The sequence below is a fragment of the Bacillus sp. FJAT-14266 genome, assembly GCF_001719225.1.
Lineage (GTDB): Bacteria > Bacillota > Bacilli > Bacillales > Bacillaceae > Bacillus > Bacillus subtilis.
The window spans coordinates 1511924-1627266 of sequence record NZ_CP017072.1 but is presented as its reverse complement, the minus strand read 5'-3'; the positions used below and the strand labels follow the sequence as shown (position 1 = coordinate 1627266).

Sequence of the window (115343 nt, the reverse complement as noted above, 5' to 3'; positions counted from 1 at the left end):
AGCAGCTTTTTAGGCAATCTGCTTTCATGGAGGCCGCTTCGGTGGCTTGGAACGCGGTCTTACGGAATTTATCTTTGGCACTACCCTGTTATTGTGTTAAGCACGCCAGTTCAAGAAATCGGAAACCCTGTTTTTTGGCATATCGTGCTAAAGGTCATTGTGACATGTATACTTGCCGAGCTTTCCTACCATTTTATTGAGAAGCCGATACGGACACAGGGATTTAGGTCATTTTTCCGCCGTGTTTTTATACATAGAATCAAGGAATGGAAAACGACATCTGTCATCAGCAAAATGTCAATTGGTTTCATCATTTTCGCTATACTTATTTTTGCAGGCGGGCTGTCAGGGCTAGCCGGCGAGCAAAAGCACCCTACCAAATGGACCTATAGCTCACAAGAAACAAATGCTGACACCAGCCAAGCTTCTGGGGATGAAAAGGATGCTGCAGCAGATAAAAAACACAATCCTGAACAAAAAACACCAGGCTCCAAGCAAGGACAAAAGGAAAATAAAAATAATGGGCAAGAGACTCATAAAAAGAAAGACACGCAATCTCAACAGTCGAAAGAACCCGCAGACACTGCGAAAGAAGTGTTAGTATAGGCGATTCCGTCATGCTTGATATTTCTTCACACCTGCATCAGTCACTTTCAAATGTGACGATTGATGGAAAGGTGGGAAGACAAATGTCTCAAGCTTTGGAACTCGCAAAGGAATACAAGTCTTTTAATCAGCCCAACAAGGCTGTCATCATTGAGCTTGGAACCAATGGCTACTTTACAAACAGCCAAATCGAACAACTGCTTCAATCTTTCTCAAAAGCCCATATTTATCTCGTCAATACACGGGTTCCCCGCCAATGGGAAAGCAAGGTTAATGAATCTTTACAGCACCAGGCAAGCGCACATCAAAATGTTACGTTAGTTGACTGGCATACAGAAGCCCTTCGGCATCCGGAATATTTTACCCCTGATGGTGTTCACTTGGTTCCTAAAGGGGCAAAAGCTTTGACTGCTCTTATTGTTCAGGCGATGAAATCGTAAAAAAGAGATCCTATACGGATCACTTTTTTACTTTAGTTTCTGATCGTTGATTATGTCTTCTTTCAGCAAGGCAGCCCTTATGTTTACATGCCGTTTACGTAAGGGTAAGCCAAAATTGAATGGAGGGATGATAATGAAAGGAAATGAAGAACATGACATCCAAAAAGAGCTGAAACGATATGAGCTTTTTTTCAAAAAACGATATAAGGTTCTTTATACAGTAAACGATTTTATCATCGGTGCTTTGTTCCTCGTTGGAAGCTTTTTCTTTTTCTATGACCGTTTAAAGTCGGCAGGGATATGGCTGTTTGCGGTCGGAAGTTTGCTGCTGTTAATCAGGCCGACCATTCGGCTGATTCATGACCTTCATTACCGTAAACATGTGGAACGGCAATTCAAGCATCAATCTTCAACAGATGACTGATCTTAAGGAATAAGAAAGAACTAAATGCCAAAAGCCTGAGTTGAAAATCAAAAACAAGACTTTTAGACTATTTATTTTTAAAAATAAGGTAAAAAGAACTAAACTTTTGCCTCTGCATGCCGATATGAATAATAAGGCCGGCGCGATACTCCCTATAACATCCTTTTCAGTAGATTTCATTATCGTGCCGGTTTTCTCATATGCAAAGCAATCCCGCCAATCAGATTGGCGGGATTTTATATTTTACATTCCTGTCCAAACGTCTTTTACATAACGTTTTTGGTCTTGCAGCTTTTGCAGCCATTCAGCTGATTCTTCCTGGCTTGCTCCTTTTTCAGCTTCATACGCCAATCGCAAAGTTTTCTCTACATCAGGAGCCATTTGCGATCCATCACCGCATACGTAAATATAAGCCCCTTTTTCAATGAGTGTCATCAATTTCTGCGTATCTTGCTTGAGCAAGTGCTGGACATATTCTTTTGGTTCGTTTTCGACGCGCGAGTAGCATCGGCGGATTGTGACCAAACCGTCCTGTTCCGCTTGATCCAGCTCTTCTCTGTAAAGGTCGTCATGGTCCGGGCGGCGGCAGCCGAAGTATAAAAGTGCTTCACCAAGGGTGCTTCCTTCCTTCTTCAAAACCGATCTTGCCTGAATAAAGCCCCTGAATGGCGCAATTCCTGTGCCCGGCCCGACCATAATCATAGGCGTTTCAGGCTCATCCGGCATCTGGAATCCGGACTGCGGCGTACGAATGAAGCAAGCTGCTGCATCACCTGTATTCAACTCTGCTAAATAATTAGAGGCGACACCCCGGTATTCACCTCGGCCGCTCCATGCTGAGGCTTTCACAACTCCTACCGTCATGCTCACGATATTTGCATGAACTTTCGGTGAGCTTGAAATGGAATAGTATCTCGGTTTTAGTGATGGCAAAAGTGCTAAAAACCGTTCAAACGGCATTTCGCAGGCAGGATAATCCTCTAAAAAATCAAGCATGGTAAGACGTTTTGCAAGTACCTGCTCTTTGTAAATGCCATCATCTGAAACGAGCTGTTCCAGCTCTTTTTGATGCGGCGGACAGACTGTATAAGAGGCCAGCTCCCGAAGCTGAAGCCTTGATGCCGGTTCCTGCAGCTCTACATAGGACGACAATAAATCCGCAACTTTGATTGGCCGATCCATCGGCAGATGAGCCATATGAGCGCTTCCGCTTACTTTTATCACATGATTGGACTGCAAACCGAATCGGCTGAGAACCCGCTGAACAAGCTCCCTGCTGTTCTTTGGCAGGATTCCGATATGATCGCCTTCTTTATATGTTTTACCAGCCGGAATTTCCAATTCAATATGGCGGGTTGAACGCGTGCTGGCAGCTGTCTGGAGTTCTCGATTCTCTAACACAATCCCTTCAAACGCGCCATATGCTTTAGCAACCGGCGTTTCCGTCGCTTCACTGAGAAAAGTAATCGATAATGAAGGCCTGTCTTCTTTCTGGGCTATTTCGTTAATATCAAATGCGTCCATCGTTTCCTTCCAGAAGCGGTTTTCCCAAGACTCGCGGTGGCTTTCAAAATCATCGGCGGCGTCACCTTCCCCAATCGCTGTTAAACGCGATGCCCCCTTTGCTTTCATCATGTCATCAATCAGGCGGGGAATCCGCTGATACGTGCTGGCCCAGCTCCGGTTTCCGCAGCCGAATACCGCATAGGAAACACCTTTCAATTGGCCTTCCTCAAGCTCTTTCAGCCACTCTACAAATCCGGCAGCATTATCAGGCGGCGCCCCATTATAAGAAGCCGTTACAATGACGACTGCCCCTTCTTCAGGGAGCTTGCCGATATAATCATCAAGCGGAGCCGTTTCAGCTGTAAAGCCCATCTGGCGGCCTTGAGCAGCCAGTTCACCGGCTATTCCCTCAGCTGTCCCAAGATTTGAACCAAAAAGAACAAGTAAAGGTGTGCCGTGTTTAGGTTTGGTTTCTTTTGGCTTTGTTTCTGCTTTGATGTCTGCCTGTTCTTTTCTCTGTACATTGATTGCCGCTGTTTTTCGCGGTTTCACAGTAATTTTAAAATCATCCGGCTTGATCGTTAATGCTTCTTTGATTTTTAGTTCGTAGCCAGTATGGTTTATCAATTCAAAATGCTTTAATACAAGACCGAGAACCATTGTCGCTTCTTGAAGAGCAAACTGCATGCCAATACAAGCGCGCTGTCCGTTTCCAAACGGCTTATACGCATGGTGAGGGATACTTGAAGGATCCTCAAACCGTTCCGGACGGAAATCTTCCGCATCCGGTCCCCAAGCGTTTTGATCCCGGTGCAGTTTTGGAATTAAAACAGTGACTGGCTGCCCTTTGCTGATCGGATATTCCCCGCCTAGAACAGTATCCTCCTTCGCATATAGAGAAAAAGCCGGAGCTGTTGGATACAGTCTGAGGGTTTCATTTAAAACCATCCGAATGTATTTGAGCTGCTGGATTTGTTTATATTCAGGCGTGTCATCCGTTAACACGCGATCCGCTTCCTCCTGAGCTTTTTTCAGTTTTTCCGGATGTGTAAGCAGACAATAAATCGCAAAGGATAGCAACCCGCTTGTTGTCTCATGTCCAGCAATTAAAAATGTGATGATTTGGTATCGAATGTTTTCGTCATCCAGCGTTTCACCCGTTACTGGATCTTTGGCATAAAGCATGAGAGACAAGAGATCCTTAATGTTTTCATCCGGATTCGCCTTTCGCTCCGCTATCATTCTATCAACCAGGGAGTTCATGACTTCTATATCCTTTTGGAACTGCAGCTTCGTTTTCACCATCATTTTATCTTGCAGGCCCAGTCTTTTCGATTGATTCATCGCCTCTTTTAAGGCACGGAGCATACTGGTGATAAACGGATGCTGTGAATCACGGTAAAAGCTGTTGAATCGATAGTTAAACCCGCATAACCCAATCGTATCAAGCGTCAGACGTGTCATATCGTCCGCTACATCAATTTCTTCATTAGGGTTTAACCGGCTCCACTTTTGAATCAGCTGGGTTGCGATATCCAGCATCATAGAATGATAGCCTTTCATCGCTTTTTGACTAAAACTCGGCAGCAAAATGCGGTGGGCTTTTTGCCAGTTCGGTTCGTGCGTCCAGCTTGTAAATAAGCCATCTCCCCCGAACTCACGCACCTTTTGCAAGCCTTTGCCAAGGTTCTTGTCAAAGCGTTTTTCATCACACACTTCAGCCACAAGATTGTGGCCCGAGACAAAAACACTGGATACTCCCGGAAAATCAAAACGGAAAATCGGTCCCAATTCATCAGCTATCCGCCATAAGGATTGAGAAAGCTGTTCTTTTTCCAGATGCGGAAGATTTTTTAAAGGTCCGTATGTTTTGGGCTGAGGTATTGCGCTTGCCTGTTTCATTAACATCTCCCTTTCCTATTTTTGTGATGAATGAAGCTTAATGGCGTCCCAGCAGCATTGTTCCAATTCAGTAATTAAATCAGTGTCCATCTCTATATCACCTGTTTGAACGAGCTGATATATCTTGAGAAACGCCCCTAATACAATCGCAATTAACACATTAGAGGGCAGGCTGCGAATCACGCCTTCCGCTTTTCCCTTATTAAAATAGTCATCAAGCATTTGAGTCAGATTTTCTATCATTTTTTTGCTTGTATGATTTAAGTAATGAGCGTCTTTTTTGGTTTCAAGAAAAAAAAGCGCATAGTCGCTCTCTTTCGTAAACTGAACGAGACAGCAAAATACGTGGTGAAAGCCTTCTCTGACAGGCAATTCTGAAACGTCTTGCTTCAGTTTTTCCGTAAATCGCTGGATGCTTTCTTGAAACAGTACGTTAACGAGTGTTTCTTTGCTGTCAAAATAACGATAGATCGTTCCTGTCCCTACATGAGCACGTTCAGCTATCATAGGAATAGTGGTAGCGTCAAAACCCCTTTCCGTAAAAAGTGAGACTGACGCTTTCATAATCATGTCGTATTTACTGCTGGATGCGGATATCATGTAATCTGACAACCTCCGATTCGTTTGCGGAATGAATATTCATTCCTTTTGTTCACAAAGAATGTCTGCCCTGTCTGATATCACCTCTTTGTTCTTTCTTCTGTTATAAGTTTATATGAAAAAAACTTTTTTTAATATAAAGTATATGCAAAAAATAAAAAATTAAGAAAATATACCCAAATCCTAATACGAGGATCTTGGATATATTTCCCGAGAAATTTTTTATTTAACAGCCACAATACATAGACAGGAAGCACGCCTGATAACAGAAAGATCCCTGAAATGCTGGTCTTTCAGCAGTTGAATATACGTTTTCTCTTTTTCACCGGTATTTGTGTCAATACTGATATAAAACCGGCCGTCAATTTGAAGCACCCTGTAAATTTCTCTTAATGCAAGCCTAATATCGGTGCAGCTTTGAACCGTATGTAAAGAAAAGACTTTATTAAAGGTACGGTCATCAAAGGGAATGTCCTCTGGATAGCCATGAAAAACCTCCCCGTTCCCCATGTTCTTTCGATTCGCACGTGATATCTGTCTTACCTTTCGTTTTGAAGGATCAATGCTTTTTAGGCTACCCTTTTTTAGTTTCTTGGTTATGCTTTTAAAGACAGTGCCGTTTCCAATTCCAATTTCTAAAATTCTGTCATTTTCTTGTATATCTATAGAGTCAATCATCATATGCTCAATTGTTTTGGTTAGCTTATATTTCCGAGAAAATAATTTCCAAAAATCCGATCGTTTATAGAGTCTATTTTCTAGCATTTTAAACACCTGCTTTTGGTTTCCTATGTTTATTTATTATCTTAAAAAAATAAACATCATCTTTATTTCTAAAAGTGAAGGAAGGTACCAACTAGACGGCAATGTATTGAAAAATGTTTCAACAGAACTAAACTTTTTCATTTTTTTCCGCAAAAAAAGCAGAAAACATAATGTTTTCTGCCCTCTTTCTAATGCCAATGATAAGGGAATACATACAGCCTTTGCTGCTGCATTGCCATCAGCCTCTGCTGTCGGAATGGATTTCCATAACCATGTTTGAAGGAATGCGGCATGGACGCATAACCATGGCCAATCGACGGCAGCCTTTTTTGATAATCGTTCATCATGCCATCACCTGCCTCACAGTAACGTTGATTTATTGTATGCAGGCAGGCATTTCCTTGACAGCTGTTTCGCTAAACTTGGTCCTTCTCCATAGTATAATGCATCAATAGTTCCATTCTAAGCATATGCCATTCCCCCTTCAGTTTTTTTCGTTGCTTTTAGCGCCAGTTTGTTAAATAAAGATGCTTTAACTGAGACTCTTTCATTTCATCATAAATCTGCTCAATCTGCTGTTCTCGTTCGAATTCTTCCAGGCTTTTAAACCGTTTTTTAATCGTTAACGTTAAAAAGAATAGGTTAATCGTCATATCGCTCACCCCCTTTCAAAGTCCGCATCAAGCGAAATAACCCGCGGCACACCCCTTCTGCCGCGGGCAAATAAAAACCGCAGACAAAAGAAGACACCAATGCCTCTACTGCCTGCGGGGAGTTGCGTATGTCCGACTATTCCGAATTTAATGCGTGCGATAATCATCGGTTAAGGAAGGACACGAACTCTTCCACAGGCTGAATAAACTATGAACTTTTACATGTGTATCACGTACAGGTTGACGTCGTTGTCTCATTGTCATTTTGGTTCAGCCTCCTTTGCTTTTTTTCTTACTTTGTAAGTATATCCACCAAATCCCATTTTGTAAACATCTTTTTCTAAAAATGGACGGAAATTGTGCAAATCATCGAATGGATTTGCCCGTTGGTCATGACACCTGCTTCATTTCTTTTCTGGAGCGGTCTTTCTTATGATATGCAATAAAATAAATGAGACCGACAAATACAGCTCCTCCGATGACATTACCGATAAAAGCCGGAATGATGTTTCCGATGAACTGCCCCCACGTGAATGAGCCAGCAAAAATGGCAGCAGGAATCACAAACATGTTGGCGACAACGTGCTGAAATCCGATAGCCACAAAAGCCATGATTGGGAACCAGATGCCAAGGATTTTTCCTGCTGCGTCTTGGGCGCCGAAAGAAAGCCACACTGCAAGACATACAAGCCAGTTACAGCCGATGGCGGAAATGAGAACCTTGCCAAAGCTCATATCAAGCTTTCCTTGGGCAACGGCAATCGTTTTTTCTAAATAAGGACCTGTTTCAGTCAATCCAACCAAATGCCCGAAAAAGTACGCAACAAACAATGCGCCGATTAAGTTCATAATTGTGACGATTCCCCAGTTAATCGCTAACTCTTTTACTGATATTTTTCTCGAAAATAACGCCATCGCAACTGACATCATATTGCCTGTGATCAGTTCAGCGCCAGCGAGTACGACAAGGATCAGGCCGACTGGAAATACTGCTGCACCAATCAAACTGGACAGGCTCCCCCATTCTTTCGGAAGATCGCCGATTACCCTGATATCAAGCAAATACCCAAGCGCGATAAATGCACCGCCTAAAAACCCCAGCACAAGCAGTGACGGCAGCGGGAGCTTTATTTTTTTCATCCCTGCTTCAATTGCTGCTTCCGCTATTTCATCCGGTTTTCGAAAAGCCATAATTAAACGCCTCCATTACTTCTTCTTTTCTCACAGTTATGCAAGAAAGGCAATAAAAAAGGCAGCACTCAAATAACCTGTGTCAAACCAGGCGTTTGAATGCTGCCTAACTTGTATGCATACCCATACAACAATATCAAGCAGTATGTAAGATATTGAAAGAGAATATATACAGTTCGTGCATACATTCCATTGCTTTAGCCTTCTATAACTGTAGCAACATCATATCAAATGTGACAAATTTGTGTCAATGACAAATATACTAGCTTTGCAGAACTTCTTTTTGCTCATCTATTTTTCGGTCAAAAACAAATACAGATACAGCTATGTTTTCCTCAATTTTAATATCAGAAAACAAATGGACTAGCTTAGCTCCCATGAGTTCCTCCATTCCTTCCGGTGTTTGTTTGGAATAAAGGTCTTGAATTAGGCTTGTCCGGGCCGCATGTACCATCTCTCTTCCTTCAGGCGTGCGGGCGATAAACTGCTCGCTTGCACTCAGATTTCCGTATAGTGTTGAAACTGCCATGTTTTCTACAAATACAGTATGAATTCTCTCAGGCCCTTTTCCGAACAATTCTTTGCGAAGTTTTCGAATAATATCATTGAATTCATGAATTTTTTTAGACATGCTGATTACCCCTTCCGATATTGCCTTATAAAGGCTTTTCCCGGTTCCCCTCAGGACATTTCACTTGGTTAAAATTTTCCTGCCATATTGTATTATAATAAATATCACATTATAATAAAAGCAGTGTTGATGGATTTGTAATAGGATCTTGTTATGAGTCTATCGTTTTATAAAAATCAAGGATTGGTCTGTTAGTAAGACTTGCTAGTGAACTATTCCGCCATGTGTGTTTACACCTTCTTAGAATTAAGGGCAGGTGTATCTATACATGGCTTTTTTTGACTTCTTGAAAGAAAGATGGAGGGGAATATGAATATGATGGACGTTAAGTCGATCAGTGTCCGTGTAGACGGAACAGAAATTCAAGCACGAGCAGGGGCCACAATTTTAGATATTTTAAATGAAAACGGAATTGAGTACCCGCAGATTTGCCACGTACCAGAGGTTGACCCGATTCAAACTTGTGATACTTGCATAGTAGAGGCAAACGGCAAGCTGGTTCGTTCATGCGCGACCGTTGCAGAAAACGGGATGTCTATTGATCTTTCAGGAAATCGAGTGAAAGAAGCGCAAACCGAAGCGATGGACCGCCTTCTTGAAAATCATTTGCTGTATTGTACAGTTTGCGATAACAACAATGGAAACTGTACGCTGCATAATACAGCGGAAATGATGGGGATCGAGCATCAAAAATACCCATACACGCCAAAAGAAGATCCTTCTTGCGCGGTTGATATGTCTCATCCTTTTTACCGCTATGATCCAAACCAATGTATTGCCTGCGGCCAGTGTGTTGAGGTCTGTCAAAACCTTCAGGTAAATGAAACACTCTCAATCGACTGGGAGCGCGAACGCCCTCGCGTCATTTGGGATGAGGGAGTTCCGATCAATGAATCTTCCTGTGTCAGCTGCGGTCAGTGTGTCACAGTATGTCCATGTAATGCACTGATGGAAAAATCAATGCTCGGGCAGGCTGGTTTTATGACAGGCATTAAAGAGGACGTCATGGAACCGATGATTGATCTCGTGAAAAATGTTGAACCGGGGTATGGCAGCATTTTTGCCATTTCTGAAGTCGAAGCGGCAATGCGTGAAACAAGAACGAAAAAAACGAAAACTGTATGTACGTTCTGCGGTGTCGGGTGTTCATTTGAAGTATGGACAAAAGGACGGGATATTTTAAAGATCCAGCCTGTTTCTGATGCCCCGGTTAACGCGATTTCCACATGTGTCAAAGGGAAATTCGGCTGGGATTTCGTCAATTCAAAAGAACGGATCACAAAGCCTTTAATCCGTAAAAACGGAGCCTTTGTGGAGTCTTCTTGGGAAGAAGCCCTCGATCTTGTCGCAAGCAGATTAGGATCAATTAAAGAGCAGTACGGTAAAGGCTCTGTAGGGTTTATTTCTTCTTCTAAAATTACGAATGAAGAAAACTACGTCATTCAAAAACTAGCGCGTCAGGTATTTGAAACAAACAACGTCGATAACTGCTCACGCTACTGCCAGTCTCCTGCTACAGACGGATTGTTCCGCACTGTCGGCATGGGCGGTGACGCCGGCACGATTAAAGATATTGCCAAAGCAGGCCTGGTCATCATTGTCGGTGCCAATCCGGCGGAAGGACACCCAGTGCTCGCAACACGCGTCAAACGGGCACACAAGCTCCACGGTCAAAAACTGATTGTTGCTGACCTGCGTAAAAATGAGATGGCTGAGCGATCTGATCTGTTCATCAGCCCTAAACAAGGCACAGACCAAGTTTGGCTGATGGCTGTTACGAAATATATGATCGACCAAGGCTGGCACGATCAGGCGTTTATTGATGAGAACGTCAATTACTTTGAAGATTATAAAGAAACCCTTAAAACGTATACGCTTGATTATGCAGAACGCATCACAGGCCTTTCAAAAGAAAACATCATTCAAATTGCTGAATTGATTCGTGATGCTGACGGCACTTGTGTCCTTTGGGGAATGGGTGTCACACAAAATACAGGCGGTTCTGATACATCAGCAGCCATTTCAAACCTGCTTCTCGCTACGGGCAACTATCGCCGTCCAGGTGCCGGCGCTTATCCTCTGCGCGGACACAATAACGTGCAAGGCGCATGTGATATGGGAACATTGCCTGGCTGGCTGCCGGGATATCAGCATATTACAGATGACAAGGCCCGCGCTAAATTTGAAGAGGCATATGGTGTCGAGATTGATGGAAAGCCTGGTTTAGATAATATTCAAATGCTTCATGCCATTGAAGAAGGAAAAATGAAAGCTATGTATCTTGTCGGTGAGGATATGGCACTGGTCGATTCAAACGCGAACCATGTGCATGATATTTTATCAAGCCTTGATTTCTTCGTGGTACAGGACATCTTCCTGTCAAGAACAGCTCAATATGCTGATGTCGTCTTGCCGGCCACTCCTTCACTTGAAAAAGACGGAACATTTACCAACACAGAACGCCGTGTCCAGCGATTGTATCAGGCGCTTCCGACGCTTGGTGACGCAAAACCGGACTGGTGGATTATTCAAGAGGTGGCAAACCGTTTAGGAGCGAATTGGAATTACAGCCATCCAAGTGACATTTTCTCTGAAATGGCGAGTCTTTCTCCTCTGTTTGCCAAAGCAAGCTATGAGGTGCTTGAAGGCTGGAACAGCTTCCTATGGGGCAGCTTCACAGGTGAAAGCACACCGCTTCTGTATGAAGACGGATTTAATTTCCCTGACAAAAAAGCCCGCTTTGCCCTTTCTGATTGGACCGAGCCAGCGGCATTTCCGGAGGAATATGATCTTCATATCAATAACGGCCGGATGCTGGAGCATTTCCACGAAGGAAACATGACAAATAAATCGAAAGGCATCCAAGCGAAAGTGCCGAATGTATTCGTTGAGATTTCACCTGAGCTTGCACAAGAGCGAGGTGTTTGTGACGGTTCGCTTGTACGGCTCGTTTCTCCGTTCGGAGCAGTCAAATTGAACGCGCTGATCACAGACCGGGTACGGAAAAATGAACTCTATCTGCCAATGAACTCGACAGACAAGGAGTCAGCGATTAACTTCTTGACGGGCCCTGCAGCTGATAAACGGACGAACACGCCTGCTTATAAACAGACAAAGGTCCGCATGGAAGTGCTTGGCGGCTGTGAAACAGCGCCGCTTCCAAAAACAAATCCGCGCAACAAAAAACGGCATCCGCAAAACGGAGTCGAAGCGGAAAGAAAATGGAACCGCCCTGGCTATGTCCATCTGACTGATTAAACGATAGGAGGAAAACGAATGGCCACTCCGATTACGACGATCAAAAAAGAAACAAAAACAGCTGAGCAAATGAAGCTTGAAAAAATAGAAGAACTGAAAGAGCTGCTGGCGGAAAATGAGGACGCCGTCTCTAAAACGATGACGTTAATGAATGAACTCAATGATCTTGGAATTTTTGATGCGGCAACAAGCATGCTCAGAGCGAAGGAAGACATTGCCAAGATTGCGCTTGGCCAAGTTTCCCGCGAGCCTGTCACCAACCTCATCAACACGATGATGGCCGCCGGAGGCGCATTGACAAAAGCCGATCCTGAGTTTACAGCAAAGCTTTTAGAAAGCGTAATGGCTGGGACTGAACAGGCACAAAGCTTTTTAAAAGAAGACAAGAAAGTCGGGATTCTCGACCTGTTAAAAGCAATGAACGATCCTGACATCAACAGAGCCGTCGGCTTCGGCCTTCAGTTTTTAAAAGGCATGGGAAAAGAACTTCGAGAACAATAACAGAAAAACAGCCATCTCTTGATGATGGCTGTTTTTTTATTCGTCGGCTTCTTCCAGACGCTTCTTGTAAATAAGTGAACGGTCAGCGCAAAAGAAGGCACCGGCTAAAAATACGCAATCCGCTAAAAACATCGTCGATTTCTGGCCTAATGTTAAACCTTGATCAGGGAGAACTGCTCCTATATATAAAAAAGTGCTGACTGCAAGCAATGTAAAAGCAAAATGCTTGTAGTCTTCTTTTAAAGATTTCATTCTATTTTTGTTCAAAAGAATCACCTGCCAGATTCATAGTATACGACTATTATAATATAATCCGGCGGCTTACAGAGAAAGTAATTCTATCCATTTGTTATATATTTTCAAGCGCTTGGCCGATATCTTCCAACAAGTCTTCCGCATCTTCAATTCCTACAGAAATTCTGATCAAGCCGTCCGTAATGCCGAGCTCAAGCCGGCGTTCTCTCGGAATAGAGGCATGTGTCATTCTTGCAGGAACAGAAATTAAGCTTTCAACCGCCCCCAGGCTTTCAGCAATGGTAAACAGTTTCAGATTTCCTAAAAACGCATCAACCCGTTCTTCACTGCCAATATCAAAGGAGATCATGCCGCCGAAGCCCGATCCTTGCGTTTTTGCAAGCTCATGTCCGGGATGATTTGAAGAACCAGGGTAATATAACGTTTGGACAGCAGGGTGATTCTCAAGAAAGCTTGCGATTTTCCGCGCATTTTGATCGATCGCTTCCATTCTGAGTCCCAACGTTTTGATTCCTCTCATTAACAGCCAGGAATCTTGAGGGCCGAGCACGCCGCCTGTGGAGTTTTGCACAAAATGCAGCTCTTCTCCAAGCTCTTTAGAAGCTGTCACAACTAAACCTCCGACGACATCACTGTGTCCGCCAAGATATTTTGTCGCACTGTGCAGTACGATATCAGCGCCTAAAGTAAGCGGCTGCTGAAAATAAGGAGTATTAAAGGTATTGTCTACGATAAGCAGAACACCCGCTTTTTTTGCGATATCAGCCATGAGCGTCAGGTCGGTGATTTTGAGCAACGGGTTTGTCGGAGTTTCAATATAAATGGCTTTTGTATTAGGGCGAATTGCTTTTTCAACTTCTTCCCTGCTGCTCGTATCGACAAATGTTGATTCAATGCCAAGACGGTTAAGCACCTTTGTCATCACGCGATATGTTCCGCCGTACACATCATCAGTCAACACGACATGATCTCCGCTGTTAAACAGCATCATAACCGCTGTAATGGCAGCCATTCCTGAGCTGAACGCATAGCCTGCTTCCCCGCTTTCCAGTTCTGTCACAAGTGCTTCGAGAGCGGTTCGAGTCGGATTGGCCGTTCTTGAATACTCGTAGCCTGTATGCTGTCCTGCTTTCGGCTGCTTGTACGTGCTGACTTGATAAATGGGCACGGAAACTGCGCCTGTTTTCTCATCACCTGTGATTCCGCCATGTATCATCAATGTTTTTTTCTTCATATCAGATGCCTCCTTCGTATATTTGTTTGCTGATATATCGATCGCTGCTGTCAGGAAATACTGTGACAATGTTAGTTCCAGCGGATGCTTTTTTCGCTTCCTCCAATGCCGCATAAAGCGCTGCACCTGAAGAGCTTCCGATCAGCAGGCCTTCTTTTTCTGCCGCTTCTTTCACAAGTCTAAACGCATTCTCATCTGTTACGGTGTAGATCTCGTCAAAATGGCTCTTATCCATATAATCGGGGATAAACTCCATGCCGATGCCCTCTGTTTTATGAGCGTGGGGCTCTCCTCCGTTTAAAATCGAGCCCTCCGGTTCAACAATCACCGTTTTGACTGCTGGATTTTTTTCTTTTAAGAAGGAAGCTGTCCCTGCGAATGTGCCCCCTGATCCTGCCCCTGCGACAAATGTATGAATATTCCCGTCAAGCGCTTCCCACATTTCAGGTCCAAGCGTCTTATAGTAAGTCGATGGATTTACTCGGTTTTTAAATTGCAAAACGCAATAAGAATTTTCAATTTCAGTCTCCAGCTGAATGGCTTTTTGTATGGCGCCCTGCATTCCGTCTTGACGCGGTGTATGAATGATTGATGCGCCAAGCGCTTGCATAATTTGCTGTTTCTCTCTGCTGAAATGTTCAGGGACACAGAAAATCGCTTTCAGCCCATATTTTCTGGCACTTAACGCAAGGCCGATCCCTGTATTGCCTGCCGTAGCTTCTATAATCACTCCGCCGGGTTTCACTTTGCCTGAATCGAGCGCGTCACGAATCAGCATATCTCCCAGTCTGTCTTTGATGCTTCCCCCTGGATTCATCATTTCAAGCTTGGCATACACCGCGACTCCTTCTCGAACATCAAAGTTCTTCAAGCGGAGAAGCGGTGTATTCCCAATCAGCTCGGTAATGTCCGTAATCACTGTCATATATGTCCTCCTCCTTAATAGAGGTTGTTTTTAGAGAAAAACGGAGGAGAACGTTCTCCCCGTTTTAATGAATTCGTTTGATCACCTTTAACACAAGCTCTGTTGAATGGACAGCCGCCTGCTCTAAAAATTGGTCAAATGAAACATGTGATTCTTTTCCTGCAATATCAGATAACGCTCTGATGACGACAAACGGCGTTTTAAATTGATGGCACACTTGAGCCACTGCCGCAGCCTCCATTTCAACCGCGTACAGATCAGAAAATCTCGCACGCACCTCTTCAACCCGCTTCGGATCGTTCATGAAAGAATCGCCTGTTGCAATTGTTCCTTTTGCAACCTGAATGCCGTCGAGTTCAGATACCGCTTCTTCAGTGATGCTGATCAGCTTTTCATCCGCCGCATAAGCAGCCGGAAGACCCGGCACTTGGCCGTATTCATAGTCAAAAGCCGTTACGTCTACATCATGGTGGCGAACGTCAGTGGAAATAACAACATCCCCTACATTCAATGTATGATGAAATCCGCCGGCTGAGCCTGTGTTAATGACATAATCAGGCTTGTAACGGTCAAGCAGAAGCGTCGTGCTGATCGCAGCATTTACTTTTCCAATTCCTGATTTTAAAAGAATCACTTCAGTTCCTTCATATTCGCCTGTTGTAAATTCACAGTGTGCGATCGTTTCTGTTTTTGCATTTTCAAGTTTGTTTCTTAAGATGGTAACTTCCTCTTCCATTGCTCCGATGACTGCTAGTCTCATCTATTCACATTCCCTTCACTTTACCGTTTGATCGCCTCCATTATCCACACGAAGTCGTTTTGCTGAGTGAATCGGACTGCAAAACCTTCAGCTGTAAACATTTCTTTCAACGCATCCAATGTAGGATAATGCTCTGTCTCTAAATCATTTGCAAGCTGATAAAAGCCTTGAGAACGGGCTTTATCGATAGCCTGTTGATACGCTTGCGCATTTTCAAAGACGGTATCGGCAAACACTATTTTATCATGCAAGTGAAGGTATTTGCCATATTGCTTTATGGCAGCCCGCTTTTCTTCGTCAGTTAAATGATGAAAAGCATATGAACTGACAATCGTATCAGCCTGAAATGGCGGCTCAGGGAATGTCAGGAAGTCTCCATCAACGATTTCCGTCCTGCCTGAGAGCTTGTCAGAAGCCAGTTTACGCATTGCTGGAGAAGGTTCGATTCCAAATACAGTTTTGCCTGCATCGAGCAGCTTAGCTGTCAAATTCCCGGTCCCCGGGCCAAATTCTAACACATGCGTTCCAGATTTGCTGACGATGGCATCAAGGATATGATCGTAGCCTCTGAACGCTTCTTTATACTGAATATCTAAACCTTGTACTGTTTGATCATAAGTTGCTGCCCAATCTTCAAAGAGAGGGATAAATTCACGTCCCATATTTGTCACACTCCATATTTAATAATTCCTATAAGCATACTATGAATTAATGATGGAACAGTTCCTATAATACCACATCTTCTGAAAAGCAGGTACTAAAACACTTTGTGTATTTTATGCCATCTCATATTGCGCATTGACCGCAAAAAAGCTTATACTTCATATGACTTGTGAAAGCTGGAGGGTCAAGACATGAATTTTCAATTAGATCTGATTAAAGACAAAGTGGAATTTTTTGAAGCGGCTTCATTGCAGGAGCTTGAAAAGAAAATCAATACACAAATTGAAAACAATAAAGCCATCATGCTCCGGGTGAAATCTGTTTCACACCAAACTGCTGTGGCAGAAGGAAGAATATTGTACAGCGCGGTGGTTCATTTCGCAGCTGAAGCCTAAAACAAAAGCAGCCGGTTTTAACCCGGCTGCTTTTGTTTATTTTAGCTTTTCTACTTTTGTCGGCTTCCAGCCTTTTTCATCGACCCATGTAATCGTGACTTGATATTTATTCCCAGTCGCCTTGTCCAAAATCTTGCCTTTGGCATCCTGAGGGCTGCCGTTATTTCCAAGCCAGAGCACCGTCATGTTATCTGTTGAGACACCAGTTGCGTATGAAATGGCTTTCAGCATCTCAGCCCAGTCTTGTGAACTTGAATCATAAGTAGCGGCATGCTCGCCAGTCTGCTCAGTTCCGACTGCTTTCCAGTCAGGATTTTCATACGTTTTTTCCACATCGCTCGATGAGCCGCCTTCTGTTACTTTTGCATCTTTAAGCCCGTCACCGGCTGAATCTGAGCTTGAATCTGAATCAGAGTCATCTTTTTTAGAAGAAGAATCATCTTTTTTGGAATCAGAGTCAGAAGACTTCTCAGAATCCTTTTCGCTGTCAGATGTATCTTTCTTGCTGTCTTTTATATCCTCATCCGATTTCTTTTCCGTCTTTCCTGAAGCCGGAGATTCCTGTTTTTGCGCCGTTTCAGAATCCTTGCTGACATCTTTGCTAGAAGGACTGTTAATGAAGAGATTCGCTGCTACTACGACAATTAGTATGGATACGATTGCGATTAAAATGTTAAGCACTAAATTGGCTTTTCTGCGTTTATCACGATTTTCATAACGAGATTGATTATTGCTCAATAATTCTGCACTCCTTTATCCCTCTTGGCTCAGCATATATTTTAACATGTGCTGAGAAGTTGTTCTATTTCTGATTGATTTCAATTTCGTGTACTTTTTTAACAATATCATAAAACACCGAATTTGTCAGAGCCTTATCTCCCGGTGTATCCATGTGTAAAACAACCAGAGCGTATTTCGGCTTATCCGCGGGAAAATATCCGGCAAACCATTTTTCGTAGAGCGTTTCCTTCTCTTTTGAAAGCTTGCCTGTCTGGGCTGTGCCCGACTTCCCTGCTACAGTATACGGAAGATCTTGAAACCTTCTGCCCGTTCCGAAAGGAGATTCTACTACCCGCCGCAGTATTTTTTGAAGCTGCTGTGACGTATATTTGTCTATCGTTTCCCCTTTGAGCTTCTGATCTTTAAACGTAACGAGCGTTGTGCCGTTCTTATACTCAATTTGTTCGGCAATTTTCACCTGCCGTTTTTCTCCGCCGCGGGCGATTGTCGCCATCATATTGGCTATCTCCAGCGGCGTTACCTTTACATTTTTCTGCCCGATTGCTGTTTGCGCAATGGCTTTTTTGACTGCTTTGTCTTTTTCATCCCCCCAAATCACGCCGCTTTTTTCGTTATACAGCTGGCGGAAATCGGTTTCGTGGTACAGTTTTCCCTCCCAGCCTGCCCGATCAGTGAGAGCCAGCTTCTCGGACATATCTTCAATAACCGAGCTGTCTTTTTTCATTAATTGTTCTGCAAGACTCGTAAATGTGTAATTACAGCTTTGGGCAAAACTTTCATCAAAAGACAAGGTTCCTTTGTCGTCCCCCGGTTCCCCGTACAGGTTTAAATTGCAATTAAAGGTTTGACTAGGCTTCACCATATTATTTTCGATTGCAGCTGCGGCAATGACTGTTTTAAAAACTGATCCGGGATAGATTGGCGTCAGCATATAATTTTGAAGTGTGTTTTGCCGGGACACATCCGCATCTGGTTTGCTTACAATTCCCAGAACACTGCTATTTTCGATGTCCAGCAGCACAGCTCCTCCCTTTTTCAGCCCCTGTTCATCCAATACCTCCTCCATCGCTTTTTGAATGCTTTGATCGATCGTTGTTTTGACCTGGAGCGGATAAAATGTATTGGCTTCAGCTGTATATTTGACGTCCATGCCAAACAAAGGGTTTCCTTTTCCGTCCACATGATATAAAAGCTTTGTGTCTTGTTCCGGAAGCAAAAACTCGTCAAATGTCCGTTCTAAACCGGTTGTTCCGATTTCTGTTGTAATCGGAAGGCTCTCCTTGTCAGGATATTTCTTGCGAAGCAGCGCCGGATCTTGGTTCGTGCTCCCTATCGTATGTGAAGCAAGGCTGGGCTTGTCTTCATTCTCCATATATACGCCGTAAATGCCGGGATATTTCAAAGAATTGATTTTTGTGATAGATTGTTTTGAAAGTGTTTTGATTTTCTTTTGCTGCAAAATGACCGGTTTTTTTGCCTTACCTAGTGTCTGGCGCAAATCATCTTCAGACATGCCGAGGATGTCCGCAACTTTTTTGATCGGCCAATCCTGCGTCAACAGAAAAGGGAACAAAACAACCGCAGGCTCGCTTTGTCCTGTCAGCGCCCGCCCGTTTCGATCTAAAAAAGAGCCTCTTCCATCTGAAATAAGCACTTCCTCCGTCCGCTGTTTCACACTTTCTTGAATCAAATTAATTTTCTTTTTAGAAAATGATTCTGTGAAAAACAGCTGGATTTCTGCAAGCCTCAGCAGAAGCAGAAAAAATACAATCAAAAAAGCGATGACTGCCAGCTTCATTCGTTTCGATATCTTCATAAAAAAACACCTCACCCACATTGTGGACGAGGTGTTTCGCTGCTAAACAGATATTATGAAATTTTCACAATTTTCACGAGCATTTCTCCGCCCGGTGTTTGTACTGTGACTTCTTCATCTACTTTTTTGCCCAAGAGGCTTTTTGCGATCGGTGAATCGTTTGAGATTTTCCCTTCAAACGGGTCAGCTTCCGCGCTTCCGACGATCGTATATGATTCTTCATCACCGTCAGGCAGTTCGACGAAAGTGACGGTTTTACCCAAACCGACAACGTTAGAGCCGCCGTCATCTTCAATGATTTTCGCATTGCGAATCATATTTTCAAGAGTCGTCACGCGGCCCTCTACAAATGCCTGCTCTTCTTTCGCTGAATCGTATTCAGAGTTCTCGGAAAGGTCTCCGAAGCTTCTCGCAATTTTGATTCGCTCTACTACTTCTTTTCGTTTAACCGTTTTCAAATATTCTAATTCTTGTTCAAGTTTTTGTTTTCCTTCTGCAGTCATAGGAAAAACTTTCTCTTGTGCCATGTCCCTTCACTCCTTCTGGTTGTCCCTCAACATCTTCGATTATGTATGAGAGCATAAACTAAAAAATACAAGAATGAGAACACAGGGCAGTCCTCGTTCTTCTCTCCCATATAGGTACTGTTTATCTTAAACTGAATCGTGTCGTTCTGCAAATATTTCGCGTTTATAAACAGGGAAAGAAGGGAATTCGCACATTCCCTTCCTGCCTATACATAATATGGTCAGAGTTATTTATGTCTATGCTATGGTATTACAAAATCGCGTTTTGTTCAAGAATGGTTTGAATTTTTGTGACCATCAGATCAATTGCGACGTGATTCTGACCGCCTTCCGGGATAATAATATCAGCGTATCGTTTCGTCGGCTCGACGAATTGGTTATGCATCGGACGGACCACTGACACATATTGTTCAATGACAGAATCAATAGAGCGTCCGCGCTCATTAATATCTCTCATAATCCGTCTGATGATACGCAAGTCAGCGTCCGTATCAACATAAAGCTTGATATCCATCAGATCACGAAGCCTTTTGTCTTCAAGAACAAGAATGCCTTCAAGGATAATAACATCCTTTGGCTCTACGTGAACCGTTTCTTCTGAACGTGTGTGAAGCTTATAGTCATAAATCGGCTTTTCAATCGGGCGGTAATTCAATAGATCCTGAATATGCTCGATTAAATAGTCATTATCAAACGCAAGCGGATGATCATAGTTTGTGTTCAGCCTTTCTTCAAACGGAAGATGGCTTTGGTCTTTATAATAAAGGTCCTGCTGGATCATTAAAATTGAGTGTCCTTTAAACTGTTCATAAATGGACCGTGTGACACTCGTTTTTCCTGAACCGGAACCTCCTGCGATTCCAATGACTACTGGATTCTTACCCATGGGCTGTTACTTCCCCTTTCTCATCATGTTGCTCGGATAAATCTTTTTGTCTAGTTTGAATTTGACAATTTGCAGGGGATGGCGGGCAGCATCTAGCTCATTTCCGTCTTCGTCCCAAATGGTTTCAATCGTATGTGTAAAGTTTTCGATTTCTGGTCCGAAAAATTCCACTTCGTCGCCTTTTTTGAAGAAATTGCGCTGCTGAAGCGTGACCATTTGTGTATCTTCATCATAATTCAGCACTAAGCCGACAAAATCATATGTCGTTTTCTTGGCGTGTTCGCCGAACATTTGCTCTTCATAGCCTGGCGTTCCTTCAAAGAAAGCTGTCGCAGTGTCCCTGTTGGCGCACTTATCAAGCTCTTCAAGCCATTCTTTTTGAATCACAAAGTTCTCTGGATCAGCGCAATAAGCATCGATTACTTTGCGGTATACGCTGACAACAGTTGCTACATAGTGAATGGATTTCATGCGGCCTTCAATCTTTAAGCTGTCGATCCCCATTTCAATCATTTTTGGAATGGATTCAATCAGCTTCAAATCTTTCGGGCTCATCGCAAATGGTGCATCTTCTTCACCATACAAAGCAACGGCGTTGGCACCGTCTGTTTGGTAGAGATCATAATCCCAGCGGCATGACTGGCAGCAGCCTCCGCGATTGGAATCCCGCGCTGTCATGTGATTGCTCAGCACGCAGCGGCCGGAATATGCAATACACATTGCGCCATGAATGAAGGATTCGATTTCGATATCTACCTTTTCTTTCATTTCTCTGATTTCAAGAGCGCTAGTTTCACGTGCCAGCACGACGCGGTCGAGACCTTCTTCCTTCCAGAATTGGACAGCCTTCCAGTTCGAAAGAGACTGCTGTGTGCTCAAGTGAACCTCAACATTCGGCGCCACTCTGCGGCATGTTTCGATAATAAGCGGATCTGCCACAATGATACCGGCAACGTTGGCGTCTCCAAGTGCTTTTAAATAGTCTTCAAGCCCGTCCATGTTTTCATTATGGGCGAAAATATTCGTTGTTACGTAGATCTTCGCGCCATATTTCTTTGCGAATTCAACGCCTTCTGCAATTTCTTCGATCGTAAAGTTATCGGCATTCGAGCGCAGCCCGTATTCCTGTCCCCCGATAAAGACCGCGTCCGCTCCGTAATGAACAGCGATTTTCAGCTTTTCAAGATTACCCGCAGGTGCGAGAAGCTCCGGCTTTTTCGTAATCACACGCTTTCCATTAACGATTGTGGATATTTTATCATTTACGGCAGTCATAGCTTAACCTCCTTTTGATTAATAAACCGTTTCCTTGAAGAAGAATCCGGTATCAATTTTTCTGTTTACTGGCTGGATGCTTTCAATGCGTTCGATCCAGTCTTCTTTTTTCGCTTCGTATTCGTCACGGTTTTCCACGCACAAATCAATTGCTTCTCTGTACATTTTGGTGACTTCTATTAGGTATTCAGGCGTTTTCAAAACACCATCGATTTTAAAAGAATCAATTCCGGCATCTATCAATTCCTCGAGCTCATCAATGATGCACACATCGTTCGGGCTCATGATGTGAGTGCCGTTTTCATCTTCGAAAATCGGATATTTATTATCGCGTTCTTTATCGTGTAAAAACATGCCTGATTCTTTTTTCTTTCTTTCAATGTCCATGACTTTGCCCTGATATTCAAAATAGTTTCCAATCAAAGAACGCTTCGATTGGAACATGCACGTCATTCCATGCACCTGGATTTCAATTTCGACTTCAGCATTTTCTTTAATCTCAACAATGCTGTCCATGTTTAATTCTCTGGCAAGCACAGAGCGCGCCGCACCCTTGCGTCCCCAGTAGTTGCATGTATAATAGTTGGTACCTGTCGTTTCTGTGCTCCAATGAAGCTTCAGATCAGGCGCAGATTCACGGGCAGCCATCAGCACGGCAGGATCGCCGAATACCGCTGCATCGACACCGGCTTCTGCTAAGAAAGCCAGATATTCGCCAAGCTCACCCACTTTATCATTATGGAAAATTGCATTTACAGCAACGTATACTTTTGCCCCTTCTTTGTGAGCAATCTCTACGGCTTTTGTTACATCTTCACGAGAAAATTCTCCGGCTAATCTCAAGCCGTATCTCTGTTCCCCAACTAAAAACGCAGTTGCCCCAGCCTGTATGAGCGGCAAAATGTCCGCTGTACTCGTCGGCGTCACTAAGAGCTCTGGTTTTTTCATGACGTTCACCTCTTCTTTTTACTAATCGCAAGTCCGTCCCCGACAGGAATAATCGCAGTTTGATAATCCGGATGATTCATCAGCCAATGATTATATTCATCAATTTTTGCTACAAGCCTGCGCCTTCTCTTCGGTTCTATTTTGCTGTAATCCTCTGCCACCAGACCCTTAAACAGCACGTTGTCCGTTAAAATCACCCCGTCCGGTGAAAGCATCGGTTCATATAAATGAAAAAAGTTTTGATACTGACCTTTTGCAGCGTCAATAAAAATGACATCGTAAGGCGCAGTTACATGAACGGCGTCGGCTAATTCAAGCGCATCTCCGTAAAAAACATGAATCCGGTCATCAAGCTGAAATTCCTTGATATTGTTTACCGCTTCTTCATGCCGTTTCTCATTGCGTTCAATTGTATATATTTCAGCAGACGGCAGCTCCAGCGCCATTCGAATAGCTGAATAACCAATGGCCGTTCCGATTTCTAGTATTTTTTTCGGCTGTTTCACAGACAAAATTTGAAGCAGCACCTCCATGCCCGCTTTTTCCATGATCGGGACATGATGTTCTTCTGCATATGCTTCAAGCTTCTTCACGTTATCCGGCCGAGGCTTTAATAATGCTTCTATATAGTCATTTATTTGTTCATACCGGTCAGTCACTACAAACAGCCTCCCGTTCTAAAAAGGAGTGCCCCAGTCTTATGCGCAGGACACTCTCTGAATACATCATGATACATCGGTAAACAACCCGATATATTTTATCATAAAACCTTGCGGAAAGCGAACAAAAGGAGAGCTTTTTGCTCTCCTTTTATTTCTCATTTTTTGAGGAAATGTATTTTTCTTTTGCTTTATTATGCTCTTTTAGCGTTTTTGTAAATACGACCTCACCATTTGATTTGGCCAAGAAATACAGATAGTCCGTTTTATCCGGATGCAGCGCCGCTTCCCATGACGACATGCCGGCATTGGCAATCGGCCCTGGCGTCAGCCCTGTTTTTTTATACGTATTGTATGGTGAATCGATTTCCAGATCCTTATAAAGAACCCGATCTTTATGCTTGCCTGCCGCGTACAGCACGGTCGGATCTGTTTGGAGCGGCATTTTCTTTTTCAGGCGGTTATAAAAGACGCTCGCAATTTTGTGGCGGTCGGCTTTTTCAGTCGCTTCTTCTTCTATCAAAGAAGCCATCGTCAGCAGCTTATGCACAGAAAGTTTGTTTTTCTTCATTTCTGATTTATATGTTTCCACATAAGAATTTGTCTGCTTAATCATTGCCTTGATAATGTCTTCAAGTGATGTGTCCGGATCGTTAAAAGGGTATGTAGCCGGGAATAGGTACCCTTCAAGCGGGTGCTTAATGTTTTTATTGAAAACATCATTTGTCACAGTGTCCGGGAATTCTTTCTTCAGCTGATTGATAAATGTTTCATCGTCCAGCTTCGCTATGACTTGTTTTTTAGAGTATTTTGTTTCATCAGCAATAGCAGCCGCGATTTGGGTCAGCTGTGCTCCCTCAGTCACTGTGATTTGAAAAGCGTAGCCTGTAACCCCGCTTGTCAGCTTCTGAATAATGGCATCTAAATCCATACCTTTATTCAGATGGTAGAATCCGGCCTGAAACCCGGAAGCACCTTTATATTTCACATAGTACTGAAACGCCTTCTCGCTTTTTATGACATCATTTTTCTTTAATATCGATGCGATGGCTGAAACAGACGAACCGCTCGGAATGTTAATATTAACTGTCGTTTTACTGTCTTTTTCAACAGGTTCAAGCAATGATTTCCCATATAAAAATGCCCCGCCAATGATGAGAAACAGCACAACAATGGAAGACAGTATGATTCTTTTTTTATTAAAAAACGATTTTTTTTGCTGATTGATATACATTAGGTCTCCTCCCATCAGCTCTTATACTACATGATTCATTGTATTTCGGCAATTTATTACAAAAAGAGGCCTGCATAAAGCAGAAAAAGCCGGAGCAGTATAGCTCCGGCTTTGGTTTGGCGCGATGTTTTACTCTTCGTCTTCGTCCGCTAAGAATGTGTTTAGTGTTTCTTCGATCATATCCCATTCTTCGTCAGTTTCAATCGGGAATAGCTCACCGTTTTCACCGTCTTCGTTTGGCGTGAAGCTGGAAGCAAGAATTTCTACTTCTTCGTCATCTTTTGATTCGATCGGGTAGTACAAGACATAAGACTTGCCAAACTCTTCGTTTTCAAATGTAAACAGCACTTCACAAAGCTGTTCATTTCCTTGATCGTCAACAATTGTAATATTTTTTTCGCCGTGTTCCATTTTCTTCACCTCTGGCTTTAATTTAAGCTGTCAAGATATCCTTGTAAAATCATAACAGCCGCCATTTTATCAATGACTTTTTTTCGTTTTTGCCTGCTGACGTCAGCTGCAATCAGCATTTTTTCAGCCGCCATTGTGGTAAGACGCTCGTCCCACAGCACAACAGGAACATTGTACGTTGTTTCAAGCACTTTCGCAAATGTTTGGCTGGCTTCGCCTCTCGGGCCGACTGTTCCGTTCATGTTCTTAGGAAAGCCGAGCACGATTTTATCTATAGTATAGTCCTTTATCAGTTCAGATAAACGGGATAAACCATAATCGCCTTCTGCTTCATTTATCTTTATGGTCTCAATGCCTTGAGCAGTCCAGCCCATTTCATCGCTCAGAGCTACACCGAGTGTTTTGGTTCCTAAATCGAGTCCTAATATTCTCATTCTTTATTTACGCCTCTTTATGCTGTTCTAAATAAGACTTTACCAATTCCTCGATTAATTCGTCTCTTTCAAGTTTGCGAATTAAATTGCGAGCGTCACGATGCCTAGGAATATAAGCGGGATCACCTGACAGCAAGTATCCGACAATCTGGTTGATTGGATTGTAGCCCTTTTCCTGAAGCGCGTCATACACTGTAATCAGCACCTCATTTACGTTAGTCTCAGCAGAATCATCGGAGAAATTAAATTTCATCGTTTTATCAAACGAGCTCACCGTTTTGCACCTCTTTCCCAAATTCGCAGGCAAAGTTCAGCCTGGGGTCCTAATCTTACCATCATTCTACACTACATGGGCGAATTATAAAACGGATTTCACCCAATCTTCTACAGAAGCCAAAGCTTCTTCTAATTTTTCTGGCTGTTTGCCGCCTGCCTGCGCCATGTCCGGACGGCCTCCGCCGCCTCCGCCGCAAACTTCCGCAGCTTGTTTAACCAGCTTGCCGGCGTGAAGGCCTTTCTCAATGAGGTCCTTTGTGACTCCGGCAGAGATATTAACTTTATCGTTTTGTACCGCACCAAGCACGATCACCGCAGAGCCAAGCTTTACTTTGAGTTCATCGACCATAGTGCGGAGATGATTCATGTCTTTTGCATTTACTTTTGCCGCAAGCACGTTTACGCCGTCAACTTCTTTTACTTTCGACAGGATTGCTCCTGCTTCCACGTTGCCTAGTTTTGCAAGAAGAGATTCATTTTCTCTTTGTGCTTCCTTCAGTTCAGCCTGCAGAGCCGCGACCCGTTTCGGCACTTCTTTGATATTTGTTTTCAGCTCGTCAGCGGTCTGCTTCAATACAGAAATCTGGCTGTTCATTTCGACGTAAGCGCCTTGTCCCGTTACAGCTTCAATCCGTCTTGTGCCTGCTCCGATTCCGGATTCAGAAACGATTTTAAACAAGCCGATTTCTGCTGTATTTCTGACATGGCAGCCGCCGCACAGCTCTAAGCTGTAATCTCCAACTTGAACGACACGGACAATATCGCCATATTTCTCGCCGAACAGTGCCATCGCACCCATTTCTTTTGCTTCAGCGATCGGTTTCAAATCAATGCTGACCGGGATGCTCGCCCAGATCTTTTCGTTTACGATTCTTTCAATTTGTTCAAGCTCTTCTTTTGTCACTTGGCCAAAGTGCGAGAAGTCAAAACGAAGACGGTTTTCCGTTACAAGAGAGCCCGCCTGATTGACATGAGTTCCAAGAACATCTTTTAGAGCCTGATGCAATAAATGCGTTGCCGTGTGGTTTTTAATGACGCCGCTTCTCATATGGTCTTCAACTTCAGCCGTAACATGCAGGCCTTTTTGAACAGTACCGCTCTCCACAACACCTTCATGCACATGCTGGCCGTTCGGCGCTTTTTGAACATCTTTAATTCTTACAACTGCCTGCTCGTTTCGGAGATAGCCTTTATCGCCGATTTGGCCGCCGCTTTCTGCATAGAACGGTGTTTCATCAAGAATGATTTGAACGCTTTCTCCTTCATGAGCCTCTTCGATTAATTGGCCGTCCTGAAGAAGCACAATGATATTGGCATCAGCTTTGGTTTGAGAGTAGCCGACAAATGTGCTTTCATCTGTCACGTCACGCAGTGCGCCGCCCTGCACCTGCATGCTGCCGACATCCTGGCGGGCGTTTCTTGCCCGTTCACGCTGCTGGTTCATTTCCTCCTCAAAGCCCTCATGGTCAACCGTCATGTTCTCGTCTTCTGCGTATTCTTCAGTCAATTCAACCGGGAATCCATACGTATCATACAGTTTAAACACATCAGCACCTGAGATAACGCTGCTGCCCTTGTCTTTTTCTTTTTTGATCATTTCTGACAGGATCGCAAGCCCTTCATTAAGGGTCTCATGGAAGCGTTCTTCCTCGGTTTTAATGACTTTTGCGATGAAATCCGCTTTCTCTTTCACTTCAGGATAGAAATCAGCCATGATTTCTGCGACAACCGGCACTAAATCAAACATGAACGGACGATGGATGTTGATCGTTTTGGCATAACGCACGGCACGGCGTAATAAGCGTCTTAATACATAGCCGCGGCCTTCATTTGACGGCAGCGCACCGTCACTGACAGCAAAGGCAACCGTTCTGATATGGTCAGCAATCACTTTAAACGCAGTGTCTTTCACATTGTCTTTGCCATATGTTTCACCAGAAATCGATTCTGTTGCTTTAATGATCGGAACAAACAAATCGGTGTCAAAGTTTGTCGGAACATTCTGGATGACAGATACCATTCTTTCAAGACCCATGCCTGTATCAATGTTTTTCTTTGGAAGCGGTGTGTACGTGCCGTCAGGGTTATGGTTGAACTCTGAGAACACAAGGTTCCATACTTCCAGGTAACGGTCGTTTTCCCCGCCTGGGTAAAGCTCCGGATCTTCTGGATCATTACCGTATGCTTCACCGCGGTCGTAAAAGATTTCCGTATTCGGTCCGCTCGGCCCTTCACCGATATCCCAGAAGTTCCCTTCCAGACGGATAATTCTTTCTTCAGGAATACCGATTTTTTTCGCCCAAAACTCATATGCCTCTTCATCTTCAGGATGAACCGTAACAGAGAGAAGCTCTTTGTCGAAGCCAATCCACTTGTCGCTCGTTAAAAACTCCCAAGCCCATGTAATGGCTTCTTCTTTGAAATAATCGCCGATGGAAAAGTTTCCGAGCATTTCAAAGAAAGTGTGATGGCGCGCAGTTTTACCTACATTTTCTATATCGTTTGTTCTGATCGCTTTTTGAGCGTTTACGATTCTTGGATTTTCCGGCACGACACGGCCGTCAAAATATTTTTTCAGTGTCGCAACACCGCTGTTGATCCAAAGCAGTGAAGGATCCTCATGAGGCACTAATGACGCGCTTGGCTCTACCGCATGTCCTTTTTCTTTAAAGAAATCCAAAAACATTTGACGCACTTCCGCAGAAGTTAAGTGTTTCATTGTATTTCCTCCTCTATAAAAATCGAAATTCTCTTCAGTGACAGCAAAAAAGCCCTCCCCCTATGCAAACCAACGTTTACACAGGGACGAGAGCTGTCTCGCGGTACCACCCTGATTACGGGCATTATTCGCCCGTCACCTTTAACCCTGTAACGCAGGATAAGCGGCAGTGATTAACTGCACTCAGGATTAGCTTCCTCCGATCTTCTGATAAAGCTCCTTTCAGCTTATGGAGCTTCTCTCTTTAACAGGGCTTCGGCGTACTCAGATCCGTCACTCGAGATTCGTATGTATTCTACGAGAAATTATAGACAAGCGGCACGCCGATGTCAATGCTCCGTCCTCATCCGCAAAAAATGGATCACCATTACTTTTAAAACAGCCGTCGCAGGAACAGCCAGAATCATCCCGACGATTCCCGCAAGCTCCCCTCCGGCAAGGAGTGCAAGCATGATAACGACCGGATGCATTTTAAGGCTTCTGCCGACAATGAACGGACTGAGGATATTTCCTTCCATAAACTGCAGAATAAACACCGTAATCACCACAACAAGAACCGCCTTGACTGAGATCGTCATCGCAATTAACAACGCAGGAACAGCTCCGATGAAAGGGCCAAAATACGGGATGACATTCGTTACTCCAGAGATAAGGCCAAGTATCAGCGGATATGGAAGCCCAAATACCCAGAACGAAATGCCTGCAATCACGCCAAGAATCAAGCAGACCAAAAGCTGGCCGCGGATATAATCGCCAAGCGAATCATCCACATCCCGCAAAAAGGCGCTGCCCCGCTTTCTCCACGACTTCGGAGTCAAGTACCATACTGTCTTTTTCATTAACTCAATGTCCTTCACCATATAAAACACGAGAAAAGGGATTGTTGCAGCAATTAAGAAGTAATCAAGCACATTGCGGATCCCGCTGATCGCACCCTCGATCGTTCCCGCAAAAAACGCCTCCGTCTGGCGGATCATTTTATCTATACGGTGATGCATACCATCAGGCCAGTCATCCGTATGGTTATGCACATGAAGAAGAAGCCCGTTATACGTTTCGGCAAACATGGGTATATTTTCTGACAAATCCGTCAGCTGCACGATTAAAACAGGCACCCCTTTATACAACGCCCAGCCAATCCCGCCAAAAAAAAGAACATAAATGACCAAGATGCTCAAAGTCCTAGGCAATCCTTTGCCATGCAGCCATTCAGTGACCGGAAGCAATAAATAAGATATAAAAATAGAAATGATCAAGGGAATAAAGATCGTTTTTATGACGAGCCAAAAGGGTGACCATAACATATCAAGCATAAAAAAGACATAGACTGTTAACAGAACCAGCAAACAAATAGCCACCCACAACAAAAGCTGCACCGGTTTTTGGAGCATCTGCTTTCACCTCACCTATATCTTTTGAGGTTTACACGGAATTATTCTTTATGTTTCTTTAGTCAGTCAGAAGTCATGGACATTTTTTCACATTTAATTTTCAGAAAAGTTTGATCATTTACTTTTTGGTCAAATTTCTGATAGGAGGATTGCGATGATCACATTTCAAAATGTAAACAAGCATTACGGAGATTTTCACGTGTTAAAACAAATTAATCTTCAAATCGAAAAAGGCGAAGTCGTTGTTATCATCGGCCCATCCGGTTCCGGTAAAAGCACATTGCTCAGATGCATCAACAGACTTGAGACGATCAATGAGGGAGTGCTCACAGTAAACGGCACCGCCATTAACGACAGAAAAACTGATATCAATCAAGTGCGGCAAAATATCGGGATGGTGTTTCAGCACTTTCATTTATATCCGCATAAAACAGTGCTGCAGAACATCATGCTGGCTCCGGTAAAAGTGCTTAGACAATCACCTGAACAAGCAAAGGAAACGGCGCGGTACTATCTTGAAAAAGTCGGCATCCCAGACAAGGCTGACGCCTATCCTTCCCAGCTTTCCGGCGGGCAGCAGCAGCGTGTTGCCATCGCAAGAGGACTGGCGATGAAGCCGGAGGTCATGCTGTTTGACGAGCCGACATCAGCACTTGATCCTGAAATGATCGGTGAGGTGCTAGATGTCATGAAAACACTCGCCAAAGAAGGCATGACAATGGTTGTCGTGACACACGAAATGGGGTTTGCCAAAGAAGTTGCCGACCGGATTGTCTTCATTGACGAAGGAAAAATTTTAGAAGAAGCAGTGCCGGCTGAATTTTACGCGAACCCGAAGGAAGAACGGGCCCGCTTATTCTTAAGCCGTATTTTAAATCATTAAAACAGAAATGGGGGAGCTTGTATGAAAAAGATTTTTTCTTTAGCATTGATTTCTTTATTCGCTGTCATCTTGCTTGCCGCTTGCGGCAGCAAGGGATCAAACGGAGAAGCCTCAAAGGAGAGCAAAAAAGATACGCTAGCAGCCATTAAAGACAATGACAAAATTGTCTTCGGTGTAAAAACGGACACTCGACTGTTCGGTCTTAAAAATCCAAGCTCAGGTGAGATTGAGGGTTTTGATATTGATATTGCTAAACAAATCGCTAAAGACATTTTAGGTGATGAGAAAAAAGCTCAATTTAAAGAGGTCACCTCAAAAACAAGGATTCCTATGCTGCAAAACGGGGATATCGACGCCATTGTCGCCACAATGACGATCACTGAAGAACGAAAAAAGGAAGTTGACTTTTCTGATGTCTATTTCGAGGCCGGGCAATCGCTTCTCGTGAAAAAAGGCAGCAAAATCAAGAGTGTCGAGAATCTTGGCAAAGGCTCAAAAGTTCTTGCAGTAAAAGGCTCCACCTCCTCTCAAAACATTCGTGAAAAGGCGCCTGAAGCATCTGTTTTAGAATTTGAAAACTACGCAGAAGCCTTTACAGCCCTTAAATCGGGGCAAGGCGATGCCCTCACCACAGATAATGCGATTTTATATGGAATGGCTGATGAAAATAAAAATTATCAATTAACAGGAAAGCCTTTTACAGATGAGCCTTACGGGATCGCCGTGAAAAAAGGGCAATCTGCTCTCGCGAAAGAAATCAACGCTTCACTTAAAAAGATGAAGTCGGATGGCAGATACGATGAAATTTATAAAAAATGGATCAAAGAAGACCCAGCTGAATAACAACCATCCCGGGATGAGCAGGCGATGCTCATCCCAATTTGATAAGGAGTGAATAGGCAGATGAATGTGTCAATTCTTTTCGATAACTTCGGCATGTATATGGACGGTTTTTACCATACCTTGCTCGCAAGTGTTATCGCGCTGGCCGGCAGTTTTGTCCTCGGCGTTGCTGTAGCGGTTATGAGAATAACAGTCTTTAAGCCGCTGCAATGGTTCGGGACCGCATATGTAGAATTCATCCGCAACATCCCTCTTCTTTTAATTACCTTTGTTTTCTATTTCGGACTTCCAAACGCAGGCCTGAGGCTTGACGGTTTTCAAGCGGGAACGGTTGCTCTCACCATTTATACCTCTGCGTTTATCGCTGAAGCCATCAGAGCAGGCATCCAGTCTGTTTCAAAAGGGCAGATGGAAGCGGCACGCTCGTCAGGCTTTACCTACAGCCAAGCCATGCTCCATATCATTTTGCCGCAGGCAATCAAAATCGTCATTCCGCCTTTAGGCAATCAATTTTTAAACTTAGTCAAAAACTCTTCGATTCTTGGGGTTGTGGCCGGATTGGATCTTATGTACCAAGCCGATTTAGTTTCGTCGAGCACACTCGTTGTATTTGATGTTTATATTTTTGTGGCGCTTTTTTACTTAGTGCTGACGATTCCGCTTAGCATCGGTGTTAACTATCTGGAAAAACGGCTGGAAAAAAGCTATTGATAAGGAGTGAGTTACATTGGATTTCATCGGTGCTTATTCACAGGAGCATTTAGCGTTTTTATGGGATGGCTTTCTCGTCACCTTGTACGTTGCTTTCATCTCCATCATTCTGAGCTTTTTCTTCGGTTTAATCGCAGGCACCCTGCGTTATGCGAAAGTTCCCGTTCTTTCTCAATTGATTGCAGTTCTCGTTGAAACGATCAGAAACCTCCCCTTGCTGTTAATTATTTTCTTTACGTTTTTTGCCCTTCCGGAAATTGGGATTAAGCTTGAAATTACAGCTGCTGCAATTACAGCACTAACGATTTTTGAATCCGCTATGCTATCTGAAATTATCCGAAGCGGACTGAAATCAATTGACAAAGGACAAATTGAAGCGGCGCGCTCCTCCGGGCTGAGCTATACACAGACCCTGTTCTTTATCGTTATGCCGCAAGCGCTTCGCCGCATGGTTCCGCCCATCGTAAGCCAGTTTATTTCTTTATTAAAAGATACATCGCTCGCTGTTGTGATCGCCCTGCCTGAACTGATTCACAACGCGCAAATTATTAACGGCCAAAGCGCTGACGGCAGTTATTTTTTCCCGATCTTTTTACTTGCGGCCCTTATGTATTTCGCAGTCAACTACAGCCTTTCACTCGCAGCAAGACGCCTCGAGGTCCGGCAAACATAGAAAAGGATACTCTTTGGAGAGTATCCTTTTTGCATTAAAACATTTTCGTAATTCTTCTTCTCATCCGCTTCATGCTTCGATTATTCAGCATGTCAGATTGAGTCGCCATTCGGTACACGAGAGCTCCGGCTCCCATTGCCAAAAGAGAAGTCATCGTCCGATTCATCCTGCGCATCTCCTTTCATGATTAAAAATTGATGCTGCGTTCATCCTCAGAAAACAAATCATCCAAGCTGCTTAACGTTCCGTCTTCTTCCACCTGATGAGTTGCAATCTTCCCTTTCGCCACTGTCAGTTCAATAAAACAGCCCCAGCAATAATATTGGTTCACGCCGATTTTGCCGATATCCTTACTTTTGCAATTCGGGCATATAAGCATACCTCACACCTCTATCCGTTCAGAACGATCTCGTCTTTCCGCACCTCGACAAGCGAATCCGCTCTTTGGATCTGGCGCTTGCTTCCCGCAAGGTCAGAAAAGAAACCGTCCGAGAGTTCATATGCTACGATTATGCCCCTGTCCAAACAAAAGTATACATCTTCCAGCATCCCCAATATATCGCCCTCTTGCGATTTCACAAGCTTCATCTTCATCTGCTCGTATGTGAAGCATGATTTCGGAAGAGGCAAAAGCTGTTCTGAACTGACCGAAGCCAATATGCGGTCATCAAGAATGGAAGAGATATCACACGCCCGTAATAGCGCATGATGATGATGCAAAAAGCGTTTTTGTGCAAGAATAAACCCAAGACAATCTCCTTTCAGAGAAAAACAAATATCGGAAATTGCCCCGAGATAACAAGAAGTTCGTTCTGAGTATACTGGGAATCCTTCTACTTCATGGCATGTTCTCAAAGTGTGATCAACCACCTTTTGTTGAACAGGCTTAGGTTTTGCTTTGCGCCTTAGACTCATACGATGAAATCAATTCCACTGCAAATGAAAAAAACTCCCGCTTGCACGGGAGCATTTTATTGCTGTTCTTCTTTCATAAAATCGAATGGTGTAATGCCTTCCATGCCAATGTTGGCGTCGTGTACGCTGAACGGGAGCTCTTTTTGGAGAGCCTCAAGCTCGGCATCCATTTCCTCAACCTGTACGGACAGCCTGTTTTTTAAGGAGGTCTGTCTGACAGTTGCATCATTATTTTTCACGCCCCACTCCAGCGCCTCCTCTTCCCCGCATAAAATGAGAAATTTCTTCGCTCTTGTAATCGCGGTATAAAGAAGGTTTCTTCTGAGCATTCTATAATAGCCTTTCACAACAGGCAAAACCACAATCGGAAATTCACTTCCCTGCGATTTATGAATAGAACAGCAATACGCATGGGTAAATTGATTAAAATCTTTTTTCGTAAATGTCATTTCATTGCCGTCAAAAGAAACGACGGCCATGTCTTCTTTTTCTGTATTTTCCTTTGCATAAAATATCGACGTGATTTCGCCAATATCTCCGTTGAACACATTGTTTTCCGGCTGATTGACAAGCTGCAAAATTTTATCTCCGGTTCTGTAGACAACATCCCCGAACTTCAATTCTCTCCGTTTTTCTTTAGGAGGATTTAAAATGTCCTGCAGCATCACATTCAATTCATTAATGCCGGCTTTTCCTCTGTACATCGGAGCGAGGACCTGAATGTCCTTTGCTGTATAGCCTTTTTTCAATGCATTGGCGACAACCTTCTCAACTACTTCTTTGATTTGCGACCCGCCGCAGCGAATAAAGGAACGGTCCTTTGTCGGGGCAGTCAAATTGTTCGGCAGCAATCCATTTTTCATCTGGTGGGCAAGCTCGACGATTGATGACCCTTCTGCCTGGCGATAGATGTCTGTCAGTCTCACAGTCGGAATCACCTGGGATGCCAGCAGGTCTCTGAGCACTTGTCCCGGACCGACGGAAGGCAGCTGGTCTTCGTCTCCGACAATGATGATTTGTATATGATCAGGGATCGCCTTGAACAAATGATTCGCCAGCCATATATCAAGCATACTGGCTTCATCGATAATTAACAGCTTCCCTTCGATCGGCTGATCCTCTGTATGAGTAAAGCCTTCAGCACCGTTCCAGCCAAGCAGCCTGTGTATCGTAACTGCAGGAAGTCCCGTTGATTCACTCATCCGTTTTGCTGCTCTCCCTGTCGGAGCGGCCAAAACAATCGGAAAAGCTTCATCCTTTTTATAAGCTGACGGATCTAGTGACACACCGTGAAGCTCTCCGTAGAGCTCGACAATCCCTCTGATTACCGTCGTTTTCCCTGTTCCCGGACCGCCTGTTAAAAGAAGCATCGGCGAGGAAAGGGCTTTTTGAATCGCTTCCTTCTGGCTGGGGGCATACTGAACGTTCATCCGTTCTTCCAGTTCTCCCAACGCGAGCAAAAACTCTGATTCGGGAAACTGGTTCTCATATTCGGTTTGGCTAGCGATATGTTTCACACGCTTTGCAACGTTTTGTTCTGCGTAAAACAGCGAAGGAAAATAACAGCGGCCATCTTCTATGACAATGTCTTTATTTTCTCCAAGGGCAATAATCGCGTTAGCGGCATCCATTTCTGTGATGCGCTGCCCTTCCCTTGCTGACTGGTTTAACAGAGATTGGGTGTCAATGATCAGCTGTTCCGTTTCTATGTACGTGTGCCCCTCTGACAGACAAGTCGTTTCAAGCGTGTACAAAATAGCAGCTTTTACCCGCTCAGGATGGTTACCCGAAAGACCCATTCTGCTGCCCAGCTCATCCGCTTTCCCAAACCCGATGCCTTCTACATCCTTCACAAGCTGATAAGGATTTTCCTGAATCTTTTCAAGCGTCTCAGATTCATAGGCTTGATAGATTTTCATAGACAGCTGCGGGCCAAAACCAAACTGATTCAAGGAAATCATGATTTGCTCCAGTCCCTGATGCCGCTGCAATGCGCCAGCCAGCGTGTCGGCTTTCTTTTTTGAGAGTCTGGGAACATCATAAAGCACTGAAGCGTCAGCCAATATTTTATTAATGGCGCTGTCGCCCAGCTTTTTCACAATTTCTTCAGCTGTTTTTTTGCCGATCCCCTCGAATAAATCACTCGATAAATATTGAATGATGCCTTCCTTAGTCGTTGGAATCTCCTTTTTGAAATGCTCCGCCTGAAATTGGAGCCCGAATTTTGGATGAGTTACGATCTTTCCGTAAAACGTGTAGGTCTCTTCTTCTTGAAGCGCAGGGAAGTAGCCCGTCACGGATACGGCTTTATCTTCAATGGCTTCGGAGGTCTCTGTGACTTTCACTTTCAGAACCGTATATAAATTGGTGTCATTATGATAGATGACTGTGTTGACTGTCCCTTTTAAATAGGGCTCTTCCTCCAGTTTAAGCTGATCCGGATGCTGCTGCACGAGCTGTCCCTCCTCCTGTGCCTGTTATGATGGATCAATCAGTTTTTTAGCATGAAGCGCAAGCATATGATCTGGCTGGATATCGATTGCCTTGTCCAGCATTTCCAGCGCTTTTTCTCGGTTTTCTTTATAAGCATAAGCGACACCGGCATTATAAAATGCATCTGCATGCCCCGGGTCTTGCTCTGTCACAGCTGAGAATTGGCTGAGCGCTTCGTCCAGCATGCCCTCGTTGGCTAAGCACATCCCGAATTGAAAGCGCGCTTCCGTATCGTTTTCATTCAGTTCGACTGCTCTTTGTAAATATGGCAGTGCAAGCTTAGGCTGTTCGAGCTTGACAAGCACCGTTCCGAGCATGTAAAACAGGTCGCCGTTTTCCATCCCCGCACGAAGCGCTTTTTCAAACATGTCTTTGGCTTCTTTGTACATTTCTTTTACAACATAGACATTTCCTGCTCCATAATAAGCAGTGGCTGCGCTACTGTCTAATTCAAGCGCTTTATCATAAAACGCAAGCGCACGTTCCAGCTCGTTTACGGATGAAAGAAGGTTGGCAAAATTGATATACGGAATCGCGTCTTCTTTATTTTCTTCAATCGCTTTTGTAAATGCCTCTGCCGCTTTCTCGTAATCGCCTTCCTGCATCGCCTCTATACCGAGTTGATTATAATCCACCGATCATCTTCCTTTCATTAAAAAACCCCAACTCAGTGTTGAGGTTTTTCATCTTTTATACGTACCACAATTTTGTTCCGTCTTTGTACACATCATCAATTGTCCCGCCGCCAAGGCATTCTTCGCCGTCATAGAAGACAACGGCTTGTCCCGGCGTTACAGCGCGGACTTGTTCATCAAAGATGACTTCCGCTTCACCCTCGCCAGTCATGCGCACCGTTACTTTATGATCTTCTTGGCGGTAACGGAATTTAGCCGTGCAGGAAATCTCTTCGCCCTTCATGATATCCGAACGTACCCAGCTGATATTTGTTGCTGTGATTTTGTCAGAATATAAAAGCGGGTTATGGAACCCTTGATCCACGTAGAGGATGTTCTTTTCAAGATCTTTGCCTACCGCAAACCACGGCTCGCCGCTTCCGCCGATGCCAAGGCCGTGACGCTGTCCGATCGTATAGTACATCAACCCGTCGTGGCGGCCTTTTACTTCGCCGTCCATCGTCATCATATCGCCCGGCTGTGCAGGGAGATATTGGCTGAGAAACGTTTTGAAGTTGCGTTCGCCGATAAAGCAGATGCCTGTACTGTCTTTTTTCGTCGCCGTTGCAAGTTCTGCTTCTTTGGCGATTTCACGCACACGGCTTTTTTGAAGTTCGCCGATCGGGAACATGACTTTGCTCAGCGTATCTTCTGTCAGCTGATTCAGGAAGTACGTTTGATCCTTGTTTTCATCAATGCCGCGCAGCATTCTGACTTTTCCGCCGCTTCTGTCTACTCTTGCATAGTGGCCAGTCGCTAAATAGTCGGCGCCAAGTGACAATGCATGCTCCAAAAAGGCTTTGAATTTAATTTCTTTGTTGCACAATACATCCGGGTTTGGTGTTCTGCCTGCTTTATATTCATCAAGGAAGTATTGAAATACCTTCTCATAATATTGCTTTTCAAAGTTTACGGCATAATACGGAATTCCGATTTGGTTGCAGACGCGGATCACATCTTCATAATCCTCTGTCGCCGTGCAAAAACCGTTTTCGTCCGTATCATCCCAGTTTTTCATAAAGATTCCGATTACATCATAGCCCTGTTCTTTTAACAGCAGGGCCGCCACAGATGAGTCTACTCCGCCGGACATGCCGACAACGACTCTTGTATCCTCCGGCCGTTTTTCCATTTCATTCACTCCAATTACTACGCCGCCTTATTGTGTCAGCCGTTTGACAACGTCGGCCACATGTTTGGCAGCAGTTTTCACTTGCTCAGCCGTATTGCCGAGGCCGAAGCTGATTCGAATAGAGGACGTCAGCCGGTCACTCTCTTCGCCGAACATAGCAGTCAGAACATGTGACGGCAGGACTGAACCGGCCGTGCACGCTGAACCGCTGGAGACAGCGACACCAGCCATATCAAGATTAACCAGCAGCGCTTCCACTGACACACCGGGGAAATAAAGATTCAGAACATGCGGCAGACTATGCTCTTTGTCCCCGTTGACCTCGAATGCCACACCTGCATCTCTAAGCGTGTCGGCAAAGATTGCTTTAAACGATTGATACTTCTCGTTTTTTTCGTCACGTTCTTCACTTGACAGCTTGATCGCTTCTTTCAGCCCGACAATGCCTGGAACATTTTCCGTTCCGGCACGGCGTTTTCTTTCTTGCTCTCCTCCGAATAAAAGCGGTGAAAGCTTCACATCTTTACTAGCATATAAAAAGCCTGTCCCTTTTGGCCCGTTGAGCTTGTGCCCGGAAACAGACAGAAGGTCAATATGGCTGTTTTTCACATCAATTGGCAGCAACCCGAATGCCTGAACAGCATCGGTATGAAAATAAGCTTTGTGTTCCTTTAACAGCTCACCGATTTCTTCGATCGGCTGCACTGTTCCAACTTCATTATTTCCATACATCACTGTCACAAGGATTGTATCATCACGCAGTGCTTCTTTCACCTGTTTTGCACTGACTCTTCCATTTTGGTCAACGTCCAGATACGTTATGTCAAATCCGTCTTCCTCAAGTTTTTCACATGTGTGAAGCACGGCGTGATGCTCAATTTTTGTTGTGATGATATGTCTGCCAAGATCTTTTCTTGCAAGTGCGGTTCCCATGATCGCCAAGTTATCAGCTTCCGTTCCCCCGCTTGTAAAAATGATCTCCTGCTCTGCCGCTCCGATTTCTGCTGCGATCTGCGCTCTTGCTTCATCCACCCATTTTCGAGATTCTCTGCCAAATGAATGAATACTGGAGGGATTACCGAAACTGCCGGAGAAGTGCGGTATCATTTTTTCCAGCACGCGCTCATCCATCGGAGACGTTGCGGCATGATCTAAATAAATCCGTTCCATTATGTTTACACCTCTGATCTAAATATAGAACATATAAGCTTCTTGCTCTCCGTCTGTATAGCTGGCAAGATCCTCTAATGTTGTACTGTCTAAAACCTCTTTTACAGCATCCCGGATGCGAATCCAGAGCTCACGCTTGGCAGGCTCCTCATCTTCCAGCACTTCAACAGGGCTGATCGGCCCCTCAAGCACACGGATAATATCTCCCGCAGTAATGGCATCCGGCTCACTGCCTAATACATATCCGCCATATGCGCCTCTGATGCTTTTCACTAAACCGGCATTTCTGAGCGGCGATACCAGCTGCTCCAAATAATGCTCGGACAAATTATTCGTCTGTGCGATGCTTTTTAATGAAGTCGGGCCTTCACCGTGCTTTTTTGCAAGCTCGATCATAATGGTGAGCCCGTATCTTCCCTTAGTTGATATTTTCAACATGAACACCTCTGTTATTTCATGATTTTCCACATTTATAATGGTAATTTCTATATGTTTCGTCCGTTTATTATCTTATAGACCAACTGTTATTATAACATACCTTCAGCGAATTTTCATTGAGGCAGAAGGAAAGGGGCCTTTACCCTTTTCTAATGTACGGTTTTCCGTTACCCTGTAATTAAGTAAGGAGAGATGATAGATGAAGCCATTGGCATATCGGATGCGTCCGACAAAAATAGAGGATATTATCGGCCAGCAGCATCTGGTGGCTGAAGATAAAATTATTGGCAGAATGGTCCAGGCAAAACATTTGTCATCCATGATTTTGTACGGGCCGCCCGGAATTGGAAAAACATCAATCGCAACAGCAATCGCCGGTTCAACAAGTATTGCTTTTCGAAAGCTGAATGCTGTCATTAACAATAAAAAAGATATGGAAATCGTAGCTCAGGAAGCCAAGATGTCCGGCCAAGTGATTTTGATTCTGGATGAAGTCCACAGGCTGGATAAAGGAAAACAGGATTTTCTATTACCCTATTTAGAAAACGGAATGATCATTTTGATCGGAGCAACGACGGCTAACCCGTATCATGCCATTAATCCGGCGATCAGAAGCCGGACCCAGATTTTTGAGCTTGAACCGTTAACACCTGATCTGATTAAACAGGCACTGGAACGTGCGCTCCATGATGAGCATCGGGGCCTTGGCACCTATTCTGTATCCATTGATGATCAGGCGATGGAGCATTTTGCCCACGGATGCGGAGGAGATGTCCGCTCCGCTTTAAATGCGCTTGAGCTTGCCGTGTTGTCAACGAAGGAGTCAGCAGACGGTGAAATTCACATTACATTAGAAACCGCGGAAGAATGCTTGCAGAAAAAAAGCTTTTCTCACGATAAAGATGGTGACGCGCATTATGATGTACTGTCCGCTTTTCAAAAATCGATCCGCGGCTCTGATGCCAACGCTGCTCTTCACTATTTGGCTAGATTAATTGAAGCCGGTGATCTGGAGAGCATCGCAAGACGATTGCTTGTTATCGCCTATGAAGATATCGGTTTAGCAAGCCCGCAAGCCGGTCCTAGAGTGCTGAACGCTATTCAGACCGCTGAGCGAGTCGGGTTTCCTGAAGCGCGAATCCCGCTGGCCAACGCAGTTATTGAGCTTTGCCTCTCACCGAAATCAAACTCTGCCATTCTGGCAATCGATGAGGCCCTGGCAGATATCAGAGCCGGAAAAATTGGGGATGTCCCGAAGCATTTAAAAGACGCGCATTATAAAGGAGCTCAGGAATTAGGAAGAGGAATCGACTATAAATACCCGCACAATTACGACAACGGTTGGGTCGAACAACAATACCTCCCTGATCCTCTGAAAAATAAGCAATACTATAAGCCGAAACAGACAGGAAAATTCGAATCCGCCTTAAAGCAGGTGTACGATAAATTAATGAAAAGAAAATAAAACAAAAACAGCCTTGATCATCAAGGCTGTTTTTATGCATTATTTATCCTTCACACGTTTGATTTCAATGTCTTTCAAAAGATCCATGACAACATGTCCGCCCATAATCAAACCTGCAACTGACGGCACAAAAGCATTAGAGGAAGGCGGCATTTTTGCTTTACGGATTTTCGCTTCGTCATTCCCCACTTCTTTTCTGACATCTTCCCGAATGACAATCGGGCTTTCATCAGAGAAAATCACTTGAACGCCTTTTTTGATACCCTCCTTGCGTAATTTCGTACGGACGACCTTCGCAATTGGATCAGTGTGCGTTTTTGAGATATCAGCGATTTGGAAGCGTGTCGGATCCGTTTTATTTGCAGCACCCATGCTGGAGATGAGCGGAATATCCCGTTTCAGACATTCCTTCATTAAATGAATTTTATAACAAATGGTGTCTGACGCATCAATGACATAGTCAAGATCATAGTCAAAAAACTGCTCATACGTTTCCTCCGTATAGAACATTTTTAACGAGATTACTTCACACTCCGGGTTAATGTCTGCGATCCGCGCCTTCATTAAATCAACTTTCGGCTGTCCGACAGTTGAAAGCAGCGCGTGAAGCTGACGGTTTACATTTGTAATGTCGACATCATCTTTGTCGACAAGCAGAATGCGGCCGACGCCTGACCGCGCGAGAGCTTCCGCCGCGAACGACCCGACTCCTCCGACTCCAAGCACAGCAACTGTGCTGTTTTTCAGCGTTTCAAGGCCTTCTTTTCCGATAGCTAATTCATTGCGTGAAAACTGGTGTAACAAGAACCTCACTCCACATTCGTATTCTGGTTTCATCTATAAAATGGCTGATCCATGAGCAGCCGTTTTTCTGCGCACAAAAAATAAAGTCCCAATAGTGCCGTTGCAGCTTTCCTTTGTTTTGAACCCGCTCTCAGCAGGTGGGTGCCCTCTTTTAAATCTTGTAAGTCCTCTTTACCGAATGAAAAGAGGCATGTACGCCATTTAAAAATGCGGGCTCCCAAATCAAAAAAATGTTCGGTCAAAACTAGGTGTACAACTAACACATCAGGACTTTATTTAACTTGTCAAAATCATATCACAGACGATTTTGATTTTCAAGAATCCAACTGCACATTCAGTTCTTAACTTTTTTCTTGATAGAAAGATGAAGCTCGTCAAGCTGAGCGTCACTTACTTCTCCAGGCGCCTCTGTCATCAGGCAGCTTGCACTTGCCGTTTTCGGGAATGCAATCGTATCTCTCAGGTTCGTACGTCCTGCGAGAAGCATAACGAGACGGTCTAAGCCAAGTGCGATTCCGCCGTGCGGAGGAGCGCCGTATTCAAATGCTTCCAGCAGGAATCCGAACTGTTCAGCCGCTTCTTCTGGTGAGAAGCCGAGAAGCGCAAACATTTTTTCCTGAATATCCTTTTCGAAAATACGGATTGAACCGCCGCCAAGCTCATAGCCGTTTAAGACGAGGTCATAAGCTTGTGCTTTCATGTCTTCAGGCGCTGTTTCAATCAGCTCAAGGTCTTCCCGGACAGGCATTGTGAACGGATGGTGCGCTGCGTAAAAACGGCCTTCTTCCGGATCATGCTCTAATAGCGGCCAGTCGATGACCCATAAGAAATTGAACAATTTTTCGTCAATCAGTCCGCGTTCTTTCCCAAGCTTTAAGCGCAGGGCGCCGAGTGATGCGGCCACAACTTCGAATTGATCCGCTCCGAACAGCAGCAAATCACCTTCAGCAGCATCAAGTGCTTCAATCAGCTTAGACTGCTTTTCTTCATCAAAGAATTTAGCGATCGGGCCTTTCACTCCGTCTGCCTCAACCTTCACCCAGGCAAGCCCTTTTGCCCCGTAGTTTGCAGCAAAAGCGCCAAGAGCGTCGATGTCTTTTCTGGAGTAATCGCCGGCACCGCCTTTTACATTGATGGCTTTGACCACGCCGCCGTTTGCTACAGCTGATGAGAACACTTTAAATTCCGTATCCTTTACAATGTCAGACACATCCGTCAAAAGCATGTCAAAACGCGTATCCGGTTTATCAGACCCATACTTGTTCATTGCTTCGTCATACGTCATTCGAGGAAGAGGAAGCTGAAGTTCCTCACCTTTTGTTTCACGCATAACCTTTGCCATCATCTCCTCAGCCAATGACATAATGTCTTCCTGGCTCATAAAGGACATTTCAATATCAATTTGCGTAAACTCAGGCTGACGGTCCGCACGCAAGTCTTCATCGCGGAAACAGCGGGCAATTTGATAATATCGTTCAATGCCTGATACCATCAGAAGCTGTTTAAATAGCTGCGGAGACTGCGGCAGCGCGTAGAACTCACCTTCGTGCACACGGCTCGGCACCAAGTAGTCACGTGCGCCTTCAGGCGTGCTTCCTGTTAAAATCGGCGTTTCAATATCAAGAAACCCATTTTCATCTAAAAAGCTGCGAACAGCTTTCGTCACGTTATGGCGCAGCTGCATCGTCTGGAACATAGCCGGTCTGCGCAAATCTAAGTAACGGTGTTTTAAACGAACGTCCTCTGACACTTCTTCAGCTTGATCAGAAATCGCAAATGGAGGTGTCTTTGCAGCATTTAATACGTTCACTCCATCAGCATGTATTTCGATCGCGCCTGTTTTCAAATTCGGATTAACTGTTCCCTCTTCACGCGCCACCACTTTTCCTTGAATATCAAGCACGTATTCATTTCTGATGCCTTCCGCAATAGCAAGCGCTTCTTTTGACACATCAGGGTTAAAAACGACTTGAACAATGCCCGTACGGTCACGCAAGTCAATAAAAATCAATCCGCCGAGGTCTCGTCTTTTTTGGACCCAGCCTTTCAGCGTTACAGATTCGCCAATTGCTTTTTCAGTTATATCACCGCAATAATATGTTCTTCCAAACAATGCGTTTCACTCCTTATCCCTTTTGGTTTGCCTTCATCACATGTATAAATTCATCAAGTGCCACTTCAATCTGTTCGCCCGTCTGTGCATCCTTTACATTGATTTTGTTTTGGGCAAGCTCATCTTCACCCAAAATCGCAATAAATCTGGCCTTTAAGCGATCAGCTGTTTTAAACTGGCCTTTCATTTTCTTATTTTCATAATCGATTTCACTGGAAATGCCTGCTTCTCTCAGTTTGTACACCAATGAAACAGAATAATCCTTTGCTTTTTCGCCGAGTGTGACGATATAGCAGTCGATTCCCTTATCAACAGGCAGCTCTCTTTTTTCAGCATCAATTGCGGCAAGCAAGCGTTCGATGCTCATCGCAAATCCGATGCCCGGTGCTTCAGGTCCGCCGATCTGTTCGACAAGCCCGTCGTAGCGTCCGCCGCCGGCAAGTGTCGTAATCGCGCCAAAGCCCTCCGCATTGCTCATAATTTCAAATGCGGTGTGGTTGTAATAATCCAGCCCTCTCACAAGGTTCGGATCGATTTCATACGAAATGCCAAGATCATTTAAGTATTGTTTCACTTTTTCAAAATAAGCGGCTGATTCTTCATTTAAATATGTCAAAATCGAAGGTGCCGATTTCATCAGCTCATGATCACGGTCTTTTTTGCAGTCCAAAATTCTAAGCGGGTTCGTGTGCAGCCGGGACTGGCAGTCTGAACAAAATTCTTCGATGCGAGGCTCGAAGTGTTTCACGAGCGCTTCTCTGTAGCTTTTGCGGCTATCTTGATCGCCGAGACTGTTTATGACAAGCTTAACGTTTTCTAAACCTGCTTTTTCATAAATACTCATCGCAAGCGCCATTACTTCAGCGTCGATTGCAGGGTCTTTCGAACCAATCGCTTCAATTCCAAACTGATAAAACTGGCGGTAACGGCCCGTCTGAGGACGTTCATAACGGAACATCGGCCCGACATAATAAAGCTTTGTCGGCTGTACAGGATTTGCGAACAGCTTGTTTTCATTAAAAGCGCGAACCGCAGCAGCTGTTCCCTCCGGACGAAGCGTCAGGCTTCTGCCTTTGCGGTCCTCGAAGGTATACATTTCTTTTTGTACGATATCCGTTGATTCTCCGACGCCTCTGGCAAACAGTTCTGTATGCTCAAAGATCGGTGTGCGGATTTCTTTATATTGATAAGTGCGGCAAGTGTCTCTCATAATTTGTTCAACAAACTGCCAGCGATCTGATTCTCCAGGCAGAATATCCTGTGTTCCTCTCGGAATGTTATATCCCATAGGTAGACCTCCTTATGTATTCCTTATAAAATATCCAATGATCGTTAATGATGAAAATGAAAAAAACTCCCGCCCCTACTATACATGATAGTAGGGACGAGAGTTATACCCGTGGTGCCACCCTAGTTGGAATACGTTCATATTCCCGCTCGATCCTTTAACGCAGGTTCACGTTCACTGCCTAATGGCGTTATTCACGCGTTCAGCAGGAAACCTCCGGAGTGTTGTTTCGAGAAAGACGCAATGGGATCCGCTTTCAGCCTAGGGCGGGTTCCTCTCTAATCATGCAATCTGACCTACTCTTCTCCATTATTGGTTCGAATCTTTCATCATTTGCTATGTACTCAATTTCTATTATAATAATGGGATTGGGGTTCTCTGTCAAGCTTTATTCCGGTTGTTTTTCCTCAGCGCTGCTTCTTTGGACATAAGACCAAATTCAGATGCTGTTTCCGTAAGATAACCAGTCGTATCGGGATCTGCGTGATCGCTGTAATGCAGATTCGCTTCACCGTCGTGAAATGCACGTCCCATTTTTGGATGATATTTCATGATTTGCACACCTTTTTGATTGTATTTACGCTTAGTATAAACAAATCATTTTATTTTTATTTAAAAATCAGAAAGGACTTTACGATATTAAACAAGAATGCTTTTTTAATGATCATCAGAAAGGAGGACACAATGAACAAGAAATACTTTGTCCTTATTGTATGTATTATTTTCACCGCAGCGCTATTCCCGACCTTTTCATCCGTTACAGCTGCTCAAGGAGAAGCGGTCATCGCAACAGATGAAATGAACGTCAGAAGCGGCCCTGGGCTTAGCTACGGCATTACAGCGGAAGTAAAAAAGGGAGAACGCTATCCAATTTTAAAGGAAGATGGAGACTGGGTGCAGATACAGCTTGGTTCTGGAGAAAAGGGCTGGGTAGTCTCCTGGCTTATTACAAAGGAAGACCAGGCCAGCACAAGCTCCTCAGGAAGCAGTGACACTGTGACATCAACAGACCCCGATCTGCGGATGAGAAGCGGCCCGGGCACTTCCTACGAAGTCATCGGCAAATTCCCGCAAGGCAGCCAAGCATCTGTCATTGATAAAGATTCGGGCTGGATCAAGATATCCTATCACAGTGCCACCGGGTGGGTATCATCTGAATATGTCACATCAGGAGGCAGCAGTTCAGCGTCTGATGAGAGTGACCAAACCGAGGATTCGGGTGCGTCAACGACGGGCACAGTCGGTGTTTCTTCGCTAAATGTAAGAGCCTCCGCCTCACATGACGCGGCAATTATAACAAAACTTGATCGCGGAACGAAACTGACGGTTCTCAACGAGAAAAATGGCTGGGCTCACATTGAGGTGAACGGGCTAAAAGGCTGGGTTGCAAGCCATTACCTTTTGACTAGTTCTGTTCCAGCTGATGATTCAGCAAATGCCGGCAGTTCATCCTCCGCTAAAAAAGCCTATATCATGTACGGAGGAACGAATCTAAGAAGTGATGCGTCAACATCAGCTTCGATCGTTGAGCGCGCTGCCAAAGGAGATTCATACACCATTACCGGTTCAAAGGGAAGCTGGTATGAAATAAAGCTTGATAACGGGCAAACTGCTTATGTAGCCAATTGGGTGGTCCAAACGTCTAAAAGCGCAGAAGAAGCAGGTGAACCGCCAGTCTCTGATTCCCCGTCTGGAAACGGCTCTCTAAACAATAAAACGATTATTGTTGACCCGGGACATGGAGGAAAAGACAGCGGAACGATCGGGTATTCGGGGAAATTCGAGAAAAACCTGACGATCAAAACGGCAAAACTGCTCGCCAGCAAACTTAGATCGGCTGGAGCGGATGTATATGTGACACGCCAGGATGATACCTTTGTCAGCCTGCAGTCACGGGTCTCTACCTCTCACTACCGTAACGCTGACGCCTTTATCAGTATTCATTATGACAGCTATGCGGATACCTCTACTAGAGGCAGTACAGCATATTACTACAGTCCTGCCAAAGATCAGGAACTCGCATCAGATGTCCACTCAGAAGTGGTGAAGCGTTCTTCCATTCCAGACCGCGGCGTATTATTCGGAGATTATTATGTGCTCCGGGAAAACAGACAGCCCGCAATGCTGTATGAGCTGGGATATGTAAGCCATCCGCAGGAAGAAGCCATTGTACATAGCAATTCATACCAAGAAAAAGTAACAGATGGGATCGAAAGCGGATTAGAGAAATACTTCCAATAAAAAAAGCTGCCTTTTGGCAGCTTTTTTTATTTTGAATCCATAATGAGCGTGACCGGTCCGGAGTTTGTAAGCTGAACATCCATCATTGCTCCAAACGTTCCGGTCTCCACTTTGATTCCCTTTTCACGAAGCAGGTCATTCCATTTTTCATAAAGACCTAAAGCTTTATCGGGTTTGGCCGCGTTCATGTAGTTCGGCCGGCGCCCTTTTTTCGTATCTCCATAAAGCGTAAACTGTGAGACGGATAAAATCTCTCCTCCTATATCTACAAGAGACAGATTCATTTTTCCTTCACTGTCATCGAAAATACGGAGATTGACAACTTTATCGGCTAAATAAGCTGCATCATCTTCTGTATCATCATGAGTGATGCCGACCAGCACCATGAGGCCTTGTCCAATTTGGCCGACGACCTCTTCGTCCACTGTAACGCTTGCTTCTGTTACTCGCTGAACAACTAATCTCATTTTCTAACCCCTTTAGTTCATGACGCGGCGCACAGAATAGATATCTCTAATCTGTTTAATACGCTCGACGACTTTGTGCAAGTGATTGATATTCTGGATAAAAATCGCCATATGAATGGTTGCCACTTTATTGCGATCCGATTTGCCAGAGACAGATGAAATATTGGTTTTCGTTTCATTCACTGCCTGGAGTACCTCGTTCAGCAATCCGCGGCGATCATACCCAAGAATCTCTATCTCAACATTGTATTCCTTGCGCTTTTGAACCTGTGACTCATGTTCCCACTCTACCGGGATCAGCCGCTCTTGGGCTTCATTCGTTTTGACATTCGGACAGTCTTCGCGATGGACCGAAACCCCTCTGCCTTTTGTGATAAAGCCGACAATATCATCACCTGGCACAGGATTGCAGCATTTTGATAAACGGACAAGGAGGTTGTCGATGCCCTTGACACGAACGCCAGCTTCCCGTTTTCTTCCTTGCGGGTATGGCTTAGGTTCCCCAGTGACTTCCTGAACGATCTTTTCCTGTTCTTCCTGATCGCGCTGCTTTCTCTCTTTTTCTGTTAGGCGGTTCGCCACCTGCAGAGCCGTAATGCCGTTGTAACCGACCGCCGCGTACATATCCTCTTCATTTGAGAAATTAAATTTGTCAGCAACCTTTTGAATATTCTCCGGCGTTAAAACATCCTTCAATTCAAAATCCAAGTTTTTAATTTCTTTTTCGACCAGCTCACGGCCTTTTTCGACATTTTCTTCACGCCGCTGTTTCTTAAAGAATTGACGGATTTTATGCTTCGCTTGGGATGTTTGGGCAAGCTTCACCCAATCCTGGCTCGGGCCGTAGGAATGCTTAGAGGTGAGAATTTCAACGATATCACCTGTCCGAAGCTTATGGTCAAGCGTAACCATTTTTCCGTTTACTTTGGCACCGATTGTTTTATTGCCGATTTCAGAGTGAATCCGGTAAGAAAAATCAATCGGAACAGAACCGGACGGAAGCTCGATTACATCTCCTTTTGGCGTAAAGACATACACCATGTCAGAGAACAAATCAATTTTGAGCGATTCCATAAATTCTTCTGCATCTGTCGATTCATTTTGAAATTCTAAAATTTCACGGAACCAAGAAAGCTTTTTCTCAAAGGTTGCACCTTCATTGGCTGCTTTCCCTTCTTTATAAGCCCAGTGAGCCGCAACCCCGTATTCAGCTATTTCATGCATTTCAAAGGTGCGGATCTGCACTTCAAGCGGATCGCCTTTAGGCCCAATAACCGTTGTATGAAGCGATTGATACATATTCGGCTTCGGCATTGCGATATAATCTTTGAATCTGCCGGGCATCGGTTTCCAGCATGTATGAATGATGCCAAGCACCGCGTAGCAGTCCTTTATGCTATTCACAAGAATACGGACAGCCAACAAATCGTAAATTTCATTGAATTGCTTATTTTGCAGCACCATTTTTCGATAAATGCTGTAAATATGTTTCGGACGTCCCGAGAAGTCAGCCTTGATATTTACTTCTTCGACACGTTTCTTCACTTCATTGACAACCTCATCAACATAAAGCTCACGTTCTGCGCGTTTCTTCTTCATGAGGTTGACAATTCTGTAATATTGCTGAGGGTTCAAATAACGGAGCGCCGTATCTTCCAATTCCCACTTAATTTTTGAAATCCCGAGACGATGCGCCAAAGGAGCAAAAATTTCCAGCGTTTCATTGGAGATTCTCCGCTGTTTTTCCTGAGGCAGATGTTTCAGTGTCCGCATATTGTGAAGACGATCCGCCAGCTTGATCAATATGACCCTGATATCTTGAGCCATAGCGACAAACATTTTGCGATGATTTTCCGCCTGCTGTTCCTCTTGAGATTTATATTTAATTTTGCCGAGTTTCGTTACGCCGTCTACAAGCATTGCCACTTCTTCGGAAAATGCTTCTTTCAGGTCATCGAGCGTCACATCTGTATCTTCCACGACATCGTGCAAAAATCCGCCCGCGATTGTGGAAGGGTCCATTTCAAGATCAACGAGTATCCCCGCAACCTGAATCGGATGAATAATATATGGCTCGCCCGATTTGCGGTATTGCTCGCGATGAGCATCTTCAGCGTACAGATATGCTTTTTCGACAAATGCGATATGCTCATCAGATAGATAGCTGCGCGCTTTATCTATAACTTGCTCGGCAGTCAATACTTGTTCGTTCGCCATGGAATCACCTTTTTTAAAATGTAAACTGTATTGTAGTTTATTATCAAGAAAAAAACGAAAGATGTAAAGAGCAGAAGTTCAAATAGCCAAATATTATATAAAATAAATGCAAAACAATAGGAAAAAAGCACCCTGACATGGAGTGCTTTTTCGTTATGCGGTTATCCTTAGTATTTCATCAATGTTAAGATGTCGTAATTTTCCAGCTTATCTCTGCCGTCAAGGTAAGAAAGCTCGATTAAGAAAGCGATACCAGCAACAACGCCGCCAAGTTCTTCAACAAGTTTGATTGTCGCTTCAATTGTGCCGCCTGTCGCAAGCAGGTCATCTGTAATAAGCACACGCTGACCAGGCTTAATCGCATCTTTGTGGATCGTTAATACGTCTTTTCCGTATTCCAAGCCATAATCCACTTTGATTACTTCACGAGGCAACTTGCCTTCTTTGCGGACCGGCGCAAAACCTACGCCAAGCGCGTAAGCAACGGGACAGCCGATGATAAAGCCGCGCGCTTCAGGGCCAACGACCAAATCAATTTGCTTTTCTTTCGCATATTCAACAATTTGATCTGTGGCATAGCGGTATACATCGCCTTTATCCATCAGTGTCGTAATATCTTTAAATTGCACGCCCTCTTTCGGGTAATCCGGTACAATTGTTACGTATTGTTTTAAATCCATCTGTTTTATGTCCTCCTCGTACTTTCATAAGCCTCTGAATCTTGTTTCATCAGCTTATTCAGCCATTCCTTCAGCTCTTCAGCAGAAGAATAATTCAGCTTTTGATCCAGTTCCATCAGCTGCTGTTTCGCCTGATATGTTTGTGAGTCTGTTAAGTCGCGTTTCTTTGCTCCGCTCACAACAGACAGCACACCATTCTCTATTTTAACAAAACCGAGATCAAAAAACACCTTTGTCATGAAATTGATTGTTTCAACGGACCAGCCTTTATGTTTTGCAAGCTCTGAACCGTGTTTTTTCACGTCAAAAGCGCCTCTTTTCAGCAAGAACGCATAATACCATTTAAAGTGGTCTCTTGCGGGAAAAGTTGATAAAAAGTGGTCCTCATGATTGAGAAAAATAAAATATATCCGCTCGGGCGCCTTTCCTTCCAGCAAACGTGCGAGCATGTCCAGCGAAGGCGGCGGATCCAGTAATACAATATATGCACCATCGAGGTCAAACGCCTTTGCTTGATCTTTAGAACTGATGACGTGCACTTCTCGGCGAAGGTCTTCAGTTTGAAGTAATGTTGTTGAGTCTTCTTTGAAAGAGACAATGGCCCGTTTAGCAGATGGAAGGGCGGAAACTGTGTCTTCCCACGTCCGTTTTCCCCTTAAATCAAACAGCTGCCATTCAGAAACAGCGGCATCCTTTATCATAAGCTGCGGCTTTTTTCGATTGTTCCATTCGTTGATTGACATCTCACCGACAATGGAAATTCTTGAACCCGGTACGATGCCTTCTTCAAGCTCGCCTTTATTAAAACCGACGCAATCAAGCTGGGACGACTCGTTTCTGATCGTCATTTTGACATGAGTTTTATTTGCCCCTATCTTGCGGACATCTTCCAGTACTGCGTTTTCTACGAGAACGTGCGGTTTCGGGTTCAGCATGCCAAAAGGAGACAGCATGTTCATTTCTGCGATGCTTTCAACTGTAATGTCTTCGACGCCGCAGACAAGGTCGACTTCCTGTACGGGAATAAAATCCTCTTCCGTAAGCGTATTGTCCGCTATTTCATTCAGCCTGCTTCGCAAATCCGGCACATCTTCGGCTTTCAGCGTCATCCCCGCAGCCATTGGATGGCCGCCGAAATGAGGAAGAATATCTCTGCATTCAGAAAGGCTCTCAAATAAATTAAATCCTCTGATGCTTCGGGCCGAACCTTTAGCGATTCCCTTTTCTTCATCAATACCAAGAACAATGGCCGGTCGGTAGAAACGGTCCACAAGCTTTGAAGCCACAATCCCGACGACTCCCGGGTTCCATCCGGCTTTGGCCACGACAATTGCAGTTTGATCGAGCCCTTGCTGTTCAACCATGTCAATCGCTTCATCCGTCATTTTGCTGACCATTTTTTGGCGCTCTTTGTTCAGCTGGTCAATTTCTGCGGCAAGCTCTTCCGCTTCAAACGAATCCTCTGACATAAGCAAATGAACAGCGGGATCCGCCTGTTCGATTCTTCCGACGGCATTCAGCCTTGGTGCGAGCTGAAATCCGACTGTTTCTTCGTTCGCTTCTCCGATGTCTCCGCCTGACAGCTTAATCAGCTCTTTTAAGCCGAGCCGATTTGTCCGTCGAAGCCTTTCAAGTCCTAGTGTTGCTATTAATCTGTTTTCGTCATGCAGCGGGACTAGATCGGCAATGGTGCCGATAGCCGCCAGGTCAAGCAGTTCATCAGGAAGTTCACCCAATAAAGCGTGGGCAAGCTTAAACGCGACTCCAACCCCGGCAAGCTCTTTAAACGGGTAAGTGCAGCCAGGCTGCTTCGGGTGGACGATCGCACGGACATCCGGAAGCTCCGGTCCCGGTTCATGATGATCGGTAATGATGACATCCAGTCCGAGTTCCTTTGCCACCTTCGCTTCATGCACAGCGGCAATTCCTGTATCAACCGTAATGATCAAAGAGAAGCCCCGTTCTTTAATCGAACGAAACGCCTGTTCATTAGGTCCATATCCTTCTTTAAAACGGTCAGGTATATAAAAATCAACTTGAGCCGACAGTTTTTGCAGCGTGTGAAGCATCACTGACGTACTTGTAACCCCATCGGCGTCATAATCGCCATATATCATAATCTTTTCTTGTTGTGAAATCGCCTGTTTTATTCGATCTGCCGCTTCTTTCATGCCTTTCATTTCAAAAGGATCATAAAAATCGGCATCCTTTGTATGTAAAAACAGCCTAGCGCTTTCTGCCGTATCAAAGCCTCTTTTTACAAGCAGGGACGCAACAAGAGGTGTTATATGCAATTGTTCTGTGAGTGATTTGACCTTATCCTGATCTGGTCGCTGGATTTCCCATCGCATTTTTGACGCTAACATAAATTCACCCCTCAACCACCCTATTATACTAGAGCAGGCTGAGGGGTTTCAAATAATATTCGAAAACTAGTCTTTTTTCTCAATCATGGCTGATGCATCCTGTGTGTCAGTCTGATCAGCAAGATGAGTATCCTCTTGTTTATGTATTGCTGTTCTATTTTCTTTCCGCAAGGTTTTTATTTCCCGCTTCAATTTCATTACCTGAAAAATGCCGACAGAAAATACGATCAGTGCTCCCATTAAAACTGAGCCCAAAATAACAAGAATGAGCGGCCATTCTGATCTTCCAAACAGGTAATCAACTTCTACGGATCGAACATTAATGACTGCGAAAATAGCGACAATTAAGGTGAAAATAAGTGCGAAAATAATGGTCCATTGTTTATTCATTCTCTTTTCCCCCAAACTTCTTATTGAGGTAACTTTCCCCATCAAGACTGGTTTTAAACATGGCTTAACACTAGGTTAAGTTCCCTTTTCTGTTAATTTTTCCCGGATCAGCCTCTTCAGTCCGGTTCCCTCACCGGAAATCACAAGTGTATCGCCTTCGTCAATGACTGTTTCAGAGCTCGGATTCAGTTGTTTATCCTGATTCTTTTTAACAATTGCAATGACCGTCACATGATATTCCTGACCCACATTCAAATCACCAATCGTCTGATGAATGGCAGGCGCTCCCGCCTCTGCTTTACACCACTCTATAATCAAATCATCAAGGGCTGACTCGACCTGTTCTAATGCTTTCGGTTTATATGCCATTCCGCCAAGAATTGCAGACATTTGCCTTGCTTCAGCGTCATCAAACTGCACGGAGGCAACACATTCCTCATGGTCGTTTTGGTCAAAATAGTAAAGCTCTCTCCGTCCGTCATGATGAATGATAATTGAAATTTTATCACGGTTTCTAGTAATCATTTCAACTTTTTGTCCTATGCCCGGCAGCTCTGATTCGCGAACCCTCATATATAAACCCTCCTACATATCTGAAAACCAGTCATAAACACTTTTAACACCATATATATGTTTAAATGTAAGCGTATGTCATTATAGCAAATGTCTATTTTAAGTTCAATGAAACTTCAAAAAACAGGCTGCCCTGCAGAGGACAGCCTGCTATTTTTTATTGCGCCGAATCTTTTTTCAGTTCTCTTCCTTTCCATGCAAGCCAAATTTGTGCGGCAATGTATAGAGAAGAATAAACGCCTGTTAACAGCCCGACCAATAAAGCAATTGAGAAGTTAGTAATAGAAGATGCTCCAAAGATCAGCAATGTCACAACGACAATCACAACAGTTAATACAGTGTTAATTGAACGTGTAAAGGTTTGCTGCAGGCTCAGGTTTACAATATGGTTCAGATCGGCAAATGTTTTCGGCTTACGCTTTTTCATATGCTCGCGGACCCTGTCAAATGTAACGATTGTATCGTTAATGGAATACCCGATTATCGTCAAGATGGCCGCGATGAACGTAACATCTACCTCAAGCCTTGTAATACTGAAGAACGTGACGATAAAGAATGCGTCATATAGCAATGAGGCGATGGCAGCAATCGCCATTTTGTATTCGAATCGGATTGAAACGTAAATAATGATGCCAATAGAAGCTATAGCAACTGCGTACAGCGCATTTCTTGCCAGCTCCTTACCGACTGTCGGTGAAACTGTGCTGACATTTGGCTCTGATCCGTATTTGTCTTTAAAATACGTTTTTACTTTTGCTATGGTTTCTTTATCTGGCACCCCGACAAAACGGGCAACACCGATATTGCTCTTTTCGCCTGACAGAACGACAGTATCAGGGTCCATACCAAGAGATTCAAAGTCCTTTTCAACTTGCTCTGTCGTCAGCTTATGGTCGCTTTGTACTTCAATCCGTGCACCGCTTGCAAAGTCAATGCCAAGATTCAGCCTGAACACAAGCAGGATAATAATCCCGGCAACCGTGACTGCACTGGAGAAAATAAAGAAGTATTTGCGTTTGCTCGTGAAATCCCATTTTTGGAATGGCGTATGCGGCTCTGTATTTTCATCCGTATCCTGAATATCCATGATATGTTTCTTATTGACACCAAACCAGCCTTTTTTCCGATCAAGCCATCTGCTTTCCACAAGGAGAGCGAGGAGAAATCTCGATAAGAAAACGGCAGTGATAAAGCTTGTCAAAATCGATAGGATCAGCATTGTCGCAAACCCTTTAACAGAGCTTGTCCCAAAGATAAAGAGCACAACCGCTGCAATAATGGTTGTAATATTCGCATCAAAAATCGTCGCAAATGACCGTCTGTTTCCTGAACGGAAGGCAGAGCGGACTGACTTTCCTAGCTTGAGCTCTTCTTTAATCCGCTCATAGGTAATAATGTTGGCGTCAACAGCCATCCCGACACCTAAAATGAGAGCGGCAATTCCCGGAAGCGTGAGTACGGCATTCATCCAGTCAAAGATCTGGAGTGTAATGTAGATATAAACAGATAGCGTAATCACCGCGATTAACCCCGGCAGACGGTAATAGAAAAGCATAAATAAGAAAATAATTGCGATACCGACAATACCGGCAAACACCGTATCATGGAGAGCCTGCTGGCCGAATTGTGCGCCTACTGATGTCGAATATTTTTCAGTCAGTTTCACAGGAAGTGCGCCTGCGTTTAAAATGCTGGCTAAATCTTTTGCTTCTTGAACCGTAAATTGCCCTTCAATTGTAACGTCAGTTGTGTTTAATTCCTGACTTACATTTGGGGCGGATACATATTTAGGGTGCTCTTTTTGAACCTCTTTTTTAAAGGAGTCCCCTTTTTCGTAATCCATCCAAATAACAAGCTGGTTGTTTGGCGCCATTTTCATGACCTTTTTGGTCACTTCGCCGAATTTATCAGCATCTTTCAGTTTAATGCTGACAATCGGTTCATTTGTTTTGGCGTCGTACGTTTGTTTAGCTCCGTTTTCGACGAGGTCAGAGCCATTCAGCAATTCTTTGTCATTCGTATCTCTGAAAGAAAGCTGCGCTTCAGTCGCCAAAATTTCACGCGCTCTGTTTTGGTTTGTCACACCAGCGAGCTGAACGCGAATCCGGTTATTCCCTTCAATTTGGATGTTCGGTTCGCTGACACCGAGAACATTGGCCCGGCGGTTCAATGCCTCTACTGTGCTGACCAGAACATCTTTTGTGATTTTGTCACCTTTTTTTACAGGCTGTACATCATACAGCACCTCAAATCCGCCTTGCAAATCCAATCCTAACGTAATATTGTTAGCGGCAGGCTTCGTAAAGTAGCCCAAGCCCGTGCCGATCAATAGAACGAAAAGGAAAAACGCAATCAAGCGTCCTTTTTTCATTATGTATATCCTCCCTTAAACCTGTGCGAATCAACCTGCTATCTCAGCAGTTCTTCCAATGCTTCCTGGCCCTCTTCACTGCCCAGCCAATTAGACGTTTTAAATGACTCAACGGTTGCATAGTTCATAAATTCGCCAATTTTCACTGATAAAATATCACTCGCCAGTTCATAAATGTTCAGTTCCGTTTTCTTTTTCCACTTCTTATCTGTTAAGTATGACCACAAACTTTCGAGTTCAACATCATCATACCCGAGAATCTTAAACTCTTCCAGTTTGCTGTAAAGAAACGGCCTGACGTGGTCTTTATATAGATCGGCTGGATGCTTCTCCACGAATTCCACGCTCCTTTTTTATTGTTTTTCAAGAAGACTTGTCATGCTTGGACGATATATACGCATATCTTTATTGTATATGATTCCAGGTAGTTTGAGAAGGCAGGGGGTAAAAATGGCGAAACAGACGTTTTTAAAGGGCACTCTTATCCTTATCGCAGCAGGAATGGTTACAAGAATGCTCGGGTTTGTCAACCGGGTGGTTATCGCCCGTTTTATCGGTGAAGAAGGAGTCGGGCTTTACATGATGGCGGCGCCTACCTTCTTCTTGGCCACTACATTAACTCAATTCGGTCTGCCGGTCGCGATCAGCAAGCTAGTCGCTGAAGCTAGTGCGCGCGGAGATCATCAAAAAACGAAAAATATTTTAGTCATGTCTCTGACCATCACGGGAGTGCTCAGCCTCATCTTTACACCGCTGTTTCTGTTTTTCGCCCCCGTTATGGCTGAAACGATGCTGACAGATAAGCGAACACTGTATCCACTCCTGGCCATTACGCCGGTAGTGCCGATTATTGCTATATCGAGTGTGCTGAGGGGATACTTTCAAGGAAAACAGAATATGAACCCGCTTGCTATGTCACAAGTCCTTGAACAGGTCGTCCGCATTTCACTCGTGGCTGTCTGCACAACGATTTTTCTCCCTTACGGAATTGAATATGCTGCAGCGGGGGCAATGCTATCCTCAGTGGCAGGGGAGCTGGCATCACTTCTTTATTTATTCGTTTGCTTTAAGTATAAAAAGACAATTAAAATCAGAAAGCATTTTTTCCAGTCAATTAAAAACGGAAAACAAACCTTTACCCAATTAATGAGCGTGTCCCTTCCAACAACCGGGAGCCGCTTTATCGGAAACCTCTCTTGGTTTTTCGAGCCAATTGTCGTCGCTCAAAGCCTTGCCATCGCCGGTGTGGCAACAGTTGCCGCAACAAAGCAATACGGGGAACTGACCGGCTTTGCCATGACGCTGCTGACTCTGCCCAGCTTTATTACATATTCTTTGTCGACCGCGCTTGTTCCTGCGATCAGTGAAGGAATGGAGCAGAAAAAATTGCAGGTGGTGGAATACCGCTTGGAACAGGCGATGCGTCTCTGTCTGCTCAGCGGAGGCATTTCAGTTGTTATTTTATTTGTATTTGCGGATGAGCTGATGAGAGTGATGTACGGTTCTTCAGGCGCAGCTGTATTTATAAAAGTGATGGCCCCGTTTTTTCTGCTTTATTATTTTCAAGGCCCGCTTCAAGCTGTTCTGCAGGCGCTTAATTTGGCAGGAGCTGCGATGATGAACAGCTTAATCGGAGCGCTAGTCAAAACAGGCCTTATTTTTGTCCTTGCCACAAGGCCTTCTCTTGGCATTATGGGCGCGGCATTAGCCATTGTGACAGGCATGGTGCTCGTCACGCTATTGCACGCAGCAACCGTAAGCAAAGTGCTGCCGATCAGCATCAAAATCAAGGAGTACGCGCTCAGCTTCGCTGTTATTGTAATTTGCGGATTCATCAGCTCCGCCATCAAACAATATATAAGCTTTGGAGCATCTGAGGCTGTCAATCTAGCCGGATGGATTGCGGCGAGCGCCGCCATTTATATGATCCTCCTGCTCGTTTTCCGTTTAATTAAAAAAGATGAGCTTCGCCGCATTCCCATTATCGGACGTCTAATCGTCCGATAACGGTTACGGGCGGTGCCCATCTTTTTCATCAATAAATAATTCTCCGTCTGTAAACGAGCAAAAAGAAATATCTGAAGGGTTTGTGTATCCGTGTTTTTGCAAACTTTCGAGCAGCCATTTTTTATCTTTACTGATTCTGGACAGGTTTTCTGTTTGAATGAAGCCGTCTATAATGAGCGGCATTTCGAGCTGTCGATGCTCTCCGCTGTTTTCTTTCTTAACAATAGTCAGTTTGCCCGACGGCTCTAAAATAGCAAATGATACGTCAGCTACTCTGTCGATGCTATTTTCTCTGAGCTGAACCATTAAATCATCAAAATTATAACGCTGTGATTTCATGGCGTCTTCGTCAATTTTTCCATATTTGATAATTATGGTCGGCTTACCGTCAAGAAGCTGGCGGACTTTTCGGTTTTTTAAAGAAAAGTATGCCAAAGTCACTTGAATGATCATTAATACAAGCATTGGCAAAATGGTATGAAATAGATGATCGTCTACGTTTTCTATGGCTAAAACGGCAATTTCAGCCATCATGATAAAGACAACGAGATCTAATATACTAAGCTCTCCGATCTCCCGCTTGCCCATGAGACGAAAAATGATCAATATCACAAAATACAATACGACTGTGCGAAACGCAATAGTGAGAAGCTCTTCCATCATGCACCTCCAACTCATTATAGGTTGCAACAAAATGATCAATTTATGTAAGAAAAACCGATTGCATTTCACAAAGCTTTTACGTCTAATTCATGGGATAAGGGAATACATTTTTACAAAGACGAGCCATCAGCATGTCTGACGGCTTTGTGCAAAAAGAACAGAAGCCTTTTAATACAGGCAGAAAGGAGACAATCATGGAGGAGACGAAACAAGTTGGAAAAGGCATTCTTTACGGCTTAATCGCCATATTTGCAGCCATGCTCCTGACAAGTTTGGCGGTTTCACTTTTATTGACCGCAACCTCGCTGGAAGAATCATCATTTAACTGGCTGATCACAGCTATCTCATTTCTCTCTTTATTTATCGGCGGGTTCATTTCAGGCGGGAAAGGCAAGGAAAGAGGCTGGATGATTGGAGCATTGACTGCCATAAGTTTTTCTCTGATTATCTTATTGTTTCAGTATTTAGGATTCGGAAAGACATTTACAGCAGAACAGCTGATCTTCCATCTGGGATTTTTAGGGGTGTGCATGCTGGGCGGAATTTTCGGCGTGAACATGAGGGGAAACAGGTCTTCCACATAAAAAAGAGCGGGCTCACTTGCCCGCTCTTTTTTGTTTGCTATGTATAGCTCCTGCTGTTATTCAGCAGCAGAAACTTCTCTGATCGCGCGGCGGTCGAACGTAAGACGTGTGTTATCACCAGTCTTAATTACGACTTTGCTTTCGTCGATAGAGTCAACAGTACCGTGCAATCCCCCGATTGTCACTACTGAATCGCCTTTTTTCAGTTCCTCTTGCATTTGGCGTACAGCCTTTTGCTGCTTTTGCTGAGGACGAATCAGCAAGAAGTAAAGGACCGCAAACATTAAAATAATAGGAACCAATGTACCTAAAGTGCCAGTCATCATTTTCACCCCTTTCTGTAAGCCTGTTATGTTTATTTAGAAGCTTTTCGCATTTGGCTTGTTATAGCCGTAACGCTCAAAGAACTCTTCTCTGAAATCACCCAGACGATCCTCGCGAATAGCCTGTCTTACCTGCTCCATTAAGTGTAACAGAAAATGAAGGTTATGGTAAGTTGTTAATCGAAGGCCGAATGTTTCATTGCAGCGAATCAAGTGCCTAATGTACGCGCGAGTGTAGTTTTTACATGTATAGCAATCACACTCTTCATCAATCGGACGGAAGTCTCTTTCAAATTTCGCATTTTTCATATTGAGTCGTCCTTCAGCAGTAAACACTGTGCCGTTTCTTGCAATCCGTGTAGGCAGCACACAGTCAAACATATCGACCCCGCGGATCGCTCCGTCGATCAGTGCGTCCGGAGAACCTACTCCCATCAGATATCTCGGTTTATCCTTCGGCAAGAGCGGTGTTGTGAATTCGAGTACACGGTTCATGACATCCTTCGGTTCACCTACAGACAATCCGCCTATAGCATATCCCGGAAAATCAAGCGAAATCAAGTCCTTCGCACTTTGTGTCCGCAGATCTTCATATTCTCCGCCTTGTACAATACCAAACAGCCCTTGTTCATCCTGACGATTGTGGGCATTCAGGCAGCGTTCCGCCCAACGGCTTGTCCGTTCAACTGACCTCTTCATGTAGTCGTACTCCGCCGGGTATGGCGGGCATTCGTCAAACGCCATCATAATATCAGAGCCGAGTGCGTTTTGGATCTCCATCGCTTTTTCCGGAGATAAAAACAGCTTGTCTCCATTTAGATGATTGCGGAAATGGACACCCTCTTCCTCTATATTACGAAACTTGCTTAAAGAAAAGACCTGAAAACCGCCTGAATCTGTTAAAATTGCGCGGTCCCAGTTCATAAATTTATGGAGCCCGCCCGCTTCTTTGACAATGTCTTGGCCCGGACGAAGCCATAGATGATAAGTGTTGCTCAAAATGATGCCTGCATCCATTGCTTTCAGCTCTTCAGGCGACATTGTTTTGACTGTCGCCAGTGTGCCGACCGGCATAAAAACCGGCGTTTCGAAGGAGCCGTGAGGCGTATGCACTTTGCCCAGCCGCGCTCCTGTTTGTTTGCATTCTTTTATAAATTCATAGCGTATTGGTTGTTCAGCCACTTTTGATGAGGCCTCCTGTTCTCAAATTATATAATCAGCATCGCGTCTCCGAAGCTGAAGAAACGGTATTCCTCTTCCACTGCATGGTTATAGGCACGCAGAATGTTTTCTCTTCCAGCAAGCGCGCTGACCAGCATAATCAATGACGATTTCGGCAAATGGAAGTTTGTAATCATTCCGTCAATGGCTTTAAATTCATAGCCCGGATAAATAAAAATAGATGTCCAGCCGCTTGATGCTTTAAATTGCCCGTCATGTTCTCCGGCAATCGTCTCAAGCGTGCGTGTCGAGGTCGTGCCGACAGAAATGATCCGACCGCCATTTTCTCTTACTTTGTTTAAGGCTGCAGCCGTTTCTTCTGACATTTGATAAAACTCTGCATGCATATTATGCTCTTCCACTTCATCGGCACTCACAGGGCGAAACGTTCCAAGGCCTACGTGCAGTGTGATGAACTCAATTTGCACGCCTTTGTCTTTCAGCTGCTGTAAGATTTCTTCCGTGAAGTGAAGGCCAGCTGTAGGCGCAGCAGCAGAGCCGATTTCTTTTGAATACACTGTCTGGTAGCGCTCTTTGTCATCAAGCTGTTCTTTGATATATGGAGGGAGCGGCATCTCTCCAAGGGATTCAAGCACCTCGTAGAAAATACCGTCATATTGAAATTCCATCTTTCTGCCGCCGTGCTCAAGCTCTTCCGTGCAGATTGCCTTCAATCTTCCGTCTCCAAATGTGACAACAGTTCCTTTTTTCACCCGTTTCGCCGGTTTGGCAAGTGTTTCCCATTTATCACCGGTTTCCTGTTTCAACAAAAGAAGTTCCACTTTCGCGCCGGTATCCTCTTTTGTGCCGAATAACCGCGCAGGCAGTACCCGGGTATTGTTCAGGACTAGACAATCGCCTTCGTTAAAGAAGCTGATAATGTGTTTAAACGAGCTGTCAGTAAGCTCTCCTGTATGTTTATCGAGCACCATCAGCCTTGAAGCATCACGCTGCTCCAACGGTACTTGTGCAATTAAACGTTCTGGTAGTTCAAAATCAAATAAATCGACTTTCATGATGATTTCACCTTTATTCTAGTCTTTTGTTATTTCATTCTGCCAAAAAGATTAAGCAAAATTGATAATACCACACTTATAATAATACAAGTGACAACCGGGAAGAAAAACGTGACATTTCCTTTTTTTACAAAAATATCTCCCGGCATCTTGCCGACAAAATGCAAAACTGCTCCGATAATAAGCAAAACAGCACCAAGAATCATAATGATCTTAGGAAATTCAGTCATATCGGGGAGCCTCCATTTGGAAATGATGATAAACGGCCGGTGTCACGATCCTTCCACGCGGCGTTCTTTGTATAAATCCAATTTGCAGCAGATATGGTTCATATACGTCTTCAATCGTATGCGATTCCTCGCCGATGGTAGCTGAAATCGTATCAAGGCCTACTGGGCCGCCGTTGAATTTTTCGATCATGCCCATCAGCAGCTTATGATCAATATGATCCAAACCGAGACGGTCAACCTGAAGCCGCTCCAGCGCATTCTGAGAAATGTCTTCCGTAATCCTGCTGTCACCCAGCACTTGGGCAAAATCGCGCACCCTTCTCAGCAGGCGGTTCGCCACGCGGGGCGTCCCTCTCGATCTTCTTGCAATTTCAAGAGCCGACGGTTTATCAATCTCAACCTCGAATACATCAGCGGTTCTTGTGACAATATCCGCCAGTTCTTCTTGTGTATAGTACTCAAGGCGAGACATTACGCCGAATCTGTCTCTTAAAGGAGCCGTCAAAAGCCCCACCCTCGTCGTGGCTCCCACCAGCGTAAAAGGCGGAAGGTCGAGCCGAACCGAGCGGGCAGATGGGCCTTTGCCAATCACAATGTCCAGGCAAAAGTCTTCCATTGCAGGATAAAGCACCTCTTCGATCGATCTGTGCAGCCTATGTATTTCATCAATAAATAATACATCTCCCGGTTCCAGCGCCGTTAATATAGCAGCCAAATCACCAGGCCTTTCAATCGCAGGCCCTGAGGTCGTCCGCAATTCCACTCCCATTTCATTAGCAACAATCGAAGCAAGCGTTGTTTTTCCGAGTCCGGGCGGCCCGTACAGAAGAACATGATCCAGCGTCTCCTGTCTCATTTTCGCCGCATCTATAAACACGCGTAAATTTTCTTTTACCTTATGCTGCCCGATATACTGTGCCAGGTTTTGCGGCCTCAGGCTTTGCTCTATCACTGATTCATGGTTGTCTGCTTCACTTGAGACGAGCCGTTCATCCATGAACATCACCTTACTTTAATAGTTTTTGTAATGCTTTTTTCACATATTGGTCTGTTGTCAGCCCAATTTCTTCTTTAAGGTGAGGAAGCACCTTTTTGATTTCTTTTTCAGCATATCCGAGAACCCTGAGGGCTTCAAGTGCTTCTTCAAGAGCCGTTTCCGCTGTTTGCTTTTCAAGCCTTTCTTCATGATTAAACAGATTTTCAATCATTTCAGGCACAACATCTGCCAGCTTTCCTTTTAAATCTAGAATAATCTGGCGTGCGGTTTTCTTTCCTACTCCAGGAAACTTGACCAAAAAAGCTTCATCCTCATTTTCAATTGCTTGGATGACCGCTCCGGGATCACCCGAGCCCAAGATGGCAAGTGCTCCTTTCGGGCCAATTCCGGTCACGTTTAACAGCTTTGTAAAGAGCGCCTTCTCCTCTCTTGTTGAAAAACCGTAAAGCGAAAAAGCATCCTCTCTGATATGATGGTATGTAAAAATCGTTTCCTGGCTTCTCTCCTTATATATAAACGGATTCGGCGTGAAAATCTGATAGCCGATGCCGCCGTTCTCTATGACAATATATTGGGGAGATACATAATCAATCGTCCCTTTAACAAATTCAATCACGCAAATTCACCTCTTTGACTGTTCTTCATTGTACCATAAAAACAGCCAAAGTCTTATAGAAAAGTTAACATATGTTCGCTTCTCTCTCATTCTTTCACGAAAAAAAAGACATGAATACATGTCTTCAATCAGCGGACGTTACCCGCTGTATGTCTTCATATGTTCGATGACATCCTCAAACTCCGCTTTTGTCCGAAATGGAATGCCTTTCAGCAGATTTTTTTGCATATGGCTTTCCAGCCTTTCTAAATCAATTTGAAAAAAAGACTGAATTGGTTCGGAAGCTGGCTCAGGCCGCCCATGAAAAGTGGAAATCACTCCATTATCCGATACACCGATATACCCGTTGACCTTGCTGAGCGGAGATATATCGTCCATTTGCTTCCGGAAGAGCACATATCCCTTTTTTTGTTCCACAAGCGTCCACCCGGCATAAGCTGCCCAAAAATCATCCATAGAAAACACTTTTTCATGCTTATGCTCAATGCTGACATCGCCGTCCAAATACACCTTTTCAAGCTGCACATGCACCTGCAGCGGCTCATAGTGCTCCACTTCCGCGCCAAGTGCGCGGGAAGGAGCTCCTATTAAAAATACTGCCGCTGAGCAAAGAATGCCCAGCAAAAGATACGCCGTGCTGAATCGTTTCACCCTCTACACCTCTTTGCACACGTTTATGATTAGTTTGACCAAAGAGGCTACTGCTTAACCGTTTTATCAAAATTTGTCTGCACATTTTCCCTGACAAACCGTTCCTCCGTATACACATCTGTGCTTTGCTCAGAAATTGTCAAGAATCGCGTCAGAAAGGCACTGAAAAAATACAATGCCGCAAAGATCCAAATCACGCCGCCTGCACCGAGCGGCCCAATGAAAAGACTCACGATGCCCGGCGCGATAAACGCACATAAACCAGATCCCAAATTCAACACTGACATGGCAGCACCTTTATTATCAGGTGCAAGCGTCGGCAAAAGCGCGCTTAATGGGACGTACCCTGCTAAAGCCGCGCCGTAGCAGCAGGCGATAATCATGAGCACCCAATACTGATGCCCGATCAGCTGAGGCGTGTAATACAGCGCCAGCGTAAAAATACCGCATCCGACACCGCCAAACCACATGACCGTATTGCGCCAGCCAAGTTTATCTCCGACTGCACCGAAAATGATATTAAACACAATATTCACAAAAAACAGCGTCCCCCATATTTGCAGCCATTCCGAAACCGAATACCCGTATCGTGCTAAATAAGTAGGAAGAAAGATGGCAAATCCAAATTGTCCTATCGCATTAATCGTCTTGACCACTCCGCCGATGCCTACCTTAGGGTTTTCAAACATAATCGTAAATGCCTTCGACAGTTCTTTCCATTTCGGCTGATCTTGTTTTTGTATCGGAGTAAATTTATCTTTGTTAAAAAATAAGGCAAGAATTCCGCCTGCCGCCACAAACAGTAAAGCGCTCCAAAGCGTATTGATTTCTCCAAAGGCCGGAACTGCATAGCTGGAATAGAACGGGCCGAGCACGTTAAGGCCGCACGTAAACATAAACCAAAACCATCCGACGGCTTTTCCGAGAATATTTTGAGAGGTGCTGTATGACACCCATACGAGAAAAGAGTATGCAAACAGCGGATATCCCAAGCCTCTAAGAGCATAGCTGCCCAAGAGAGCCGGATAATACATATGAGGAATCGCCCAGCCGATAAAAGCGGCCGAACCGAGGATAAATGCAAGCAATCCGACAGTCATCGTTTTTCTCGGCCCCCAAGTTTGGACAAACGTTCCTGAAAGCCAAGCTGAGATGGTGACAGCAATGCCGTACATGGTAAATAACGATGCGGATTGCTGCATACTGAGACCATGATCAACGAGAAAAGGAGACAGCCAGCCTTGTTCGAGGCCGTCTCCAACCATAAAGATGACAACGCCAATATAACCCCAAACCATGTGAGAAGGAATTCCGATTTTGTTCAAAACATTTCCTTTAGCATGTACTGTATTCATTTTCTCCACCGCCTACTTAAAGTATCAATGGAGTATATACCCAAGCTTGCTGAATTGTAATCCTGTTAGATTAAAAAGCGATTTTTTCAGTGTGCTCAATGCTAACAGGCATGCCAAAAGCAAGCGATTGCTGTGCTGCTCTGGCGATCCTTCCGGCCTGTAAACCGTCATTGCCGGTGCAGGGAGTCTCCTGGTTTGTGCCGATCGCTTCTGCAAAACAGAGAATCTCCTCCTCATATGAATCCTTATAGCGTTCAAGGAAAAAGAAATGCGGTTTATCCTTCATCACAAAATCAGCTGTTGACACCTCAACCGTAGTCGGCCTGCTATTGTCAGCCGCTGCAGAGCCTTTCGTCCCGAAAACCTCAACCCGCTGGTCATATCCGTACACAGCTTGGCGGCTGTTATCAATCACAGCCATGGCACCGTTTTCAAAAGTCAGTGTAATAACAGCTGTATCAATATCACCCAGCTCCGCGAAAGAAGGATTCACCAAAGCCGCCCCTTTGGCATACACTTCCGTCACTTCGCTTCCCATAATATATCTGGCCATATCAAAATCATGGATCGACATATCCATAAACAATCCGCCTGACGTACGGACATAATCTATATTCGGAGGTTCTGGGTCCCGGGACGTGATTCTTAATAAATGAGGTGTACCGATTTGACCATTTTCAACAATCGTTTTGATTTTCTTAAAATGAGGATCAAAGCGGCGGTTAAATCCGACTTGAAGTGTTACCCCGTGTTTCCGGACAGCCGCAAGCGCTTCACTCGTTTCGTCCAGAGAGAAACTAACGGGCTTCTCACAAAATATATGCTTTTTCGCCTCGGCTGCTTCTTTGATCATCTGTGCATGTACGGCTGTAGGAGAGCAAATAAAAATAGCATCAATATCAGGATCATGTAATAAATCACGATAATCAGAGGTTATGTATTCAATCTGATGACTGTCGGCCCAGCTTTTTATACGGCTTGCCTGAATGTCAGAGACTGCTTTTATTTTCATGTGAGGAATCCGGCTTATATTTTGAACATGAAGTTTGCCGATGCGGCCTGCACCGATAATCCCTGTTACAATCTGTTTTGTCATGGCTTCTTCCCCCTTGATCATTCACGAAAGCGCTTTATTTAAAATTAATACTATCCCATTTGTAAGCGCTTTTCAAGAATGGAAATTAAACGTTCTATGTCTCTTTTATCACAATTCATGCTTATAAGTAGCCTTCTTCTTCAAGACCAGATACACTAGAATTAGGCTCTTTTTCCTGAACAGTTTATGATTTTCCTATAAACAGCTGCATAAAATAGCGCAAAGAAGGTGAATGAAATGCTGACAAAAGCAGAGGCACTGGCCCATACCGTCATATACCGCAAGAACAGCAGATTTGATAAAGTCAAAGAGAAATCCGAGGAATTAACACTAATCGGCAAGGGAAGAAGCGCCTATGTGTTTGCCTTAACAGAAGGCGGTCGAAAAATGGCGCTGAAAGTATTTTTTCCGGAATATCAAGCGACAGCAGTCAAAGAAGCAGCGATCTATGAAAAATTAGCCGGGTCCGCATTCTATCCTGACATTTACGAAACTGGCGATTCATTTATTCTCATGGAATATATTAAAGGTGAAACCTTTTATAACTGTCTGAAGAAAGGCATTGCAATCAGTGATGACATGATTCAGCAGGTTGAAGAAGCGCTTTCTGACGCCCGGGCAGCCGGACTGAACCCGTCAGATATTCATTTGCGGAATCTGATATTGACAGAAACCGGGGCGGTGCGGGTGATTGATGTTGCGAGATTTGAGCAGACAAAAACATGCACGCAGTGGGACGACTTAAAATCCGCATATCATGCACTCTACAAAAAACCGATATTCCCCAAAAAGATTCCGGGTTTTTGGCTGGAGATTATCGCATTTTTATATAAGAAAGATTGGTTTCAAAAGCATTTCGCACAGCGGAAAAGAAAATATTCTTAAATCAAAAAGGCAGCCGCACAAGCGGCTGCCTTTATCATGTATTTTTTACTTTCTGACGGCAGAAATCAGTTTCATTTGTTCAGGCGACAGCTTAATTCGATAGCCTCTCACAGTTAAGTAGACCGCTTCTGGGTCCTTCTCGCCGGAATGACAATACGTTTTTTCCATTTCTGTCTCCCCTCACCCTTTATTGGCTTTATTTCATCTTATCATTGCTTTATTAAGGTAATTTTAAAGAAATGTAAAGATCATATGAATCCGATATATAGTAAAATGAGAGAAAAAAAGGGAGAGAGTCACATTAAGACACGCAGCAACATCCCGCTTATTATGTTTGCCCTGCTGGTCTTCTTCGGCGGCGCCATCTATTGGATGTTATTTTCACTAAAAAACGTTCCGAAAGGCAATCTCGTCCAATCGGTTGAATCGCCGGACGGCAGCTATACGTTAAACACTTATGTATCCGAAAACATCTTGAGCTTAGATGCAGCCAGAGGTGAACTTGTAAATGAAAAAACACTTGTCAAGAGAACAATCTACTGGAATTACCCGGACAGCCGCCCAGCAGTGACGTGGATCAATCACAATACAGTGAAAATCGGCAATCAGACTTTACATCTTGATACTGATGAAACGTATGATTGGCGAAAAGATGATCATTGGATCCGTGAAGAACCGCCGCAGGCGTCAGTGAGGTGATGAAACATGAATAAGATGAACGGAACAAATGATGACAAGCATTTCAATCATTTTGTGATTGCTTTATCCTTTATATACGGTTTGACTGAACTAGGCTATTTGTTGCTGAAGGATTTTATAACAATTGCCATAAGTTTGCCTCTGTAGAAAAACGCAGCGTAGTCGATACGCCGCGTTTTTTCTTTTTCCCTTCCTCTTCTTATTGATAATTACAGGTCATATAATGTGACAAATCGATTGTAGAAATAGTTCGATTAGACCAAAATCCTTTTTATACATGTATTCGAATTTGAAGTGAGGGGGAAGCTTGATGGCAGATTTTGTTGCTAGTTTGAATGCGGTCTTATGGAGTACGCCCGTCATTTATATTTTATTGGGAATTGGATTCGCCTTTTCAATTATGACCCGTTTTTTACAAGTCCGACATTTAAAAGAAATGATTGTTCAGATGTTCAAAGGCAAGAGCTCTGAAGCCGGCGTTTCATCTTTCCAAGCGTTATCGATTGCGCTGTCCGGCCGTGTGGGCACAGGAAACATCGCGGGAGTGGCGACAGCAATTGCATTCGGCGGACCCGGTGCAGTGTTCTGGATGTGGGCGATTGCCTTTATCGGGGCGGCGAGTGCCTTTGTAGAATCAACGCTTGCTCAAATTTACAAAGTGAAACAAGACGGTCAATATCGGGGCGGCCCTGCTTATTATATAGAAAAAGGCTTAGGCATTAAGTGGTTTGCCGTCTTATTTGCCGCTGCTGCCCTTATTGCAATGGCCTTTCTAATGCCGGGCGTACAGTCCAACTCCATTGCGGCTGGGATCCAAAATGCATTCGGCATCTCTCCTTTCGTCACAGGGTGTGGTCTGGTTTTATTATTAGGGTTCATTATTTTTGGCGGCGTCAAACGAATTGCCAGTGCGGCGCAAATGATTGTTCCATTTATGGCCATTGGATATATCCTGCTGTCTTTGATTATTATTGTCATGAATGTGTCTGAATTACCTGCTGTGCTCTCATTAATATTCAAAAGCGCCTTTGCATTGGATTCCGCTTTTGGCGGCTTGATCGGCATGGCGATTTCCTGGGGCGTTAAACGTGGCATTTACTCAAACGAAGCCGGCCAGGGAACAGGCCCGCATCCGGCAGCCGCTGCAGAAGTTTCTCATCCGGTCAAGCAGGGACTGGTTCAGGCATTTTCTGTTTATATTGACACCTTGTTTGTATGTTCCGCTACAGCTTTCATGATCTTGTTTACCGGCATGTACAATACCCAGGCTGCAGATGGTTCCTTTATCGTTCACCAGCTTAAAGGCATAGAAGCAGGACCTGGTTTCACACAAGCGGCAATTGACAGTGTTCTTCCCGGATTCGGTGCAGGCTTTGTTGCCATCGCTTTATTCTTCTTCGCTTTTACAACAATTATGGCGTATTACTACATCGCAGAAACAAATATCGCCTATTTAGCACGAGGCAGAGAAAGCAAATGGGCAATGCTTGGCTTAAAACTGATTATTTTAGCCGCCACATTCTATGGTACTGTGAAAACAGCTTCACTTGCTTGGGCATTAGGGGATGCAGGGCTTGGCATTATGGTATGGCTGAACGTCATTGCCATTGTGCTGCTTGCCAAGCCGGCGCTCCTTGCTTTAAAGGATTATGAGCGCCAAAAGAAGCAGGGCTTAGACCCGATCTTTGATCCAAAAGCGCTGGGTATCAAAAACGCTGATTTCTGGGAGAAAGAATACACTCATGAAAGTGAACGTGTCTCCTGAACATACTAAAACCGGCCCGATATGACCTCGTGCCGGTTTTTTATGAACGATAGTTTGTATACACTTCTTGAACATCATCGTCATCTTCAAGGACGTCTATTAATGTTTCCAGCTTCTCAACAGCCTGATCATCGGCTTCTGCATAGGTATTGGGAAGCATGGTCACCTCCGCCGAAGAAATTAGATATTTCGATTCGAGGGCTGTTTTCACCTCTTCAAAATGCTCAGGCTCTGTGAAAACCTCATATAGGTCTTCTTCAATTCGCAGCTCTTCTCCTCCTGCTTCAAGCACATCAAGCATGAGCTCATCTTCTTCTATTTGCCGTTCAGTACGGTCTATCGTAATGAACCCCTTTCGTTCAAATAAAAAGGCTACACATCCGCTTTCTCCCAGACTTCCGCCATTTTTATTAAAGGCTGTCCGCACATTTGACGCCGTTCGGTTTTTATTATCTGTTACGCATTCAACCATGACGGCAATCCCTGAAGGGCCGTAGCCTTCATAGGTGATTTCTTCATAGCTGCTTCCGTCTTGGCCTCCCGCAGCTTTTTTAATGGCCCGATCTATATTTTCATTCGGCATATTGGCGCCTTTTGCTTTTTCGATGACAAGACGCAATGCTGAATTTGCTTCTGGATCCGCTCCGCCTTCTTTCGCTGCCACATAGATTTCTTTTGCCAGCTTCATAAATATTTTCCCGCGCTTTGCATCCTGTGCATTTTTTCTTTTTTGAATGTTTTTCCACTTGGAATGGCCTGCCATGTTTTCACCTTCTTTTACATTTTCTATGTACACTTTAATGGGAAATGTTCGCTGATGCAAAGAAAAAGGCTGCCGAATATCACTTCCGGCAGCCCTTCCTTCCTAGCGGTTGTTCATTTTATGAAGTTTTCTGAACAGCCCTTTATCTGTTGATACTTGGACGTCACGGCCATTTACATAGTTGCGCGCTGCTTTTACAACATTATCTCTGTCAGACTTTGTGAACTCTCTGTGGCTTTTGACTGCGATAACTACTCGGTCATCGGATACCATAACTTGTGTGTCATTGACGTTTTTCACTTGTTTCACACGGTTGGCAATTTTTGCAGCCAGTCTTCTGTTTTCTTGGTTGTCATACCCGTTGTTCGCTGCATTCCGATTCATGTTTCGGTTATTCGTGTTGTTATATGTTCCGTCAGTTGCCAAAGGAACACGATCGTCAGCAGTAACACGGTCACGGTTATTTACATTCGTGGTGTTTCGGTTACCGTCGTTCTGATCCTCCATTAATTCAGAAACAGGACCATCGTGGTCGATTCCGTCTCCCTGTCTATCGGCGTCATTTTCATTTGTATAATATCCGATTGGACGGGTATTGCCGTTATTGCGCGTATCATTCATAGCATTATCGTTTGCTCCGCATGCTGTTAAGCCGGCTGTCATTAGAATCAGGCTAGCGATCGTCATTTTTTTACCCAATGGAAAAACCCCCCGTGGACGAATTGAGCATGTTTGCTCGCTTTTATCATGTGCGTATGGGGGGCATGTTAAGCGTGTCAGTTCTCTCCATTTGGCAGTGATCTGCTTGAAAACAAAAAAAGGAACGATTTACATCGTTCCGAACGATCACTCATTTTCTTCTTCCGGACGGCCAAACATTTGGTTTACAGAAGGCTGGTTCGTCATTGGCATAGAAACTCCTGCCGAATATGGGTTTGGATTTGGGTTAGCTGTGCCATATGGCATATTAGGGCTTCCATAAGCTCCCATTCCCGAATGGCCAGACGCAGAGAAATATGGCTGATGATCACCGTCACAGCCGCAGTCGTCATGATCTTTGTATGGCATGTAACCATGAGCCGCAGCAGGCTGGTATGCTCCCATTACTTGGGGAGTGCCGTAATAAGGGCCATACGGCATATGTCCATACGGAGATCCATAAGCCGGAGATGCGTATTGCGGCGCACCGTATGAACCGTAATGTCCGTGATGGCTGTTTTCATGATGCTGGTTTTCATAACCCGGGTCATACTGAGGCGATACAAAGCCTGGCTGGTATCCATGCATCGGATGCATTGGATAAGCTTGTGCCGGATAGTACGGATAGCATAATCCTGATCCTGGAAGAATTGGCGAAACAGGCACCGGACACGGTACGAAATGAGCCGGATAATGATAATAAGGCTGAACAGCCGGCATCGGCATATTCGGAACTGTGTGATGAACGTTTTCCTCTTCTATACCGCCTACCTCTGGCGCCTTTGGCATATTAGGCATATTCGGATAATTTGCATTTTCCATATTACTCATAGCCTCCTGTTGTGGAAATTGGTCTTGCATATGATACATATGATCCATATTTCCGTCATGATGTTTTTTCGGCTCCTCCGGTTTAGGAGGCGACCAAGGCTGGAAAAGCTGTTTCATATCATAATAATCGTTCACATCAGCTTCAGGGTACACATTTTCCTGCAAATTAGGCATCGGCGGGACATACGGCATGGACTTCTTTTCTTTCGGCTTTGTGTCTTCTACATCGACAACGGATTTAGGCTTCTCTTTCGCATATGGATGTTCTTGCTTCACACTCCCGGCCGCAGGACTTTTGCCCGCTTTTGGCTCTTTTCTGACCGGGACTCCTTCTGACGGCACTTTTATTTTCATTCCAGGCATGATTAAGTCTGGATTGCTAAGCTGTGTATTGAGTTTTTTCACTTCCTCAACATCGACTCCGTACTTTTCAGCTATTTTCCAGAGCGAATCGCCTTTTTGAACGATATGGATTTTCAACGTTTTCCCCTCCTATGCAAAACGTGAACAGTTCAGCTGTGATTACAATATGTTTCTTCACAACATATGCCTGAACAAAAGAAGTTATGAGTAAAGGAAGGGAAAATATTTCTGATCTACGTGATCGAAAGCATTCGATTCAGGGCAAGGAGTGCATCTTCCTGAATGGCTTTTGGCACCTTGATGACGCCTGAAGGTTCTCCTTTTTCAATTTGTTCCAGCGACCACAACAAATGCGGCAAATCAATTCGGTTCATTGTCAGGCAAGGGCACATGTCAGGGTTGAGTGATTCGATTTGTTTATCTGGATGCTCGTGAATGATCCGCTGAACAAGATTCATTTCTGTCCCGATTGCCCACTTGCTTCCCGTCGGAGCCTGATTGATTGTGTCGATAATATATTTCGTTGATCCGTTATCATCGCTTAGTGTCACGACTTCGTGTGAGCATTCCGGGTGCACAATGATCTGAATGTCGGGGTCTCGCTCTCTCATATCATGGATATTTTTAGTGGTGAATTTCTCGTGAACAGAGCAATGCCCTTTCCACAAAATCACTTTCACATTCGTATGACCGGATTCAGCTACTAATTCATCTTTCATCGGGTCCCACACAGCCATATCTTCAAGCGCAATGCCCAGATCATAAGCCGTATTTCTCCCTAAATGCTGATCAGGCAAAAATAAAATTCTTTTTTTCTGTGTAAACGCCCATTCAAGCACTTTTTTCGCATTCGAAGAAGTCACAGTTGCTCCGCCATGCTTTCCGACGAATGCCTTGATCTCTGCAGTGGAGTTCACATAAGTTAAAGGTATGATCGTATCTCCAAATATATTCTGAAGCTTCTTCCATGCCCTATTGGTCTGCTGCATGTCAGCCATGTCAGCCATAGAACATCCAGCTCTCATATCTGGCAGGACGACCGTTTGCTGCTCGCTTGTCAGCATATCGGCGGTTTCTGCCATAAAGTGAACGCCGCAAAATACGATATAATCCGCTTCTTTGTTTTTTTCCGCTACTTGGGCCAATTGCAGGGAGTCGCCTGTTTGGTCAGCAAATTGTATCACTTCATCCTTTTGATAATGATGGCCTGGTATAAAGAGCCTGCTGCCGAACTTTTTCTTAATGGCGGCAACGCGCGTTTCCATATCCTTTCTCGATAGTTCTTTATAACTTTCGGGCATCATATCATTCGATTGTTTGATCACATCAAGAATTGACATAACGGCATTCCTCCACAGATTCATTTGATAACGTAACATCCATGCTGATATCTAAACTTTTGACGGAATGAGTCAGAAATCCTAATGAAATATAATTCACACCCGTCCCTTTAAAAGCAGGCAAAGATTCTAACGTAATCCCGCCAGAGGCTTCAGTTTTTATATGAGCCGGTGTGAGCTTTGCAAAATGACGGACCGTATCAGGCGGACAGTTGTCAAACATAATAACATCCGCTCCAGCTGCAATTGCTTCCCGCAGCTGTCCCTCCGTTTCAATTTCCACCTCGATATTTACCATGTGCCCTGCGGCCTGACGGGCTTTTTTGCACGCCTCTAAAATAGAGCCGCATGCTGCGATATGATTATCTTTAATCATGATGCCGTCATACAAACCGAATCGATGATTATACCCGCCGCCGGCTCTGACAGCATATTTCTCCAGCATTCTGAGCCCCGGTGTTGTTTTTCTCGTGTCACAAATTTTAATCTGTTCATCATCCAGACACCGAACAGCCTCTCTTGTCATTGTCGCAATTCCTGACAGCCTCTGAATAAGATTTAATACGACCCGCTCTCCTGAAAGGAGCGCAGCTGCGGGACCGTGTAACTCGGCAATCACTTCACCTTTATGCAACATGTCCCCATCTTTTTTGTTTAAAATGATTTGAACATTTTCGTCCAATAACGAAAAGCCTTCTTTTATGATCGCTGCTCCTGCAAAAATACCCTCTGACTTTGCAACAATCTCCGCTTCACAGCTCTGTTCTCCAAAAATAGACTGTGATGTAAGATCCCCTGTCCCAATATCCTCAAGAAAAAAGTGATTCAGTAATTTTTTCAGCTGTAAATGATTCATTGTTCCAAATCCCCTCGTTTTTTCTGATCTTCGTTCCTTTTTTTGTATGGACAATTTGTCTTCCTTGCCAGCTCACCTCAGCATGAGGAAAATCGGTTCGGAAGTGAGCCCCTCTGCTTTCCTCCCGCAAAAGCGCAGAAAACGTCATCAGCTTTGCAGTTTGCCATAGATGAGAAAGCTCCATCTGCCGAATTGTGATATCCTTCACATTTACTTCCTGAAAAGGCAGCGTATGAAGCCAGATGCTAAGCTCAATCAAACTGCTTTGTTCCCGCAGAATAGACATGTGGCTTGTCATTTTGCTTTGCAGTTCATACACCTCTATATCCGGCACCTCGTAGACGACACTGGTTTCTAGCCCTGATTGATATTGCCTGTTATAAACCGGTTTTTGGATAATATGCTCTGCTGCCCTTTTTCCAAATACCAGCGCTTCCAATAAAGAATTGCTTGCAAGCCGGTTTGCTCCATGTAAACCGGAGCATGCTGTCTCGCCAATCGCATAAAGCCCCGGCACTGTCGTTTCTCCCCAGCGATTAACTGAAACACCTCCCATTAAGAAATGCATTCCCGGAGCAACAGGAATTTTTCCGCTGTGGATATCAATCCCTGCTTTTTCACAAATAGCGGTGATAGTAGGGAAACGCGTTTCAAAATCAGAAATCGCACTGAAGTCTATATAAACGCGATTTCCTTTTGCCATTTCTTCGTGAATAACCCGTGAGACAATATCTCTTGGAGCCAGGTCACCTAAAGGATGCCGTTCAGCCATAATCCTGCGGCCGTTTTCGTCTACTAAACATCCGCCTTCCCCTCTGACAGCTTCTGAAACAAGCCCGTAGAAAACACCATTTTTCACAAGCAGTGTCGGGTGAAACTGAGTAAACTCCAAATCCGTTAATTCCGCCCCGGCCCGGTAAGCCAGAGAAAGACCGTCACCTGTGACAGTGAGATCATTCGTATGGTGAAGAAACAGGTTTCCACAGCCGCCGGCAGCCAGCACAACTTCGTCTGCGTGCCTTACCTTGAGCCGCCCTTTGCTGTCTTTTGTCATGACGCCGATACATCGTCCGTCCTCTATAAGCAAATCTGCTGCCATTTCATTCTCGATTAACTTGATTTTGCTGTTGATCCGTTTGAGCAAATAATCGATAAGCAGCCTGCCTGTTGCGTCTCCGCCTGCATGAAATATGCGGTTGTATGAGTGGGCCCCTTCTCTTCCAAGACAAACACCGCCTCGTTCATTGCGGTCGAATGGAAATCCACGCTCCAATAGGCTTTGAACCATCATTTTTCCATCATGTAATACGTCTGCTGCAATAGCTAGATTATTATGGCCGCATCCTGCGTATAACGTATCCTCCAGATGGGCTTCAATCGAGTCATCTTTTGCATAGGCCGCAGCAATCCCGCCTTGTGCATAGACAGAATTGCTGTTTTTGACGCTTTTTTTTGTGATAACAGTCACTTCGTATGAGGGCGGGAAAGCTGCAGCTAAGGAAAGTGCCGCCGCCCCTGAACCGATGACTGCAATCGTCTTTTTAGACATATGCCATCCTCCTGTTGTTTACACCTGTCTTGACACCTATATTTACACAAGGATAAAATAAACTCAAGAGTTTTTTATGGAGAACGGATGGAGGAAGACCGGATGATTTATTTAGATTATGCAGCGACAACGCCTATTTGTGAGGAAGCCCTTACTGTATATCAGAAGCTTAGTATGGATATGTACGGAAATGCCAGCAGCCTGCATGATGCAGGAGGAAAAGCAAAGCACATACTGGAGTACTGCCGTGAAAAAATCGCCAACATCATTGGCGGAGAAGCAAGCGGCATCTATTTTACAAGCGGCGGCACTGAATCCAATTTTCTGGCCATTCAATCATTGCTAAACGGCCTGCCAAAAACGAAAAGACATTTTATTACGACTGCCATGGAGCATCAGTCCATTCATAATTGCGCTGCTTTTTTGGAACAGCAGGGATATGATGTAACAGTCATTGAACCGAATGAATACGGGCTTATTACCGAGGAAATATTACTAGCCCATATCCGGCCGGAAACAGGCCTTGTATCTATTCAGCATGCAAATTCTGAAACCGGGATCATTCAGCCCATTCACCGCCTGTCTTCATACCTGCACAATAAGGGCATTCTTCTTCATTGCGACGCTGTTCAAACGTTTGGAAAGATCCCGATCAATACAAAAAATCTGGGAGTAGATGCACTCTCAATGTCCAGCCATAAAATCCACGGTCCAAAAGGAGTAGGGGCGGTCTATATCCGTCCGGATGTCCCTTGGAAACCCGTTTATCCTCTGACTACTCACGAATACGGATTCAGAGCCGGCACCGTAAATGTTCCCGGGATCGGTGCCTTCACTGCCGCTGCAGAATTGATCGTAAGCGAAATGGAAAAACAGATATCCCGCAATGAGGCATTAAGAACTTACTTTCTAGACCAAATCCGTATTCGGTCTCTCCCTGTAACCCTTGCGGCAGACACTTCGCAAGCAGAATGTCTTCCGCATATTATAGGGTGTTTTTTTCACTCATTTGAAGGACAATATGTTATGTTAGAATGTAATCGGAGTAATATTTGCATTTCAACCGGCAGCGCTTGTTCTGCAGGTTACCACGGTCCGTCTGAAACAATGAAAGCATTAAGAAAAACCGAACAAGAAGCTCTGCAATTTATCCGCATCTCTTTTGGCAGGCATACAACAGCTGAACAGCTGGAACAGTTATTACATACGTTTACAGTGCTTTGGGAACAAAAGAAAGGAGAATTTGATATTGACCGAAGAATTAAAGCTAATGGGCGCCAACAGGCGTGACCAGCTTCTTCTGTGGCTGAAGGAATCTAAATCACCGCTGACAGGAGGAGAACTCGCAAAAAAAGCGAACGTTTCAAGACAGGTTATTGTACAGGATATATCGCTCTTGAAAGCGAAAAATGTACCGATTATCGCCACAAGCCAAGGATATGTATACATGGATGCAGCCGCTCAGCAGCACCAGCAGGCAGAAAGAATCATAGCATGTCTGCACGGTCCTGAACGGACAGAAGAGGAACTGCAGCTCATCGTCGACGAAGGCGTTACAGTAAAAGACGTAAAAATCGAGCATCCCGTGTATGGAGATTTAACTGCAGCCATCCAAGTAGGCACCCGGAAGGAAGTTAGCCATTTCATTAAAAAAATCAATTCTACGAATGCTGCCTACTTATCACAGCTGACCGACGGCGTGCACCTGCATACACTGACAGCACCTGATGAACATCGCATCGATCAAGCTTGCCAAGCCCTCGAAGAAGCCGGCATTTTAATTAAAGACTAAAAAAAGCCCTCTAGAGGGCTTTTTTATAATTGGTAAGACTGGTATGCACCCAGGAGCTTTACTTTGCAGCCGAGCGCTTCAAGCTCCTGCATGGCCCCTGGAATCAATACATCATCAAACGCTTTCTCAATATCAATAATAAAGAAATAATGGCCTAATCCGGTTTTAGTCGGACGTGACTCAATTTTTGACAAGTTTAAATTTCTCCAAGAAAATGCAGACAGCACTCTATGCAGCGCCCCGGACTGATCATCCTGCGGCAGCATGACCATTAAGGTCGTTTTGGGCCTAGAACTCAATTTTGAATTCACTTCAAAAGATATGTTTTCATCAGGAGACAGGATAACAAATCTTGTATGATTGTCCCTATAATCCTGTATATCCCGTTTCACGATTTTTAATTCGTATGTAGAAGCTGCCATATCATTGGCAATGACCCCGATATTCAGCTCTGGATGGTCACTGACAAACTTTGCTGCCGCCCCGGTAGAATTGGCGTATTCATATGGAACGGAAGGAAAATGTCGATGGAGAAATTTATGGCATTGCGCAATCGCGTGTGAATGCGAGTAAATTCTGTCGAGCTCTTTCCATGCATTCTCTCTTGAGGGATGAACGAGCAAGTGCTGATGAATCGGCAACGTCATTTCACCCACGATTGGCAAGGGCTGTTCATGTATTAAATAGTCTATTGTTAGATTAACAGATCCTTCTAAAGCATTTTCCAAAGGAACAAAAGCAAAATCAACTTCGCCTGCAACGGCTGCATCTATACACTCCGGAATGGTGCGGTAAGCAACATGTTCGGCGCCGTTTTGAAAACAAGAACTGACTGCTAGATGTGTAAATGTAGCTGCTGGACCTAAATAACCGACTTTCATGACGATTTTCTCTCCCTTATGCACCTGAACCTAATATTTCAACCTTTTCTACAAAATCAAACTTCCTGAGCTTATTCATTAATGTATGAATGTCTTCTTCCATTGCCGACGTACTGATAGACAGTGTCACATTTGCTCTGCCTTGAAGCGGAATGGTCTGGTGAATGGAAAGAACGTTGCTTCCAGAATCAGCTACCGCCTGAAGAAGCTGAGATAACGCACCTGACCTATCCTCCAAATGAAAGAAAAGTGTGATAATTTGTTCTTTTACCATGGTGTAGAATGGAAAAACAGCATCCCTGTATTTATAAAACGCACTTCTGCTTAAATCGACCTTTTGAACGGCATCTGCTACTGAATCTGCTTTTTTTCGATCAAGCAGCTTTTTGACTTCTAATGTTTTTCTCATTGCATCGGGCAATACATCTTCACGGACAAGATAAAATGTCTCCTCTTTCATTTGCATCCCCCCTTTAAAATAGAGAGCCTGGCACCAGGCTCTCTTTTCAGCCAACATTCATTAATCAATAAATTCAAATTCAAATTCCAGAAGCCTGATTATATCTCCATCCTTGGCTCCGCGTTCTCTGAGTGCTTCATCAACACCCATTCCGCGCATCTGTCTTGCAAACCGTTTAACCGATTCATCACGTGAGAAATCAGTCATCTTGAATAACCGCTCAAGGCTGTCTCCTGAAAGCACAAATACACCGTCTGGATCGCGTGTAATGTTAAATGGCACTTCTTCATTTTCCATCGTGTACATGACACGGTTTTGTGTAAGCTCTTCCTCGTCATACAGCGGGAATTCCGGTGTGTTCTCAAGCTGATTGGCAACCTCAAACAGAAGCTCACGCAGACCTTCTCTTGTCACCGCACTGATCGGGAATACCGGATAATCATCCGTCAGCTTTTCTTTAAAGGCTTCGAGATTTTCCGCAGCCTCCGGCATGTCCATTTTATTTGCAACGATAATTTGCGGACGCTCAGTGAGACGCAGATTGTACTCGCTCAGCTCCTGGTTAATCGTAAGATAATCCTCATACGGATCGCGGCCCTCTAAGCCCGACATGTCAATGACGTGAACAATAACCCTCGTCCGTTCAATATGGCGCAAAAACTGGTGGCCCAGTCCGATGCCTTGGTGTGCGCCTTCAATCAGTCCTGGCAAATCAGCCATGACAAAGCTGCGTCCGTCATCCGTTTCAACCATGCCGAGATTCGGGACAAGCGTTGTAAAGTGATAGTCCGCAATTTTCGGTTTTGCAGATGAGACAACAGACAGCAAAGTCGATTTTCCCACACTCGGGAACCCGACAAGCCCGACATCCGCAAGCACTTTTAATTCAAGAACAATGTAGCGTTCTTTTCCCGGCTCGCCGTTTTCTGAAAGCTGAGGCGCGGGATTAGCCGGTGTAGCAAAGCGGCTATTCCCTCTTCCGCCTCTTCCGCCTCTTGCAATGACAGCCCGCTGTCCGTGCTCTGTTAAATCAGCGATGACCTGTTTTGTATCATCGTCTGTCACAACGGTGCCCGGCGGAACTTTAATAACCATATCATCAGCATTTCGTCCGTGCTGGTTTTTGGACATGCCATGCTCGCCGCGAATCGCTTTAAAGTGTTTTTTGTATCTAAAATCCATCAGGGTGCGGAGACCTTCATCTACTTCAAAAACGACGTCTCCTCCCTTACCTCCGTCACCGCCGGCAGGGCCGCCTTTCGGCACATATTTTTCACGGCGAAACGCAACCATACCGTTGCCGCCGTCGCCGCCTTTTACATATACTTTGACCTGATCTACAAACATAATGTCCTCCGTTCTAAACCGTTAAAAACTCCGCTAGTCCAACCCAATCTCAATCAGACATTCGTGACTCGTGATTTCAAAACGCATGATATCAACGTCCTCATATCCATTCTGCCGAATATCATCAAAAGCAGATGGATCGGCAAAGGCGCCGTGAAAATCAAGGTACAGAATCAGCTGTCTGTCAGGATGATCCGTTTGAAGCGAAACCGTTAAATGATTTTCACTCTCTCTGCTGACTGCTTGATCAAACAGATGAAACAGCTTTCTCATCAGTTTCGCCAGCTTTTGATCATAAGCCGACAAATCCTTAATTTCTCCGAGAACTTCATATTCAAGCGTCATATAATGGGTTTTCCAATTAAACGTAAGAAAATCAAACGCCAAATGCGGTGTTTTCAGGTTTGAGAGCTTTGATTCGTGCTTTGCGTCTATAACCATTTCTTCAATCATTTCAAAGACGCGGTCATACTTCTGCAAGCTTAAGTTTCCTTTAATCAGCTGCAGCTTATTCATCCAATCATGCCGGGAATGGCCAAGCAGATGAATCAGTTCGTTTGTTAATGCCGTGTCGCTTATATTTTCTTCTTGATTTTTTGAAACATCCTTCATTTTCGCACTCCCAATCATTTAATTTCTTATTTAGGAGTCTGTATAAGTGTGTATTATGAATTATAACAGAGAAGGCTTTGTTAGAAAAACAATTGTTTTTCCCAGAAATATCATGTTCCTTTTTTCTGGCTTTGGTTGATTTGCAGCCAGGCAGAACATTTTATGTATTACTGCTTGGGGAACATATCCAGTGGGTTTGAGATGTTTATTCTCATTCTTGGCGGGGTCTGCTCGCACATACTCTGCATTTCATTCTAGGTGTTTACTCCGCATATTGCAAAAAAAACTCCAGTCATCATCGACCGGAGTTTTTTGAATCATTATTGAGCTACAGGATATACGCTCACTTTTTTGCGGTCACGGCCGAAACGTTCGAATTTAACAGTTCCGTCGATTTTCGCAAATAGAGTGTCATCTCCGCCGCGGCCCACGTTTTCACCTGGGTAAATTTTTGTTCCGCGTTGACGGTAAAGGATAGAACCGCCTGTTACGAATTGACCGTCAGCACGTTTAGCACCTAAACGTTTAGCCTCAGAGTCACGTCCGTTCTTTGTAGAACCTACTCCTTTTTTAGAAGCGAAAAACTGAAGATCTAATCTAAGCATGTAGCTCACCTCCTATATTATGTTTGTGGTCACACGCAAGTTGTCTTTGTAATCCCGTTCGATTGTCTCCAGCGAAACAATCATGCCTTCAATCAGCAACTGAGCTTTTTGGCGTGCCTCTGGATCAAGAGATTCAGGGAATTCAAAATAAAAATAACCCCCGTCCTCCCCTATATCAAGAAGCGGCTCGAAGCCCGCGAGCACAATGACCGCGTTAACGGCTCCAAACACAACGGCTGTCACTCCGGCACAAACAAGATCTTGTCCATGTTCAGCAAAATTCGCATGGCCCGTCATTTCAAAAGACAATATGCCTTTATCATGAGACCTCCTGATTGTTGCCTGAATCATGCTTACGCGTTGATTTTTTCGATCGTCACTTTAGTGTAAGGCTGACGATGACCTTGTTTTTTATGAACGTTTTTCTTTGGTTTGTATCTGAAAACAGTGATTTTTTTCGCGCGGCCTTGTTTTTCAACTTTAGCCGTTACTGTTGCGCCTTCAACTGTAGGGTTGCCGACTTTCACGTTGTCTCCGCCAACAAACAAAACGTCTTCAAAAGTAACTGTTTCACCTGCTTCAGCAGCAAGTTTTTCGATGTAAACAGTTTGGCCTTCTTCAACTTTGATTTGTTTACCGCCTGTTTTAATGATTGCGTACATTCTCTGCACCTCCTATTAGACTAAGACTCGCCAGATACCAGGGGGCTGTAAAAGCTCTTAACACCTGTACTGAGCGGTTGTAGCAATGGTGCTACATCCATAACATTAAAAAATATACCAAAATACAAGCCGTTTGTCAATCAGTTTTAGTAGGGCAGAAGCAGTTCCTCCATGGAAGAATTCGTCCGCTTATCGGCAAAGTAAGCGTGCAGCACTTCATTCTCGTCAAGCTGGCTGAGCTTTTGGCCTGATTTTTCTATAATAATCGGATGCTTACAGCCACGTTTGAACTCGGCCATCACATGATAGACTTTATCCTCCGCCTTTACTGTCAGCGGCAGAAGTTTCTCAAGCTCCCTGTTTTTTCCGTAATACCTTTCGAGGAGAAATCTCACATGGATATAGTGCCTTTGCCGATATTCCTCAAACAAGGAAACAGCCAGAAAGACAAACAAAACCCATGCGCTGATCTGCAGAGGAATCACGAATAAAACCCAGCACCCGAGCAACAGGCAGAAGCAGAGCGACGTTTTTAGATTAAGCCGGTGAGCCTTTTGAAAAGGCAGCTGTTTGGAAAACAACAAAAATAACAGTTTTCCTCCATCCAGCGGCCAGATCGGCAGTAAATTGACAAATAAGATAGAAAGATTATAAAAGGTGAAGAGTTCAAAGGTATGCTGATGAATCACTGAGACTTCTGCAAGCATCCAGGCGGCAAACTGAAGCCAGATGTGCTGAAGAGGGCCGGCAATAATGACCGCAAACTCTTCCTTTAACGGCCGATTCCCGTGTTCTTCCACTTCGACCGTTCCCCCAAACGGCAGCAAAAAAACACGCTTGATTCTCCAAGAAAAAAATACGGCCAGAGCAGCATGCCCCAGCTCATGAATCAATACAATCAGGAGCAGACATAATAATGCTTTCATATGGCCTGTGAGCAAGCCCAGCGCCGCGATAATCCAAAGAAAAGGATGCACATGGATCTTTAAGATAAGGTCGAGCCATTTATTCAAATGTAATCACCTGAATCGGATCAATAAATTTATCGCCGTCTTTCATGGCAAAATAATAGACCCCTTTATTATGATCATCAAGCTTAATCGAACCGAGCTTTTTGCCTTTATCCACAAAATCATATAAAGCAACATCCACATCTTTGAGCTCGCCATAGATACTATAGGTGTTGTCAGCATGCTGCACCTTAACCGTCAGTCCCGTCTGGCTGTCTTTGCTGACTTCAACCACATAGCCTTCTTTTACACTATCAATCTTATCGCTGCTTGTTTCGACTTTAATTCCTTCCCCATTGTCCTGAAAATCCTGCTGTACTTTCCCGGATGCAGGCGCGATCAGATCTTTGCCTACTTCAATCTGCTGTTCCTTATTTTTGTGTTCAGGAGCCAGGAAAGCAAGCGGATTTCCGAATTTGGTTTCGAACCAATGGCTTGCTGAAGCAAATTGAAATTCAGTTTCAAAGGTTTTGGCTACGGCGGGTTTAATCTGACTGACGGGTCCAATGTTTGTTTTATAGGCTATAGCTGAAACGAGAACAAGGCAGGCCGACAGAAGACATTTCAGGATAATTGAATCTGTTTTCACCAATGGGTGTTTTCCGTTGAATGTTGGCATGTTATCTTCGTAGACCGGAAGTGTTCCATGCTTTTCCTGATCCGTTACCATCACCCAGGACGGGGGTTTCTGCTTTTCAGAAACTGTCTGAGTAGAGAAACGTTTTGAGCCGGAAAGCTGCTTTCTTCTTTTCTCTAATCGTTTTCTGATTTCATCTGCTCTGTGACTCATTGCCATCATCCTTTGCATTCGTTGGGTTTGTACATCATATGTCTTGTCCATGGCAAATATTCGGTTTAGTCAGGAACAAAGCAGGCAAAAACAAAAAAACCTGACACAGCATTTGCTTTGTCAGATTCTTCTCTTTAATTCTATCACATTAAGATCTTACGCCGAAAAATGACTTAATCTTAGCCATCATTCCTTTATTTTGCTCTTCAAGCACCTGTAAAGGAACAGATTCACCTAAGATGCGGCGGGCAATATTGCGATATGCAATAGAAGCGCGATTTTTCGGGTCCATCGCAATCGGTTCACCATGGTTGGAAGCTTTGATGACTTCATCATCATCAGCCACGATTCCTAGCAAATCGATCGACAAATGCTGTACGATTTCGTCGATATCCATCGTGTCACCGTTTTTCATCAGGTGATTTCTGATTCTGTTAACAACGAGCCGCGGCGGTTCAATATTTTCCTCTTGCTCCAGCAGCCCTATAATACGGTCAGCATCACGAACAGCTGAGATTTCAGGCGTAGTGACCACAATCGCTTTATCAGCTCCGGAAACGGCATTTTTGTACCCTTGCTCGATTCCGGCAGGACAGTCTATGATGACATAGTCAAATTCCTGTTTGAGCTCTTGGACCATGTTTTTAATTTGTTCAGGAGCAACAGCTGTCTTATCGCTCGTTTGAGCAGCGGGCATTAAATAGAGCAGATCATCGAAACGTTTGTCTTTTACGAGCGCCTGATGCATTTTGCATCTGCCCTCTACAACGTCTACCAGATCGTAAATAATTCTATTTTCAAGACCCATTACAACATCAAGGTTGCGCAGTCCTATATCAGTATCTACTAAGCATACGCGCTTCCCTAAAATGGCTAAGGCGGTACCGAGGTTCGCAGATGTTGTTGTCTTACCTACTCCGCCTTTTCCCGAAGTTATTACGATAGCCTCACCCAATTCACATTCCTCCCTCAAGCCTTGTTAGATCAGGTCTTAAATGAGCCAAATGTTGAAGGCGTTCAATGACCATATTTCCGTCTGTATCTAAATAAGCACATTCCATTTCGTTCCCTTTTTGAATGTGGTCTGGGGAGCGATTTAACACATGATTGATTCTTAATTGTGTCGGAAGCATTTCAGAGGCGGCGATGACCGCTTGATTATTTCCATTAAACCCGGCATGCGCGATTCCTTTCAGTGAGCCCAGAACAAAAATGTTCCCTCCGGCCCTGACTGTTCCGCCGGGATTCACGTCACCGATCAGGAGCAAGTCGCCTTTTACCTGCAGCACTTGGCCTGAACGGACAATTTTTGAAACAGAAATAATTTCGGCTTCCTCTCTTATCTGCTGTGCTTCTTTTTTAGTAATGACTTCACTGTCAATAGAATGAACAAACAAATCTTTCTTTGACGCAATCAATTCGGTTAGCTGTTCCTCTTGCTCCTTATATAAAAAGCGATTTCCCAGCTTAACATGAACGCTGATTTTCTGGCCTTTTCCATCGGTATATTGTTCAATTGACAGCATATTCTGAAGACCATCGAGAAGCTCATCAAAAGAACACGCATCATCCAGATGCAATGTTAGTCCATTCTTTGTTCCTTTTATTGTTACATATTGCTGCTTTTTGGTCTTCACAATATTCACCTCAACAACATACTCATTTCGTCAAAAAAAGATAAAATCCTTTTTACTCATCTCTCAATTCTTTCTTTAGACTCATAAAAAACAATCTAAATGGCAGAACAAGAATAAGAGCTGCTGCAATATTTAATAAAATTGTCGGTATAAACCGGTCAAGCACAAATCCGTTAAACGTCATAATATCTTTATGAATCAAAGACTGAATGCCGAATACGTAAAATTCGAGCAGACAGACAGCCAGAACTGCTATCAATATCACTACAAATGCGTTTGTATGTAACACTTTAAACGCTTTTGAAGCCAAATAGCATAGCCCTGCAAAACCAAACATGTAAACGCCTAATAGACTTGTATAGTTCATGTCATATAGAAAACCAAAAATAAATCCGTAAATCATCGCGTGTTTTTGGTTGATAAAAGCCGACATGAATATCAATACAAGCATCAAAAAACGCGGGGCGAGCACTTGGTCATCTGTAACGAAAGGAAAATGCACCAAATCTGTAAAAATGCTTTCCGCAGAAAAAACAAGCATCATAACGAAAGGGAGAAGGAAACGTTTCACGATCCTTCCTCCTCTGTATCGACAGTCGGCACGTCACGGTTAACAACGATCACATTATTTAAATCTGTAAGGTCAGCCGCAGGTTTTACATAAGCAACCTTTGTCAGTCCATAGGAATCTGACTCGATATCAGTCACTTCACCGATTGTCAGCCCTTCTGGGAAAACACCGCCTGTCCCTGATGTTTCAATAAGATCGCCTTTTTTCACGTCTTGTTTATCCTTACGCTCAATAATTGTCATCTTAAGACGTTTTTTCTCTTTGTCATATCCTTCGATCAAGCCGTAGCCTTTGCTGCCTTTTTTTCCGGAAATTTTTGTCGCGACTCTGTTATTGCGGTCAGTATCGCTTAAAAGCTGAACAGTAGACGTAAAATTGTTAAGTCCGGAGCTTTTGATCTTGCCGATTAATGCGCCTTTTTCGTTTGTAACGGCCATATCTTTCGCTACGTTTTGCTGAGTCCCCTTGTTAATGGTGACCTGTTTGGCCCAATTATCAGGGCTTCTGGCGATGACCGTTGCTAAAATCGGCTTGTAATCTTTAATCGATTTGACATGGCCAAGCTCGTCACGCAAGGATTTGTTTTCTTCTTCAAGCTCTTGAAGCTTGGCTTCATATTGTGTCTGTCCGTCAAGTTTTTCTCTTAGACGCTCGTTTTCTTTGTATGTGTTTTTTAAATCATTGATGTTCTCAAATATTCCTGCAAAAAATTCGGCAGGCGTATGAAAAATATTTTGAAATACTCCCGTCGTATCGCCGATCACTTTCTCAGGCCAGGTGGTATTGCGGCCGCCCTTCAGCGAAAATCCAATCATAGCCACCAATATGATAATACACAGAAGTAATAGCATTAACCGCTTATTCGGCATCGTGTTACACCTCTTCTATTGAACTCCCGATTATCTAGTTTTCCCTTTGAAAAGATGGATGTGCTCCAGTGCTTTCCCTGTTCCGATCGCTACACAATCAAGCGGGTCTTCGGCGATAAGGACCGGCATTTTTGTTTCTTCGCTGATGACTTTGTCTAAATTGCGCAAAAGCGCTCCGCCGCCGGTTAACACTATACCTCTGTCCATGATATCTGCTGCAAGCTCAGGCGGTGTTTTTTCGAGTGTGCTCTTCACTGCTTCGACAATTGTAGATACAGTGTCGCGTAGAGCATTAGAAATCTCTTTTCCTGTAATTTCAATTGTTTTCGGCAGACCTGTGAGCAAATCGCGTCCGCGGATTTCCATGTTGTCGGATTCTTCAGGAGCTTCTGCAGATCCGATTTCCATTTTAATCGCTTCAGCCGTACGGTCACCGATCATCAGGTTGTACGTTTTTCTGATGTAGTTGATAATTGCGTCGTCCATCTCATCACCGGCTACACGGATTGACTGAGACGTTACGATGCCTCCGAGGGAAATAATCGCAACTTCTGTCGTACCGCCCCCGATATCAACAACCATGCTTCCAGTCGGTTCCCAAACTGGCAGATTGGCTCCGATTGCTGCGGCAAAAGGCTCTTCAATCGGATACGCGTCACGCGCTCCCGCCTGTCTTGTCGCATCGATAACAGCGCGTTCTTCAACAGCTGTAATGCCTGATGGGACACATACCATTACATATGGTTTTCTGGCAAACATGCCTTTATTTTTTATGGCTTGATTGATGTAATATTTCATCATCGTCGCCGTTGTTTCATAATCAGCGATAACGCCGTCTTTCATCGGGCGAAGAGCCACCACGTTGCCCGGTGTCCGTCCAATCATATTTTTCGCATCATTTCCGACAGCGACAATCGATTTCGTATCCGTCTGCAAAGCGACAACTGACGGCTCTCTCACAACAATTCCTTTTCCTTTTACAAAAACAAGCGTATTCGCAGTTCCAAGATCTATACCAAGGTCTCTAGCACCAATTCCAAACATATGTATGTATCTTCCTTTCTTAAAGCAAAAATACCCTAAAGGGAAAAACTCATAAACTCTATTATAGCTTAATTCGACGAAAAAAAAAGTGTTACAAATATCCTTTTTCCTTTAAACTCACAAATTTTTTATCCCCGATCACCAAATGGTCAAGCAGCTCGATGCCAATCAGGTTTCCGCATTCAAACAGCCGTCTTGTCACTTCAATATCCTCCCTGCTCGGCGTCGGATCTCCAGAAGGATGATTATGAACACAGATAAAGGAAGCGGCAGATCGTTTAAACGCTTCTTTAAACACCTCTCGCGGGTGGACAATAGATGAATTCAGGCTTCCGATAAATACGGTGCGTTTATGGATGACTTGATTTTTTGTATTTAAGTATAAACAGACAAAATGCTCCTGGGTTAAAAAGCGCATATCCTCCTTGACGAGATTAGCGCCGTCTTCCGGGGAGCGAATAACGAAATGTTCTTCGTTGGCTAATTTGTGAATCCGGCTTCCAAGCTCAACTGCAGCCAGTATTTGAATCGCTTTTACCATACCGATTCCCGGGATGCTTGACAGCTCTTCAACCGATGCTTCCTTGAGCAGACGCAGCCCGTCAAATGAGCGCAGCAGCCGGTTTGACAGGTCCAAAACAGATTCGTGTTTAGTCCCTGTCCGCAATAATATAGCCAAAAGTTCATGATTCGCTAAGTTCTCGGCTCCGACTTTCAGGAGCCGTTCCCTTGGCTTTTCTTTCATTGGGAAATCTTTGAGTTTTAATGGCAGATCGCGTATGACCAAGCACTCCTTTTCTTTCCCTTCCCGTTTATAGAACCGTCATGCCCTTATATCAAAATGGCGAAGAGCTCTCATTGTTTTTGATATAGGAAGGCCCATGACTGAATAATAATCTCCGTCTATTTTCTTTACAAAAAGCGCGCCTCTTCCTTGGATGCCGTATGCACCTGCTTTATCCATCGGCTCTTTTGTTTCAATATATGTCCAAATCTCTTCTTCACTGAGGGACCAAAACGCAACTTCTGTCTTATCATAAAAAGTCTCGCTGTGATTTTCAGCTTGAATGCTGACCGCGGTTATTACTGAGTGACTTCGGCCTGAAAGCCTCCGCAGCATAGAAGCAGCTTCTTCTTGATCCTGCGGTTTGCCAAGACATTCGCCGTCAAGGCATACCATTGTATCAGCACCGATAACGATTGCATGCGGGTGGAGATCAGCTACAGCCTTAGCTTTTTGTTTTGCCAACCATTGGACGTTTTCTTCTGGTGAAAAGTTTCGATTTAATTTTTCTTCTACTTCACTGACAATAATGGAGTAGGGCAGCTGTAGAAGATCGAGGAGTTCTTTCCTGCGCGGAGATTGTGATGCCAGTATTAGCGGTTTTGTCATGTTCGTCATCCTTTCAGGGTTTGCTTAAGAAAAAAAGATACTCGTTTATCCTACCAAATCACGAGGCTTGTCACAATTTCAGAAAAATAACTTTTTCATGACAAAATAAAAAAAGCCTGTCACTAAAGGACGAAGGCTCAGGGCACTATCTCTTATTTTACGACGGCTAACAGCTCCTGCTGAGCCTTCCACCCGGCTTCAGCACTTGGATCCTCTAATTCCTTTAAAGCCTGCAAAATCGCTTTTTTCTCTCCTGTTTCTGACGCTTTTGTTTCACCAAGCGACTTTTCTATTTTCTCTACACTCGCTTTTGTAATGTCTTCGCCGAGAATCGCCTTTGCTGCAAGCTCCGCTGTTTCCTTAAAAGAATCTGTCATATCTGACTCTATTGATAAGGAAAGCTCCTTGCCTCCCCAGGCTTCAAAATCACTGTCGATTAAAACCTGTCCTAACTGCTGTGAGACATCCTTATCACTGGCTAAGCCCGCGATGACATACGTATACCCGTCATCCTTTGACAGTGACACGGCGGAATATCCTTTTTCGGTCAATTGTTCTGTTAACGTTTCGGCGCCCTTTTCATTTGAAAATTTTCCGGCTTGCACAGCGTATGTTTTGTATGTACCTTCAGTTTGTGCTTGTTTTTCTGCGTCTGAGGTTTGTTTATCAGCAGAAGTATCCCCTGCTTTTGCCGTTTGGCTGCCTAGAGAATCCTCTAAAGAGGCCGGTGCTGACGCTTCTTTATTCCCCGATATGTTTAACGCGAATAACCCTAATCCAGTGCCAATGACAGCCGCGAAGGCAATCGTCGCAGCCACTCTTTTTACTGGTTTGGCAGTCCCGGTCTTTCCTTTTGCATAAGACTTTGTTTTTTTCTTTTGATAAGGAGGAACAACTTTAGGGTCCTCTTTAAACACCTTGTCCCCCTCGGAATCCCAATTGAATTCATCTTCATCAGGGTGTTCCTGGGATGCCGCAACCTCTTGTTCTGCCTGTCTTTTTTCCTCCCAATTTGAAAATGTCATGCTTTTATCTGCCTCTGTATCTGGTGTCTCTTGTTCGTAAACCGTCTCTTCTTTTCCATTAATCGTCACCTTGAGGGCTTTTTCTGCGGCTTTACTGTTTTTTTTATTCTTTCTTTTTTTCATTTCCGCTTCCTCCCTTCATTTGCTTGACCGTTCTTGTCGGCTTTTCATGCTACACACTTTAGCACAGGCAAAGAAAAAAAGAACAAGACTTTTGTCGCCTTGTCCAAAAAACGTTCGTCAAATTTTTCAGCAGTCAGCCCAATGCCATTTTGATATAAAAAGAAATGATAGAGTCACCGTATAAATAGGCTAAAATGCTCCCTGCGGCTATAGCGGGGGCGAAGGGAAGCGGCTGCCTTTTAGCGAGCCTACCAGTCAGAACAGCTGCCGCTCCATATAATGCACCTATCAAAACTGAAAAGAAAAAGGCAGCTGCCAGCATTTTCACACCAAGCACAAAGCCAATCACCGCAAATAATTTAATATCTCCTCCCCCTACTCCCCCATGGGTGATTGCGGCAATTACAGCCAGAAATAGAAATCCGGCTGCCGCACCTAGCAGGCCTGCATACCAGGAATCAAGCGGAGAAATCAATCTCGCGGCCGCCAAAAAGGGAAGAAAGAAAATCAATATTCGATTTGGAATCAGCATAAAATGAATATCTGTCACTGCAACAATAATGAGAAGAGAGATAAACACCACAGCGGGAAACAGTTCCAGCGATGTGCCAAAGCGTATTCCTGCGGCAGCAAATAAACACGCTGTCACAAGCTCTGTTGCGGGATACATAAAAGAAATCCTATGCCCGCAGCTTTTACATTTACCTTTTTGAAATAGGAATGACAGGATGGGAATTAATTCTGCAGGAGTTAATGTCCGCCGGCAAAACGGGCATGATGAACGGGGCGCAATAATAGATAGATGTAAGGGGATACGGCACCCGGCCGTATAGTAAAAAGAACCAAGGATAAGTCCGAAGATAAAAAGAATGGATAGCATAGACAACACACCTTTACTCATTGAGTTCTGGTATGGATTGTAGCAAAATGGACATCCTGAGCTCCAATTGGGAATATTCAATTTTACACATAAAAAAAACGGCAGAATCTTTTTTTTTGATTCTGCCGGAGCCGGATGCTTTTATTTCAACCTTTTTCGAATGTCAGAAATAAAGTAAAGAGATCCGGTAATCAGCACAATTTCATTTGAGCCCTTTTTGCTTTCTATGAATTTGATCACATCGTCTGGATCTTCACTCCAGCTTTTATTGCTGATTTCACTTGCATCATAGAGATCTTTTGCAAGAGAAGCACGCGGGAAATCAAAAGAAGCAAAATGCATCGCATGAGCAATGGTTTCCAGTCTTTTAATCATGTTCTGATACGGTTTGTCCTTTAACGCGCTAAACACCACAGAAATGCGTGAATTGGCGAAACGCTGCTTCATCGTTTCCGCCAGCTTTTCAACACCTTCTTCGTTATGCGCACCGTCTAAATATACCGGAGGATGCTCCTGAACAAGTTCTAACCGTCCCGGCCAAGCAGCCTTCACAAGCCCGCTCCTTAACGCTTCGTCACTGATATGGGCGATATTCTCCTTATTGAGCCACTCCGCAGCCAAAATGGACAAAGCAGCATTTTGTCTTTGATAGGTGCCAATCAGAGATGTCCGAATATCTTCATAGCATTTCTCTTCCGTTTTGAATGAAAACTGTTCTCCTGCAGGCAGAGCCTCTTCATTGAAAATAACACATGCATCATGCAATGACTGGAACGGCGCAGCATGCCGTTCGGCTTCATGGCGGATGACCTGTAAAGCTTCCGGCTGGGTAACTGCTGTAACGATTGGAATACCTTCTTTAATAATACCAGCCTTTTCTCCTGCAATTTCTTCAATGGTGTTTCCCAAAATGTTCATATGATCGTGTCCGATGCTTGTAATCACAGTTAAGAGCGGTTCAACCACATTAGTAGAATCGAATCTACCGCCCAGACCTGTTTCAAAAATAACAAAATCGACCTTATGAAACTCTGCAAAATATAAAAATGCACAAGCTGTCATAATTTCAAATTCTGTCGGCTGTCCGTATTCCGTTTGATCAAGGGCTTCAACGTGCGGTTTCATTTGATTGACGAGTGCTGTCCATTCCTCATCAGAAATCGGTATCCCGTTTACGCTGATCCGTTCATTAAACGTAATAATATAAGGCGATGTAAATGTTCCAACCGTATATCCGGCTTCCTGCAGCATAGAACGGATAAAAGCGACAGTTGATCCTTTACCGTTTGTTCCTGCGACGTGGAACGCTCGGATTTTTTTTTCAGGATGTCCTAACCGCGCCATCAGCTGTTTCATTCGGCCAAGTCCGGGCTTCACCCCGAATTTCAGCCTCCCGTGAATCCAGCTGCGCGCATCTTGATATGCAGTAAACAATGATAATCCCCTCTTTTATAAGACAAGGCGGTTTCTCTAGAAACCGCCCCGGCTTTTCATTAACCCTTCAGCTCAGCCATTCGTTTTTGAACAGCGTCACGCTTCGCCACATAATCTTTTTCTTTTTCACGTTCTTCATCAATTACGTGTGCAGGCGCTTTTTTCATAAATCCTTCATTTCCAAGTTTCTTTTGGACACGCTCAACTTCTTTTGTCAGTTTATCAAATTCTTTTTGCAGACGGGCAATTTCTTCATCAATATTGATTAAGCCTTCAAGCGGAAGAATAACCTCTGCTCCTGAGACAACGGCCGTCATCGCCTTATCAACAGCCTCAATATCGGTGCCAATTTTAAGCACACTCGGATTCGTAAAGCGTTCAACATATGAACGGTTTGCTTCGAGGCGGGCTGCTATTTCGTCTGTGCTTGTTTTAATGTACAGTTCAACCTGCTTGCTCATTGGCGTATTGACTTCACTGCGGATATTGCGCACAGAACGGATCAGCTCAACAAGAAGCTTCATGTCAGCTGCCGCTTCAGTATCGGTATGCTCCGGCACTACTACAGGCCATTGACTTACTGTAATCGAGTCCCCTTGGTGAGGAAGGTGCTGCCAAATTTCCTCCGTTAAGAATGGCATAAACGGATGGAGCAGACGCATCGTTTGATCAAGTACGTAAGCAAGGATGGAACGGGTAGTTTTCTTAGCCGCTTCGTCTTCTCCATAAAGCGGAAGCTTCGCCATTTCAATATACCAATCACAGAAATCATCCCAAATAAAGTTATATAAATGGCGTCCTACTTCACCAAATTCATATCGATCAGCAAGCTGGGTCACGTGCTCGATCGTTTCATTTAATCGCGTTAAAATCCACTTGTCAGCGACTGACTTTTCGCCTGACAGATCAAGCTCATCGTACGTCATGCCATCCATATTCATTAATGCAAAACGGGAAGCGTTCCAAATTTTATTGGCAAAATTCCAGGTTGATTCCACTTTTTCATAGCTGAAGCGCAGATCCTGGCCAGGAGAGCTTCCAGTCGCAAGGAAATAACGCAGAGAATCGGCTCCGTACTTGTCAATCACATCCATCGGGTCGACACCGTTGCCAAGAGATTTACTCATTTTCCGGCCTTGCTCGTCACGGATTAAGCCGTGGATTAAAACATCTTTGAACGGGCGCTCGCCTGTAAATTCAATGCCTTGGAAAATCATGCGTGATACCCAGAAGAAAATGATATCGTACCCTGTCACGAGAACATCTGTCGGATAGTAGCGTTTAAAGTCTTCAGCCGTTACATCAGGCCAGCCCATTGTGGAGAAAGGCCATAGCGCAGAACTGAACCATGTATCCAGTACGTCTGTATCCTGTTCCCAATTTTCGCTGTCTTCCGGCGCTTCAAGCCCGACATATAGCTCGCCTGTTTCTCTATGATACCAGGCAGGAATACGATGGCCCCACCACAATTGACGGGAGATACACCAGTCGCGGATGTTTTCCATCCAGTGTAAATACGTTTTTTCGAAACGGTCAGGCACAAAGTTGACCTTTTCTTCTTTCTTTTGCAGCTCAATCGCTGCATCAGCAAGCGGCTGCATGCGCACAAACCATTGTGTAGAAAGATAAGGCTCCACAACAGCCCCGCTTCGTTCACTATGGCCGACAGAGTGCATATGATCCTCGATCTTGAAGAGAACTCCCGCCTCCTGTAAATCTTTCACGAGCTTTTTGCGGCATTCAAAACGATCCATACCTTGATATTGCAGAGCATTTTCATTCATCGTGCCATCTTCATTCATGACAAGAATGCGTTCTAAATTGTGGCGGTTGCCAAGCTCGAAGTCGTTCGGATCATGAGCAGGCGTAATTTTCACGGCACCTGAACCAAATTCCATATCAACATAGTCATCACCGACAATCGGAATTTCACGATTTACAATCGGCAGGATCACCGTTTTTCCGATAAGGTGTTTATAGCGCTCGTCTTCAGGGTGAACGGCAACAGCTGTATCACCGAGCATTGTTTCAGGACGTGTCGTCGCAATTTCAATTGAGCCTGAACCGTCAGCAAGCGGATAGCTCATATGATAGAACGCGCCTTGAACATCCTTGTAAATCACCTCAATGTCGGATAGGGCTGTTTTTGTCGCTGGGTCCCAGTTAATAATATATTCGCCTCTGTAGATCAGGCCTTTTTCATAAAGCTTAACGAATACTTCTCTTACCGCTTTGCTCAAGCCTTCATCCAGCGTAAAACGTTCACGGGAATAATCTAGGCCAAGACCTAATTTCGCCCACTGGCTGCGAATAAAGTCAGCATATTCTTCCTTCCACTTCCACGTTTCTTCGAGGAATTTTTCACGGCCTAAATCGTAGCGGGATTTGCCTTCTTCACGAAGTTTCGCCTCCACTTTAGCCTGTGTTGCGATGCCGGCATGGTCCATGCCTGGAAGCCACAGCACATCATAGCCCTGCATGCGTTTCATTCTTGTTACAATGTCTTGCAGCGTTGTGTCCCATGCGTGGCCAAGGTGAAGTCTTCCTGTTACGTTTGGCGGCGGGATGACAACAGAGTATGGCTCTTTTGTCTGGTCACTGCCCGCTTCAAAAAATTTGCCTTTTAGCCAAAAATCATATCGGTCTTTTTCAACCGCTGCCGGATCATATTTCGTCGGCATTGTTTGTTCATTCGTTTCCATCATAACCCTCCAGCATGTTTAAAAATGGCTGAGAACGAAAAAAGAGCTCTTCATCCCTGTAAAAGGACGAAAAGCTCTTTCGCGGTACCACCTTTTTTCATGAACTCTATCAGTTCATGCACTTATAACGGATAACGGGTGTTTCCCGAATTTCTCTACTCTTCTTTCAAGAAATTATGCTCCCGGGCGACCTTCCAATCAGACAACATAAGAAGCCTTTCAGCAAACGGCTTCTCTCTCTGCATGCGCCTTTTTTGTACTCTTCCCGTTCTAAGCAGGTGTATTTATCAGCTCATTGTATACATTATTTATGTTCTTTATTATAGTAAAAGTGTTTTTGATTCGTCAATCATCTTTTCCAAAAACACCGCTTTCTATACAGATGGGCAGGCACCTATTGCCCAAGTTTACATATGATGCTTGTAAATGCGTAGAGGAGGATGCACCGTGAAGAAACGTTTCAGCTCTTATTCACTGCCGCCATGGGTAAGGCAAATTCGGCTTGTATCCGCACAAGTGATTATTCCCATTACGATTTTTCAAGGAATCAGAACCATTTTCTTTCCGACAACCTTTGATGTTTTGCTGCTCGCAATCCTAATCTTTTTAGCTTGCGCCCTTCATTTAGAATGGATATAAACAAACAAGTCCGCGCCATTAAGACGTGGACTCGTTTTCAGCCTGAAATTTTTTCTCTTGTTCAATCTGATGAATTTTCATCACAAACGGCTCTATGTTTTTCATTTGCCAATAAGCCTTTAATAATTGTGTACATTCCTCTTTTTCATGCTGTCTTTTCCCAGTTTGATAACCGTTCAGCACCTTGTACATGGCTGCCGGATATGCCATATAGCTGAGAAAAAGACTGACTTCCGCTTCACGCAAAGGGAATGATTTCGTATATCCATAAAACCATTCGACGCATTCCGGACAAGCTTTCGGAAAGCCTCTGAACATTTTTGTATAAAAGCCGAGCAGGTCGTTTTGCGGAGGACCGACAGATGCTCTTTCGAAGTTTGTAAAATATCCGGTCCCAGCATCATTATACAGAAAATGGTGTATAGACAGGCTGCCGTGGTTCATTACAACCCTTGAAACGTCCTTTTCCTTTGCGGACTCATACCAGTCCTCCAGCCGTTCCAGCGCAAAGTTCACCGCGGAAATGGTTTCAGAAAAATAGGTTATGGCCTGGAGTTCAAAGGGAGAAAGGTACCATTCCTTCTCCGCTCTATCCACAAACTGCTCATAGAAAATTTTATCTTGTTCCCACTTTTTTTTCGTTTGCCCGTAATAACGTTCAATCTCATCACGTCTAACCTTTAGTTCCTGTGCAGTTCTCTCGTGAAGACGGGCTGTTTCTCTAAATAAATAAACATGTTTTTGATCCCGTTCTTCCTCTTGGTCAAATTGGAGCCAAGGCATTAAATAGTAGGTATCTCCGTATTGTATGCCTGCTGAGAAAAACTCACCGCTATTTGTTCTGTAAACGGGAACGAATGAACGAAAGCCTTTTTCCTCAATCGCCACCATATGATCCGTAAAATGCTTGCCGCGACCTTCTTTCAATTTTTTCAGGGCAAATATGCCGTAGTCTGTATACACTTTCCAAACAAGAGGACTGACAGGCTCAATAAATTGAGCAGTCAGTCCGTATTCCTGAAGAACCGATTGGGTATCTTCCATTTCATTCACCACATTTTCCGATCGCTTACGGTTTACGCATGGCTATTTTTATATTGAGGAATATAGAGAATCTGTCCTGCTTTTAATTCATCATCCAAGGCTAAAGAATTCATCCTGATCAGCTGCTGGGATGTAATTTCATACCGTTCGCATAAACGCTCGATCGTATCTTCCTGCTGCACAATACAAATTTTCATTCTCGAAAACTCATCCGCTTCTTTTGTAAAGAGTTTTGTTAAATAAAGAGAATTATCACTTTCCTTTGTTTGAGGTTCCTTCGTTTCAGCAGCAGGAGCAACCCTAGGAACAGCATCCGTTTCCTTCCTTTCAGTCTCAGAAGATTCAGGCAGCTGGAAGGATTGAAAAGGTGTTTCTTCCTTAGGCTCTTCAGGTGATGGTGTTTTTCTCACTTCAATTTCGAAGCTCTCTTCCTCTTGTTCTTCCTCCTCCAGCAGCTTAGGCGCTGAATAAAAAGAATCCTCCTCTTCTTGTTCAGACAGGAAGGTACGGTATGCCGGTTCAGGCAATTCTTCTTGAGATGCCTCCTCCGAGCTTGTTTTTTGATTGAAATGGAAATGTAAATCGGCTTTGTCATTCTCCACATATACAGCTGAAGCTGTGTCTCTGCTATCTTCTATGGAGAGAGCGGCCTCTGATACACTCTCCAAAGCTTCATCCGCTTCCGCCTCTTCTTGGCAAAGTGCAGGATCAGCCTGATCCGATTGAGCTGCTTCTTCATTTTGAGCCTCTTGGCGCAGCGCATATTCATGATTAGGAGACACTGTTGTTTCCTCTTTTTCCTCTGCAATCACGGTCTCTGAATGAAGCTCAGCTTCCAAAGCAGGCGATTCTTCTGCTCCAGCGTGTTCACGAAGCTCAGTCTCCGCTGGAGAGTCTGCTTCTTCACGAACATCCGCTATTGCAGCTGCCGGCTCAGCCGTTTCTTTTTTTGCTTTAACGATCTCTTGAATCTCTATTTCTGAAGGATCAGGTTCTGGCTCAGATTCTTCTGTTTCCGATTCAGCACGAACCTCCTTTTCCGGCACAGCAAGCTCTTCTGACTCTTCTTCCTCTTTCACATCTTCTCTGGCCTCTGGATCTGAAGCAACCGATTCAGGCGGCTCAGATTCTGCTTTTTCTGTCTCCAGTTCTTCACGGAGCCCCGCTTTCGAGATAAAAAGTTCTGGCGGTTCAGCTGGCGGTTCATGCTGAAGAACTGCTTCCTCTGCCGATGATGCACCCGGTTCTTCTACTACACTATGTGCTGGCGGCTCTGAAAGCTCTTCCTCCCTGAATGCCGCAGGAGCTTCATATAAAGGTATCTCCGGCTCTTTGTCTTGCGTATCGTCCAAAAGCCCTTCGATCGCTAAATCAGCTTGAATTGTTAAAATGCGCGAATCCGTCAATTGATAGTCAAATGCGTCAATAAAGACAAAGACATCCTGTAAATGGCTCACTTTATTTTTCGGAATGGTAATATCCACAGGAAAACAGTGAGTCAGTTCCGCACTTCCATCCTCTCTCTTTCTGACTTGTTCAACAAACCGCTTATCTGTATAAATCTCTTCGGTATGTTTGTTTTGATCTATGTTGTACTCACCTGTAAGTTCAAGCGATCCTATGATTGATACATAATCATTTACTTCCTGAACCCTAATATCAGGATCTAATGAAATAGAAAGCAGTTCAGAAACTTCCTGTCCTTTTTGGAAACAGATCGATTCTTCTACAGAAAATTGCAATCGATGATTTTGCGGCAAGTTCATATCCTCCTTTCATCTAATCCTTAAAATTAGATGTCACTAAAGGTGTATGTATGAACTGGAGAAAATATGAGTGGGAGAGCACGAAAAAACCGGCACAAGGAGTCCTTGATACCGGTTTTCACTCTTATCTGCGGCTGATCTCAGCAAATACTTTCTCAGCTGCCTGGATTGTGTTTTCAATATCTTCATCAGTATGGGCCGTTGAGAGGAAAAGACCTTCGAATTGTGATGGCGGAAGGAATACCCCTTCATTTGCCATCCCTTTATAATAGCTTGCGAACAGCTTCAAATCAGATGATTTCGCTGTTTCATAATTGATGACTGGTTCGTTTGTAAAGAAGAAACCGATCATCGAACCTGCACGGTTAAAGGTATGCGGAATGCCATGAGCCTCGGCGGCTTTTGAAATTCCTTCTTCCAGTCTGTCGCCTTTTTTGATGAAATTCTTGTAGGAATCAGGTGTCAGCTGTTTCAATGTCTCTAAGCCAGCCGTCATCGCAAGCGGGTTGCCTGACAATGTACCAGCTTGATAGATCGGGCCGCTTGGAGCGATCTGCTCCATGATTTCTGCCTTTCCGCCATAAGCGCCGACAGGAAGTCCGCCCCCGATTACTTTTCCTAAACAAGTCAGATCAGGCGTTACGCCGAAGTAGCCTTGAGCGCAGTTATAATCGACCCGGAAGCCAGTCATCACTTCATCAAAAATCAGCAGGGAGCCGTACTGCTCAGTGATATCACGCAGACCCTGCAGGAAACCTTCTTGCGGCGGAACAACACCCATATTTCCGGCAACTGGCTCTACAATGACTCCAGCAATGTCTTCACCGAATTGCTGGAAAGCAAGCTTTACACTTTCTAAATCATTGTACGGAACGGTGATGGTGTTTTTCGCAATGCCTTCAGGCACCCCCGGGCTGTCAGGCAGACCGAGAGTGGCAACACCTGAACCAGCTTTAATCAAGAGAGAATCGCCGTGTCCGTGGTAGCAGCCCTCAAATTTTAAAATCTTGTTGCGGCCCGTATAGCCCCTTGCCAAACGGAGGGCACTCATTGTAGCCTCTGTTCCGGAGCTTACCATTCGTACAATTTCTACAGATGGCACACGATCAATGACGAGCTTAGCCAGTTCATTTTCTACTTCAGTCGGAGCACCGAAGCTTGTCCCGTATTCAGCCACTTTTTTGAGGCTTTCTACGACGCGGTCATTTGTATGCCCTAAAATTAAAGGCCCCCATGACAAGACGTAGTCAATATATTCATTCCCGTCAATATCAAAGATTTTCGAGCCTTTTCCGCGCTCCATAAAAATCGGGTCCATGTCTACCGATTTAAATGCGCGAACGGGACTGTTCACACCGCCCGGCATGAGTTTTTGCGCTTCTTTAAAAGCCGTTTTTGATTTTTCATAGCTTCTCATCTGCCTCAACTCCTGTCAACTGAATAAAATTACTCCGCAAGCCATTTCGCTGCGTCTTTCGCATGATACGTAATAATCAGGTCGGCACCCGCGCGCTTCATGCTTGTCAAAATTTCCAACACAATTTCTTTTTCTTTGATCCAGCCGTTCTGCGCTGCAGCCTTCACCATTGAATACTCTCCGCTTACATTATAAGCGACGAGCGGCAAAGTAAACTCATTTTTTACGTCACGCATGATATCTATATAAGAAAGCGAAGGTTTGACAATCAAAAAGTCCGCGCCTTCCTCGACATCTGATTGTGCTTCGCGGAGTGCCTCAATACGGTTGGCAGGGTCCATCTGATATGTTTTGCGGTCTCCGAATTGCGGTGTGCTGTTTGCTGCATCACGGAACGGACCGTAAAACTCACTTGAATATTTAACAGCGTAAGACATGATGGGAATATTGACGAATCCTTCTTTATCAAGTGCTTCTCTGATCACTGTAACAAATCCGTCCATCATGTTTGATGGCGCAATGATATCCGCACCTGCTTTCGCTTGGCTGACAGCTGTCTGCGCCAAAAGCTCCAGCGATTCATCATTGAGGATGACCCCGTCTTTGACCAGTCCGCAATGGCCGTGGTCTGTATATTCGCACAGGCACGTGTCAGCCACAACAACCATTTCAGGGAAGTGTTCTTTAATTTCTGTGATGGCTTTTTGGACAATTCCGTGATCATGGTACGCTTGTGTTCCGCAATCATCTTTTTCTTCCGGGATGCCGAACACGATAACAGATTGAATGCCCAGTTTGACCAGCTCCGCTACTTCATCCTTCAATAAATCTAATGATACATGGTAAACATCAGGCATTGACGGAACAGCTTTTTTGCCTTCCAGCCCTTCAACGACAAAAATCGGATAAATAAAATCTGATGGATGCAAACGTGTTTCCTTTACCATTTCTCTCATTGCTTTTGATGTCCGCAGGCGGCGGTGTCTATTAAATGATTGACTCATATTCTCTCTTCCTCTCTTGACATGCTGCACATTAATTCAAGCATGCCATCTATTGTAAATGTATCAGGCGTATGCGATGTGATGCCGTACGTCAGAAGGGCATCATTTGTTAAAGGTCCAATGCTGATACAGGCCGTCCCATTCGCCTTCCACTTTTTTAATTCTTCTCCCAAGACATGCATAAACGTATGTACGGTTGATGAACTCGTAAATGTTACATAGTCAAAGGAATATTGACCCGCAGCGTCTTTCAGTGCCTCAATGCCTTCTTCATCCGGAATCGTTTCGTAGAGAACCCATTCCTTTACTTCAAAACCGAGCGGGACAAGCTCTTGTTTTATCACATCACGTGACAAATTCCCTTTCATCACGGTAATGGGCTCCCCCGGTTCAGCATGCTGCTTAAGAGCGTCAGCCAATTGTTCAGCAATATACTCCTGTGGCATCACATCAACCGATACGTTATGCGTTTTTAAACGGCGGGCGGTTTTTTCACCAACGGCTGCAATTTTTTTATGCGCAGGGAGAATAAGCTGATTTTCCTTCAGATAAGAAAAAAAGAAGTCTGCCCCGTTCACACTTGTAAAAACAAGCCAGCCTGGCGCGGTTAGATCCTCCCTTACCTGTTCCGCAACATCATTCGGCAAAGCGCGGCGAAACGTAATCAAAGAGGTTAAAACCGCTTTACCGCCAAGCGCCTCCACTTTTTGCTGAAATGATGTTGCTTGTGCCTTATTCCGGGTGACAAGCACTGTTTTTCCTTTCAACGGAAAATCATTTTCCATCCTCATCAAGCTCCCGTTTTACACGATCAATTAAATCTTTTGCTCCTTTGTCAGCCATAAGAGCGGCACAGCGCTTTCCTACTTCCTCCGGATCGTTTCCGGTGACGGTTTCTTTAAAAATGATTTTGCCGTCAGGTGAAGCGACAAGACCTGTCATTTCAATTTCATCCTGTCCATTTAACACGGAGTAGCCTGCGATCGGAACCTGGCAGCCGCCCTCCATCGCGTTTAAAAAAGCACGTTCCGCTAAGACAGTCCGTTTTGTATATTCATCTGTAAACTGAGAAAACAACGCCAACAGCTCTTCATCCGATTCTCGGCACTCAATCGCCAGTGCTCCCTGCCCCACAGCAGGCAAACAGCGCTCAGGCTCAAGGAATTCGGTTACGACATCTTGCTTCCACCCCATTCTAGAAAGTCCGGCAGCCGCTAAAATAATCGCGTCATAATCCTCTGTTTCCAGCTTTTGAAGTCTTGTATCTATATTACCTCTAATCCATTTAATTGTAAGGTCAGGGCGCTCAATCAAAAGCTGCGCGCTTCTTCTTAAACTGCTTGTGCCAATGACAGCACCTTCCTTCATTTCTGAAAGCTTTACGCGATTCTTTGAAATAAGGGCATCACGCGGGTCCTCCCGTTCAGGAATACAGCCGATCACAAGGCCTTCAGGCAAAACAGCAGGCATGTCCTTCATGCTGTGCACCGCCATATCAATCTCTTCGTTTAAAAGCGCCTGTTCAATTTCTTTGACAAACAGCCCTTTTCCACCCACTTTTGAGAGTGTAACATCGACAATCCGGTCGCCCTTTGTCACGATCTCTTTAATTTCAAAAACAAACGAAGGATTGATTTCCTTCAGTTTTTGAATAACCCATTTTGTTTGAGTCATAGCGAGTTTGCTCCGTCTGGAACCTACTTTAATCGTTCTCATCATTTCTTTCCTCCCGAATCTGCTTGGGACATCGTTTAACTGAACCAATGGAATTGCGACAGGCTTCCAAGCAGGAAATAATTGATCATCAGCACCAGAAAACAAGCCGTATTCCACAGTGCAGCGACCTTTCCTTGCAGCTCTTTAATCAGCCTGATATAAAGATAATAGCTGTACAGCAGCAGGACGACAAACGAACCAAGCACTTTGGCGTCAAACCAATACAGCGTTTCTAGTGAGACATATGCCCATATGACGCCGAGAATCAAACTCAGCAGCAGCATCGGAACCCCAATGACATTTAAAACATACGCCATATAATCAAGCTTAGATAAATCTTCTATTCTCAACAGCCATTTTCCCCACTTTTTCTTTTTCAGCAGATGATATTGAAACATATATAGCACAGAAAAAACGAAAGAAAGGGAAAAAGCGCCGTATGAAAGAATCGCCATTGTAATATGAATCACCAAAAGCTCGGATACAAGCTGCCCGGAAAAAGCAGCTGACTGCTGCTCTGTCGGTGAAAATGTGTGAATGGCGATCATAGAAAATCCTATAACATTTGTAAAAAACACGATAAAGTCAACACGTAAAAGCTTTGTCAGCACCAGTGACAGCGTGACAAGCACCCAGGCATAAAAATAAAGCGCCTCCGTCACATTTAATACCGGAAACCGCCCCGTCACCCACATAAAATAGGCCAAATACACGGTTTGCAGAGTCCAGACAATAGAAAGCAACCAGAAGGCCATTTTTCCAGCCTTCCGGTTGTGTTGAAGAAAATCTATAAAATAAAAGAGTACACTTAACGCGTAAATGACGATTGTCCCCTCATTAAGTCTTGCCATTGCAGTATCAATCATTCAGCTTTCACTCACTTACAAGTGGGCTAAAGCCCGCTTTTGATTCAGCCTTCTTAAAAGAGTGGACCTTCTGGCTGCTTTCAACGGTTTTCATCATTTGACGGCCCGCAGCTTCTTCAATATCAAAAATCTGCATAAACAACGCGAGCTTTTCTTCAGAATCAGCATCTGCCGCAAGCTCTTTCACCTTTAAAATCGGATCACGAAGCATTTGGTTAATAATACTTTTGGTGTGTTTGTTCAACAGTTTTTTCTCTCTTGTGCTTAAGTGAGGCAGCTTACGCTCAATGCTGTCCATCGTTTCTGACTGGATGGCAAGCGCCTTTTCGCGCAATGCAGAAATAACCGGCACAACACCAAGTGTATTCATCCATTGTTTAAATTCCACAATGGTTTCTTCAATTAACAGTTCAACTTTTTCAGCTGTTTCTCTCCGCTCTTTCATGTTCGCTTCTACAATGCCTTCCAGATCGTCGATATCATAAAGAAAAACACCTTCAAGATCATTCAGCGCCGGATCAAGATCTCTAGGCACGGCAATGTCGACCATAAACAGCGGACGTCCCTTGCGAAGCTTATTCGCGTTTTCCATCATCTCTTTGGACACGACAAATTCACTTGCACCGGTTGAACTGATTAAAATATCAGCCTCCGCAAGCGCGCTTTCAAGCTGATTCAAGCTTCTCGCTTCACCTGAGAAACGGTCTGCAAGCTCCTTCGCTTTCAAGTACGTTCGGTTAATGACAGTGACCTTGCCGATTCCCTGTCCGTGCAGGTTTTCCGCAGCAAGCTCGCCCATTTTTCCCGCACCGAGAATCAATATGTGCTTGCTTGAAAGATTTCCGAAGATTTTTTTGGCAAGTTCAACTGCAGCATAGCTTACTGACACCGCATTTGAGCCAATGTCTGTTTCTGCGTGAGTCCGTTTGCCCACTGTAACCGCCTGCTTAAACAGCTCATTAAAAATAGTCCCGATCGTTTTTTCTTGCTGAGCTGTTTTAAAGCTGTCGCGTACCTGTCCGAGAATCTGCGTTTCGCCAATCACCATAGAGTCAAGTCCGCAGGCTACACGGAATAAATGCTCAACAGCGGCATCGCTCTCATAAAACGTTAAGAACGGTGACAGCTCTTCTTTGCTTAATTGAAACCAATCAGCTAAAAACTTTTTTATATAATAACGGCCGGTATGGAGCTGGTCGACTACCGCATAAATTTCAGTGCGGTTGCAGGTTGAGACAATGATGTTTTCAAGAATGCTTTTCTCTTCTTTCAGCTGCACCATTGCTTCCGCCAGCTCATTCGGCTGAAAACTTACTTTTTCACGTATCTCAATAGGGGCGGATTTATAATCTACTCCCACAACAAGTATATGCATCGCTCTAATTACACCCCCAACACCCAATCTTAATTTATAATCATTCTAACATAGAACTCATTATTTATAATAATTATAACATAGTTTCTTTCACAAAATGTGAACAGATTTTAAAATTCTTATGCTATATTAGAAAAAGCTTCAGGGAAAAGAAGCATTCCTATTGACAATACCAAAAACAGCAGAAATTTACTACACATCAGCTCTAAAAAACAAGAAGGTGATATGCATGAAACAAAAATCAATTTTATTCCCTTGTCTGCTGCTTGCCGCTTCTGTATATGCATGGCTAGAAAGCGGCCAAGCCGAACTGTTTTCAGGGCAGGATCAATGGCCTGTTCTCCTCATGCTGTTAGGCGCAGCCTTTGTATATCAAGGAAAAAAAGAAGCCGTTACACCCCATTTTTTTATCGGTTTGCTTCTCTTCGGGATCGGTTTACACTTTTTTGCCAAGCCGAAATGGGTATGGTGGCCGGATGATTTTGAAATGCTCCTCTTTATGATCGGCTTCTCACTTCTCGTTTCAACCGTTCAAAAAAAAGAATATGTATATGAAGCTGTGTCGATGATTTGTTTTTCCCTGTTTTTGTACTTTTTCAAACAAATAATGGCATGGCTTGAGTCTGCGCATATTCCAACAGCACTTCTGAAGGAGTATTGGCCGTTTGTCTTTATTGGAATCAGTTTATTGTTATTATTGATAAAACGGAAAAAATCTATACGATAAATAAAACCGGTAGAGGATTCTCTACCGGTTTATCATTTTTTTGATCGCTCCCCAAGCTTCGTCTTTCCCCTTTTTCGTTTCTGAAGAAAAGAGAATCAGCTCGTCTTCCGGATCAATATTTAATGTTTGTCGGACAACCTTCGCGTGTTTGTCCCATTTTCCTTTCGGGATCTTATCCGCCTTTGTAGCGATAATAATAACAGGAATGCCGTAATACTTTAAGAATTCATACATCTGCACATCATCATTGGATGGCGCATGCCGCAAATCAACGATCTGTACCACTGCTTTTAATTCCTCACGTGTCGTGATATAGGTTTCAATCATTCTGCCCCAAGCTTCACGCTCAGACTTTGACACTTTGGCAAAACCGTACCCCGGCACATCCACAAAATGCAGTTCATCATTGATAATGTAGAAATTAAGCGTTTGTGTTTTTCCCGGCTTTGATGACGTTCTCGCAAGATTTTTGCGATTGATTAATGAATTGATAAAAGACGATTTTCCTACGTTCGATCTTCCGGCCAATGCGATTTCCGGAAGCCCCCCTTCAGGGTACTGTTCCGGTTTTACTGCACTGATCACGATTTCTGACTTTGTGACTTTCATTTCTTCTCTCCTACTAAGGCATGTTCCAAAACCTCGTCTAAGTGGGACGCCAATATAAATGTCAGCCCCTCCCTGACGCTTTCCGGAATATCCTCTATATCTTTTTCATTATCTTTAGGCGCAATAATGGTCGTTAATCCCGCTCTATGTGCGCCAAGCGCTTTTTCCTTTAAGCCGCCGATCGGCAGCACGCGCCCGCGAAGCGTGATTTCCCCAGTCATGCCGACTTCACGCGAAACCGCCCGTCCCGTTAAAGCAGAAACAAGCGCTGTTGCCATCGTAATACCGGCTGACGGACCATCTTTTGGCACCGCACCCTCTGGTACATGTATATGAATATCATACTTCTCATGAAAGTCAGGTTCAATGCCAAGTTCTTCTGTTTTGGATCGCACATAGCTGAATGCAGCCTGAGCAGACTCTCTCATAACATCTCCGAGCTTTCCTGTCAGGATTAATTTCCCTTTCCCCGGAGAAAGCGATACTTCAATCGACAGCGTATCTCCGCCAACGGTTGTATAAGCAAGCCCTGTCACTACACCAACCTGATCCTCTGTTTCAGCTTGTCCATATCTGAAAATACGTTTTCCGATAAAGTCTTGAAGGTTCTTCTCAGTAACCGTAATCCGTTTTCGCTCTTCAGCAACAATGGCTTTTGCAGCTTTACGGCAAATCGCGGCAAGCTGGCGTTCAAGGCTTCTCACACCAGCTTCTCTCGTATAGTAGCGGATAATATCAAGAATCGCCTGATCACGCAGCTGCAGGTTGCTTTTCTTCAGCCCGTGTTCTTTGATTTGCTTTGGAAGCAAGTGATCCTTTACGATTTCAAGTTTTTCTATTTCTGTGTAGCCTGCGATATTAATAATTTCCATTCTGTCTCTGAGCGGGCCCGGGATTGTGGCCAAATTGTTCGCCGTTGCGATAAACAGCACTTTGGATAAATCAAAGGTTTCTTCAATATAGTGATCACTGAAGCTGCTGTTTTGCTCTGGATCAAGCACTTCAAGCATAGCGGATGATGGGTCTCCTCTAAAATCAGATGACATTTTGTCAATTTCGTCTAATAAGAAGACCGGATTCAGCTTGCCCGCTTTTTTCATCCCTTGAATAATACGTCCAGGCATTGCTCCGACATAGGTCCGTCTGTGTCCGCGTATCTCTGATTCGTCCCGAACTCCTCCGAGTGAGATTCTGACGAATTTGCGTCCCAAGCTTTTTGCAATTGATTTGGCTAAAGACGTTTTTCCGACACCTGGAGGTCCTGCCAAACAGAGAATCGGGCCTTTCAGGGATTTGGTCAGCTTCTGGACAGCCAAATATTCTAAAATACGTTCTTTTACTTTTTCAAGCCCGTGGTGCTCTTCGTCCAAGAGACGTCCTGCTTCTTTCAAATCAAGCTTATCATCTGTTTCATCCGTCCACGGAAGAGCAACCAGCCAGTCGATATAGTTGCGGATCACGGAGCTTTCCGCAGAACTTGACGGAATTTTTTCATATCTGTTTAATTCTTTAAGCGCTGTTTCCTTCACATGATCAGGCATGCCTGCTTCTTCGATTTTTTCCGTCAGCGTCTGAACTTCGCCAGTTTTGCCTTCTTTATCGCCAAGCTCTTTTTGGATCGCCTTCATTTGTTCCCGTAAGTAGTATTCCTTCTGCGTACGCTCCATCGAACGTTTGACGCGCTGGCCGATTTTTTTCTCAATCTCCAGCACTTCTTTTTCATTATTAATAAAATCAATGACCTTGTTCAGCCTGTCTTTGACATCAGCCGTTTCTAAAATATCCTGCTTATCCTTTAGTTTAAGGGGCAGGTGAGAAGCAACGATGTCTGCCATTCTCCCCGGCTCTTCGATATCAGTAACCGCGGCGTACGTTTCGGCCGAGATTTTTTTAGAAATTTTTATGTACTGATCAAAGTGGTCTAGCAAAGTCCGCATCAATGCTTCGTCTTCTGTATCTTTTGAATCATCTTCATGAATAAGTTGAATGTCGACCGACGTGTAATCCTCGTGTTCATTGTATTTGACGATATGGGCGCGCTTGAGGCCCTCCACCAACACACGAATCGTACCGTTCGGAAGCTTCAGCATTTGCTTAATTTTTGTATAGGTGCCGACAGTGAAAATCTCGTCTTCACCAGGTTCGTCTATCGAAATATCCTGCTGAGTGGCTAAAAATATCATATGATCATGCATCATTGCCTGTTCAAGAGCCTGAACCGACTTGTCACGTCCTACATCTAAATGCAAAACCATCGTCGGGTACACTAATAAACCTCTTAAAGGGAGGAGCGGGATGCTGCGTTTTAATTCTTCTGCCATGTGACTGACACCTCCGTGACTTTAGTATGAACCATTATAATACAACTTTTTCATCCTTGTACAATAAACGGCATGGTTCCATTTTCTATAAAACAGTCTCCTCGTAGTATACCCTTTCTTTCTGATATGAAAAAGGAAAAGATGTCCTTCATGAAAAAAACCCTATTATCAAAATAGGGTTTAAACGGATTCTTTATTGATTTCGATATGAAACGGTTTTTGTTCCGTTGGCGGATTCACCAAAATTTCATCAAGCACTTCTTGGAACGTCTTCACTGCAATAATCTCGATCCCGTCAATCTGCTTTAAGATCGCCTGCTGATTTTCATATGGGATAATCACCTTTTTCGCACCGGACTGCTTGGCCGCTTTTATTTTCGGAATGACGCCTCCGATGGGTTTCACAAGACCGTTCAGGCTGATTTCGCCCGTCATCGCAACGGTATTGTCAATAGGAATTTTGTGTATCGCCGAGAAAATCCCCGCCGCCATCGCAATGCCTGCTGACGGCCCATCAATCGGAATCCCTCCTGGGAAATTGATGTGAATATCATAATCAGAAGGCTTCATTCCCATTGTCCGGAGCACGGTTAATACATTTTCAACCGAACCCTTCGCCATGCTTTTTCGCCTGATCGATTTTGATTGGCTGCCGATGCTTTCTTCTTCAGCTATTCCTGTGATGTTAATTGATCCTTTATCTTGAGCCGCGGTTACACTTACTTCGATTTCCAGAAGCGATCCGCTGTTAGGCCCATAGACTGCAAGCCCATTTACAATGCCAACCTGTGGTTCAACACCGATTTTTTGCTCGTGCTTTGGAGTAAGCTGACTGGAGTGAATGACCCATTCAATATCCTCAATCGTAATGTCCTTCCGATTCTCCGTTACAGCCATCCCCGCTGCGATTTGAATCATATTGACGGCTTCCCGCCCGTTCCGCGTGTAGCTGGTCAAAAGATCCAGTCCTTCTTCGGAGATATTTTTTTCAATTTTATCCGCTGCTGTTTTAGCAACCGTTTTCAGCTCATCCTTTTCAAGCTCGCGGAAAAAAACCTCCAAACAGCGGGACCGGATAGCTGGCGGAATTTCGTTTGGCATTCTCGTGGTCGCGCCAATCAAGCGAAAATCAGCCGGCAGCCCATTTTGAAAAATATCATGAATATGATTCGGAATTTGTGTATTTTCCTCACTGTAATACGCACTGTCTAAAAAGACTTTTCTGTCCTCAAGCACCTTCAGCATTTTATTCATTTGAATAGGATGCAGCTCCCCTATTTCATCAATAAACAGCACACCGCCATGGGCATGGGTGACAGCTCCCTGCTTCGGCTGCGGAATCCCAGCCTGTCCCATCGCTCCGGCCCCTTGATATATCGGGTCATGGACAGAGCCGATGAGCGGATCGGCAATTCCTCTTTCATCAAAACGGGCTGTTGTCGCATCGAGTTCCACAAAGACAGCCTGCTCTTTAAACGGTGATTGTTTATGTTTTTTTGCTTCTTCCAACACAAGCCGCGCAGCAGCCGTTTTCCCAACTCCCGGTGGCCCATAGACAATCACATGCTGAGGATTTGGCCCGCATAAAGCCGCCTTTAATGCTTTTATGCCGTCTTCCTGTCCGACGATATCTTGAAAGCTTTTGGGGCGGACCTTCTCAGATAATGGCTCGGACAAGCTGATAGCGCGCATTTTCCGAAGCTGCTCCATTTCCTTCTTTGATTCTTTATCTATCGTGACCTTTTGTGTCCTTTGATTTTTAAGCAAATTCCAAAAATACAAACCGATGATGATCCCAAAAAACAGCTGAATAAATAACGCAATCCCTGTCCAACTCATGGTGGTCCCTCCTGAAAAACAATTTATGTATCCAATTCATTCCTCTGATTGCTAGTATCTCCCATAGGAGGCGGGAATAAACGTTTTTCCGGAAGAGTTTGCATGCAAAAAAAACCTCCTGAGTGTTACCACTCAGGAGGTTTGTGCTTATCTTTATGCAGATGTTTTATCTTGGCTTACCTCAGTGCCGTCTTTTAATAAGAGGCGAGGAGGCTCTCCGTGTGTCACAGTTGCCCCGGTAATTACACATTTTTCAATGTCATCACGAGAAGGCAGCTCAAACATCACATCAAGCATGATGCCTTCAATGATAGAACGGAGTCCGCGTGCTCCAGTCTTGCGTTCAATTGCTTTTTTAGCAATTTCAGAAAGCGCTTCTTCTTCAAACTCAAGCTCAACGTTATCAAGCTCAAGCATTTTCTTGAATTGCTTAACAAGAGCGTTTTTCGGTTTTGTTAAGATCGCAACCAATGCTTCTTCGTCAAGCTTTTCAAGGCTTGCAATAACCGGAAGACGTCCGATAAATTCAGGAATTAACCCGAAACGGAGCAAATCTTCAGGAAGCACTTTTGAAAGAAGATCTTCTTTCTCAAGATCAGCAGCTTTATTGTCGGCACCGAATCCAATCACTTTTTGGCCTAAACGGCGTTTGATGATTTGTTCGATACCATCGAAAGCTCCGCCGCAAATGAACAAAATATTTGTTGTGTCAATTTGAATGAATTCTTGATGAGGATGCTTACGTCCACCTTGAGGCGGCACGCTTGCCACTGTACCCTCAAGAATTTTAAGCAATGCCTGCTGTACACCCTCACCTGACACATCACGTGTGATAGACGGGTTTTCAGATTTTCTAGCCACTTTATCGATTTCATCAATATAGATAATGCCTTTTTCAGCTTTTTCCACATCATAATCAGCAGCTTGGATGAGCTTCAAGAGAATATTCTCTACATCTTCACCCACGTATCCAGCTTCAGTCAAAGATGTAGCGTCTGCAATCGCAAACGGCACATTTAAAATGCGAGCCAATGTTTGCGCCAGAAGGGTTTTACCGCTTCCCGTAGGGCCGATTAATGAAATATTACTTTTTGAAAGCTCAACATCATCAACTTTGCTGTTAGAGTTAATGCGCTTATAGTGGTTATACACAGCAACAGCAAGTGATTTCTTCGCTTGATCTTGGCCGATGACATATTCATTCAAAATTTCACGAATTTCCTGAGGCTTTGGTACGTCTTTAAATTCTACTTCTTCTTCTGTTCCGAGTTCTTCCTCTACAATTTCAGTGCAGAGTTCGATACATTCGTCACATATATATACACCAGGTCCAGCTACAAGCTTACGAACCTGATCTTGTGTTTTTCCACAGAACGAGCATTTTAATTGTCCTTTTTCCTCGTTAAATTTAAACATTCTTTCACCCCTTAATCTTGTCTCACTTTTTCTTTTACCGGCAGAGCAAAAGAAAATGATTCTTGAAACGAACGAGTATGTATTGCATTTTACCATACTTTCCAAAAAGACGGTAACAATGTGTTTCTGACTTGCACATTCTATATGTATGACAAAAAACAGCCCTGCATTAACTATATTGCCCCAAGAAAAAGAGATAACTCATAATTGTACAAAACAAGGCACGAATGATTCGCGCCCTGTTTTATTAGTACTATTATTATGCACCATATTAACGGTTTTCTACAAGAAAATCAATTGCTTTGCGAACTTTTAAATCTTCTTTCATCGCGTCAGTAGAACCGATGGCTTGTTTAATATTTTCAACAGGCATGTTGTATGCTTCAGCCATTTTAGTAAGCTCAGCATCAACTTCCTCATCTGATACTTCAAGGTTTTCCGCTTTCGCAATCGCCTCAAGAGTCAGGTTAGATTTTACGCGTTTTTCAGCATCTTCTTTCATTTGCTCTTTAAGCGCAGCTTCATCTTGACCTGAGAATTGAGTGTAAAGCTCAAGGTTCATGCCTTGCATTTGCAGACGCTGTTCGAATTCTTTCAGCATGCGGTCAAGCTCAGTGTCGACCATTGCTTGCGGAACATCGATTTCAGCATTTTCAGAAGCTTTCAGAACAAGCTCTTCACGCAATTTAGCGTCAGCTTCGTTTTCTTTCGCTTCTTCTAAACGTTTCTTAGTTTTTTCAGTTAATTCAGCGAGTGTTTCCACTTCTTCATCGATATCTTTTGCGAATTCATCGTCAAGCTCAGGAAGCTCTTTCGCTTTGATTTCGTGAATTTTCACTTTGAACACAGCTGGTTTGCCTGCAAGATCTTCAGCGTGGTACTCCTCAGGGAATGTCACTTCAACATCCTTCTCAGCACCTGCTTCAAGGCCAACTAATTGATCTTCGAAGCCAGGGATGAATGAGCCAGATCCTACTTCAAGAGAGTAGTTTTCAGCCTTTCCGCCTTCGAATGCTTCGCCGTCAACGAATCCTTCGAAATCCAGAACAACTGTGTTTCCTTCTTCAACGGTGCCTTCTTCTTTTACAACAAGCTCAGCTTGACGCTCTTGAAGGGCTTTTAGTTCGTTTTGAACATCTTCGTCAGTTACAGTTGTGTCGTCTTTTTCAATGCCCAGGCCTTTGTATTCGCCAAGCTTCACTTCAGGTTTTACTGTTACTTTCGCAGTGAAGATTAAGCTTTCGCCTTTTTCGATTTTTTCAACGTCGATTTCAGGACGGTCTACAGGCTCGATTCCAGCTTCTTCAACCGCTTTAGGGTATTCT

General features: G+C 44.2%; 116 protein-coding genes, 1 other RNA gene, 1 pseudogene and 3 other annotated features (2 of these 121 running past the window's edge). Of the genes and pseudogenes, 22 read left to right on the top strand and 96 right to left on the bottom strand.

Annotated elements, in window-relative coordinates; genetic code table 11:
- Together oatA and BGM23_RS08385 are read left to right on the top strand one after the other, a co-directional pair.
- Positions 1 to 1046: pseudogene (gene oatA / locus BGM23_RS08390) on the top strand (peptidoglycan O-acetyltransferase OatA); it begins 858 nt to the left of the window's first position.
- Positions 1047 to 1179: 133 nt separating this feature from the next.
- Positions 1180 to 1470 (top strand): YrhK family protein, encoded by a 291-nt coding sequence (locus tag BGM23_RS08385; protein WP_029727149.1) that lies wholly within the window; start codon positions 1180 to 1182, stop codon positions 1468 to 1470.
- Positions 1471 to 1713: 243 nt separating this feature from the next.
- Here BGM23_RS08385 and cypB read toward each other — a convergent pair whose 3' ends face one another.
- The 7 genes from cypB to BGM23_RS08350 all read right to left on the bottom strand — a co-directional run bounded on the left by cypB (position 1714) and on the right by BGM23_RS08350 (position 8718).
- Positions 1714 to 4878, bottom strand: a complete 3165-nt coding sequence (gene cypB / locus BGM23_RS08380) for a bifunctional cytochrome P450/NADPH--P450 reductase CypB (protein WP_046663821.1) — start codon at positions 4876 to 4878, stop codon at positions 1714 to 1716.
- A gap of 15 nt (positions 4879 to 4893) precedes the next feature.
- Positions 4894 to 5478: a transcriptional regulator FatR gene (gene fatR / locus BGM23_RS08375; RefSeq protein WP_009967878.1), complete on the bottom strand. Its 585-nt coding sequence runs from the start codon at positions 5476 to 5478 to the stop codon at positions 4894 to 4896.
- Between the two features lie 222 nt (positions 5479 to 5700).
- The gene (locus BGM23_RS08370) at positions 5701 to 6243 is read right to left on the bottom strand and encodes a class I SAM-dependent methyltransferase (RefSeq protein ID WP_004398716.1); all 543 of its coding nucleotides are present in this window, start codon (positions 6241 to 6243) and stop codon (positions 5701 to 5703) included.
- Positions 6244 to 6431: 188 nt separating this feature from the next.
- Entirely contained in the window at positions 6432 to 6590 is a 159-nt protein-coding gene (locus tag BGM23_RS21795) for a hypothetical protein (protein WP_003229817.1), read from the bottom strand.
- Positions 6591 to 6746: 156 nt separating this feature from the next.
- Complete coding sequence (locus tag BGM23_RS08360) at positions 6747 to 6896, bottom strand: YrzI family small protein (RefSeq protein ID WP_004399102.1); 150 nt, start codon at positions 6894 to 6896, stop codon at positions 6747 to 6749.
- A gap of 390 nt (positions 6897 to 7286) precedes the next feature.
- Positions 7287 to 8087 carry a formate/nitrite transporter family protein gene (locus tag BGM23_RS08355; RefSeq protein ID WP_003229815.1) on the bottom strand — a complete coding sequence of 267 codons (801 nt, stop codon included), beginning with the start codon at positions 8085 to 8087 and terminating at the stop codon, positions 7287 to 7289.
- Between the two features lie 262 nt (positions 8088 to 8349).
- Positions 8350 to 8718 carry a Na-translocating system protein MpsC family protein gene (locus BGM23_RS08350; RefSeq protein WP_003229814.1) on the bottom strand — a complete coding sequence of 123 codons (369 nt, stop codon included), beginning with the start codon at positions 8716 to 8718 and terminating at the stop codon, positions 8350 to 8352.
- Positions 8719 to 9033: 315 nt separating this feature from the next.
- On the opposite strand from BGM23_RS08350, the gene fdhF reads away from it, so the two are divergent.
- Positions 9034 to 11976, top strand: coding sequence for a formate dehydrogenase subunit alpha (gene fdhF, locus BGM23_RS08345; protein WP_072692747.1), 2943 nt, complete (start codon positions 9034 to 9036; stop codon positions 11974 to 11976).
- An 18-nt stretch (positions 11977 to 11994) separates the two neighbouring features.
- Entirely contained in the window at positions 11995 to 12477 is a 483-nt protein-coding gene (locus BGM23_RS08340) for a helical membrane plugin domain-containing protein (RefSeq protein ID WP_029727145.1), read from the top strand.
- A gap of 36 nt (positions 12478 to 12513) precedes the next feature.
- Here BGM23_RS08340 and BGM23_RS08335 read toward each other — a convergent pair whose 3' ends face one another.
- The 5 genes from BGM23_RS08335 to BGM23_RS08315 form a co-directional block, all read right to left on the bottom strand.
- On the bottom strand, positions 12514 to 12744 hold the full coding sequence (locus BGM23_RS08335) for a YrhC family protein (protein ID WP_003237358.1): 231 nt from the start codon (positions 12742 to 12744) through the stop codon (positions 12514 to 12516).
- A gap of 82 nt (positions 12745 to 12826) precedes the next feature.
- The gene (locus tag BGM23_RS08330; protein ID WP_017696065.1) at positions 12827 to 13966 is read right to left on the bottom strand and encodes a bifunctional cystathionine gamma-lyase/homocysteine desulfhydrase; all 1140 of its coding nucleotides are present in this window, start codon (positions 13964 to 13966) and stop codon (positions 12827 to 12829) included.
- Between the two features lies 1 nt (position 13967).
- A complete protein-coding gene (locus BGM23_RS08325) occupies positions 13968 to 14891 on the bottom strand; it encodes an O-acetylserine dependent cystathionine beta-synthase (protein ID WP_029727144.1) in 924 nt (307 codons plus the stop codon).
- Positions 14892 to 14955: 64 nt separating this feature from the next.
- Positions 14956 to 15651, bottom strand: coding sequence for a 5'-methylthioadenosine/S-adenosylhomocysteine nucleosidase (mtnN, locus tag BGM23_RS08320; protein WP_009967881.1), 696 nt, complete (start codon positions 15649 to 15651; stop codon positions 14956 to 14958).
- Positions 15652 to 15671: 20 nt separating this feature from the next.
- Positions 15672 to 16313 (bottom strand): class I SAM-dependent DNA methyltransferase, encoded by a 642-nt coding sequence (locus tag BGM23_RS08315; protein ID WP_029318171.1) that lies wholly within the window; start codon positions 16311 to 16313, stop codon positions 15672 to 15674.
- A gap of 192 nt (positions 16314 to 16505) precedes the next feature.
- Between BGM23_RS08315 and BGM23_RS08310 the strand changes: the two genes are divergently transcribed.
- Positions 16506 to 16709: a YrzA family protein gene (locus BGM23_RS08310; RefSeq protein ID WP_014477495.1), complete on the top strand. Its 204-nt coding sequence runs from the start codon at positions 16506 to 16508 to the stop codon at positions 16707 to 16709.
- Between the two features lie 36 nt (positions 16710 to 16745).
- Here the strand turns inward: BGM23_RS08310 and BGM23_RS08305 are convergent, their stop codons facing one another.
- The 13 genes from BGM23_RS08305 to BGM23_RS08245 form a co-directional block, all read right to left on the bottom strand.
- Positions 16746 to 17447 (bottom strand): YrrS family protein, encoded by a 702-nt coding sequence (locus BGM23_RS08305; protein WP_003246156.1) that lies wholly within the window; start codon positions 17445 to 17447, stop codon positions 16746 to 16748.
- A gap of 64 nt (positions 17448 to 17511) precedes the next feature.
- On the bottom strand, positions 17512 to 19266 hold the full coding sequence (locus BGM23_RS08300) for a peptidoglycan D,D-transpeptidase FtsI family protein (protein WP_029727143.1): 1755 nt from the start codon (positions 19264 to 19266) through the stop codon (positions 17512 to 17514).
- Positions 19267 to 19319: 53 nt separating this feature from the next.
- A complete protein-coding gene (gene greA, locus BGM23_RS08295) occupies positions 19320 to 19793 on the bottom strand; it encodes a transcription elongation factor GreA (protein ID WP_004399078.1) in 474 nt (157 codons plus the stop codon).
- Positions 19794 to 20043: 250 nt separating this feature from the next.
- The gene (gene udk, locus BGM23_RS08290; RefSeq protein ID WP_003225916.1) at positions 20044 to 20679 is read right to left on the bottom strand and encodes a uridine kinase; all 636 of its coding nucleotides are present in this window, start codon (positions 20677 to 20679) and stop codon (positions 20044 to 20046) included.
- A gap of 6 nt (positions 20680 to 20685) precedes the next feature.
- Complete coding sequence (locus BGM23_RS08285) at positions 20686 to 21954, bottom strand: peptidase U32 family protein (RefSeq protein WP_003229802.1); 1269 nt, start codon at positions 21952 to 21954, stop codon at positions 20686 to 20688.
- A gap of 18 nt (positions 21955 to 21972) precedes the next feature.
- Positions 21973 to 22902, bottom strand: a complete 930-nt coding sequence (locus BGM23_RS08280; RefSeq protein ID WP_015714428.1) for a peptidase U32 family protein — start codon at positions 22900 to 22902, stop codon at positions 21973 to 21975.
- A gap of 5 nt (positions 22903 to 22907) precedes the next feature.
- Positions 22908 to 23561 (bottom strand): O-methyltransferase, encoded by a 654-nt coding sequence (locus tag BGM23_RS08275; protein ID WP_015714429.1) that lies wholly within the window; start codon positions 23559 to 23561, stop codon positions 22908 to 22910.
- A gap of 151 nt (positions 23562 to 23712) precedes the next feature.
- Positions 23713 to 24795: an endolytic transglycosylase MltG gene (gene mltG / locus BGM23_RS08270; RefSeq protein WP_029727142.1), complete on the bottom strand. Its 1083-nt coding sequence runs from the start codon at positions 24793 to 24795 to the stop codon at positions 23713 to 23715.
- Positions 24796 to 24924: 129 nt separating this feature from the next.
- Positions 24925 to 25206 (bottom strand): DUF1292 domain-containing protein, encoded by a 282-nt coding sequence (locus BGM23_RS08265; RefSeq protein WP_003246199.1) that lies wholly within the window; start codon positions 25204 to 25206, stop codon positions 24925 to 24927.
- Between the two features lie 17 nt (positions 25207 to 25223).
- Complete coding sequence (gene ruvX / locus BGM23_RS08260) at positions 25224 to 25640, bottom strand: Holliday junction resolvase RuvX (protein ID WP_003229795.1); 417 nt, start codon at positions 25638 to 25640, stop codon at positions 25224 to 25226.
- A 7-nt stretch (positions 25641 to 25647) separates the two neighbouring features.
- Positions 25648 to 25914 (bottom strand): IreB family regulatory phosphoprotein, encoded by a 267-nt coding sequence (locus BGM23_RS08255; RefSeq protein WP_003225903.1) that lies wholly within the window; start codon positions 25912 to 25914, stop codon positions 25648 to 25650.
- Between the two features lie 84 nt (positions 25915 to 25998).
- Complete coding sequence (gene alaS, locus BGM23_RS08250) at positions 25999 to 28635, bottom strand: alanine--tRNA ligase (RefSeq protein ID WP_029727141.1); 2637 nt, start codon at positions 28633 to 28635, stop codon at positions 25999 to 26001.
- A 329-nt stretch (positions 28636 to 28964) separates the two neighbouring features.
- Positions 28965 to 30026, bottom strand: a complete 1062-nt coding sequence (locus BGM23_RS08245) for an AI-2E family transporter (RefSeq protein ID WP_029727140.1) — start codon at positions 30024 to 30026, stop codon at positions 28965 to 28967.
- 154 nt (positions 30027 to 30180) lie between these two features.
- Between BGM23_RS08245 and BGM23_RS08240 the strand changes: the two genes are divergently transcribed.
- The 4 genes from BGM23_RS08240 to BGM23_RS08225 are packed head-to-tail and all read left to right on the top strand — an operon-like array spanning position 30181 to position 33136.
- On the top strand, positions 30181 to 30909 hold the full coding sequence (locus BGM23_RS08240; protein WP_017696070.1) for an amino acid ABC transporter ATP-binding protein: 729 nt from the start codon (positions 30181 to 30183) through the stop codon (positions 30907 to 30909).
- A 21-nt stretch (positions 30910 to 30930) separates the two neighbouring features.
- The gene (gene glnH / locus BGM23_RS08235) at positions 30931 to 31752 is read left to right on the top strand and encodes a glutamine ABC transporter substrate-binding protein GlnH (protein WP_003245954.1); all 822 of its coding nucleotides are present in this window, start codon (positions 30931 to 30933) and stop codon (positions 31750 to 31752) included.
- Between the two features lie 60 nt (positions 31753 to 31812).
- A complete protein-coding gene (locus BGM23_RS08230; RefSeq protein WP_029727139.1) occupies positions 31813 to 32463 on the top strand; it encodes an amino acid ABC transporter permease in 651 nt (216 codons plus the stop codon).
- Between the two features lie 16 nt (positions 32464 to 32479).
- Positions 32480 to 33136 carry an amino acid ABC transporter permease gene (locus tag BGM23_RS08225; RefSeq protein ID WP_003229784.1) on the top strand — a complete coding sequence of 219 codons (657 nt, stop codon included), beginning with the start codon at positions 32480 to 32482 and terminating at the stop codon, positions 33134 to 33136.
- Positions 33137 to 33170: 34 nt separating this feature from the next.
- Here the strand turns inward: BGM23_RS08225 and BGM23_RS08220 are convergent, their stop codons facing one another.
- From BGM23_RS08220 to cymR, 8 genes are all read right to left on the bottom strand, one after another.
- Positions 33171 to 33302, bottom strand: coding sequence for a YrzQ family protein (locus BGM23_RS08220; RefSeq protein ID WP_003229780.1), 132 nt, complete (start codon positions 33300 to 33302; stop codon positions 33171 to 33173).
- A gap of 21 nt (positions 33303 to 33323) precedes the next feature.
- Positions 33324 to 33515, bottom strand: a complete 192-nt coding sequence (locus BGM23_RS08215; protein WP_003225893.1) for a hypothetical protein — start codon at positions 33513 to 33515, stop codon at positions 33324 to 33326.
- An 11-nt stretch (positions 33516 to 33526) separates the two neighbouring features.
- Positions 33527 to 34051: a PRC-barrel domain-containing protein gene (locus BGM23_RS08210; protein ID WP_072692710.1), complete on the bottom strand. Its 525-nt coding sequence runs from the start codon at positions 34049 to 34051 to the stop codon at positions 33527 to 33529.
- Between the two features lie 56 nt (positions 34052 to 34107).
- On the bottom strand, positions 34108 to 36504 hold the full coding sequence (gene recD2 / locus BGM23_RS08205) for an SF1B family DNA helicase RecD2 (protein ID WP_014477509.1): 2397 nt from the start codon (positions 36502 to 36504) through the stop codon (positions 34108 to 34110).
- A 24-nt stretch (positions 36505 to 36528) separates the two neighbouring features.
- Entirely contained in the window at positions 36529 to 37149 is a 621-nt protein-coding gene (locus tag BGM23_RS08200) for a tetratricopeptide repeat protein (RefSeq protein WP_211197310.1), read from the bottom strand.
- A gap of 85 nt (positions 37150 to 37234) precedes the next feature.
- Complete coding sequence (mnmA, locus tag BGM23_RS08195; protein WP_004398509.1) at positions 37235 to 38350, bottom strand: tRNA 2-thiouridine(34) synthase MnmA; 1116 nt, start codon at positions 38348 to 38350, stop codon at positions 37235 to 37237.
- A 27-nt stretch (positions 38351 to 38377) separates the two neighbouring features.
- A complete protein-coding gene (locus BGM23_RS08190; RefSeq protein WP_003229769.1) occupies positions 38378 to 39520 on the bottom strand; it encodes a cysteine desulfurase family protein in 1143 nt (380 codons plus the stop codon).
- A gap of 18 nt (positions 39521 to 39538) precedes the next feature.
- On the bottom strand, positions 39539 to 39955 hold the full coding sequence (gene cymR, locus BGM23_RS08185; protein ID WP_003225879.1) for a cysteine metabolism transcriptional regulator CymR: 417 nt from the start codon (positions 39953 to 39955) through the stop codon (positions 39539 to 39541).
- 202 nt (positions 39956 to 40157) lie between these two features.
- Between cymR and BGM23_RS08180 the strand changes: the two genes are divergently transcribed.
- Positions 40158 to 41423 (top strand): replication-associated recombination protein A, encoded by a 1266-nt coding sequence (locus BGM23_RS08180; RefSeq protein WP_015714437.1) that lies wholly within the window; start codon positions 40158 to 40160, stop codon positions 41421 to 41423.
- Between the two features lie 39 nt (positions 41424 to 41462).
- On the opposite strand, the gene BGM23_RS08175 is transcribed toward BGM23_RS08180, so the two are convergent.
- From BGM23_RS08175 to BGM23_RS08155, 5 genes are all read right to left on the bottom strand, one after another.
- Complete coding sequence (locus BGM23_RS08175) at positions 41463 to 42227, bottom strand: tRNA threonylcarbamoyladenosine dehydratase (protein ID WP_014480428.1); 765 nt, start codon at positions 42225 to 42227, stop codon at positions 41463 to 41465.
- A gap of 81 nt (positions 42228 to 42308) precedes the next feature.
- A non-coding RNA gene (gene ssrS / locus BGM23_RS08170) (6S RNA) lies at positions 42309 to 42501 on the bottom strand.
- Between the two features lie 60 nt (positions 42502 to 42561).
- Positions 42562 to 44340, bottom strand: coding sequence for an aspartate--tRNA ligase (aspS, locus tag BGM23_RS08165; RefSeq protein ID WP_003229758.1), 1779 nt, complete (start codon positions 44338 to 44340; stop codon positions 42562 to 42564).
- Positions 44341 to 44353: 13 nt separating this feature from the next.
- Entirely contained in the window at positions 44354 to 45628 is a 1275-nt protein-coding gene (gene hisS, locus BGM23_RS08160) for a histidine--tRNA ligase (protein ID WP_003229755.1), read from the bottom strand.
- 89 nt (positions 45629 to 45717) lie between these two features.
- Positions 45718 to 45950: a binding site (T-box leader), on the bottom strand.
- Positions 45951 to 46009: 59 nt separating this feature from the next.
- Positions 46010 to 46180, bottom strand: a complete 171-nt coding sequence (locus BGM23_RS08155) for a YrzK family protein (RefSeq protein ID WP_004399157.1) — start codon at positions 46178 to 46180, stop codon at positions 46010 to 46012.
- A 132-nt stretch (positions 46181 to 46312) separates the two neighbouring features.
- Between BGM23_RS08155 and BGM23_RS08150 the strand changes: the two genes are divergently transcribed.
- A complete protein-coding gene (locus tag BGM23_RS08150; protein WP_029727135.1) occupies positions 46313 to 47869 on the top strand; it encodes an N-acetylmuramoyl-L-alanine amidase family protein in 1557 nt (518 codons plus the stop codon).
- A 26-nt stretch (positions 47870 to 47895) separates the two neighbouring features.
- Here the strand turns inward: BGM23_RS08150 and dtd are convergent, their stop codons facing one another.
- The 8 genes from dtd to comN form a co-directional block, all read right to left on the bottom strand.
- Complete coding sequence (gene dtd / locus BGM23_RS08145) at positions 47896 to 48336, bottom strand: D-aminoacyl-tRNA deacylase (protein ID WP_004398689.1); 441 nt, start codon at positions 48334 to 48336, stop codon at positions 47896 to 47898.
- A gap of 12 nt (positions 48337 to 48348) precedes the next feature.
- Positions 48349 to 50553, bottom strand: coding sequence for a GTP diphosphokinase (relA, locus tag BGM23_RS08140; protein WP_003229747.1), 2205 nt, complete (start codon positions 50551 to 50553; stop codon positions 48349 to 48351).
- 167 nt (positions 50554 to 50720) lie between these two features.
- Entirely contained in the window at positions 50721 to 51233 is a 513-nt protein-coding gene (locus tag BGM23_RS08135; protein WP_029727134.1) for an adenine phosphoribosyltransferase, read from the bottom strand.
- Between the two features lie 5 nt (positions 51234 to 51238).
- Positions 51239 to 53599: a single-stranded-DNA-specific exonuclease RecJ gene (gene recJ, locus BGM23_RS08130; RefSeq protein WP_029727133.1), complete on the bottom strand. Its 2361-nt coding sequence runs from the start codon at positions 53597 to 53599 to the stop codon at positions 51239 to 51241.
- A 66-nt stretch (positions 53600 to 53665) separates the two neighbouring features.
- Positions 53666 to 53989: a LapA family protein gene (locus tag BGM23_RS08125; protein ID WP_003229740.1), complete on the bottom strand. Its 324-nt coding sequence runs from the start codon at positions 53987 to 53989 to the stop codon at positions 53666 to 53668.
- A 75-nt stretch (positions 53990 to 54064) separates the two neighbouring features.
- The gene (locus BGM23_RS08120; protein ID WP_029727132.1) at positions 54065 to 54562 is read right to left on the bottom strand and encodes a cation:proton antiporter regulatory subunit; all 498 of its coding nucleotides are present in this window, start codon (positions 54560 to 54562) and stop codon (positions 54065 to 54067) included.
- Between the two features lie 157 nt (positions 54563 to 54719).
- Positions 54720 to 56933: a protein translocase subunit SecDF gene (gene secDF / locus BGM23_RS08115; protein WP_015714442.1), complete on the bottom strand. Its 2214-nt coding sequence runs from the start codon at positions 56931 to 56933 to the stop codon at positions 54720 to 54722.
- A gap of 38 nt (positions 56934 to 56971) precedes the next feature.
- Positions 56972 to 57268 carry a post-transcriptional regulator ComN gene (comN, locus tag BGM23_RS08110; RefSeq protein WP_003229735.1) on the bottom strand — a complete coding sequence of 99 codons (297 nt, stop codon included), beginning with the start codon at positions 57266 to 57268 and terminating at the stop codon, positions 56972 to 56974.
- A gap of 115 nt (positions 57269 to 57383) precedes the next feature.
- Between comN and spoVB the strand changes: the two genes are divergently transcribed.
- On the top strand, positions 57384 to 58940 hold the full coding sequence (spoVB, locus tag BGM23_RS08105) for a stage V sporulation protein B (protein WP_003229733.1): 1557 nt from the start codon (positions 57384 to 57386) through the stop codon (positions 58938 to 58940).
- A 3-nt stretch (positions 58941 to 58943) separates the two neighbouring features.
- Here the strand turns inward: spoVB and BGM23_RS08100 are convergent, their stop codons facing one another.
- Positions 58944 to 59600, bottom strand: a complete 657-nt coding sequence (locus BGM23_RS08100) for a DUF421 domain-containing protein (RefSeq protein ID WP_015483509.1) — start codon at positions 59598 to 59600, stop codon at positions 58944 to 58946.
- A 197-nt stretch (positions 59601 to 59797) separates the two neighbouring features.
- On the opposite strand from BGM23_RS08100, the gene BGM23_RS08095 reads away from it, so the two are divergent.
- Entirely contained in the window at positions 59798 to 60187 is a 390-nt protein-coding gene (locus BGM23_RS08095) for a TIGR04086 family membrane protein (protein ID WP_029727131.1), read from the top strand.
- A 56-nt stretch (positions 60188 to 60243) separates the two neighbouring features.
- On the opposite strand, the gene yajC is transcribed toward BGM23_RS08095, so the two are convergent.
- From yajC to iolG, 9 genes are all read right to left on the bottom strand, one after another.
- Positions 60244 to 60510 (bottom strand): preprotein translocase subunit YajC, encoded by a 267-nt coding sequence (yajC, locus tag BGM23_RS08090; protein WP_004398708.1) that lies wholly within the window; start codon positions 60508 to 60510, stop codon positions 60244 to 60246.
- 36 nt (positions 60511 to 60546) lie between these two features.
- Positions 60547 to 61692, bottom strand: a complete 1146-nt coding sequence (gene tgt / locus BGM23_RS08085; protein ID WP_003229725.1) for a tRNA guanosine(34) transglycosylase Tgt — start codon at positions 61690 to 61692, stop codon at positions 60547 to 60549.
- 26 nt (positions 61693 to 61718) lie between these two features.
- Complete coding sequence (gene queA / locus BGM23_RS08080) at positions 61719 to 62747, bottom strand: tRNA preQ1(34) S-adenosylmethionine ribosyltransferase-isomerase QueA (RefSeq protein ID WP_003229723.1); 1029 nt, start codon at positions 62745 to 62747, stop codon at positions 61719 to 61721.
- 29 nt (positions 62748 to 62776) lie between these two features.
- On the bottom strand, positions 62777 to 62977 hold the full coding sequence (locus tag BGM23_RS08075) for a DUF2905 domain-containing protein (protein ID WP_003222669.1): 201 nt from the start codon (positions 62975 to 62977) through the stop codon (positions 62777 to 62779).
- Positions 62970 to 63974 (bottom strand): Holliday junction branch migration DNA helicase RuvB, encoded by a 1005-nt coding sequence (gene ruvB, locus BGM23_RS08070; RefSeq protein WP_003229718.1) that lies wholly within the window; start codon positions 63972 to 63974, stop codon positions 62970 to 62972. Before ruvB ends, BGM23_RS08075 begins: the two co-directional genes overlap by 8 nt.
- A gap of 10 nt (positions 63975 to 63984) precedes the next feature.
- On the bottom strand, positions 63985 to 64590 hold the full coding sequence (gene ruvA / locus BGM23_RS08065) for a Holliday junction branch migration protein RuvA (protein ID WP_003229717.1): 606 nt from the start codon (positions 64588 to 64590) through the stop codon (positions 63985 to 63987).
- Positions 64591 to 64728: 138 nt separating this feature from the next.
- On the bottom strand, positions 64729 to 65241 hold the full coding sequence (gene bofC / locus BGM23_RS08060) for a sporulation cell-cell signaling protein BofC (RefSeq protein WP_003229715.1): 513 nt from the start codon (positions 65239 to 65241) through the stop codon (positions 64729 to 64731).
- A gap of 47 nt (positions 65242 to 65288) precedes the next feature.
- A complete protein-coding gene (locus BGM23_RS08055; protein ID WP_003246197.1) occupies positions 65289 to 66596 on the bottom strand; it encodes an MFS transporter in 1308 nt (435 codons plus the stop codon).
- 70 nt (positions 66597 to 66666) lie between these two features.
- Positions 66667 to 67692: an inositol 2-dehydrogenase gene (gene iolG, locus BGM23_RS08050; protein ID WP_029727129.1), complete on the bottom strand. Its 1026-nt coding sequence runs from the start codon at positions 67690 to 67692 to the stop codon at positions 66667 to 66669.
- 237 nt (positions 67693 to 67929) lie between these two features.
- On the opposite strand from iolG, the gene BGM23_RS08045 reads away from it, so the two are divergent.
- On the top strand, positions 67930 to 68577 hold the full coding sequence (locus BGM23_RS08045) for a phosphotransferase (RefSeq protein ID WP_003246159.1): 648 nt from the start codon (positions 67930 to 67932) through the stop codon (positions 68575 to 68577).
- Positions 68578 to 68622: 45 nt separating this feature from the next.
- Here BGM23_RS08045 and BGM23_RS21790 read toward each other — a convergent pair whose 3' ends face one another.
- Positions 68623 to 68745 (bottom strand): hypothetical protein, encoded by a 123-nt coding sequence (locus BGM23_RS21790; protein WP_003229707.1) that lies wholly within the window; start codon positions 68743 to 68745, stop codon positions 68623 to 68625.
- Here BGM23_RS21790 and BGM23_RS21785 point away from each other — a divergent pair.
- From BGM23_RS21785 to BGM23_RS08025, 3 genes are all read left to right on the top strand, one after another.
- Positions 68725 to 69276, top strand: a complete 552-nt coding sequence (locus BGM23_RS21785; protein ID WP_375847151.1) for a DUF5412 family protein — start codon at positions 68725 to 68727, stop codon at positions 69274 to 69276. The genes BGM23_RS21790 and BGM23_RS21785 overlap by 21 nt on opposite strands.
- A 6-nt stretch (positions 69277 to 69282) precedes the next feature.
- Positions 69283 to 69423, top strand: coding sequence for a hypothetical protein (locus BGM23_RS08030; protein WP_029727127.1), 141 nt, complete (start codon positions 69283 to 69285; stop codon positions 69421 to 69423).
- Between the two features lie 163 nt (positions 69424 to 69586).
- Positions 69587 to 71041 (top strand): alanine/glycine:cation symporter family protein, encoded by a 1455-nt coding sequence (locus BGM23_RS08025; RefSeq protein ID WP_029727126.1) that lies wholly within the window; start codon positions 69587 to 69589, stop codon positions 71039 to 71041.
- Positions 71042 to 71081: 40 nt separating this feature from the next.
- On the opposite strand, the gene BGM23_RS08020 is transcribed toward BGM23_RS08025, so the two are convergent.
- From BGM23_RS08020 to nadB, 6 genes are all read right to left on the bottom strand, one after another.
- Complete coding sequence (locus tag BGM23_RS08020) at positions 71082 to 71804, bottom strand: YebC/PmpR family DNA-binding transcriptional regulator (protein WP_004398802.1); 723 nt, start codon at positions 71802 to 71804, stop codon at positions 71082 to 71084.
- 102 nt (positions 71805 to 71906) lie between these two features.
- Complete coding sequence (gene sgpA / locus BGM23_RS08015; RefSeq protein WP_029727125.1) at positions 71907 to 72503, bottom strand: spore germination protein SgpA; 597 nt, start codon at positions 72501 to 72503, stop codon at positions 71907 to 71909.
- Positions 72504 to 72650: 147 nt separating this feature from the next.
- Positions 72651 to 73814 (bottom strand): spore coat assembly protein SafA, encoded by a 1164-nt coding sequence (gene safA / locus BGM23_RS08010; protein ID WP_029727124.1) that lies wholly within the window; start codon positions 73812 to 73814, stop codon positions 72651 to 72653.
- Positions 73815 to 73930: 116 nt separating this feature from the next.
- On the bottom strand, positions 73931 to 75037 hold the full coding sequence (nadA, locus tag BGM23_RS08005; protein ID WP_029727123.1) for a quinolinate synthase NadA: 1107 nt from the start codon (positions 75035 to 75037) through the stop codon (positions 73931 to 73933).
- Complete coding sequence (gene nadC, locus BGM23_RS08000) at positions 75024 to 75893, bottom strand: carboxylating nicotinate-nucleotide diphosphorylase (RefSeq protein WP_029318181.1); 870 nt, start codon at positions 75891 to 75893, stop codon at positions 75024 to 75026. The genes nadA and nadC overlap by 14 nt, the downstream gene beginning before the upstream one ends.
- The gene (gene nadB / locus BGM23_RS07995; protein WP_029727122.1) at positions 75847 to 77442 is read right to left on the bottom strand and encodes an L-aspartate oxidase; all 1596 of its coding nucleotides are present in this window, start codon (positions 77440 to 77442) and stop codon (positions 75847 to 75849) included. The genes nadC and nadB overlap by 47 nt, the downstream gene beginning before the upstream one ends.
- A gap of 102 nt (positions 77443 to 77544) precedes the next feature.
- Between nadB and nifS the strand changes: the two genes are divergently transcribed.
- Positions 77545 to 78732 (top strand): cysteine desulfurase NifS, encoded by a 1188-nt coding sequence (gene nifS, locus BGM23_RS07990; protein ID WP_029727121.1) that lies wholly within the window; start codon positions 77545 to 77547, stop codon positions 78730 to 78732.
- A complete protein-coding gene (locus BGM23_RS07985; protein ID WP_004398582.1) occupies positions 78692 to 79234 on the top strand; it encodes a transcription repressor NadR in 543 nt (180 codons plus the stop codon). Before nifS ends, BGM23_RS07985 begins: the two co-directional genes overlap by 41 nt.
- 23 nt (positions 79235 to 79257) lie before the next feature.
- Here BGM23_RS07985 and pheA read toward each other — a convergent pair whose 3' ends face one another.
- Genes pheA through spo0B form a run of 4 tightly spaced genes read right to left on the bottom strand, consistent with a single transcriptional unit; the run spans position 79258 to position 82534 of the window.
- A complete protein-coding gene (gene pheA / locus BGM23_RS07980; protein WP_029727120.1) occupies positions 79258 to 80115 on the bottom strand; it encodes a prephenate dehydratase in 858 nt (285 codons plus the stop codon).
- A gap of 16 nt (positions 80116 to 80131) precedes the next feature.
- Positions 80132 to 80575, bottom strand: a complete 444-nt coding sequence (thrR, locus tag BGM23_RS07975) for a transcriptional regulator ThrR (RefSeq protein ID WP_003222630.1) — start codon at positions 80573 to 80575, stop codon at positions 80132 to 80134.
- A gap of 60 nt (positions 80576 to 80635) precedes the next feature.
- Entirely contained in the window at positions 80636 to 81922 is a 1287-nt protein-coding gene (gene obgE, locus BGM23_RS07970) for a GTPase ObgE (protein ID WP_029727119.1), read from the bottom strand.
- 33 nt (positions 81923 to 81955) lie between these two features.
- Positions 81956 to 82534, bottom strand: coding sequence for a sporulation initiation phosphotransferase Sop0B (gene spo0B / locus BGM23_RS07965; protein ID WP_004399131.1), 579 nt, complete (start codon positions 82532 to 82534; stop codon positions 81956 to 81958).
- 77 nt (positions 82535 to 82611) lie between these two features.
- Here spo0B and BGM23_RS21780 point away from each other — a divergent pair, with 77 nt between their 5' ends.
- Positions 82612 to 82734, top strand: coding sequence for a hypothetical protein (locus tag BGM23_RS21780; protein ID WP_003229671.1), 123 nt, complete (start codon positions 82612 to 82614; stop codon positions 82732 to 82734).
- A 120-nt stretch (positions 82735 to 82854) separates the two neighbouring features.
- Here the strand turns inward: BGM23_RS21780 and rpmA are convergent, their stop codons facing one another.
- The 16 genes from rpmA to valS form a co-directional block, all read right to left on the bottom strand.
- Positions 82855 to 83139, bottom strand: coding sequence for a 50S ribosomal protein L27 (rpmA, locus tag BGM23_RS07955; protein WP_003222623.1), 285 nt, complete (start codon positions 83137 to 83139; stop codon positions 82855 to 82857).
- 12 nt (positions 83140 to 83151) lie between these two features.
- Positions 83152 to 83490: a ribosomal-processing cysteine protease Prp gene (locus BGM23_RS07950; protein ID WP_003229669.1), complete on the bottom strand. Its 339-nt coding sequence runs from the start codon at positions 83488 to 83490 to the stop codon at positions 83152 to 83154.
- Between the two features lie 2 nt (positions 83491 to 83492).
- Complete coding sequence (rplU, locus tag BGM23_RS07945; protein ID WP_003229668.1) at positions 83493 to 83801, bottom strand: 50S ribosomal protein L21; 309 nt, start codon at positions 83799 to 83801, stop codon at positions 83493 to 83495.
- A 13-nt stretch (positions 83802 to 83814) separates the two neighbouring features.
- Positions 83815 to 83890: a sequence feature (ribosomal protein L21 leader region), on the bottom strand.
- Positions 83891 to 83947: 57 nt separating this feature from the next.
- Positions 83948 to 84814 (bottom strand): stage IV sporulation intramembrane metalloprotease SpoIVFB, encoded by an 867-nt coding sequence (spoIVFB, locus tag BGM23_RS07940; RefSeq protein WP_004398649.1) that lies wholly within the window; start codon positions 84812 to 84814, stop codon positions 83948 to 83950.
- Positions 84807 to 85601: a stage IV sporulation protein SpoIVFA gene (gene spoIVFA / locus BGM23_RS07935; RefSeq protein WP_029727118.1), complete on the bottom strand. Its 795-nt coding sequence runs from the start codon at positions 85599 to 85601 to the stop codon at positions 84807 to 84809. The genes spoIVFB and spoIVFA overlap by 8 nt, the downstream gene beginning before the upstream one ends.
- A gap of 148 nt (positions 85602 to 85749) precedes the next feature.
- On the bottom strand, positions 85750 to 86556 hold the full coding sequence (gene minD, locus BGM23_RS07930; RefSeq protein WP_004398624.1) for a septum site-determining protein MinD: 807 nt from the start codon (positions 86554 to 86556) through the stop codon (positions 85750 to 85752).
- Between the two features lies 1 nt (position 86557).
- Positions 86558 to 87238 carry a septum site-determining protein MinC gene (minC, locus tag BGM23_RS07925; RefSeq protein WP_004398901.1) on the bottom strand — a complete coding sequence of 227 codons (681 nt, stop codon included), beginning with the start codon at positions 87236 to 87238 and terminating at the stop codon, positions 86558 to 86560.
- 52 nt (positions 87239 to 87290) lie between these two features.
- Complete coding sequence (mreD, locus tag BGM23_RS07920; protein WP_004398811.1) at positions 87291 to 87809, bottom strand: rod shape-determining protein MreD; 519 nt, start codon at positions 87807 to 87809, stop codon at positions 87291 to 87293.
- Positions 87806 to 88678 carry a rod shape-determining protein MreC gene (gene mreC / locus BGM23_RS07915; protein WP_003222609.1) on the bottom strand — a complete coding sequence of 291 codons (873 nt, stop codon included), beginning with the start codon at positions 88676 to 88678 and terminating at the stop codon, positions 87806 to 87808. The genes mreD and mreC overlap by 4 nt, the downstream gene beginning before the upstream one ends.
- A 30-nt stretch (positions 88679 to 88708) precedes the next feature.
- Positions 88709 to 89722: a cell shape-determining protein MreB gene (gene mreB / locus BGM23_RS07910; RefSeq protein WP_003229650.1), complete on the bottom strand. Its 1014-nt coding sequence runs from the start codon at positions 89720 to 89722 to the stop codon at positions 88709 to 88711.
- Between the two features lie 91 nt (positions 89723 to 89813).
- On the bottom strand, positions 89814 to 90509 hold the full coding sequence (gene radC / locus BGM23_RS07905; RefSeq protein WP_046663848.1) for a RadC family protein: 696 nt from the start codon (positions 90507 to 90509) through the stop codon (positions 89814 to 89816).
- 36 nt (positions 90510 to 90545) lie between these two features.
- Positions 90546 to 91115 (bottom strand): Maf family nucleotide pyrophosphatase, encoded by a 570-nt coding sequence (locus BGM23_RS07900; RefSeq protein WP_004398496.1) that lies wholly within the window; start codon positions 91113 to 91115, stop codon positions 90546 to 90548.
- A gap of 152 nt (positions 91116 to 91267) precedes the next feature.
- Positions 91268 to 92263: a stage II sporulation protein SpoIIB gene (gene spoIIB / locus BGM23_RS07895; protein WP_038427816.1), complete on the bottom strand. Its 996-nt coding sequence runs from the start codon at positions 92261 to 92263 to the stop codon at positions 91268 to 91270.
- Between the two features lie 133 nt (positions 92264 to 92396).
- The gene (locus tag BGM23_RS07890; RefSeq protein ID WP_072692713.1) at positions 92397 to 93143 is read right to left on the bottom strand and encodes a prepilin peptidase; all 747 of its coding nucleotides are present in this window, start codon (positions 93141 to 93143) and stop codon (positions 92397 to 92399) included.
- 141 nt (positions 93144 to 93284) lie between these two features.
- Positions 93285 to 94577, bottom strand: coding sequence for a bifunctional folylpolyglutamate synthase/dihydrofolate synthase (locus tag BGM23_RS07885; protein WP_029727116.1), 1293 nt, complete (start codon positions 94575 to 94577; stop codon positions 93285 to 93287).
- Between the two features lie 59 nt (positions 94578 to 94636).
- Positions 94637 to 97279, bottom strand: a complete 2643-nt coding sequence (gene valS, locus BGM23_RS07880; RefSeq protein ID WP_029727115.1) for a valine--tRNA ligase — start codon at positions 97277 to 97279, stop codon at positions 94637 to 94639.
- 59 nt (positions 97280 to 97338) lie between these two features.
- Positions 97339 to 97561, bottom strand: a binding site (T-box leader).
- Positions 97562 to 97726: 165 nt separating this feature from the next.
- Between valS and BGM23_RS07875 the strand changes: the two genes are divergently transcribed.
- A complete protein-coding gene (locus BGM23_RS07875; RefSeq protein ID WP_003222590.1) occupies positions 97727 to 97918 on the top strand; it encodes a hypothetical protein in 192 nt (63 codons plus the stop codon).
- Between the two features lie 18 nt (positions 97919 to 97936).
- Here the strand turns inward: BGM23_RS07875 and cotN are convergent, their stop codons facing one another.
- The 8 genes from cotN to hemA form a co-directional block, all read right to left on the bottom strand.
- Positions 97937 to 98962, bottom strand: coding sequence for a spore coat protein CotN (cotN, locus tag BGM23_RS07870; protein ID WP_029727114.1), 1026 nt, complete (start codon positions 98960 to 98962; stop codon positions 97937 to 97939).
- Between the two features lie 32 nt (positions 98963 to 98994).
- Positions 98995 to 100722: a spore coat morphogenetic protein SpoVID gene (gene spoVID, locus BGM23_RS07865; RefSeq protein WP_029727113.1), complete on the bottom strand. Its 1728-nt coding sequence runs from the start codon at positions 100720 to 100722 to the stop codon at positions 98995 to 98997.
- A gap of 130 nt (positions 100723 to 100852) precedes the next feature.
- Positions 100853 to 102145 carry a glutamate-1-semialdehyde 2,1-aminomutase gene (gene hemL, locus BGM23_RS07860; RefSeq protein ID WP_015384279.1) on the bottom strand — a complete coding sequence of 431 codons (1293 nt, stop codon included), beginning with the start codon at positions 102143 to 102145 and terminating at the stop codon, positions 100853 to 100855.
- A 29-nt stretch (positions 102146 to 102174) separates the two neighbouring features.
- Entirely contained in the window at positions 102175 to 103149 is a 975-nt protein-coding gene (gene hemB, locus BGM23_RS07855; protein ID WP_029727112.1) for a porphobilinogen synthase, read from the bottom strand.
- Positions 103146 to 103934: a uroporphyrinogen-III synthase gene (hemD, locus tag BGM23_RS07850; RefSeq protein ID WP_029727111.1), complete on the bottom strand. Its 789-nt coding sequence runs from the start codon at positions 103932 to 103934 to the stop codon at positions 103146 to 103148. Before hemD ends, hemB begins: the two co-directional genes overlap by 4 nt.
- The gene (hemC, locus tag BGM23_RS07845; protein WP_072692716.1) at positions 103924 to 104868 is read right to left on the bottom strand and encodes a hydroxymethylbilane synthase; all 945 of its coding nucleotides are present in this window, start codon (positions 104866 to 104868) and stop codon (positions 103924 to 103926) included. The genes hemD and hemC overlap by 11 nt, the downstream gene beginning before the upstream one ends.
- 32 nt (positions 104869 to 104900) lie before the next feature.
- Positions 104901 to 105731 carry a cytochrome c biogenesis protein gene (locus BGM23_RS07840; protein ID WP_003222575.1) on the bottom strand — a complete coding sequence of 277 codons (831 nt, stop codon included), beginning with the start codon at positions 105729 to 105731 and terminating at the stop codon, positions 104901 to 104903.
- 7 nt (positions 105732 to 105738) lie between these two features.
- Entirely contained in the window at positions 105739 to 107106 is a 1368-nt protein-coding gene (hemA, locus tag BGM23_RS07835) for a glutamyl-tRNA reductase (protein ID WP_004399038.1), read from the bottom strand.
- 229 nt (positions 107107 to 107335) lie between these two features.
- Between hemA and BGM23_RS07830 the strand changes: the two genes are divergently transcribed.
- Positions 107336 to 107833: a hypothetical protein gene (locus BGM23_RS07830; protein WP_003229624.1), complete on the top strand. Its 498-nt coding sequence runs from the start codon at positions 107336 to 107338 to the stop codon at positions 107831 to 107833.
- 21 nt (positions 107834 to 107854) lie between these two features.
- Here BGM23_RS07830 and yihA read toward each other — a convergent pair whose 3' ends face one another.
- From yihA to tig, 5 genes are all read right to left on the bottom strand, one after another.
- A complete protein-coding gene (gene yihA, locus BGM23_RS07825) occupies positions 107855 to 108442 on the bottom strand; it encodes a ribosome biogenesis GTP-binding protein YihA/YsxC (RefSeq protein ID WP_014114673.1) in 588 nt (195 codons plus the stop codon).
- Positions 108439 to 110763: an endopeptidase La gene (gene lon / locus BGM23_RS07820; protein WP_003229618.1), complete on the bottom strand. Its 2325-nt coding sequence runs from the start codon at positions 110761 to 110763 to the stop codon at positions 108439 to 108441. Before lon ends, yihA begins: the two co-directional genes overlap by 4 nt.
- A 180-nt stretch (positions 110764 to 110943) precedes the next feature.
- Positions 110944 to 112602 carry an ATP-dependent protease LonB gene (gene lonB, locus BGM23_RS07815; RefSeq protein ID WP_014477564.1) on the bottom strand — a complete coding sequence of 553 codons (1659 nt, stop codon included), beginning with the start codon at positions 112600 to 112602 and terminating at the stop codon, positions 110944 to 110946.
- A gap of 153 nt (positions 112603 to 112755) precedes the next feature.
- Positions 112756 to 114018, bottom strand: a complete 1263-nt coding sequence (gene clpX, locus BGM23_RS07810) for an ATP-dependent protease ATP-binding subunit ClpX (RefSeq protein WP_003229613.1) — start codon at positions 114016 to 114018, stop codon at positions 112756 to 112758.
- Positions 114019 to 114289: 271 nt separating this feature from the next.
- A protein-coding gene (gene tig / locus BGM23_RS07805) for a trigger factor (protein ID WP_015714466.1) crosses the window boundary here: on the bottom strand, positions 114290 to 115343 show its 3' portion. Its footprint extends 221 nt past the window's final position; only the last 1054 of its 1275 coding nucleotides appear in the window; its start codon lies beyond the right edge, outside the window; it ends in the stop codon at positions 114290 to 114292.

What these genes read in the sequence shown, in the direction of transcription:
- BGM23_RS21795 (WP_003229817.1), bottom strand. Translation starts at nt 6,590, where the DNA reads ATGATGAACGATTATCAAAAAAGGCTGCCGTCGATTGGCCATGGTTAT.
- valS (WP_029727115.1), bottom strand. Translation starts at nt 97,279, where the DNA reads ATGGAAACGAATGAACAAACAATGCCGACGAAATATGATCCGGCAGCG.
- rplU (WP_003229668.1), bottom strand. Translation starts at nt 83,801, where the DNA reads ATGTACGCAATCATTAAAACAGGCGGTAAACAAATCAAAGTTGAAGAA.
- obgE (WP_029727119.1), bottom strand. Translation starts at nt 81,922, where the DNA reads ATGTTTGTAGATCAGGTCAAAGTATATGTAAAAGGCGGCGACGGCGGC.
- BGM23_RS08055 (WP_003246197.1), bottom strand. Translation starts at nt 66,596, where the DNA reads ATGAATACAGTACATGCTAAAGGAAATGTTTTGAACAAAATCGGAATT.
- hisS (WP_003229755.1), bottom strand. Translation starts at nt 45,628, where the DNA reads ATGGGATATAACATTCCGAGAGGAACACAGGATATTCTGCCTGGAGAA.
- yajC (WP_004398708.1), bottom strand. Translation starts at nt 60,510, where the DNA reads ATGACTGGCACTTTAGGTACATTGGTTCCTATTATTTTAATGTTTGCG.
- BGM23_RS08355 (WP_003229815.1), bottom strand. Translation starts at nt 8,087, where the DNA reads ATGGCTTTTCGAAAACCGGATGAAATAGCGGAAGCAGCAATTGAAGCA.
- glnH (WP_003245954.1), top strand. Translation starts at nt 30,931, where the DNA reads ATGAAAAAGATTTTTTCTTTAGCATTGATTTCTTTATTCGCTGTCATC.
- cypB (WP_046663821.1), bottom strand. Translation starts at nt 4,878, where the DNA reads ATGAAACAGGCAAGCGCAATACCTCAGCCCAAAACATACGGACCTTTA.
- BGM23_RS08190 (WP_003229769.1), bottom strand. Translation starts at nt 39,520, where the DNA reads ATGGAACGGATTTATTTAGATCATGCCGCAACGTCTCCGATGGATGAG.
- secDF (WP_015714442.1), bottom strand. Translation starts at nt 56,933, where the DNA reads ATGAAAAAAGGACGCTTGATTGCGTTTTTCCTTTTCGTTCTATTGATC.
- BGM23_RS08150 (WP_029727135.1), top strand. Translation starts at nt 46,313, where the DNA reads ATGAACAAGAAATACTTTGTCCTTATTGTATGTATTATTTTCACCGCA.
- BGM23_RS08125 (WP_003229740.1), bottom strand. Translation starts at nt 53,989, where the DNA reads ATGAATAAACAATGGACCATTATTTTCGCACTTATTTTCACCTTAATT.
- nadA (WP_029727123.1), bottom strand. Translation starts at nt 75,037, where the DNA reads ATGTCAATTCTTGATGTGATCAAACAATCGAATGATATGATGCCCGAA.
- BGM23_RS07830 (WP_003229624.1), top strand. Translation starts at nt 107,336, where the DNA reads ATGAAACAAAAATCAATTTTATTCCCTTGTCTGCTGCTTGCCGCTTCT.
- BGM23_RS08240 (WP_017696070.1), top strand. Translation starts at nt 30,181, where the DNA reads ATGATCACATTTCAAAATGTAAACAAGCATTACGGAGATTTTCACGTG.
- ruvX (WP_003229795.1), bottom strand. Translation starts at nt 25,640, where the DNA reads ATGAGAATATTAGGACTCGATTTAGGAACCAAAACACTCGGTGTAGCT.
- pheA (WP_029727120.1), bottom strand. Translation starts at nt 80,115, where the DNA reads ATGAAAGTCGGTTATTTAGGTCCAGCAGCTACATTTACACATCTAGCA.
- BGM23_RS08075 (WP_003222669.1), bottom strand. Translation starts at nt 62,977, where the DNA reads ATGACTGAATTTCCTAAGATCATTATGATTCTTGGTGCTGTTTTGCTT.
- BGM23_RS08280 (WP_015714428.1), bottom strand. Translation starts at nt 22,902, where the DNA reads ATGAAAAAACCAGAGCTCTTAGTGACGCCGACGAGTACAGCGGACATT.
- relA (WP_003229747.1), bottom strand. Translation starts at nt 50,553, where the DNA reads ATGGCGAACGAACAAGTATTGACTGCCGAGCAAGTTATAGATAAAGCG.
- BGM23_RS08300 (WP_029727143.1), bottom strand. Translation starts at nt 19,266, where the DNA reads ATGAAGATATCGAAACGAATGAAGCTGGCAGTCATCGCTTTTTTGATT.
- BGM23_RS08200 (WP_211197310.1), bottom strand. Translation starts at nt 37,149, where the DNA reads ATGCAGGAAGGCGATTACGAGAAAGCGGCAGAGGCATTTACAAAAGCG.
- BGM23_RS08230 (WP_029727139.1), top strand. Translation starts at nt 31,813, where the DNA reads ATGAATGTGTCAATTCTTTTCGATAACTTCGGCATGTATATGGACGGT.
- BGM23_RS08360 (WP_004399102.1), bottom strand. Translation starts at nt 6,896, where the DNA reads ATGACGATTAACCTATTCTTTTTAACGTTAACGATTAAAAAACGGTTT.
- hemC (WP_072692716.1), bottom strand. Translation starts at nt 104,868, where the DNA reads ATGATGAGAACGATTAAAGTAGGTTCCAGACGGAGCAAACTCGCTATG.
- nadB (WP_029727122.1), bottom strand. Translation starts at nt 77,442, where the DNA reads ATGTCTAAAAAGACGATTGCAGTCATCGGTTCAGGGGCGGCGGCACTT.
- udk (WP_003225916.1), bottom strand. Translation starts at nt 20,679, where the DNA reads ATGGGTAAGAATCCAGTAGTCATTGGAATCGCAGGAGGTTCCGGTTCA.
- BGM23_RS08155 (WP_004399157.1), bottom strand. Translation starts at nt 46,180, where the DNA reads ATGAAATATCATCCAAAAATGGGACGTGCATTTCACGACGGTGAAGCG.
- BGM23_RS08135 (WP_029727134.1), bottom strand. Translation starts at nt 51,233, where the DNA reads ATGGATTTAAAACAATACGTAACAATTGTACCGGATTACCCGAAAGAG.
- BGM23_RS07950 (WP_003229669.1), bottom strand. Translation starts at nt 83,490, where the DNA reads ATGATTCAGGCAACAATCAGGAGGTCTCATGATAAAGGCATATTGTCT.
- BGM23_RS08030 (WP_029727127.1), top strand. Translation starts at nt 69,283, where the DNA reads ATGAATAAGATGAACGGAACAAATGATGACAAGCATTTCAATCATTTT.
- nifS (WP_029727121.1), top strand. Translation starts at nt 77,545, where the DNA reads ATGATTTATTTAGATTATGCAGCGACAACGCCTATTTGTGAGGAAGCC.
- BGM23_RS08210 (WP_072692710.1), bottom strand. Translation starts at nt 34,051, where the DNA reads ATGAGTCTAAGGCGCAAAGCAAAACCTAAGCCTGTTCAACAAAAGGTG.
- recJ (WP_029727133.1), bottom strand. Translation starts at nt 53,599, where the DNA reads ATGTTAGCGTCAAAAATGCGATGGGAAATCCAGCGACCAGATCAGGAT.
- dtd (WP_004398689.1), bottom strand. Translation starts at nt 48,336, where the DNA reads ATGAGATTAGTTGTTCAGCGAGTAACAGAAGCAAGCGTTACAGTGGAC.
- greA (WP_004399078.1), bottom strand. Translation starts at nt 19,793, where the DNA reads ATGGCACAAGAGAAAGTTTTTCCTATGACTGCAGAAGGAAAACAAAAA.
- spoVB (WP_003229733.1), top strand. Translation starts at nt 57,384, where the DNA reads ATGGCGAAACAGACGTTTTTAAAGGGCACTCTTATCCTTATCGCAGCA.
- mltG (WP_029727142.1), bottom strand. Translation starts at nt 24,795, where the DNA reads ATGTATATCAATCAGCAAAAAAAATCGTTTTTTAATAAAAAAAGAATC.
- BGM23_RS08350 (WP_003229814.1), bottom strand. Translation starts at nt 8,718, where the DNA reads ATGTCTAAAAAAATTCATGAATTCAATGATATTATTCGAAAACTTCGC.
- BGM23_RS07900 (WP_004398496.1), bottom strand. Translation starts at nt 91,115, where the DNA reads ATGACAAAACCGCTAATACTGGCATCACAATCTCCGCGCAGGAAAGAA.
- BGM23_RS08220 (WP_003229780.1), bottom strand. Translation starts at nt 33,302, where the DNA reads ATGAATCGGACGATGACTTCTCTTTTGGCAATGGGAGCCGGAGCTCTC.
- BGM23_RS08025 (WP_029727126.1), top strand. Translation starts at nt 69,587, where the DNA reads ATGGCAGATTTTGTTGCTAGTTTGAATGCGGTCTTATGGAGTACGCCC.
- mnmA (WP_004398509.1), bottom strand. Translation starts at nt 38,350, where the DNA reads ATGGAAAAACGGCCGGAGGATACAAGAGTCGTTGTCGGCATGTCCGGC.
- BGM23_RS08020 (WP_004398802.1), bottom strand. Translation starts at nt 71,804, where the DNA reads ATGGCAGGCCATTCCAAGTGGAAAAACATTCAAAAAAGAAAAAATGCA.
- BGM23_RS08385 (WP_029727149.1), top strand. Translation starts at nt 1,180, where the DNA reads ATGAAAGGAAATGAAGAACATGACATCCAAAAAGAGCTGAAACGATAT.
- clpX (WP_003229613.1), bottom strand. Translation starts at nt 114,018, where the DNA reads ATGTTTAAATTTAACGAGGAAAAAGGACAATTAAAATGCTCGTTCTGT.
- BGM23_RS21790 (WP_003229707.1), bottom strand. Translation starts at nt 68,745, where the DNA reads ATGGAAAAAACGTATTGTCATTCCGGCGAGAAGGACCCAGAAGCGGTC.
- lon (WP_003229618.1), bottom strand. Translation starts at nt 110,763, where the DNA reads ATGGCAGAAGAATTAAAACGCAGCATCCCGCTCCTCCCTTTAAGAGGT.
- yihA (WP_014114673.1), bottom strand. Translation starts at nt 108,442, where the DNA reads ATGAAAGTCACAAAGTCAGAAATCGTGATCAGTGCAGTAAAACCGGAA.
- BGM23_RS08265 (WP_003246199.1), bottom strand. Translation starts at nt 25,206, where the DNA reads ATGGAACACGGCGAAAAAAATATTACAATTGTTGACGATCAAGGAAAT.
- BGM23_RS08100 (WP_015483509.1), bottom strand. Translation starts at nt 59,600, where the DNA reads ATGGAAGAGCTTCTCACTATTGCGTTTCGCACAGTCGTATTGTATTTT.
- mreC (WP_003222609.1), bottom strand. Translation starts at nt 88,678, where the DNA reads ATGCCGAATAAGCGGTTAATGCTATTACTTCTGTGTATTATCATATTG.
- BGM23_RS08095 (WP_029727131.1), top strand. Translation starts at nt 59,798, where the DNA reads ATGGAGGAGACGAAACAAGTTGGAAAAGGCATTCTTTACGGCTTAATC.
- BGM23_RS07840 (WP_003222575.1), bottom strand. Translation starts at nt 105,731, where the DNA reads ATGATTGATACTGCAATGGCAAGACTTAATGAGGGGACAATCGTCATT.
- BGM23_RS08045 (WP_003246159.1), top strand. Translation starts at nt 67,930, where the DNA reads ATGCTGACAAAAGCAGAGGCACTGGCCCATACCGTCATATACCGCAAG.
- spoIIB (WP_038427816.1), bottom strand. Translation starts at nt 92,263, where the DNA reads ATGAAAAAAAGAAAGAATAAAAAAAACAGTAAAGCCGCAGAAAAAGCC.
- iolG (WP_029727129.1), bottom strand. Translation starts at nt 67,692, where the DNA reads ATGACAAAACAGATTGTAACAGGGATTATCGGTGCAGGCCGCATCGGC.
- BGM23_RS08315 (WP_029318171.1), bottom strand. Translation starts at nt 16,313, where the DNA reads ATGGGACGTGAATTTATCCCTCTCTTTGAAGATTGGGCAGCAACTTAT.
- BGM23_RS08120 (WP_029727132.1), bottom strand. Translation starts at nt 54,562, where the DNA reads ATGAGGGTTCGCGAATCAGAGCTGCCGGGCATAGGACAAAAAGTTGAA.
- BGM23_RS08215 (WP_003225893.1), bottom strand. Translation starts at nt 33,515, where the DNA reads ATGCTTATATGCCCGAATTGCAAAAGTAAGGATATCGGCAAAATCGGC.
- ruvB (WP_003229718.1), bottom strand. Translation starts at nt 63,974, where the DNA reads ATGGATGAACGGCTCGTCTCAAGTGAAGCAGACAACCATGAATCAGTG.
- queA (WP_003229723.1), bottom strand. Translation starts at nt 62,747, where the DNA reads ATGAAAGTCGATTTATTTGATTTTGAACTACCAGAACGTTTAATTGCA.
- lonB (WP_014477564.1), bottom strand. Translation starts at nt 112,602, where the DNA reads ATGAGTTGGACAGGGATTGCGTTATTTATTCAGCTGTTTTTTGGGATC.
- hemD (WP_029727111.1), bottom strand. Translation starts at nt 103,934, where the DNA reads ATGGAAAATGATTTTCCGTTGAAAGGAAAAACAGTGCTTGTCACCCGG.
- alaS (WP_029727141.1), bottom strand. Translation starts at nt 28,635, where the DNA reads ATGAAACACTTAACTTCTGCGGAAGTGCGTCAAATGTTTTTGGATTTC.
- BGM23_RS08340 (WP_029727145.1), top strand. Translation starts at nt 11,995, where the DNA reads ATGGCCACTCCGATTACGACGATCAAAAAAGAAACAAAAACAGCTGAG.
- fdhF (WP_072692747.1), top strand. Translation starts at nt 9,034, where the DNA reads ATGATGGACGTTAAGTCGATCAGTGTCCGTGTAGACGGAACAGAAATT.
- hemL (WP_015384279.1), bottom strand. Translation starts at nt 102,145, where the DNA reads ATGAGAAGCTATGAAAAATCAAAAACGGCTTTTAAAGAAGCGCAAAAA.
- BGM23_RS08325 (WP_029727144.1), bottom strand. Translation starts at nt 14,891, where the DNA reads ATGACAGTGATTACGGACATTACCGAGCTGATTGGGAATACACCGCTT.
- spo0B (WP_004399131.1), bottom strand. Translation starts at nt 82,534, where the DNA reads ATGAAGGATGTTTCAAAAAATCAAGAAGAAAATATAAGCGACACGGCA.
- hemA (WP_004399038.1), bottom strand. Translation starts at nt 107,106, where the DNA reads ATGCATATACTTGTTGTGGGAGTAGATTATAAATCCGCCCCTATTGAG.
- BGM23_RS08180 (WP_015714437.1), top strand. Translation starts at nt 40,158, where the DNA reads ATGAAGCCATTGGCATATCGGATGCGTCCGACAAAAATAGAGGATATT.
- mreB (WP_003229650.1), bottom strand. Translation starts at nt 89,722, where the DNA reads ATGTTTGGAATTGGTGCTAGAGACCTTGGTATAGATCTTGGAACTGCG.
- nadC (WP_029318181.1), bottom strand. Translation starts at nt 75,893, where the DNA reads ATGAATCATTTACAGCTGAAAAAATTACTGAATCACTTTTTTCTTGAG.
- BGM23_RS21785 (WP_375847151.1), top strand. Translation starts at nt 68,725, where the DNA reads ATGACAATACGTTTTTTCCATTTCTGTCTCCCCTCACCCTTTATTGGC.
- BGM23_RS08330 (WP_017696065.1), bottom strand. Translation starts at nt 13,966, where the DNA reads ATGAAGAAAAAAACATTGATGATACATGGCGGAATCACAGGTGATGAG.
- cotN (WP_029727114.1), bottom strand. Translation starts at nt 98,962, where the DNA reads ATGGAAGATACCCAATCGGTTCTTCAGGAATACGGACTGACTGCTCAA.
- hemB (WP_029727112.1), bottom strand. Translation starts at nt 103,149, where the DNA reads ATGAGTCAATCATTTAATAGACACCGCCGCCTGCGGACATCAAAAGCA.
- BGM23_RS08370 (WP_004398716.1), bottom strand. Translation starts at nt 6,243, where the DNA reads ATGCTAGAAAATAGACTCTATAAACGATCGGATTTTTGGAAATTATTT.
- spoIVFA (WP_029727118.1), bottom strand. Translation starts at nt 85,601, where the DNA reads ATGAGTCACAGAGCAGATGAAATCAGAAAACGATTAGAGAAAAGAAGA.
- fatR (WP_009967878.1), bottom strand. Translation starts at nt 5,478, where the DNA reads ATGATATCCGCATCCAGCAGTAAATACGACATGATTATGAAAGCGTCA.
- BGM23_RS08310 (WP_014477495.1), top strand. Translation starts at nt 16,506, where the DNA reads ATGAATTTTCAATTAGATCTGATTAAAGACAAAGTGGAATTTTTTGAA.
- BGM23_RS08285 (WP_003229802.1), bottom strand. Translation starts at nt 21,954, where the DNA reads ATGACTGCCGTAAATGATAAAATATCCACAATCGTTAATGGAAAGCGT.
- rpmA (WP_003222623.1), bottom strand. Translation starts at nt 83,139, where the DNA reads ATGCTTAGATTAGATCTTCAGTTTTTCGCTTCTAAAAAAGGAGTAGGT.
- thrR (WP_003222630.1), bottom strand. Translation starts at nt 80,575, where the DNA reads ATGAAAGAGGAGACATTTTATCTTGTCCGTGAAGATGTATTGCCCGAT.
- mtnN (WP_009967881.1), bottom strand. Translation starts at nt 15,651, where the DNA reads ATGAGACTAGCAGTCATCGGAGCAATGGAAGAGGAAGTTACCATCTTA.
- BGM23_RS08245 (WP_029727140.1), bottom strand. Translation starts at nt 30,026, where the DNA reads ATGCTCCAAAAACCGGTGCAGCTTTTGTTGTGGGTGGCTATTTGTTTG.
- BGM23_RS07890 (WP_072692713.1), bottom strand. Translation starts at nt 93,143, where the DNA reads ATGCTATCCATTCTTTTTATCTTCGGACTTATCCTTGGTTCTTTTTAC.